Consider the following 115,343-nt stretch of genomic DNA (forward strand, 5'->3'; position numbering starts at 1 on the left):
ACCCTGTGGGAACTGCTGGGCGGCAGCGACGCGACGATGCAGTTGGTTGTGCGGCTTTGCGCCACGACCCCGTATCTAAGCGGCTTGTTGACCGACAATCCGGGCATGATCGACGAACTGATCGATTCGCTGGTGATCAATCGCTTGCCATCGGCCCAACGCCTGGACGCACACTCGATCGAACTGTGCCGCGGGGCCGCTGATATCGACGACATCTTGCGCAGCTTTAAATCTGGCGCCCATCTGATGATCGGCGTGCGGGACATGCTGGGCAAAGAAACGTTGGAAGCGACACACCAAGCGATTGGCGATTGCGCCGAAGCGTGCTTGCGGCGGGTGATCGAACACGAACAAGAATTCTTTGCCGACCAATTTGGCGACCCCGTTGATGCGGACGGCCAACCATCCGAAATGGTGACTTTGGGGCTCGGCAAACTGGGCGGCCGCGAACCGAACTACCAGAGCGATCTGGACGCGATCTTCCTGTATTCGGCAGACGGCGAAACGCAGCGACGGGTCGGCGGTCGACGATCAACGACCACCAATCGCCGCTTCTTTAACCAAGTCGCTCGGCAAGTCGTCGCGCGGATCAATTCCCCCCATTCCCAGGGCCGACTGTACGAACTGGATTCACGACTGCGACCGATCGACGAGCCCGGACCGATCGCAATTTCAGTGGACGAATTCTTAGAACAGTTCCAATCCGATGCCGCTCCGCTATGGATGCGGATGGCGCTGTGCCAAGCACGAGCGATTTCGGGCGACCGACGAACTCGCGCTGCGGTCGATGAAGCCGTGGCGAGCGCCATCGCAGCGACCCGCTGGGATCCATCGATGGCAACCCAGATACGTCAAATGCGGATGGACCTGGAAAAGACCGCCGATCCCAAGAACCTGAAACGCGCAGCGGGTGGGACCCAGGACGCAGAATTCGTTGCCCACATGTTGACGCTGAAACACGCTCACGACGTTCCCGAAATCATTCGCCACGGCACCACCGCATCGCTGCGGGCATTGGCGGACGCGGGTTTGCTAAGCGGGAAAGACGCCGACGCGTTGACCGATGGTTACCGCACGCTGCGACGCATCGAAGCCAGCCTTCGCCTGATGTTGGCGCCGGACCGCCATGCACTGCCCGATGACGCGGACCTGATGAAACGATTGGCATTCTTGATGGGCCAGACGGACCCCACCGCGATCGAAGACCGTTGCACGGCGGCAAGAAAATCGAATCGTGATATCTTCAACCGCGTTTTCGCAAACGTCTAGATCCGGCACCAAACGTTTGTCCCGACTGCAGTTTGTCGCAGTCGGGTAGGCGGCCCGCACGTTTCGGCGTCCGAAAGATTGACGCAAAGCCACCTGGAACAGCCGCCGGCGTATTCGCATCCGGTGTTCTTGCGCCGGGATCTCTTGCGCCGAGTGTCGTTGCAGATAACACCCGCTCAGGCTGCCAGAAATCCCGGTCGCCACCTCGCCGTGCTTGGAATGATTAGGATAGACGCCACCATTGGCTGCGACACCCTGCCCCCTGTGCGAGAGCGAATCCATGCCGCGATTGAAGTTTTTTGCCCTGTTGTCTGCTTGCTGGATCGCCAGCGTATCGGTGTCCGATGTTACGGCTGCCCACAGTCCTCACATCGTGGTGATTCTGGTGGACGACATGGGCTACGGAGACCCAGGGTGCTTCAACCCCGATTCCAAAATCGCGACCCCTCACATCGACTCGCTAGCTCGCAACGGCATGCGTTTCACCGACGCACATGCCGCCGGACCGCTCTGTCACATGTCGCGATACGGATTGATGACGGGCCGGTATCCATTTCGCACCGATGTATCGAAGTGGCCCAAACAGGCACTGATCCAACCCGATCAAGTCACGATCGCCAGCGTCCTGAAGGGTCGGGGTTACCACACATCGATGGTGGGCAAATGGCACCTGGGTTTTGACGAATCGGGATACGACCAACCGCTGCCCGGCGGACCGGTGGATTGCGGGTTTGATTCCTTCTTTGGAATTCGTGCGTCCACCGATATCCCACCGTATTTTTACATTCAAGACAATTTGGCGGTCGCGCCGCCGACGGACACGATCGAAGCAAAATCGTCGCCGGGCTGGTCGCCCATTCAAGGTCAGTTTTGGCGATCCGGTGGGATCGCACCGGGAATGGAACTGAAAGACGTGCTGCCCAAGTTCACCGATAAAGCAGTCTCCGTGATTTCGGATCACGCCAACAAAGACGACCAATCGCCTCTGTTCTTGTATTTGGCACTGCCGGCGCCGCACACCCCTTGGCTGCCATCGCAGGAGTTTTCCGGCAAGAGCCAAGCCGGCATGTACGGCGACTTTGCAATGATGGTGGATGCCCAGGTCGGACGGGTTCTGGAATCGCTGGACCAGGCTGGGATGTCGGACGACACGATGGTCGTTTTCAGTTCGGACAACGGGCCCACCTGGTACCCGAAAGACATTGAACGATTCGGCCACGACAGTGTTGCCGGACTGCGTGGGATGAAAGCCGACGCCTGGGAAGGCGGTCACCGGATCCCGTTCATCGTTCGCTGGCCCGATCACGTTGACGCCGGTTCAAGCTGTGACCAAATGATCTCGTTCGTGGACGTGTTGGCGACGTTTGCGGAACTGACCGGTGTCCAGCTTGGCGACGACGACGGTCCCGACAGTTTCAGTTTTCTATCGTTGTTGAAGGGCCACGACAAACCGATTCGAGAAACATTAGCGCTCGCTAGCGGAGCTAATTTGATGATGGTTCGCAGCGGCGCCTGGAAACTGATCACCGGACTCGGGTCGGGCGGTTTCACCAAACCGAGTCGCATTTCCCCCAAACCGGGCGAACCGAAGGGCCAGCTTTATGATTTAGCGAACGACCCGGGGGAAACCACCAACCTGTATCAAACACAAGCGGATCGGGTCACCCGCATGACCGAGACGTTGACTCAGATCACCCAACAGGATCGCAGTCGTGCGGTTGCCACTGGTCATCAACGATTGGACTGGTCCGACCAAACCGATCGACAGATCGTGATCGCCGATGGAGGCAACGGAATCTACCAAGGGCATCCCACCACGACGCTGCTTGCCGATGGCAAGACGATGCTTTGCGTATGGTGCGTCAACCATGGCGGATCGGCTGGGCCGATGGCCAAAAGTGAGGACGGCGGCCGAACCTGGGTGCGAATCGACGATACGTTGCCCGCCGGATTCAAGACGCATCAGAATTGCCCTAGCATCTATCGGATCTCGGACGCCCACGAGAAAGAGCGTCTGTGGGTTTTCTCGGCCGCACTTGGCAGCCGCGATGGACCAGGCATGCCCAGCATCATGAGCGAAGACAATGGCGTGACGTGGACCGAGATGCCGCCGCTAGGATTTCCATGCGTGATGACCTTTAGCAGCGTCGTGCGTCTGAGTGACGGGCGGACATTGGGGCTGTATCACAAAGGTCCCGAAGGCAAAGACAAAGCACCGCTGGGCGTTTTCCAAACCATCACCAACGACGGTGGATTCACTTGGTCAGAACCTAAACTGGTCGCGGCAGTGGATAAAAAGAACCCCTGCGAACCCTATGTCTTCCGTTCCCCCAACGGGAGCGAACTGTGCTGCCTGATGCGAGAGAACTCTCACAAGGGCCATAGCTTGATGATGTTTTCCGAGGATGAAGGCGAGACCTGGTCCACGCCGGTCGATACGTCTTGGGAACTGACCGGCGACCGACATGCGGGCGTCCGATTGGCCGACGGACGGTGGTTCATCGCGTTTCGGGATGTTGCACCGGAGAGCCCGACCTGGGGACACTTCGTCGCGTGGGTGGGGTCGTACGACGACATCAAACATGGCCGATCCGGAGACGCTCGTATCAAATTGCTGCATAGTCATGCCGATCGAGTCAACGATTGCGGCTACCCCGGCATCGAACTGCTGCCCGACGGAACGATCGTGGCGACCACCTACATCAAGTACCGCCCCGGCCCTGAAAAGCACTCGGTCGTCTCCGTCCGTTTGCATTCTGCGGAACTCCCCAACCGCGCGCCTTCCGGCGACCAAGCGAGTTCAAAATGAACTGGTCCCCCGGGAAACGAACCGCCATGGGAATCGCGGTGTCCGTCGCTGGGATGGTCATGATTCTGCGATCGATGGGGCGCACCTGGTGGTGCGATTGCGGTCAACCGATCCCATGGGCATGGGACATTTGGTCCTCGCATGCGTCGCAACACTTGATCGACCCTTACTTTTTTTCACACGTGCTGCATGGCGTCCTGTTTTTTGCGGTGTTGGCTTGGATCCCCAGGATCACCACGCCGACGAAGTGGATCGCGGCTACCGTGATCGAAGCCGGGTGGGAGATTCTGGAAAACTCGCCGATCATCATCCATCGCTATCGCGAAGCGACGATATCGCTGGACTACTACGGCGATTCGATCGCCAATTCCACCTTCGATGTCGCAGCCTGTTTATTGGGCTACGCCATCGCGTCGAAAGTTCGACCACGAACCGCCGTGATCTTCTTTGTGGCAATCGAATTGGTGATGTTGGTGACGATCCGCGACAGCTTGATGCTGAACATCATCATGCTGGTCTCGCCGGTCGACGCGATCAAACAATGGCAGAGTGCCGGCGTGTGATGCACGCGACGCAGGTGACCGCAGGTGACCGCAGGTGGGGGAAAAGCAGATGCGGAAAGTTCGAGTTCGAGTTCGAGTTCGAGTTTAAGTTGTCGAACAATTGCACCGTATGAAACTTGAACTTGAACTTGAACTTGAACTTGAACTTGAACTTGAACTTGAACTTGAACTTGAACTTGAACTCGAACTCGAACTCGAACTTGAACTCGAACTCGAACTCGAACTTTCCCTACTGTACCGCCGCCTCAATCACGTAAGAGGAAAGCACTCGCGTGGCAGCGTCCCCAATCGCCCAGTCACGGCAACTGAAGCATCCGACCGCTGGTCCGCTACAGCACCTTTGTCGGTGCGGGTTTGCTTTCCTGAATCAGACGCTTGATCAGGTCGTCGACCGTGATCCCATCCGCTTCGGCAGCAAAGGTGGGCACGATACGATGCCGCAGCACCGGCAGCGCCAGTGTTTCGACATCGTCGATCGTGACATGCGTTCGGCCATGCAGGATCGCACGCGCCTTGGCGGCTAGCACCAATTGTTGGCTTGCACGTGGACCCGGGCCCCATTCGATCATTTCTCGCACCCACGGTTTTGCCGATGGATCACCGGGCCGGACCGCGCGAATGGCGTCCAGCACCCAATCCTTGACGTGCGGTGGCAACGGGACTCGGCGGACCGTTCGCTGGAACTGGATGATGTCTTCGCCGCTAACGACCGCCTCGACAGCACTGTGGAACGTTGACGTCGTTCGGTCCACGATCTCGGATTCTTCGTCGCGGGTGGGATAGTCGACCACGACTAAAAACAGGAACCGGTCCCGTTGCGCTTCCGGCAGTGGGTAGGTGCCTTCTTGTTCGATGGGGTTCTGGGTTGCCAAGACAAAGAAAGGTTCGTCCAGCCGGTACGTTTTTCCGGCCGCCGTCACCTCGTGTTCCTGCATCGCTTCAAGCAACGCAGCCTGAGTCTTTGGCGGGGTCCGGTTGATTTCATCGGCCAGCAGCATTTGCGTGAAAACGGGGCCACGTTCGAACTTGAATTGACGGTGCCCGGTCTGGGGATCCTCTTGAATGATCTCCGTACCAGTGATGTCACCGGGCATCAGGTCGGGCGTGAACTGAATACGGCGAAACGCAAGATCCATGCTTTCGGCAAGCGTCTTGACCATCAAAGTCTTGGCCAACCCGGGAACGCCTTCTAGCAGGCAATGCCCGCGAGCCAGAATTGCGATCAACAGTTGTTCGATGACGTCATCTTGTCCCACGACGATCCGCCCCACTTGGCTGCGGATATTCCCACAGGCGGCAACCAATCGCTTTGCAGCGGCAAGATCATCGTCGGATTCGATTGGCGGCGGTTGAACCATGGAAATCGCTTAACAAGCAGGGGAAAAGGAATCATGTTCGGACGGTTCGCCATCTTAACCGCAAACGCGTCGGTCATCTTCCTACCACCGGCATCATTCCCATCACCCACCCCATCGATGTGATCCGCGTCCCCCGCCGTTGTTGCCAACCTCGTGCCGGTTTTGTTGACATCCGACCAGCGGGCGACCAACCGGTACTGTAAAATTGGGTCCTGCTTCCCCGCCTGCCGCGTCCCTGCCCCCACCACCGGCTTTGTTTCGTTATGCCGTCGTTGTTCGTCGTTCGAGGTCGTGATCAAGGAAAGCATTTTCAGCTTTCTGAAGCCGTGTATCGCATTGGGCGTGAATCATCCAGCGACATCCAACTGCTGGATTCGGAATCGTCACGTCGCCACGCGGAACTTCGCCGCGACGACGAAGGAAAGTACGACGTCAAGGATCTGGGCAGCAGCAACGGTACCCGGATCAATGGGAATCGAGTCGTCCAACACCGTTTGGTCAGCGGCGACCGAATCGAGATCGGCGACACGCTGATGATCTATACCGGCACCGGGCAACCGAGCGCGATGGACGCTGCCCACGGTGTCGACATCGTGATGAAGAGCCAGGACGACGGGAGCCGCATCGTGTCCTCGCTGTCACAGGTCATGCTGGACTCGGACATCGTTCGGAAACCATCATCCCATAGCGGCCGCACACGATCCGAAGCCGACCGGTCACTGGAAGTGATGTACCTAACCGCAATCGCGGTCGGACGCACCGACGATCTGGACGAGGTGCTGAATCGGATCTTGCATTTGGTTTTTGATTGGGTCGAAGCCGATCGTGGTTGCGTGATGCTGCGAGACGTTGCCACCGAACAGTTCCGGCCGGCGGCACGATGCGACCGCGAAGACCCGACCAATTCGGTCCGCGGGAAACCGATCGCCATCAGCCAGACGATCCTTGATTACGTTCTGGAAAAGAAAGAGGGCGTGCGGACCAGCGACGCGCGTGACGATATCCGTTTCGACGCCGCTGCATCCATCGTCCAGGGTGGCGTCCGCGAAGCCCTTTGTGTGCCTCTGCAAGGTCGGTACGCGATCGTGGGTGCACTGTACATCGACACCTACACATCGCCCGGACAATTTGTTGCCAGTGGCAATCAAACCCGTTTCAATGACGATCACCTGCGTCTGATCACAGCCATTGGGCACCAGGCCGCGTTGGCCATCGAAGACACGTTCTACTATTCGGCGCTGGTCCAGAGCGAACGTCTAGCGGCGATGGGGCAAACCATCGCCACGCTTTCCCACCACATCAAAAACATCCTGCAAGGCATCAGCGGCGGAAGCTATTTGATCGAAGCAGGATTGGACCGCGGTGACACCGACGCGGTCCGGCGTGGCTGGTCCATCGTGGATCGCAACCAAGATCGCATTTCGAACTTGGTCATGGACATGCTGACGTTCAGCAAAGAACGCGAACCCGAAAAGGTCGAAGCCGACCTGAACGAAACCGTCGCCGACGTTGTCGAACTGATGCGGACTCGCGCGGCCGAGTTGGATGTCGAAATGGGCACTCAATTCGATGATTCGATGCCGCCGGCTTTGTTCGACCCCGATGCGATCCACCGCGCCGTGATGAACCTGGTCACCAATGCCATCGACGCCGCCTCCGGTCGTCTGGCCCAAGAAGACGACTTTGAAACCGATGAAGACATCGAACAACCGGCCGAAGATCCTGTTCCCGGCCGAGTGTTTGTGCGAACCAGTTTCGAACCGCAAGTCGGTTGGACGATCGATGTGATCGACAACGGCCCGGGGATCGCCCCCGAAGATCGAGAGAAAATCTTTTCGCTTTTCGAATCGCGCAAGGGCATGCGAGGCACCGGACTGGGATTGCCAGTGAGTGCAAAGATCATGCGAGAACACGGCGGTGAATTACACATCGTCGACCTGGAAACCGGCAGCGGTACCTGTTTTCGATTGCGACTGCCCGACCATGGCACCAACCTGTCCGAATTGGCTCGCCTGGATACCATCCTGTAGGCGAAACGCGACCCGCAAACTAGCACCGATGGGAATCCACGCCTGCGGATCTGCTGTCACGAACCGGTTACCCCTCAACCAGGCCCCCCCAACCGAAATCCGGGGGACCGTCGACGCAATAGCCTGCGTTGGTGGCATCCACGGCAGCCACCGAGATAGAGTGAAAGCTAGAATCCGATGCCATGATGATTGACTTCGTCTGGAACAATAGATACCGTTATTCGTCGATCAACGATAAAGGAACCCGATGCCCAAACGATGCCCCCCCACGAAACCCTGCGACTCGTCGCCCGTGAAGATCCAAGCGGATCCGACCGCGGAAGAATTCGCAAAGCTGACCTGGGCGATTGCGCATCCGGCGCGCGTCCAGATCGTTCGGCTATTGATCGGTCGCCAAGCCTGCGTCTGTGGTGAAATCGTCGATTGCTTGCCACTGGCCCAATCGACCGTTTCACAGCACCTGAAGATCCTAAAGGAATCCGGATTGATCCAAGGCGAAGTCGATGGCCCGAAGGTCTGTTACTGCATCAATCCCCAACAACTCGACCGCTTAAAAGCGCTCGTCGCCGGTCTGTGACGTCGCGTTTTTTTTGCCCACAACCATCGCCGTTCGTCGATCGACGATATTGATCACCACGCAGGCCCCCGATCGAAGGCGGTCCGGCGCACGGCTTACGAAACGCCCCAGTTCATGACCGACACCAGTTCATGACCGACACCAGTTCATGACCGACCCGGTTCATGACCGACCTGGGTTGATCGATCCCTTGGCGGTCGCCCCCAATGTTTACGCTTTCCCCCACGATTACGCTTTCCCCCGCGAATGAAGGAACTTCCCATGGCGAAGAAAAAAGTACTGTTTCTATGCACCGGCAATTCCTGCCGAAGTCAGATGGCCGAGGGCTGGGCACGGCATCTCCATGGCGACAAGATCGAGGCGTATTCGGCCGGCATCGCGACTCATGGTCTGAACCCCAACGCGGTGAAGGTCATGAACGAAGCGGGCGTGGACATCAGTGACCACACGTCCAAATTGGTTGGTTCGCTGGCCGACGTGCCGTTGGATTTGGTGGTGACGGTCTGCGGACATGCCGACGAAAATTGCCCGGCATTTCCGACTCACGCAAAGGTTGTCCACGTCGGTTTCGACGATCCCCCCAAACTCGCCAAAGACGCGGCAAGCGAAGACGAGGCCCTTCAGTGCTATCGCCGTGTACGCGACGAGATCCGCAGCTACATCCAATCGGATCTGCTTGCGACCGTCGGCCAGTAGTTGCCACGAGGTGTCACGGTAGCCGGCCCGATCCATTTCCAACCGGATCCATTTCCAACCGGATCAACTTCCAACAGGATCGGCGGGCTTGATCCATTCGAAATCAGGTGGCATCGCTCCCTGATAGCGAGCATCAGCATAGCGACGATACCACCGTGCCGCGTCGGCCATCGGTCCTGGATCGGACACCTCGCCCCCCCCGGCACGGGCCATGATCCGATCCGCAAATTGGTACAGCGTTTCGTGCGGTTTGCGAACCAGAGACCATTTCCGCAATCGGCGGTCGACCTTTCGCAATTTCTTCAAACTCTGGGTGTCCACCAGATCGGCTCCACCGCCGGCGACGCGCCAATACCTTGTCCACCAGATGTAGACCAGGACGACGAACAGCGGCACTTGAACCCACCGAAAAACCGCCAGCAACGAATCCGTCACTCGCACCGAAAAGACCCAACCGATCGCCGATGACCACCACGATTCCTGGTAGGCATCGGCCCCCGACGCAACGGCCGAATCGTTCAAACGAGCCCGTGCCGCATCTCGCTCGGGCGTGATCGTTTGATAGGCCCTGCCCGGCGTGGACTCGACCGCAAACCAACGCCGCGTCGAATCATCGTAGGCTTCGACCCAAGCGTGCGCATCTCGATTCCGAGCCAGCCATTTGGACGTATCATCATCGCTGGGTTCGTCCACCACGTATCCGGTGACATAGCGTGACGGCACCCCAACGGTGCGAAGCATCAGCACGCTGGCCGACGCAAAGAATTCGCAGTGGGCGACATGTTCGGTCTGCATAAAGTACGCCAGCGGGTCGACACGACTGGGCGCATTGGTCGCGTTCAATCCATACTCGAACCCTTCTTGAAAGTACCGACTGATCGCTGCCGCTTTTCCTCGCGCCGACGGAATCCCCTGGCACAGTTCGTTTGCTTTGCTGCGCATCACCGTGTCCACGGTGGATGGCGAATCCAAGAAGATTTCGCGTCGGTCATCATTCAAGAATTCTGTTGGCGGCTCTGACATCACGCCGGCGACATACGGATACGCCAAGTCCACGCCCATTCGAACTGTCCCATGGCGAGACACCAACAACTCGGTTCCGTTGGATTCGATCCAATCGGTCGCCAGTGGCAGGAACACCACATTGCCTCGCAGCGGGTCATTGTGAACTTCGACAGTGGTTCGTCGCTTGTCTGTCGATGATGCGGGACTTCCGTCATCGCTTGGCGGGGCATCATCCGATGTCGGCGAAGGATCGATCCGCGGGGACGCACTGCTGATCAAAAACCGCTTCAATGGTCGGCGGCTCTTCTGTTTCAAAGCGACGGTTCCTTCGCCAGCCGAGTGGATCCCGACATCGCGGAGCGTGGACGAGCGCTGACCACCTTGGAAGTTCACATTTCCAGATGCGTACCAGCGCCCGTAACGATACAAATCAAAGACGCTGCCACGAAGATAACCAGGGGATGATTCCGCATAGGCGGTCAGTGCCAAACCCTGGGGATCATCGGTCAAATGCTTTCGCACCGCTCCCAAGCGACTGCCCGAAACATATCGCATCCCGCCGACAAAGGACTTGTCGGATACCGAATCCAACGAAGACTGAAGTTGATGACGCAGGTCGTCTTGGATGCCCGGCAAAAACTGATCCGTCAAACTGACCACGACGCTCGTGACGATCATCAACAGGGACAGCACCAACGCCGCCATCAAGGGAGCCAGTCGTTGGCTGGATTGCAGACTACGTTTGGTGGTCGCCCCCAACCGTCCCGCCAAGGACGCCGGACTGCTATGTCGCCCCAAACCCCGTTGGTGCTTGGCCGACAAAATCACTTGAGAACCGATCGAAAAACCTAAGCAAACCGCCAACCCCACCGCGGTCTGTGCGGGCAACGATCGGCTGACGCCGCCGGCGGCAACACAAAGCAAAACCGTGGTCATGCCCAGCGGCAACATGGCCAGGTGTCCGCGTCGAGGACGAATCGTCCAGATCGCCAACGCAATCAAAAACGAGGCATGCGCTAGCACATCGACAGCGATCGACACCAAGTTAGCGCCTTCAACAATTCGCCCCCCAGTTCGCCAAGCCGCCGTTCCGCACGTGATCACTAGCACACCCAGGAACGCCAAAATCCAGATCGTCGAACGCGACCACCGAGTCCGGGTTGGCCCGGGCTGACCGGATTGCTGATCGCGTCGATTCCGATGGACCGTGGCATCGCCTGACGACGGCGAGGTTCCCGCGAACTGGCGTGCGATCACCACGACGGTCATCACCAAGGTGATTCCAGCGACGGCAGGAAAGTCGACGAAGGTCGACGACAGGAAAATCGCCAATCCCCAAAGCACTGCCCCAAGCCAAAGTGTCGGTCGGCCATCCCCCTGTTTTTGAATCATCTTGCTTGCCCGATCGAATCCGATGCCCGAACCAACGGATCGGACGGGGAAGTTTCAGCGGCGACGTCGTCGTGCGCCGGTACATCGTCCACGCGAATCATGGTGACGTGCGGAGGCAGGTCTAACGAAGCGTCATCATGCGGCCGCGTGGTCAAGCACAGAATTGGCGATCGGCCCAATTGTTCGACAACCTCCTGGACACGCTTGGCGGCAACGACCGATCCGATCCGTTTTGCCGAAGCCAGTTGAATCAGCAAGGGTTCATTCTGCGCCACCATGGATAGCGACCGTGGCGAGGCGAATGAATCCAACGATTCACTTGTCGCATACAACCGGACACGGACCTGTCGCTGACAAAGACTTTCCACCGCCACGGCCGCCAGCGACAGCATGCGTTCCAGCGGCCGGTCGACCTGCTGATCCAAATGATTGCGTGACCAGGGAAGTCTGGAACGTTTCGATTTCCGTGTTCCAGTGGTTGCCCCCCGATCCGCGTTGGTTCGGCCGGTATCAATGATGATGGTCACCATCTGGATGGACGGAGATTGAAATTCGCGAACGATCGGACGTCCCAAGCGAGCCCAGGAAGTGAAATCCCAGCGCCGCACCGGCATCCCAACTTGGTATTCACGACTGCCGGTATAGTCCAACGCATCGCCAGCCAGCAATCGATGCGACCACCCGCCCAATGCGTCCAGCAGACCTCTAGCGATGGGGTCCTCGTCGGCCGACAACAGTTGCGGAGTGATTGCGATCTCCGTCGCCACCGGCGACCGCTGGGTGGACCGAAACAAGTGAAAGGGAAACATCGATTCGACCATCACGGCCGGCAACCGGTGCACGCCTCGACGATTCCCCGTCATCGAAACTGCCACATCGCGGCGTTGATAGGGACGAATCATCGACAACGATTCGCGATGCTGGGACGATTCAAACACGGGCGGATTGACGCGGCGACGACCAGCGCTGGGCGATTCAAAATGGACGCTCAGGTCCATCGCCGGAAACCGTCGAACGTTGCGCAAGTGCATCGCCACCGGAAACGACTGACCGACCGGGACCGCACTGGGCAACGAGAAACCAATCCGAAGCTGCGGACGCATCCAACGATTGATGATCCAACCGGCCACCAACATCGTCACGGTCGCAGCAAAGATGCCGCTCCAGGGATACCCCCAGACAATGTTTAGCGACACGATCCCAATCAACAGCAAGGTGACCGACGCACCGGTCATCGAACGACGAAGCGACCTCAACCCACGAATCGGCAGCAAGACCAGGGTCGATCCGAATCGCAGTCCCCATCCGATGACTGAACGAATCCCCAAGCGGCCGCCGGCCCCCAAGCCAGCATGCACACCCTCGTGATCCCCCGAAAACGACGGGTCAATCGATCCGTCCCGAACCATCGATCCGTCGCCAACCAAGCGGGCATGCTGGTCCACGCGGCCATCCAAGAAACCGCCTGCGGCATGGGAATTCACACCGGCACCTCGACCTGAGCGATCAGTTCACGAATGATCGCCGACACGTCGCGGTGAGTCGAGGAAAGGCTGCGTGGAGAAACACGATGCGAGATCGTCAGTTCGGCCATCGCCTGAATGTCGTCTGGCATCACAAAGGTTCGGCCTTCCAAAACCGCACGCGCCTGGGCGGATCGCAATAGCATCTTGGACCCGCGCGGACTGCATCCAATCCGCAATCGCGAATCCACTCGGGTCAGCCCGACCAGTTCAACCAAGTACTGGACCACCTTGCGGTCCACTTTCACTTGACGGACCAGGGACTGCAGCCCCAACAGATCATCGCGGTGCATGACCGGCTTCAAGGCACCCGCCGGATCGTCGCTGTCTCGGTCCAGCAATAGGTCGACTTCGCTGGCCGGATCCGGGTACTCCATCGACAGCCGCAACAGGAAGCGGTCCAACTGTGATTCGGGCAGCGGAAATGTTCCTTCAAATCCGGTGGGGTTCTGAGTGGCGATGACAAGAAACGGCTGATTCAACTTGTGACATTCGCCGTCGATCGTCACTTGCGATTCGGCCATCGCTTCTAGCAGCGCACTTTGGGTTCGCGGCGACGCCCGATTCACTTCGTCTGCGATCAACAGATCACAAAAAATTGGCCCCTCGCGAAACTCGAACGTCCCCGTCGCGGGCTGAAAGATGGAACTGCCTAGTATGTCAGCGGGCAACAGATCGGGAGTGCATTGCACCCGGCCAAAATCCAGATCGATCAATGCAGCAATGGATTTGGCCAGCGTCGTTTTCCCAACACCCGGCACGTCTTCCAACAACACTGACCCACCGGCCAGCATCGCCGTCAAAACCGAATCGATCACCTCTGCCTTGCCCCGGATCACCTGCCGTAGCTGTTGCCGAACCAGATCCAGTTTGGCCAATAGTGCATGATCGGCCAGGCTACCGGCATCCGCCAAACCGTCGACCGGTGACCGCGCCGTGATCGCTTCGGTACCAGCGACATCGTTTGTCGACCCGATCGGACGCCGAAAACTAGCACTGCGGGAATCTAGGTTGGTCGAATCCATCACCGGTGATTCCGGCTGCGACTGCCTAGCAGAGGGAACCGAAGAAACTTTGCGAGAAAACAACAGGGTCATCCAATTCGAGAACTCGAGTTACGACCGCCGCGCTACCGATGCTGCGCAGATGGCCTGCGCCGACCCATTGCGATCGCACACAAACACACAGCGCTGAAAAACCGGGCAGCCGACATCAATCACCGAGACGAATGACAAGCGTGAAACGAGACCCGCGGTCGCACGGATTGATTGTATCCGCTTGTCCAACCTCTCTGCAATGAAAGCCGCGGTCGCCATCGGGGCATTCCACCGATGATGCCGAACGGGTCGCTGGCCCCGCCAAAGAAGGGTGGCAAAAAGTGCCCCGAAATCGGGCATCGATGACTCGTTTCGCTTGCTTCGATCGCCGAACCAACGCCCAATCTTCACAAACTTCACACAGACTTCAACTCGGCGACGATCGCATGCACAATTGGTACATGAAGATCGCGGCAGCCACCGAAACATTCAAACTGTCGGTTCCCAACTGCATCGGGATGGTCACCCGGTCGGTCGCGGCTAATTCGACCTGACGCCCCACTCCGTCGGGTTCACTGCCGACGACCAGCAGGATCGGTCGCCCATCCCATTGAAACTGTTCCAGCGGAATCGCGTCCTCCCCCAAAGTGGTCGCGACGACACGAACATTCTGTTGATCGGCCAATTGGACCAAGTCACCAACGGGATCATCAGCCTGGAACACGGCCTGCTTGAAAACCGTCCCCATGCTGACTCGCACAGCCCGCCGCGAAAACGGGTCAGCGGTACGCCGGTCGATCACTAACCGGCGAATTCCCAGGGCGCTAGCAGTGCGGATCATGCTGCCCAAATTGTCACGCTGGGAGACCCCGAAAACCGCCAAGGCAACCTGTGGGCCGGGGCCGTCGAAATCCAGTTCGGATAGCGAGTGCTGCGGCGGACGGCGACCCTCGGCCAACATGCCGCGGTGGAAATCGTATCCCACCAATTCGCGAATCTGCTGGGCCGACACCACATAGATCGGCACTTCGTCGCCGTACCACGATGCGACTTCCGCCTGACGCCCATCCTGGACGACCACCGACAACGTCGTCAGCGGGCTGTTGGCCAATTCGGCCACGCACCACCGTCCTTCGACGATGAAAGAATCGGCGCCGGGCTTTCCGCTTCGGTCGGTCTTCAGATCGGTGTATCGATCCAAACGTGAATCGTGAACATCGTGAATGACAATGACAGGCATAGCAGCGTTTAACGTGCCAAGGTGCCGACACAATCAGCGATCGATGACGCACCGATCTCTTGCAGCGCCGCTGGCAATTCATCGATCAATCGAGTCGACACGGTTGGATCGTAGTAGTTCGCCGTCCCGATTTGCACGGCGCTAGCCCCCGTCACCAGGAACTGCATCACATCGTCGACCGTAGCGATCCCACCAATTCCGATGATGGGAATATCGACCGCCGATGCAACTTGATGCACACAGCGCAGTGCGATCGGTTTGATCGCTGGGCCGCTCAGGCCCCCCATACCGTTACCCAACATCGGCTTTCGCTTTCGCCAATCGACGGCAATCCCAAGCACCGTATTGATCAAACAAACCGCATCGGCACCACCATCGGCGGCGGCCTTTGCGATGTCGGCGATCCGAGTCACGTTGGGTGTTAGCTTGGCAAGGATCGGCACTTCGGTCGCTGCTCGGGTCGCCGCCACGACGCTGCGGCAAGATTCCGCGTTGGTCCCGAAATCGATCCCGCCACTGACGTTGGGACAGGACAGATTCAATTCAATCGCCGATACCCCCGCCTGGGATCCGACACGTGCGGCCAGTTGAACGAAGTCGTCTTCGGTGCGACCGGCGACGCTGACGATGACCGAAGTCCCGAGCCCGCGCAGATACGGTAGGTGATGTTCTAAAAAGGTGTCGACGCCGTCATTGTCCAACCCGATCGCGTTCAACAAACCGGCAGTTGTTTCGACCGTTCGCCAAGGCGCGTTGCCGATGCGAGGTTCGGCAGTGATCGTTTTGGGAAGCACGGCGCCCAATCGCGGGACGTCCACGATGCCTTCCATCTCCCGCGCGTACCCAAACGTTCCCGAAGCCACCATGATCGGATTCTTCAGGTGCAAACGTCCCAGCGTGGTGGAAAGGTCCATCGGGTCAATCATGAAGGTGTTCAGGTTCAGGATGAAATCAAACGCTGTTGGATCTGAGCCAACAAACGGCGGGCGACATGTTCTTTATCGCCTGCGATGGCTTCGATCACGTTGCCATCAGGGTCCAGCAATTCGACTTCGTTGTCGGCCGCATCGATGGCGCTGGGGCCGTTGCTGACCATCAAATCACAGTGTTTTCGTTCCAGCTTGACGATCGCTCGGAATCGCTGGTCTTCGGTTTCCAACGCAAACCCCACGACCCATTGTCGCCGTGGACTGCGATCATCGGCTAGGGGTTGATCGCCGCGATCGCGGCCCCGTTTATTCTGGCCCAAGGTGGCGACCACGTCGGCCGTTTCGACCAATTCGATGGTCAGGGGTTTGCCGGTCTTCGAGATCTTTTGCGTTTGGATCTGTCGCGGCATGTAATCACAGGGTGCTGCCGCCCCGATGGCCCCGTCACATTGCTTGAAAGTTTCGACCGCCGCTTGCAGCATTTCGTCGGTCGTGACCACCGGAATCACCGTCGCCCCGGCGGGGTAGTCCACGGTGACCGGGCCGGAGACGATGACGACCTCGTGGCCAAGTTCAAGAGCAGCGGTCGCCAGGGCTGCCCCCATGCGGCCACTCGATGCGTTGGTGACGTAACGGACCGGGTCCAAATATTGACGAGTCGGTCCGGAGGTGATCAGAATGCGGGCCACAGTCTCGCTCACTTGCCCAGCGTTTCGTTGACCAACTGCTGGACTTCGGCAGCCGAAATCGACATTTTGGCGGCGGCCAGAGCAAACAAACGCTTTTCGCTTTCGTCCAAGTGGCCGTCGGCGGCCATCATTCGGATCATGTCACGCAGCAATTCGTGCTGGTCCGCTTTCGTTTCAGGCAACTCCACCGATGCATCGTCGCTGAGCCCGAATTCGACGGCTTTCTGGAGGTCGTATTCGTCCAGTCCCAGATCCGCGCAACGGTCGGCAACCAGATGGACCTCGCGTTCGCCCAACTGCCCGTCGGCAAACGCCATCACAACAAGGTTGCGAAGTTGCAGGCGTCGGAGGCTGATTTCGTCTTTGCTCATGCCGATGATCCTACCCCGATCCTAACCGGCAAGCCAGATCCCGACCCCGAAAAGGAGGTCGCGGGATCGCGGTGATCATTCGACCATTCGGACTGCCTGGGACGCCAAAACATGAGGCATGTTCAGTCCCGGCAAAAATCCAGTGTTGCCCACCACGGTCACGCGGCTGTTCAGATGCGTACGCAGATTGACGCCCGGCATCGGGGTCACGTAAGCAATCGTCCGACCGGTGTGGTCGGTCAATGCGAACGGCGGACTGTTGGGACGTGCCGAATAAACCTGCACCAATTGGCCGCCGTAGCTAGGGCTGGCCGGGCTGGCCGGAATGCTTGGCTGGCCTGGATCTGCAGGAATGCTGGTCGATGGTGCGGGGGTAGTTCGGCCGCTTAGGTCTAGGGCGACGCTCGCCGCTGGGATGCTTTCGGTCCCCGCAGCCAAGGTCACGTCGCCGCTGCTTTGGACCATCGAACTGCCATCACGGCGGGTGGCGATGCGGCGATATTGGTCAGCACGATCGGACAATTCGCGAGCACGCTGGGCGGTCGCGGCATCGGTGCTGGTCGACGCCAATTGCCTAGCCGCCATGGCGACCGGCTCGGTTTCCAATCCCGATGCCTGAGCGGCCATCAAACGTGACAAAACGAGCGTCAGTCGGTCGATGTCAGCCCCTTGGACTTCACGACGCACGGCATCGATCCGGTCGGCCGAAATGACGTTCATCGGCTTCGCGTTGGATTGCGGTGCGGCGTTCCAACCGCCCGCCGGAACCAAATTCTGTGCTGGCAGTGGCAACGCCCCGGAAGTCTGCTGGACCGCAGATGGTTGGTTTGCCAGATTCGCAGTCCCCCAATCCTGAGTTGCCGAGGCCTGCTGGATGGGCGAGGACGCAACGGATGCCTGGCCGATCGCCGATTGCGGCATCGGAGTGCCAAGGCTTGCGGTTGCCACGTGGCTGGCTGGCCCGATCGCAGGTGCTGAACCCGCAACCGCGTCGCTGCCCATGGCGGTCGATCGTCGGCCGACTCCGGAAACCCAGTTGTCGGCGGCGCCGGTCTGGACCGTTGCGGGTTCTGCGGGGGTTCCAATCTGCAACAATTTCGGGCGATTCAAAAATGCGACCGACGCTAGCAGTCCTTTTCGTTTCATCGTCTGACCGACCGATTCGCCTTCCGGATCTGTCCCGGCACGCAAACTAGGCGGCGACTGCATGGCTGCCGAATCATTCTGCATCGGTTCGCTGGTGGCGGAAGTCGGTTCCACAGGCCGAGTGCGTCGTTGGCTGTTCTGCCAATCTTCTCGCAGCCCGCTACCGATTGCCGAACGAGTCACCATCGATGAATCGACGTCGACCACCGACACGCCCGAGGCTTGTGCGACCTGACGCATTTCGGAAGTCAGCCGATCGCTATCGACCTCGGCGGCTTCGTCACGGTCGGCGCGACTTTGACGGGATGATGTGCGTTTTGCCATCTTGGCGGATTCCGACCTTGCAGGCCGATCGGCGACGGGACGCGACCGCGCGGTCGTGGGACCGGCTTGGGACAGCATGATTTCGGGCTGAGCCGCATCGCGATCGATCGATGCCACCAATTCTTCGCTGGTCGTGACGACTTGTTCGCGGTGGACCCAACGGAATTCGCCGGATGGGGGAACGATTCGGTACCACAATTGTGGCCCGTCGGGGCCTTCGCGTTCGCTTTTGCCGATGATCGTCACCGGTTCACCCTTGGCCAGACGAACTTGCCAACGATACGAACGGGCTCGACCAAGATTGGTACCAATCCAGGCAACGGTGCGGTCTTCGGTCACGATGCCGTTGTCGCCGCTCGCATCCACCTCGATCGTTTCCGCTGGGATCCAGCTAAAACTGGACTCGGGCGGGCGAATCCCCAACCAACCGTCTTCCGATTCGGCATACACCTGCAACGCCTGTCCGTGACGCAAATCGTCGGTTTGGTAGTCGTCGGGTGACGGACCACAACGAGCGTGCGATTCTTCTTGCACCACGTAAACCGTGTACGGCTGGAAGGTCACAGCATCGTCGGCCGCCACGGGCGATCCGAACAGGATTCCCAGCGAGATGAATACAAGGATCGAGGCAGCAAGTTGAGTTTCACGTCGTGACGGATGCATCGCGAGCGAGTCCTGAAAGGCGAATTTAAGCTTCTTTCAGTTCCCGATACCGCAGAATCGCTCGCCAAGGCAAGACCGATCCGGGTTGGCGAACGACGCGGGGTCCGCCCGCCGGTTCGCAATTAGCATGTCGCTTCACTGCCGAACGTAGGCCGAAACAAGCGAAGCGCCGTTCCGGCATGCATTTGTGGCGACGGGGAAACCGGAATGCCGGATCGGCGTCGCTGCGCTCCTTGATCCGGCCTACTTCTATTTCACTGGGCTAGCTCGCGGCCGGGACTAGCGGTTCGAGTGTGACTTCATCCATTTTGATGCGATGGTAATAGAAGTAAAAACAAAGGCTGGGGAAGATCATCAGCGTGTCTTGGATCACGGCCATTGTGACTTGCCATCCCAGCGACGTGGTCCAATTGGAATGGACTTGGATCGGACCCGAAATCAGCAGATCGATTGACGACAATCCGGCAACGACCGCGATCATGAGCGCGGTGAGCCCCAGCAATGGCCAAAAGTGGGAGCCTGTCATGTCGAAACTGCGTCGCATGGCAACTGTCCCTTTCAGTCGCTCGTCAACCACCACGGCATTGCACAACGAAAAGCGAATGGACAGAAAAATGCCAGGAACGATCAGCAAGATGAACCCGAGTGAGACGACGATCGTGGCAATCAGGTTGGTCCAGGCTAACCAAAGCCACACGCCGACTCCCTGGCGAAACGAATTTCGGAATGTCGGTTTTTCCTTGGCGATGACTGATCTCGCGATGCACAGTGCGATGGCCTCGGGTAGCCACTGCGTTGCAAACGCAAAAATGATGTTCAGGAGCCATCCAGAAACCCCGCTCGATTCCAGCAACAGGTCATCCCATAGCACCATCACCACTTCGATCGGCAGCCAAACCAACAAAGCGACTAGGCCGAAAAGCCGGAAGTGCTCTGCGTAGATCTTCCACGCATTGCCGATCACGGTCCCAGTGCCCCAATCCTGTTCGGGAACAGCGTCCACGGGCACAGGAGCGGCGTAAGGATTCGGCGACGATTCGTCAGTATTGGACGCCATGATGAACCCATTCCTTCAATCAGTGAGGCCATGACCAAGCGAGGCTGACGCTGTGGCGGCTGCGCTTGGTATCCACGTGGACCCTCTCTTTGGGCGTCGCCTGGATCCGCCTACTTCATGCTCTGGACTGCCGCTGCGATGCGGGCGATTTGGTCGGACGTCAAATCGCTTAACATCGGCAACATCGGGCCCGTTTTTGCAATCTTAGCTTGCTCGACCGCATGATGCAGGACTCGGATCGGGTTGATTTCGTTGCGAAGATCTTCCAGCGGGCTGAACCACTGACGAATCGATTCAGCGGTTTCCAAATCGCCGGCATGGATCGCATGCATCATGTCCATCGACTTTTTCGGCGCCACGCAAACACACCCACTGGTGAATCCCCGCATGCCGCACTCGTGGACATGAACGACGGCTGGTTGTTCGCCGATCCCCGACACCATTCGGTCCGCAGGAAAGACCTGCATCACGTCCTTCATGTACGGATCATCGGCAGGGTCATCCAGGACGACCGCATACTTGATCCACGAGATCACGCCGTCGGCTTCCAAGGACTTGATGATGGCAGGATCCAACCAGCGATCGAACTTCAAGTACAGCACGATCGGTTTGCCCAGTCGTTCGGCGATGTGTCGAACGCCAGTCGCGATCCCGTTTTGATCCACGATGTCGCGGGAGGGCAGCAGCATCACGGTCGGGAAATCGAAATCCGCCAGCACATCCACTTGATCCATCGCTAGTCCGTAAGCCGGACCAACCGACGGCACCACGACCGTATCGTCGCCGGCGCTATCGGCCAACATCGACAACATCGACGCATATTCCGAAAGCCTAGCGTGGTAAAGAACAGCGTTCCCGCCGTACAGCAAGGAACGCACGCCACCGGCTTCGATGTGACGAATGATTTTTGTGTTTTCCGCATGATCAATCTTCAGATCGTTGTCCCGGGCCAGAGGCGGTACAGCGATGACAGACGTGCGAAGTTGGTCGGCGGAGAATGGTTCAGTGTTCATGGATCGCTCGGGATGGGTGGTTAGCCCACGAGTTGGTGGGTGAGAATGGGGGGGGATAGGAAAGGTTGCTTAGTGGATGGCGGGTTCCATGCCGGGAGATCGGCCCACTAGAAAATCGAAATCACATCCCTTGTCCGCTTGCATGACATGCTTTGCATACAGATGGCTGTAACCGCGATCGGGAACCGGAATCGACGTCGGCATCGACTCTCGCCGAGCTTGGATTTCATCATCGCTGACCTCCCAGTGGATGGTCCGCTGAGGGATGTCGATTTCGATGACATCGCCGTTTTGCACGAGCGCCAAAGGACCGCCCGCGGCGCTTTCCGGTGCAATGTGCAGAACGCAAGTCCCGTAACTGGTGCCGCTCATCCTGGCATCGCTGAGGCGGACCATATCGCGAACGCCCTTTTCCAGCAGTTTTTTGGGGATCGGCAGCATTCCCCATTCGGGAAATCCGGGGGCACCTAGCGGCCCGGCCGACCGCAGAATCAACACGCTGTTTTCGTCGACATCCAAATCGGGATCGTGGATCTTGGCTTTCATTTCCGGATAGTTTTCGAAAACGACGGCGCGGCCACGGTGTTTCAACAGTTTCGGATCGGCGGCCAATGATTTGATCACACACCCGCTAGGAGCCAAGTTTCCTTTTAGCAAGCAGGTCCCACCGGCTGGCGACACTGGATTCTGTCGCGTTCGAATGACTTCGTCGTTGATCACTTCGGCGCCTGCGACCTGTTCGCCCAACGTGACTCCGTTGACGGTTTGGCAATCCATGTTCAACAGGTCCGTCATCCGGGCCAATAGCGCTGGCAAGCCACCGGCGTCTTGAAAATCTTCCATCAAAAATCGGCCGCTGGGACGAATGTCACCGAGCACCGGCGTGATCCGCGACAGTTCGTCGAATCGATCCAACGACAATTCGATTCCCAATCGACCGGCGATCGCGATCAAGTGAACGATGGCGTTCGTGCTGCCGCCGATGGCAAGCGAAGCCATCAGCCCGTTGTCGATCGATTTTTCGGTCATGAAATCCGACGGCTTCAGGTTTTCCCAAGCCATCTCCACCGCGCGGCGTCCCGTCTGAGTCGCCAATCGACAGTGATCCGCCATCACGGCGGGGATGGTGGCCGCGCCCGGCAAACTGAATCCCATCGCCTCGGTCACACACGCCATTGTCGACGCGGTGCCCATCGTCATGCAGGTACCGGCGGAACGGGCGATGCAGTTTTCGATGCCCTTCCAATCGGAATCGCACAGATTGCCCGCAACCCGTTCGTCCCAATACTTCCATACATCCGATCCGCTGCCCAGCGTGACATCTTTCCAGAGCCCCTTCAGCATCGGGCCGGCGGGAAAGAACACCGATGGAATGTCGGCGCTGATCGCACCCATCAACATCGCTGGGACCGTCTTGTCGCAGCCCCCCATCAACACGGCCGCATCCACGGGGTGGCAACGCAACACCTCTTCGACCTCCATCGCCAGCAGGTTGCGATACAGCATCGTTGTGGGCTTCATCATCATTTCGCCCAACGACATCACCGGAATCTCGACCGGGAAGCCACCCGATTGCAGGATCCCACGACGGACTTCGTCCGCCCGATTGCGGAAATGCGTGTGACACGTGTTCATCTCGCTCCACGTATTCAGGATCGCAACCACCGGACGGTCGGCAAAATCGATATCGTCGAATCCCATCCCCTTCATCCGCGAACGGTGCCCGAACGAACGCATATCGTCCGGTGCTAGCCAGCGGTGAGAACGAAGTTTGGTGGGATCGCGATCTTGCGCGGCTGGCATAGCGGATAGAGGGGGCTTGGGGGGAGGGAGATTTCGCCAGATTGTATCCGGATCCCTCCGCCAATCCAGGCTTGTCAAACACGAACTGGCGACGCACGGTGCGGCCGACCACCGCCCGCATGGTCGGCGCCGACCGATTCGCCAAAAACTTGACACCCCAACCTGGCATCGCCAAAAAAGACGCATCGTCTTTACCGGGCTTCTCTTTCGATCCAAGGTTGTCGCCATGCTTCGTTTTGCTTTGCCGCTGGTAGGGTTCGTTTTGGTTGCAACGAGTCTCGCTGATGACGCCGCGGAAGATGCCGTCTTGGCCAAGCTAGGCGGTGGTCAACTCGCCAAAACGTTCCAGGTTCAGGTCAGCGATCCGGACGGCAATCCGATCGATGGCGTCACGGTCACACCGTGGGCGCTGCGATCTTCCCAAGGGCATGGTCGTTGGTCCGGCGGCGACGACCTTGCCGAGATGCCGCCCCAACCGGTCACCACAGGTCCCGACGGAATCGCGACGATTCGCTATCCGTTCTATCGTGACGTGAATGAACGCACTCGCACGTTCAGCGTGTCGGCGATCCTGTCACATCCCGACTTTACCATCGATGATTCGGTTCACATCGACGTGCCGCTTTTGGACGACGGGCCTCACAAGATCGAAATGTCACACGCCGCTTCGATTTCGCTGATCCCGCTATCCAGTTCGCCGGATTTTCACATCGACCAAGTCTACGTCGTGTCGTCGGACCGGATCAGCTCTCGAAACGAATTGCCGATCATTTTGGGGCGGCGAGATCGCAGGGTGACCGCTGTCACCGGCGAAACCTTGACGTTGACGCTGCAGTTAGAACCAACCGGTATCGAAACGCTTGGCGAATACGACAAGCTGGCCGGTATCGTGTTCGGCTGCTCGACACGCGAGGGCAAGCAGATTTGTGCGTTGCCCGAAGTTCGCGAAAAGATGGACGCCTTTGCTCGCCGACTTCGCGAAGCCGACAACCCGCGTGATCCGGCCGTACTCGCCGAAGCGTTTGCCGTTGTCGCCGAAGCGTTCGATCGCGCCGACGACCTGGGGGAAGCAGCGAAATGGCGTGTCAAAGCGGACGCGGAAAAGGCCAAGCTTCAGCACCCAACCGAAACCACTCAGTCGCGATAGCACGGCGTTTGCTTTCCAAGGCGACGATTGATTGGTGTCCGCTGCGTATGAAGCACTGGCTCACGAACCTTCTGCGATACAGAACAGATGTTGTTGCCCGCGGATGAACATCTCGTCGTCCACGATCGCGGGCGTGGCATCGACACCTTCGCCCAACGAGTTGACATTGACCACTTTCAGTTCGTTCGAATCCTCGATCACCACCGTCGTTCCACCGCGACCGGTCAAATAAACGAAGCCGCCGGCAGCGACAGGCGATGCGTACGTGACGCGGATGCCCGGCAACCGAACGGCCGAATAGTGTAGGTTCCCAGTGTTCGAATCGGCACAAGACAGTAGCCCCGATTTCCCCTTGAAGAAGAACAACCGGTTGCCTGAGAGCATCGGCGAAGCGATATCAGGCGTATCGCGGTTGATCGACCACAGCACCGCTTCGCTGCCGGCCAGATCACCGCGACCGGTCGGATCAAATGCCGCCATGAACGAACCCTGATAACCGCTGCCCACGAACACGCGAGTCCCATCGAAAAGGGGCGACGCGGCTGGCCGCTGAGTCTGTCCGGCACATCGCCAAAGTTCTTTACCGGTTTCTAAGTCGTAGGCCCGAGCACAGGTTTGTCCATTCATCACGACCTGCTTTGTCCCGCCTGCATCGATCACCATCGGCGTGGCCCAACAACTCGGTTCATCTCGCGGTGTCTTCCAGATCAATTCACCATTGGTTTTGTTGAATGCGTATAGATACGAATCGCCTTCGTGGTCCCAAGGCACCAGAATTTTCTGGCCAGCGATCGTCGGCGAACTGCCCTCACCGAAATCGTTCCGCGTATTCATTTTGTCAAACTCGTCGTGCTTCCAGACCAGCTTGCCATCCATGGTGTAGGCGTACAGCCCACGAGAACCAAAGTGCGAATAGACCATCGTGCCATCGGTGCACGGCGATGCCGAGGCGAACCCGTGTGTCGAATGAGTCGGTTGGTGGGGCGTGGCGATGACGGCGGTTTGTTTCCACAACAGGTTGCCATCAGCCCGCGAGAAACACAGTGTCTGGAAATCCAATTCGGGCAACCGCCCCGTCCTGCGTCCGGTGGGAACCGCGGTGGTGACGATCACGCGATCGTCCCAGACCACGGGCGATCCGGTGCCATTTCCGGGGATCGCCGCACGCCACTTCACATTTTCGGTCACCGACCACTTCGTTGGCGGGTTTCCTTCGACCGCCACGCCATTGCCGGTCGGCCCACGCCAATGCGGCCAATTTTCGGCGAGTGCCGTCAGCGGAAACAGCAACGATGCGATGACAAGAACGGGTTTCATAAGAAGATGAATCCAACCAGAGGGCGTTTCAATGGACGAGGCCGCCATTGTAGTGTGTGGACGCTCCCTGCAAGCCATGCACCCATCACCGTGCGCTGCCCACCAGTCAACGTTTGTAGTACCGCCTTCAGGCGGAATGGGGCCCGAGCATCGAGCCTGACCGAGTCAAGAAACTCCCGCTAAAGCCGGTACTACGAACGGTGCGGATGCATTTCAGGGGGTACTAGCTGGCTTCACACCCGGCGAGCACCGCTGCCAGATCGGGATCGGTGGTCCAGGCTTTGATGATCCGGGCCTCGGAATCCGAGGTCAGCGTAATTTTCAGCCAGAGGGTTTCTTCGGGAAGGCAAGTTCGAACCCGGTCCGCCCATTCGATGATCGTCCAGGCGTTGTCTTCATCGAACAGTTCGTCCACGCCAAGTTCAATGAATTCGTCTTCGTCGGCGACTCGGTAGGCATCCAAGTGATGCAGGGTGAGGGATTCCCCGCCGGATCGTTTGCCCTGGTGAGATTGCAGCAGGGTGAAGGTGGGGCTGGTGACGTCCGCGCGGTCGATCCCAACGGCACCGGCGATCGCTTGAGTCAACGATGTTTTCCCCGCCCCCAGCGTGCCGACCAATCCGATCGTCACACGGCCAGGCAATCGGGCGGCCAACGAATCGGCAAAACGCTGCAACTGTTCGAGAGACGTAATTTTAAATTCAATCATCGATTCGTCTGGCTAGTCTTTGAAAAACGCATCAACATCGCCGGCAAGAATACCAGGTCGGCGAACAACGCGCTGCCGATCGTCAGGATCCCCATCATCGCAAAGATCTGGTGATCTCGCGCGTCACTTAGCAGTGCGGTACTGAACCCCACGATCAAAACCACGGTCGTCATCACCAACGCCGTTCCCACACCCACAAAGGCGCGCCGGATGGCGCCGCTGTTCTCTGCATCGCTGGGGCTCGCGTTGCCGCCGAGTTCTTCTTGGTAACGCGTCAAAAAGTGAATCGTATCGTCGACAGCGATGCCCAAACAAACGGTAAAGGCACAGACACTGACAATTTCCAAACTCATTCCGAACACCCACAGCAATCCGCCCGTCAAAGCCAGCGGGAACAGGTTCGGCACGACGGAAATCAAACCCAACCGAAGCGAGCGATAGACGATCGACAAGACGACGAAAATGATGATGCTGGCCGACCCCAAACTCAAAGCCAGGTCGACGACGATCTGGTACAGTTTTTTCCAGCGCCGGACGGCGTCCCCCGACAAAGAAATCGAAACATCCGGATGATCCGCTTGGATCTGCGCCAGTCCGGTTTCGATTCGCTGGAAAACTTCGCCGTACGACGCGATGCCGATGTCTTGAATCCGAAATTGCACCGACGCCTGACGATCTCGGGGGCGATAGTAGGCCTGTTTTAGCGGAGGCGGCAACAGTTCCAACATCGACATTCGCGATGCGGTATCACCTTCGCCGGGCAGCGCCGCGATCAGGTTGACGATCGATAGCGGATTGCCAATCAAGGGCTCGGTCCGCAGCAATTCGTCCACCGCCTGAGCCACTCGGCCAATCTCGGGATCACCGGCGGGAACGTTCGCATTCCACTGCATGCGTACGGCCGCGGTTTCCAGTCCGCCCATCACTTGGTCCATGTGGGCCAGCGCCATGGTCGCCTCGCTGCCGGACGACATGTTGCTGGTCAGCCGTTCGTCGGGCCGCAGTTGCAGCGTGACCAGCCCCAAGATCAAGGTGGTCACGATCGCCAATGTGCTGATCACCTTGGGGCGCAGCAGCACAAAATCGATCACTTCTGAAATCCGTCCCAAGTTTTGGTCGACCAGATTGCGACCGTACCCCGAATGAACCCGTCGCCCCAGCGGACTGACGCAGGCCAACGGGATGACGGTGATCACCGAAATGAACGTCAGCAACACACCGATCACACAGCAGTAGCCGAATTCGCGAACGATCTCGTGATGCGCAAGCGCCAACGATCCAAACCCGATCGCTGTGGTCAACGATGTGATCCAACACGCCAACCCGACCTCGCGGATGGACCGTCGGGCCGCTTCGCTGGGCGATTTGCCTTCGGCTCGGTGACGACGGATCTGGACCATCATGTGCACACCGTCGGTGAATCCGACCATGCACAGCAACACCGGAACGATGACTGAATTGAATGGGTTGTTGTCCAAACCGATGAAATGCAACACGCCCAGCGTCCAAAACACTCCCATCGCCGGCGCCAGCGCCACGATGATTACACTGCTTAGCCCTCGGAACAGGATGAAGGCGATCAACAGTGCGATCGCGTACCCGATCAACTGGTATTTCAATTCGTTGGACCGAGTGCTGGCTGCACGACTGACGCGAATCGGAACTTCGCCGGTAACCGCAAAGTCCATCGTCACGTCTGCGTACTTGGCGACCGCCGCGGCCGCTGTGTCACGCAGCTTATCGGTTGCATCCGCGTCCTCGGTCACGAACAGCCAATCGATCTTGACCATCAACAATAACGTCTTGGTATCGGCGGACATCAATTGACCGACAACCAAGGGATGGTCCAGGGCACGCTGTTTGGCGGCTTTGTAGCGGGTCAGCGATGCATTGCGTCCCGGCAAAATCGGTTCGGGCAATCCAAAGATGTTCAGCGGCGGTGCTTCGTCCATCCAAAACACGCTTTCGACGTGGTCCAGGGCCTCGATTGCTGCCACCGCATCCCGAATCGCCTGTGCACCGTCCGGGGTAAAGAACTGATCGCTACGGACAACGATCACCACGTCGCCGTTGGCAACACGAATCGGACTGACGTTGGATCCCACCGAAGCAGGAGCGGGCGAATCCGTCTGCGCAGCCGACGTATCCGGCGGCCGCGATGACTTGGGTTCCGGCAGCACCAAACGCGGATCGTAATGGCCGATCGCCATCAGCCCCGTCCATGCGGTCAGCAGCGTCAACGTCCACCAGCGGTGACCGATGATCCAATCCGCCAGTCGTCCGATGCTGCCAAACACTCAATCGCTCGTTGTCAAAATTGGAACCGGTATCCCGCGTCGGGGAGGTCGGCGTGAAGAAGGAGAAAGAGGAAGAAGAAACCGACAGAATCAATCGAATCGCTGGGCAGCTTCGGTTCGGATTTCGTCGCGGCTGATCCGTCGGTCACGATCATGGTCGAACTGACCAAAGCTGAAGATCCGGACCGAATGTGGCAGTTCTTCTTCCACGATGAACCCATCCGAATTGTGGTCGAATCGTTGAAAGTACGATTCGACGAACTTGTCGGCTTTGGCAAACGCCTCGTCTTTCCGTTGCTGGCTTTCTTTTCGCTGTTGGGCTGCTTGTTTGGTTGATGGATCCGATGGGGTGGGAGCCGAATCGGATGTGTGCTTCAGCGGAATGGCCACGCTGATGAACGTGACCGCCATTTCCTGCCAAGTTTGGTCGCCCCAGGTCACGTATTCCTGCGGGTCGGGGTTGAACGGATTGGCTTTCGAATTATCGAACGTGGCCGCAAAGGAAAGCCGACTCACATCCGCCAACGGCAGCGGCTTGCTCAGTTCGTAGTTGTGCTGCCAATTGAAATCGTAATGCGGCACGTCCAAAAGAGTTTCTGTGGCGTCGTCGGATTCGCTGCGGAACTGATACGATTTGCCCCGCAGATGCATGTGCGGCATGATCGACAGCAGTTCGCCCGACCGGGGAAATCCGTGGATCCTTCCTTCGACAACGTAGTCGGATGCATGCGGTGGTATTTCGAACTCTTGTTCAATGCCGCCCATCGAAATGACTTCGTGGGTCACCGAATCGGCATCGGCAAAGACCAGTCCGATTTTGGTGATATCGGATTCAGGTTTGCCCGTGGGTGTGTAGTGCATTTGGAACACGATCCGAGATCCAGCCGGAATTCGCTGGGCATACCCGACCGGCAGTGGGCTTCGTCGTTGACCGGGAACGTAGGCCGACAGCAATCCGATCTGGCTTAGGTCGGCACCGTCGGGCGGTCGAACGAAGGCAATCGAGTGGTGGACGGCCGAGCGGTTCCCGGGGATCACTTCGGCGGCCTGCACCCAACGATCCGTTTCGAACCCGGTGTCGACCACATAGTACTGATACTCGACGGTGTCGCTGGCCGGTATTTCGAACGGCACCTTGGACATCGCCAATACCAAATCGGGTTCACGCGGCAACTGCCAGCCGACAACGTACGAAGTCGGCTCGGGCAGGTCGGCTACGTCTCCATAAGGCATGCCTGCGTCGACCCACTGGCGCAGCAACTGTTTGTCAGATTCGGGCATCAACCTGGCATTGGCCAGTTCGGCGTGTCCATCCGCTGCATGCCACGGTGGCATCCGCCCCTGATCGATCACTTCGATCGACATATCGCCCCAACCCAGGACTTCGTCATAGTCGTCCAGAGCGAACGGTCCAATTTCGCCTTCGCGATGGCATTCCACACAGTGTTGGTTCAGCACACGGCTGATCTGGTCACAGTAGGTCACCGGTGCATCGACTTGTTCTTGGCGGCCGGTCGGTTTGGGAAGCGAGATCAGGCATCCAACGGCGGTCGTTCGAGGGGTGGCGACATCGTGTCCATCGACCAACGCCTGGATCGCATCGCGCAGATCGTGGACCGTGGCTTCGGATCTAGCAATGCCGGGTTGGTACTGATCATCGATTCGGCCGCGATACTGGACACGTCCGATGCGATCGACAACCACAACTTCGGGCGTGCGTGTCGCCATCACGTCCAATGCCACCAATCGGTCATGATCCTTCGCGATAGGAAACGATACGCCATGGTCGGCTGCGTACTGGCGAATCTCGTCGACCGAGTCTTGAATGTTGCTGTTGACGCCGATGAAGGCGACGCCGGAGGTCGCTAATTGGTCGGCCAGCGACTGCAGCCTTGGGCCATAGACTTTTGCCAGCGGGCACTCGGTCCCCAGAAAACACAGCACTGTGAAATCGGCGCGATCGCTGGCCCCCATCGAAACTTGTTTCAGCGTCCGATCGGATCCTGCCGACGGCAGCGAGAAGTCCGCCACTTGTCCCAGGTCATCGATCTCAGCGGCGTTGATCCCAGCGGCGTTGATCCCAGCGGCGTTGGGCGACGCAAGCGAAGTGACGGGCGAAGAATCGGCGGCAATCACGAGGCTAGCCCCCAGGACCAAGACCAGTCCTGCCGCAATCCCCAACCATCGCTGAGCGGTCGATGTCGCCCCAGCACGAGACGCCGGTCCTGGGTCAGTGTGAAGGATTCGTTTCATGAAATCAGTGTTCCAATCCGTAGTGATCGCAGGCGAAGGCTGACTGCATCGTACAAGAAACCCCCAGCGTCACCACGATGGGGTCAGGGTGGGTCGTAGCCACCCGGATTCCAGGGATGGCATCGCATGATCCGCCGCGTGCCACGATAGATGCCACGAATGACCCCAAATTTACGAATCGATTCGATCGTGTACTGGCTGCAGGTCGGTGTGAACCGGCAATTCGGTCCCAACAGGGGGCTGATTGCGATTTGGTAAAACCGAATCGGCAAGATGATTGCGGCTTGGATGCCTCGTCGGATCACCGTCGATCCTTGCGTTTGAAAGGGAAAGCGTGTTTTCGCCGAAATGATTCGTTCAGCTCGCTATCCTATCCCGGACACCAATGTTACGGCAGTGTCGATCAGCTATTACAATCGAACCGACAACCCTGCCTACGCATCTTTGCGTACATTCCCCCCACCACGGTTTTTCCTGCCATGAAAAAAAGTTTGCTTTTGTTTTCCGCGATGGCTGCCGCCATTGGTTTCGGCAACTTGGTCGCCACTTGTACGGTTTCGGCCGAGGACATTCCCAGCGGCTTTACGTCGATCTTCGATGGGAAAACGCTGGACGGTTGGGATGCCCGACCGCATTTCAGCCCGATCGAATTCAAAGCGTTGTCGGACGACGCACGCGCTGAAAAGATGAGCCAGTGGATGGCCGAGGCCAAACAGCACTGGAGCGTCGAAAATGGCGAACTGGTCAACGATGGATCCGGCCCCTACTTGGTGTCCGCCAAAGACTACACCGATTACGAACTGGTCATCGACTACAAGACGGTCCCCAAGGCCGACAGCGGCATCTATTTGAAAGGATCCCCACAGGTTCAGATCTGGGACTTCACCGACACAACCAAGTTCAAACTGGGCGCCGACAAAGGAAGCGGCGGATTGTGGAACAACAGTGCTGGCGCTGCTGGCAAAGATCCCGCTGTCCTAGCCGACAAGCCTTTTGGTCAGTGGAACCGATTCCGCATTATCCAGATCGGCGCACGAACGACCGTTTATCTGAACGACCAATTGGTCGTCGATAACGCGATCATGGAAAACTATTGGGACCGTGAATCACCGCTGTTCCGCAGTGGCCCGATTGAATTGCAAACCCACGGCGGCGAAATCCGCTGGCGTAACATTGCGGTCAAGGAACTGTCGGCTGAAGAAGCCAACGAATATCTGTCGAGCCGAGGCAACGACGGATTCACAAGCCTGTTCGATGGCAAAAGCTTGGACGGATGGCAGGGATCGCCCGAAAACTACGAAGTGGTTGACGGTGCCATTCGCTGCCAACAGGGCAAGGGCGGTCTGCTGCTGACCAAGGACGAATACAAGAACTTTGTCGCTCGTGTTGAATTCCGACTGCCTGCCGGCGGAAACAACGGACTGGCGATTCGGGCTCCGCTGGGTGGCGACGCAGCTTATTCTGCAATGACCGAGCTGCAGGTGCTGGACTCGGAACACCCCAAGTATGCCAAATTGGATTCACGTCAATATCACGGCAGCGCCTACGGAATGGCTGCCGCGACGCGTGGCTATCTGCGTGACGTCGGCCAATGGAACTATCAAGAAGTCACCGTGGACGGCATGCGGATCAAAGTGGAACTCAATGGCAACGTGATCCTGGATACGGACCTTGCGGAAGCCAAAGATTTCTTGGCTGACAAGAAGCACCCTGGTCTGAAGCGAGAAACCGGCCACTTTGGATTCGCCGGACACAATGACCCGGTCGAATTCCGAAACGTTTCGATCAAACAGCTGCCGTAACCACCGGTTACCGTGATCGATCCGTCATGGATCGAAAATGCTGAACCACTTTCGCAGCGATCCAGGCCGGAACCAGGATCGCTGCGGCGTCGGTAAACCGGCCCAGCGGTGGGCTGGTCAAGATGACAAACCCGACCTGCGCCACCGCGTAGGTCAGTGCGACGATGCAAAGCGTGTCGATGCCATCATCGTTGATGACTCGCACGATCTTGCGGCCCAACAACAGCCGCCACAGTTCGCCCACCGCAGCCAGCACCATCGCGACCAGAAACAGCGGGTGCATCACGATGTCGGCGGCCATGGCCCATGCGGCCCGCCTGGCCCCCAACAGCAACCACTTGGCATAGCGAAGGGGATACTCGGAAACGATCTGTCGGTTCATCGACGCGATCGCGTTGTGGTTGGCGATCGTGTCATCGCCGTAAATCTCTCTCGCCGCGGGTACCACCGCCTGATAGATCAGGTCATTCCAGCGTCCTTCGATCGTCATCGTTTCGACGGATCGATCGCCCGTCGGATTCCCTCCCGGAAACTGATACCCGTCCGCGATCCGCTGTCGCCGGTGGCGGATGATTGCGTGGGCTAATGGTGATGACGGATGGTCAAGTGCGATCAGTTCGTCATCGTCCACCAATTGAATGGTTAACCCCGCCAAATTCTGGTGACCAAACGGCAGCACGCCAAAGTCACCGACCACCGCGCCGCGAAGCCCCATCCATGCAATCACCGCCACCGTGATGATCGCCGGCGCCACCGCGACAGGCCGCCAAGCCCCCGACCAGCCCCGCCCAGCCGATCGCATTGCGGACGACGAATGCGGTCGATTCACGTCGGATGGCCCCGCCGCCCGACTGGCGCGGAACCACAAACAGATTCCGCATACCAAGGCCCAAGGTGCCAACGACAGATACGCTGGACGCAGCGAGATCGCCAAGATCGAAAACAACGCGATCCCGATCGATGCCCCCCAAGGTTGCCCCAGTCGGTCCCATCGCAGCATCGCGACCGCTGCCATGACGCCCATCGATGCCGCCGGAGCGTCGGTCGCCAAGGTCGAAACGTGGTCCATGAAGGTGCACCCCAACGCGACCGCCAACGCCGAGGCAATCGCCACCGAGGTTGCTGTGCCGCGGCGGCGTAGTTCGATCCCCAACCACCAGGCTGCGACGGCGTGCAACAGAATCTGCAGAACCGGAATCGCAGATTCACCGACAACCGCAATCACCGACCTTAGAAAGATCGGATACCCCGGCGTGCGAATGCTTCGCAGGGCAGAGCCGAGCGAATCGAAAGGGTAATTCAGGTAGCTAAACGTATCATCGACGTGGTGCGGTTCGCATCGACCGGTCACCCACGCGACGACCAGCATGATCGCGGACAAGGCCACCAGAGAACAAACCGGGCGTGACGAAACAGACGACTTCAAGGCAGCGACGGGAAGAATGAGGATGCGTTGGCAATTGCAATTCCGTGATCACCGCAGGCAAACCGCCTCGGCAAATCCCAGTGACGCGACCAGAAACCCGATCGAGCGAGCGGAAATACGGGGCAGGGGTGATTCAGATTTTGGTCACTGGTCGGATACCTGATCCTGGTAGGCATCCAGTGCAGGCAGGGCCTGTGTTTCGTCCCACTGCGGATCCCACGGCGGCGGATCGTTGACGTAGGACCGCAACATCGCGTCGGCCAACCCACGAACCTTGGCCTTGGGTGACTTCAAAGCTGCGAACATTTGTTTCAACTGTTCGGGTCTGGGATCGGCTCCCGTGCGAATCAACTGCATCCATTGGTCCAATTCCGATCGTCGTTGCGGATCAGCGATATCCAGTTCGATCGCCGCCCAAACCGGTTCGTACCGCGGATCGTTTTTGGGCAACAAAGCGATCGCTTCGACCGCCGCTTGGCGGATGCGGGGCGAACGATTGCCCAGCAATTCGAACACGCGACTGTTGGCCAACGAAACTCGCATCTCCACCAATTTCGACAACTCAGCCGACTGTTCGCTGGTCAGCCGAGTAGACGATGCCAAACGGTTGATCTGGGCCTCCAGATCGACGACCAAATCTTTGGACGCACCGATCTGACTTAGCAGCACCTTGCTGAGCGTCGGCGGTGACTGGCTGTACCAGCTAGGGGTCTGCGACGACGGGTTCGCGATCGTCACCGGCCCTGAACTTGTCAGCCGGATCGATTCGTCATACAGCCATCCTTCGTCCGTCCTTAGACGTGCATTTTGCATCTGCAATTCCATGCCGCCGGCTACCGAACTGATCCGCAGACTGCCATCCATCGAAAAGGTGACTTGGCCCAAATCGGTCGCGCCTCGGCGCAACCGGATCACGGTTCCGTCCGCCACACCCTGGATGGCGACCTCGCCATAGTGAACGTCCATCTGAGCCGAAACCTGGGCATCCCCGCTGCCGATCGTCGCCATCGAATCGGGAGCAAGAATCAACTGACCACCGTCGTTCAATTCAGCGACCGCGCGGGACAATCGCAGAGCGACGAAACGGTTGGCAGCTTTCAAAGGAAACGTTTCTTCCACAGCGATTCGACGAACCACGAAACGCGGAGGCGCGTCGGGCGCGACAGACACCGCACCGACAAGTCCGCTGATTTGGTTCCACTGGATCGATGTAATCTTCGCAGGCGGCGACGAACGATCAGCCGATTCGTCCAACAGTGTTTTCGCGGGTCGCCCGACAGGGACGGCATCGACCATTGGAACAGCGGCAGCTGGAACGGGCGGTGTTTTGACCGGCGGTGTTTTGACTGGCGGTGATGGAGACGATTCGGGCGTGGTGCCTTCCGGTACCGCGGCCGGCAACACATCGGTTTGGCTGGAATCGGGGGCGCCGCTTGGCGACGCTGCGGTGCCCATGTTCGGATCGGCTTTGGCCGACGCGTCAGGCGTTCCAGAGCCCGCTTCGGTAACGACCGGACCGGCTGGACCGGTCGGATTGACCGGACCGGTTGGCGGAACCGTCACTGGCGAAGAATCCGCCAGCGAGCCTCCCTCACCGGCCACGGAATCGTCGCTGCCTGCGGCATCCACCACCTGACTAGAATCATCGATCAATGGCGGGTCCGCTTCGGCGACAAGTCCGGCTGCGCCGGCGACCACCTCGGACGATTCCCCAGCGGATCCATCCCACGTCCGCTGGATCAAGAACCATCCTAGGGCGGCGACCGCCACGATGGGGACCAGCATGCCTAGCCGCCAACGCCGCGTCGACACCTCGGGTTCGTGCATCATCCGCGCGATATCTTTCTGCGATATCAGTTCGACCGGATGAGTCGCCAGCAATCGATTGGTCAATTCAAGATCGACAGGGGGCAGAAACTGCACCGGCGTGCGGAGGGCTCGGGAAGCTGCGACCAGTTCGGCGATCACGCCGTTGTCGACCAACACCGCGCGGCACACCGCGGCGATCGCATCCGGATCCAAATCGCCATCAACGAAGGCGGCGACCTGTTCGATCGGGATCACCGTGACAACGGTCGACGGGTCCGCTTTCTGGACTCGCAATTCTTTGGCCACTCGACTGACGACATCGCCGATGGGAAGCGGCTTTCCGTCCGCCGTCTGGGCGCTGAGATGCTTGTCGATCGATTCCAATATGGCTTGACGGTTCATTCGCTCGGCTCCTCCATCCATTGCCGCAGTTGGGTTTCGGCATGACGAAGCGTGGGCCCGATCGTCCCAATCGGGATCTCCAATTTCTGGCTGATCTGGGCATAGCTTTGGCCCTGCAGATGGAACAGGGCAACAACGCTACGTTCCCGGGGTGGCAGTCGATCGATCAACGTTTGGACTCGGTGGTTGTGATCCGCATTGATGACGCGTGCTACGTGATCGCCATCACTAACAGGCTCTGTTTTTCGCGGCAGGTCGCCGGCGACGACAAGTCGGTTGCGGGCAAAGTAACGTGTCGCGCTGCGCGTCGCGATGACGGCGATGAAGGTGGCCAGCGAAGACCGTCCCTGAAACGCTCGCAGCGGCGCCGAATCATGGGCCACCATCGCCGCGAACACCTCGGCCGTCGCATCGTCAATCGCCGATTCGTCGTCACCGCGTCCAAACGCCGCCGAAACATCGGCCACTCGCGTCCGTACCAAACGTTCGTGTTGATGCACGAACGATCGCCATGCGGTCGTGCTGCCCGAGATCACGCGCGCGACCAAACTACGGTCGTTGGCACGGCGTAAAACCGGGTCATTGGGATCGGCGGTATCCGATGCTGTGGCCATCGCGGCAGACTTTCAACAGGAAAAAATGGATCCGAGTGAACGGACCGGCAAAAAACCAACGGACCGCATCGGGCGTTTCCACCACTCAGCACGATCGCCCAGCGGCCTTGTCACGATGCCCGATCCCAAGCCGTTGACCGATGTGTTCGCCGGCTCTTTGCTAGCTGAGTACCATCTTACACCGACCTGGGTGACCAGCGGACAGATTGTGCAGGCCAGATCCGCCCGACCCGACAGTACTGCCCCCCGGCGGATTGACCCAAACCGCGAATCCCGCGACGGGAGCATGGATTCGGCGACTGGTGTCGACTCGCTTGCACCCAACCCGCGGGGATTCGACGGAGGATTTCGTCAGCTATTTCAGCAGTTGGGCCAGCCGCCGGATCAGTTCTTGGCGATCATGGGGCGTCGACGTGGCCTGCAATTTGTTGCTCAATTCCAAAATGAATGCGGCGTAATCATTGTGCCAATCGCGTTGCAGTTGGGTCGGATCGATCCGCGGTTCGGGACGTGACACCGACACAGGCGGTTCGCCCGCGACCAGTTCAAAGCTCTCGTCGAACTGGGGCAGGTAGATTTTGTCGCGGCTGTAGCCGTTCTGTGCGACCAGGTCCGCCAACACGCTGCGCGAATCGTCTTCGCCGTGATTGAGAAACAGGCCACCGGTGACCGGTCCACGCTCGACCAACCACTGAACCAATTCGGGTTGATCGGCGTGCGCGGAATAGTTGCCCAAGCGGCGGATGTCAGCCCGCACTTGGTATTCTTTGCCGTGTATCCGAACTTGCTTGGCACCGCTGGTGATGATGTGCCCCAAAGTTCCCGGCGACTGATAGCCGACGAACAGGATCGTCGATTCGGGCCGATAGATATTGTTCTTCAAGTGATGCTTGATCCGGCCTGCGGTGCACATCCCACTGGCGGAAATGATGATCGCTCCCTTTTTGACGTCGTTGATTGCCTTGCTCTCTTCGACGCTTTCGACCAAGCGAAAATTCTTGTGTCGAAACAGTTTCGACGGTTCAATTTCAATGTCTTCCATTTCGCCGGCATACTTGATGAACACCTCGGTCGCTTTGCGAGCCAGCGGAGAGTCCAGGAAGACGGTCGCATTGGGAATCTCTCCCGAGTTCAGCAGCACGGCGATGTCGTGCAACAGTTCTTGGCTTCGTTCCACCGCGAACGAAGGGATCACGACGTTGCCGCCCTTTTCCAGCGCTCGATTCAATTCCACCTTCATCGCATCGCGACGCTCTTTCAACGTATAGTCGACTCGATCGCGGTCCCCGTAGGTGCTTTCACAGATGATGTAGTCGTAACCGCTGGGCGCATCCGGTTCGGGGTGAAACGCTTTTTCCTCGGGGCCCAAGTCACCGGAGAACAACAGACGCAGGGTCTTGCCCTTTTCGTCGACTTGGATCTCGGCCGACAAGGATCCCAGCAAGTGGCCGGCGTTCCAGAACCGAGTGCGAATCCCCGGTTTGGGTTCGAACCAGGTTTCATAGTCATAGCCTTTCACTTGCTGCAAAGTCTTTTCGGCATCCTGGATCGTATAAATCGGTTCGACCGCAGGATCGCCACGCCGCTCGTTCTTTCGGTTCTGGCGATCGGCATTGGACTCTTGGATGTAAGCCGAATCACGCAGCATGACCTCCAACAAATCCTTCGTTGCCGGCGTTGTGTAGATCGGCCCGCTGAAACCTGCCTTGGTCAGTTTGGGCAGCAATCCGCTGTGGTCGATATGGGCGTGCGTCAGGATCAAGAATTCGACCTTGGACGGATCAAACGGAAACTCCCCTAGGTTCAATTCTTGGGTGGTTCGGTTCCCTTGAAATAGTCCACAGTCCACCATGAAGGTGCCGGCTTCGGATTGAATGTGGCTGCAAGATCCTGTGACGGTGCCGGCGGCGCCGCAAAACTTCAACGTGGCCATGGATTGCTCGGGGGGAGTGACGCGAAAAGGGTACCGATGGTCGATCGGACTGTCCGCATCAGTGTAAAACACTTCCGGGCGGCCGGAGTGTCAGATCGGTCGTTATCCGTTTTCTTCCCTCCAAAAAAACGATTCCATGCACAAGCTTATCTGGACCACTGTTTTTGCGTTGTCCGTGGCCGCCGGACCAACATCGGCTGCCGACGATGTATTTTTGGGTCAAGGCATGATGGTCGGCGAAGTGACTACCGATTCCGCACTGATTCAAACTCGGCTGACCGTATCGGACCATTTGGATGGCGATGGCGACCTGGCCGGCGCCGGCGGTGTCGCATTGGTTGAATATGCGGACAACCCAGCGTTTGACAACGCGACCGAATCGAAGACCGCAACCACCACGGCCGACCATGACTTCATTGCCCGTTGGCAGGTCGACGGATTGCGTCCGGGCACGAAATACCACTATCGCATCCGGTTCGGCATAACGTCCCCCAGCCAGATCGGACCGACCGGAACCTTCCACACACTGGCCGGTCAAACATCCGACGCCATGGTCCGCTTCGTCGTTGGCAGTTGCATGAATTACTGCAAATTCATGTATGGCAAACCAGCCAAAGCATCCGGACCGATCACGGCCACCGATGAAGACAAACAGCTCGGTTACCGATCCTTTGCGGCGATGCCAAGCTTTGCACCGGAATTCTTTGTCGGCACCGGCGACATCGTGTACTACGACAACCCGGTTCGCAACGCAAAGTCGCGATCGCAAATGCGGAAGTGCTGGCACGAACAGTTCAGGTTTCCTCGCATGATCGACTTCCTAGCCCAAACACCGGCCTATTGGTCCAAAGACGATCATGACTTCCGATTCGACGACGCTGACCGCCGAGACAGACAACGCAATCCATCGCCGAGCAAGGGCATCCGAATTTTTCGCGAACAGATGCCGATCGTTGCCCAAGCCGACGAAACAACGGCGACATACCGCACGCACCGGATCAGCCGACATCTGCAACTTTGGTTCACCGAAGGGCGCGACTATCGATCGCTGAACGAGATGGAAGACGGTCCAGAGAAAACCCTGTGGGGCACCGAGCAACGGGAATGGCTGATGCGAACTCTCGCCGAAAGTGATGCGACCTGGAAGATCCTTGTCACCCCCACGCCAATGGTCGGCCCCGACGACAAACGCAAAACCGATAACCACACCAACCTGGGCGGTTTTCGGCACGAGGCGGATGCATTCTTTCAGTGGATCCAACAGAACCAGATCAGCGGCTTTCTGACGATCTGTGGGGATCGCCATTGGCAGTACCACAGCATCCACCCCAGCGGCATCGAAGAATTTGCTTGCGGTGCACTGAACGACGAAAACTCGCGCCGGGGCGTTTCGCCTGGAGCCAAAAACGGCACCGATCCACAAGGCTTGATCCGACAACCGTTTACCTACGACGAACCCAGCGGCGGGTTCCTAGCAATCGAAGCTGACAAGCATCTGAAAATCCAATTCGTCAACGACCACGGCGAAGTGCTACACAGCGTCATCAAGCAAGCGAAAGAACCCAAGCCCGTCGTGGGATTCACCAAAATCCCACGTTGAGCCATGGAGGGGATGGATTGATCGCTACTGGTCCGTGGATCGTTCGAGGTGGCTTTTCAGGAACGAACGCAGTTTCCTGCTCCGGACGTGCTTGGCCTCGGTCAGGTTGAGCGTGATCACGGTGAACTCACCGACTGCGACTGGCCCGTCGACTGGCATCGGCGGAAGCCCGTCCATTTCGATCGCTTCGCTGGGCCCGGCCAAAGTCACCTTCAACGAATCCGGCGTTTTGGTATCGACCTCGGCCCAGGGACGATCGGCTCCCTGCGGCTTGACCGTCACACTGGTCGGCGACGCAAAGTCCAACGAATTGTCACCGGCCACCTGTTCCATCAGCTTCAGGACACCGTCGACGATCTCCAATGGCCAACTGGGTTGCTGCCCGGCCGGGAACCCCTTCCGAAGCGAATGCCACTTCCGACCTAGCACCTTCCACGGATCGGTGATCGCAGCGGGCTGATCGGTTTGCGAATCCGCGTCCCCCCGATCGCCTGGCTCTGCATCGTTTCGTTCGGCGTTCTCCGGTCCTTCGTCTGTGCGGTCGGCGACCAGCGGTTCGGCCACTGACAGAACCTCCGCTTCCTCGGCGCGCTTTTCGACCGCCGATGGCGACTCGACGACGTCGGATTTGGCTGTCTGCGAACCGGGTACCGGCACCGCATCCACGACATTCTGGGCTGCCTGCAATGCTTCGGCCAGGAACGGAGCGGTCAGCGAGACCGGCGGGTCGCCCTTTTTGCGTCGCGACTTGGCGGTCGCAGCCAAATCCTCGGGTGTTCCCGCAAACACGATCCGGCCTCCATCGACGCCCGCGCCGGGCCCCATGTCGATGATCCAGTCGGCGCACTTGATGACATCCAAGTTGTGCTCGATGACCACGACGGTGTTGCCGAGATCCACCAACCGCTGCAGGACTCCTAGCAGCTTTTCGATATCGTCAAAGTGCAGCCCCGTCGTTGGTTCGTCCAACAAGTACAGAGTATTGCCGGTCACCGGACGAGCCAGTTCGGCCGCCAACTTGACTCGCTGTGCCTCGCCGCCCGAAAGCGTGGGCGCGGACTGCCCCAGCGTGACGTAGTCGAGTCCGACGTCGCAAATGGTTTGCAGGATATGCTGGATTTTTGGATCACTGGCAAACAGTTCGACGGCGTCGCCGATTTGCATATCCAGCACGTCGGCGATCGAACGGCCGTGGAATTTGACCTCCAACACATCGTCGCGATATCGACGCGATTGACAGTCCTCGCAAGGCACCCACACGTCCGGCAAGAAGTGCATCTCGATCTTCAACTGACCGCTGCCTTCGCATGTTTCGCAGCGTCCGCCGGGAACATTGAAACTGAACGTACGCGCCGTAAACTTTCGTTCGGCCGCTTCGGGAATCAGGGCAAACAGGTTGCGGATCAGATCAAACACGCCGGTATAGGTCGCCGGGTTGCTGCTAGGCGTGTTGCCCAACGGCGACTGATCGACTTCGATCACTTTGTCGATGTACCGCACACCTTCGACTTTTTCGTGACGTCCCGGCCGCAGGCGTGCTCGGTGCAGCCGACGGGCCAGGACCGGGTACAGAATCCCATCGATCATCGAACTTTTGCCGCTGCCGCTGGGGCCAGTCACCGCTGTGAAGGTCCCCAATGGCAGTTCGAAGTCAACGTTTTTCAGGTTGTGTTCTCGAGCCCCGATGACTCGAAGCTGGTTGACCTGGACCTGACCGTTGGCCAACGTCACCGGGCGACGCGACGGTGGCACGGGGATCACTTTGGTGCCCGTGACATAACCGGCCGTCACACTGTCTTCGATCGGCTGAACATCGTCCGGCGTTCCACGAGCCACGATGCGACCGCCATTGCGACCAGCCAATGGACCAAAGTCACACAGATAGTCGCTGCCACCGATGACGTCGTGGTCATGTTCGACCACCAACAATGTGTTGCCCTGGTCACGCAGGCGATGCAACGCGCCCAACAGACGCAGGTTGTCGCGTGGGTGCAGACCGATGGTGGGTTCATCCAGGACATACAGCACACCGCACAGTCCGCTGCCCAGTTGTCCGGCCAACCGAATCCGTTGTGCTTCGCCACCGGATAGCGTCGACGCCCCCCGGTGCAACGTCAAGTAATTCAGTCCAACATCCAACAGGAACCGAACTCGCGATTCGACTTCACGAACCAATTCACCCGCAATCTTTTTCTCGCGGCGGTCCAGCGACCAAGATTTCACTTCCGCGGCCAACCGGTCCAGCGGCATGTGCACAAAGTCGGCGATGGTCCGTTGGCGGAATCGAACGGCGGCGGCTTCTTCGCGCAGTCGCGATCCGTCGCAGGCACCGCAATCAATTTCGTCCGTGAACGCTTCCAGTTTCCCGCGCAGTCCGGGCGTCAATCGCGACGCTTCTTCCAGTGCTGGGTAAAACCCTTTGAACTGAAAACGAAACAGGACGCTGGCCGCGGTATCTGGCACCGGCGAATTCGCATCGGCCGTTTTCTTGGTCGCCCGTGATCGTGTTTTGGGCACCGCGGCATCGGTATCAGCGTGCCGAACTTCGATCCACTGTGGACCAGTCCCGCGGTACAGAGTTCTTTTTTCGGTGACCGTCAATTCGTCGTAGGGCACGTCGATGCGGATGCCGGTATGCCGCGAAAGCGCCTTCAACATCCAGACCGAAACCGATTGATCGACACTGGGCCACAGCAGTGCGACACCTTCGCAAAGCGATTGACTGGCCAACCCGATCAGAGCCGCCGGATTCGTGCCGGTCTGGGTGCCGAGCCCTTCACAGCTTGGGCACCAGCCGACAGCCGAGTTGAACGAGAAGTGATGCGGTGTCAGATCACCAAAGGAACGACCGCAGCATCCGCACACCAGGTGTTGGCTGTGATTGATTGTCTTCCAGAGGTGTTCGTCGCGATCATCATCTGCGATCGCAACTTCCAAGACTCCGATGCCCAACGAAAGGGCCTGTTCGACACTGTCGCTGATCCGCGAACGATCCGATTCCTGAACCACGATACGGTCCACGACGACTTGCACCACCTGTTTTTTGCGCGGGTCCAGCGCCGGTGCGCTGTCCAGCCCCATCGTCACACCGTCGATGCGGATTCGTTGATAGCCGGTGCTGCGAAGCGATTGCCACGTATCTTTGGCTGCTTCCCCGGCTTGAACATCGATGGGTGCCATCAACAGGGCTCGAGTGCCCTCGGTCATCGCCATCACCTTGTCGACGATCTGGTCCGGTGTCTGCGTCCCCACAGGCACCTGACAATCCGGGCAATGCATCGTGCCCAGTCGTGCCATCAAGATTCGCAGATAGTCATAGACCTCGGTGACCGTCCCGACGGTACTACGCGGGCTGTGTCCCAGGTTCTTTTGTTCCAACGCAACGGCGGGCGACAGACCTTCGATCCGGTCCACTCGCGGCTTCTGGACCTGGCCAATGAACTGCCGGGCGTAGGACGAAAGGGACTCGACATATCGGCGCTGGCCTTCGGCATAGATCGTGTCCATTGCCATCGAACTCTTACCGCTACCGCTGGGGCCACAAAAGACCGTCATCGCATCCCGCGGGATCTCGACGTCCACCGATTTCAAGTTGTGTTCACAGGCGGCTTCGACCACCACATGCGTGCGGGCCCTTGGATTGACCTGAGCAATTTCGCGATGGACCACCGGTTTGGGCGGCGACTTTCGGGCGATCCCCAACGACTTGGCCAGCGCCGCGCCGGTGTAGCTTTCCGTCACGGTTGCGACTTCGGCCGGGCGTCCTTGAGCGATGATTCGACCGCCACCAAACCCACCCTCGGGGCCCAGGTCGATCACCCAGTCGGCGGTTTTGATCACGTCGGTGTTGTGTTCGACAATCACAATCGTGTTGCCACGATCGGCCAATCGGTGGATCACCCCCAACAACATCTCGATGTCGGCAAAGTGCAATCCGGTCGTTGGTTCATCCAGAACGTAAAGCGTTTTGCCGGTTTCGCGTTTGCTGAGTTCCCGCGACAGTTTGATCCGCTGGGCCTCGCCACCGGAAAGCGTCGGCGAAGGCTGGCCCAGTTTCAGATACTCCAATCCCACATCGACCAGCGTCTGCAACTTCTCGGCGATTTTGGGAATGTTTTTGAACAGTTTCAGAGCCTGCGAAATGTCCATTTCAAGCACGTCGGCAATCGACGCACCCTTGAACTGGACCGACAGGGTTTCGCGGTTGTAACGACGACCTTGGCAGATCGGGCAGGTCACCCAGATGTCCGCCAAGAAGTCCATTTCCAGCTTCGTCGCACCGTTGCCATCACAGGCTGCGCAGCGTCCGCCGTCCACGTTGAAACTGAACCGGCTAGCGGTATAGCCACGCGTCTTGGCTTCGGACATTTTCGCGTACAGATTGCGAATTTCGTCGAACACTTTGACATAGGTGGCGGGGTTGCTGCGCGGGGTCCGCCCGATCGGCGATTGGTCGATCGCGATCGTTTTGTCCAAATGTTCCAGACCCGAAATCGAATCGTGGTCACCGATCTCTTGCTCGGCACCGTTTAGAGCATTGCGCAGGGCGGGTTCCAGAATTCCGCCGATCAGCGAACTCTTGCCACTGCCCGATACCCCGGTGACACACACGACCACGCCAAGCGGGATGTCGACGTCAACGTTTTTCAGATTGTGGAAACGTGCTCCGCGAACCGAAATCTGAGTCGCCGGATCGATCGGGCGCAACGTTTCAGCGGGGGTGATCGATCGCGTCCCCGACAGAAACTGGCCGGTAACGCTCTTGGGGGCTGCCATCACATCGTCGATTGTTCCCGAAGCGACGATCCGGCCGCCTTTGACCCCCGGGCCAGGCCCGAAGTCGACGATCAGGTCCGATGCCCGCATCGTGTCTTCGTCATGCTCGACCACGATCAGCGTGTTGCCCGTATCGCGCAACCGTTCCAACGTTTCGATCAGCCGGTCGTTGTCACGCGGGTGCAGACCGATCGACGGTTCGTCCAGGATGTACAGCACGCCCACCAGCCCGCTGCCGATCTGGCCCGCCAAACGGATCCGCTGGGATTCGCCACCCGACAACGTCGGTGCGGTTCGCCCCAGGGTCAAATATTCCAGGCCCACGCCCAACAGAAATCCAATCCGGGCGCGGATCTCTTTCAATGCTTCCGAAGCAATCTTAGCTTCGGTTTCGCCCAGCGTGATGTCGCTGAAAAATTCCGCCAACTCGTCGACTGGCAACTCGCAAAGTTCCGGCAACGTCAAGCTGGCCGAACCCGAGGCCCCCGTTTCGGTGGACGCAACGTTGTCGCCGCCATCTTTGGCATCGCCAACCTTGCTTGGCGAGGCCTGGGCTGCCTGCGGGGCGGTCGCCATCGATCGGACGCCCGTGATACAGACCGCGGATGCTTGTTCGTTCAAACGCTTGCCATGGCAGTCCGGGCAATCCAACGTGGCCATGTACTTTTCGAACTGACGCAACTGCATCTTGTTCTTGCTGGTCTTGTAGCGTTCGACCAGTTCCGGGATGAACCCATCGAATTCACCGGAGTACTTCTTCGCTTTGCGTCCACCTTTCCAAGTGAACTCCATTTCATCGTCGGTTCCCCACAACCAGATTTGGCGAGCTTCCGGTGGCAGGTCGCACCACTTCGCCTCTAGCATCGTGCCCTTGTCCAGCTCCATCGCCTCGTCAAGCGCATCGGCCACGCCCTTGTAGATGTGGCGACGATACCGTCCTAGGTCGCCCCATTTGCCCAGCAAAACGATCGCGCCTTTGCGGACCGATAGGTTCTGGTCGGGAACTAGCAAATCGGGGACGAACGTGTACAACCGGCCCAGCCCGTCGCAAGCGCCGCACATTCCTTGCGGCGAATTGAACGAAAACAACTGCGGCGTCGGCGGCTTGAAACTGCGGCCACAGGAATTGCAGGAGTACTTGGACGAATACAGGATGTCTTCTTTGACCGGACTGGTGCTGGTGTCGTCGATTTCCGACAGCGATACGATCAGCGTCGCTTCGCCCAGCTTCAGCCCGTTTTCGACCGCTTCGGTGATCCGACCACGATCGCGTGCCTCGGGTTCGACCCGGTCGACCACGACTTCGACTTCGTGGCGACTGTTCCGATCCAACGTCGGCGGTTCCGACAAGCGGATCGTCTCGCCATCGACCCGAGCTCGCGTGAATCCCTGTTTACGCAGGTCTTCGAACAGATCGCGAAATTCGCCTTTCTGGCCGCGCACCAGCGGAGCCAGAATCCAGACGGTCGCTTCGCTGGGCAATGACAGGATTCGCGACGTGATCGCATCGCGGCTTTGAGCCGTGATCGGCGAATTGCAGGATGGGCAATGGCCGGTGCCGACGCGTGCGTACAGAACACGCAGAAAATCGTAGATTTCGGTAATCGTGCCGACGGTACTGCGGGGGTTATTGCCCGTCGATTTCTGACTGATCGAAATCGATGGGGACAGACCGGAAACCAGATCGACATCCGGTTTGGGCATCTGCCCCATGAACTGGCGAGCGTAGTTCGACAGGCTTTCGACGTATCGCCGTTGACCTTCGGCATACAGCGTGTCGAAGGCGAGCGAGGATTTCCCGCTGCCCGAAACTCCAGAGAAGCAAATCAGTTGGCCGCGTGGTAACGTCAAACTGACGTCACAAAGATTGTGTTCGCGGGCGCCTTTGACCGTGATTTCGGTGGTTGTCATTCCGTTGCTTATTGCCGTGCCTGCGAGTTTTTCGCCGAAGTATATCCTGCCTGTAACGCTAGAGCGTGGGGGAGGTACGGTGAAGGGGGGCAAAGCGGCAAGTCACCGGAGCAGCCTCCCACCCGCTCGGGCGCGAACGGATCGTTGATTGAATCCCGTTTCGAATTGGCAGACGAACCGTTTAGGCGATCGCCTCGGTTTCGTCACCTAAGAGTTTCGTCAGGCAGGATTCGTCATCCACGAACCGGGGTCTATCGGCCTGCTGATTCAGTAACCCGACGCACCAGCGAGGGATTCGATTCCGCCACTCGCTTGCGAGTCGGGTTGTGATTCCAACACTGCTTTCTCGACGACGACGATGCCAGCAGGCCGCTATCGCCCAAACGGCTCGTATTCGAACGAGAAGTTGGATTCAATCGACGAAAGTCTTGGCGACTTCCGCTACGAAAGTGCGCCACTGGCTTGGGCTGAACGGCTCGACGAAAACAACCGGTGGTGACCTGTGTTTCGGTGGCCTTAGATATAGAACATCGCAGCGTCACTGGGATGAATTTGCTCGACGATGCTGGCCAAGGTGATCGAGGACAGCACGCCCCGCGACGCCTCGGCCGCCTGCCCCCAAACCTCCTGCAACCGATCCTCGGCGGGGGTCGACTTCCCTTCGACACTGCATCCTGAATCCTGGCAGCCGACGGCTTCGGCGATATCCAACAGCGTGATCGAGCCCGGATCCACCGACAATCGGTACCCCCCCTGGCTGCCCCGGATGCTTTGGACCCATCCACAGGACCGCAGCGTCCGCAGGATCTGGACAAGAAACGGCCCCGGAACGCCGTGGCGATCCGAGATCTCGCGCACCGTTACCGGACCGGCCTCGTCACTGCGGACCGCTAGTTCTACCAATGCCAAGGATGCGTAGTGCACGCGAGCAGAGATCGCCATGAAAGATTCTCCCTAGACTTCGACGGACCAACCGGTGTTTCAAGAACTGTGCAAACCGCATTCGGTTTTTTGAAATCCAGCCCAACGACCCGCCCGCTCGTCCTCCCCCACCTTCACCGCGCGGGTGCAGGGTTGGCAGCCGACACTGGGATATCCCTGGTCGTGCAGCGGGTTGTACGGAATGTCGTGTTTCGTAATCAACGACCACACATCTTTCTTGGTCCAGTTGGCCAGCGGACTGACCTTCACCAGTTGGAATTTCTTGTCCCATCCGACGATCGGTGCCTTGGCACGATCCGGCGATTGGTCACGCCGAATGGCACTGGCCCAGGCGTGCCACCCCTTCGCTGATTCGTGCAACACCCGCAATTTACGGTCAAAGCAGCATTGGTTCGGATTGGTCTCGTACAGCGGTCCGCCGTGCATCGCCTCGTACTCGGCCACCGTCGTGTCGGGCAACTTGTACTCGACTTCGATGCCGTACCGCTGCTTGACCCGTTCACGCAGATCCAAGGTTTCCTTGAACTGATAGCCGGTTTCCAGGTTGAACACCGGCGTGTCCGGAGCGATTTCGGCAAGCATGTGGATGATCGTCATGCCCTCCGGACCAAACGCCGTCGCCATCGTAAACTTAGGTGCGAAACGATCGACCGCCCACTTCAGGATCTCCTGAGGCGTCGCGGATTCCAGTTTCAAACTGTCGGATTCCAATTCCGCCAGGAATTCGTCGGTAGGAGCAAGCGGCGGATCGGCAGCCAACGCCCCACGGGGCTCTCCGGAATCGATCGAGAAGACCTGCAGCGGAGGATCGGGTTGTGACGATTTTTCGTTCATGGATCGGTTCGAAAGCGGTTGGGCAGACATCGATCTGGCTTGGGTAACGCGTTTGGTGACTCGCAAAGATTACAAACGTGATCAAGATAGTCAAGTATGGTTATCGTCCGCCACTAAGCTACAATTGAGCAGAAGTCGCAACGAAGCCGCCAGCGACCCGGCCCGGCGTTATCCGGCTTGTTGATTCAGTGATCCGTTTCGGTGCTAGCCTCGGTTTTGTCACCCAGGAACTAGCCTCGGTTTCGTCACCCAGGAACCGGTTTCGTCACCCAGGAACCGGCGGCTTGCGCTCTATTGATTTAGTAACCCGCTGCGTCAGCGAGGGATTCGATGGGATCCCTCGCTGACGCGTCGGGCTATGGTTTGCACGCTAAGTTTAGGAAAACGACTAAATCCATAGGCCGCTAGCGTCCAAACGGCTGACAGCCAAAATCCGACGATCGATCCCCCAAACGAACCAGATCCCATGAAGCTGGCACCCACGCTACTTTCGACATTCGCAGTGCTAGGCACCTGCGGCACCGTCTGCGGCGATTCAGTAGAGATCTCTGGCGGTGGTAGCCTGAACGGCAAAGTCACGCGACAGGCGGAATACACGGTCATCGCCGTCGACGACGAAATCCAGGTCGCGCTGCCCAACAGCCGGGTTCGCCGCATCGTGTCCTCTGACGCGCTCGCCAACTACCGCCGCAACGCCGAAAAGGCTGGCGACGACGCCGAACTGCATTACAAATTGGCGATCTGGTGCGTGACAGGCAACAACGTCCCCGGACGCGCGGCCTACTACAAACAATTTCACATGCGGCGCGCTGTCGAACTCAATCCCGAACACGCCTATGCCCGGGCATCCCTCGGTTACAAGAAACATCAAGGCAAGTGGATCAAATCGACGGACTTGATGCACGACCGGGGAATGGTTTCGGTGGGGGGACGCTGGGAACTTCCCGAAGCAGTCGCACTGAACGAATCGGCCGAAGCCGACGAAAAGGCTTCGAAACTATGGCTGGCCGAAATCCGCCGACTGGTCGCTGTCGTCAACAAGGGATCATCGAAATCGGGCGAGGCGATGGAGACGCTGCGATCGATCCAGGACCCGATGGCAGCGATGGCGATTGCCAAGCAGCTAGAAGATTCACGCAAAGACCGATCGCAAAGCGCGGCCATGCGACGAATGTGGGTCGACATGCTGGGCCGGTTCAAGAATGGCGCATCAGTCGAAGCCCTGGTACGTGCGGGCATCGACGATCCAGACGCCAACATTCGCGAAGCTGCGATCAAGCACCTGCAGGAATATGGATCTTCGTCGGCGATCGCGACTTACCTGCCGATGCTACGTGCGAACAATCGTTCGCTGGTCAACCGCGCGGCCGAAGCATTGGCTTCGTTCCCCGACCCTGAATTGGTGATGACCTACATCAACGCCTTGGTCACCACCGAAACCCGCCAACGGGCGGCCGGCGCTGGCATGAACGTCGGGTTCGGCGACAACGGCGCCAACGGACTATCGACCGGCGGCAAGCCGACCCAGGAATCGGTTGCCGGCACCAACCCAGCAGTGCTGACGTTGGTGAAAATGGTCGAGCCAGAAGTGGACTTTGGTTACGACGAAGAAAAATGGCGTAATTACATCGCCAGCAAAAAGACCCGATTCAGCGGCGACCTGCGCCGCGATCCGTAGCCGACGACGCGAAGTGAACCAAAGGCCCGCGGCGAACCAGAGAGCGATCGTAGCGAAACGCGCCGAGAGTATTGGGCCGCTGGGTATTGGGCCGCTGGGTATTGGGCCGCTGGGTATTGGGCCGCTGGGTATTGGGCCGAAAGTTTTGGCAACTTTCGCTACGGGAGGCGCGCCGATGCGCGGAATCCGATTTCGGTGGCGATGGTCGTTACATCGTGAACGAATCGGCATCCGCCTGGGGGGCGGGCTGATAGTTCAGCGGTTCCATGCTGCTGCCGGCTCGGCCCTGGCTTAGGCTGCGAACCGACCCGCTATAACCGAACAATTCTTTCAGCGGCGCGTGCGCCGTGATGACGGTCATCTGACCGCGACTTTCGGTTGCCGCGATGATCGCACGCCGTTGTTGCAGGTCGCCCACCAATTCGCCCATGTATTCTTCGGGGGTTGTCAGCTCGACTCGCATCACCGGTTCCAACAGGACCGGCCCGGCCGCTTCCAGCCCGCGGTCGAACGCGTCACCAGCGGCGATTCGGAACGCCACTTCGTCGGACCCTTCCTCGGCAGCTTCCGCCGCGTAGACTTCGATCCGCACGCCTGACAACGGGAACCCGGCCAACAACCCGCCGCCTGCGGCCCGTTCTCGGATTTCGTCCATGGCCGCCTGCCGGACGGTATTGGACAACGGCGTTTCAGGCGGCAGACGATCAAACACCTGCACCGGAGCCGACGATTCCTCCAGCGCCGAAACTTTCACGCTTAGCCGTGCGAACATTTGCTGTCCGCCAAGTTGGCGATTGCAAACCCCCACGACGTCCGCCGAACCGCCAATGGTTTCACGATAATTGACGCGTGGCTTATAGAACTTGACGTTCAGCCCAAAGTCGCGAGTCAGCCGGTGCTGGATCACTTCCAAGTGCAATTCGCCCATCCCACTGATCAACGTCTGTCCGGTCTCTTCGTTTTCGACCGCTCGGAACGTTGGATCTTGGCGGCGAAGCATGTCCAGAGTTTCTTCCAGCTTCTTTTTGTCACCGGTACTTTCCGATTCGATCGCCATCGAAATCACCGTCTCGGCGAACTTGATGCTAGGCAGTTCGATCGCATTCTGAGTATCGCAGACGGTATCACCGGTGATGGCGAAACGCGGACCGATCACGCAAGCGATATCGCCAGCGCCGACGGTTTCGACCTGACCATCACGGTCCTTTTTGGTCGCGTGGATCTGCCAGATCTGGGCGATATTTTCTTTCTTGTCACGGTTGGGACACTGGACTCGTGAGTTCTGTTTCAGTTGGCCGCTATAGACTCGAATCCAATAGTTATCGCCCGTCTTGGCGGGCAGAATCTTGAACACCAATCCACAAAACGGCTCTTTCGGATCGGGCCGGCGGACCAAGGTCTTTTCGCGGTCCTTGGGATCCACACCCTCCACGGGCGGCCGATCCAGCGGGCTGGGCAGGAAATTCCCAACCGCCGTCATCAACGGCTGAACGCCGATGCCGTGCAGCGCCGACCCGCACAGGACAACCTGAATCTTTCGATCCAACACGCCTGCACGCAGAGCCGAAACGATCATCTCGCGCGGCACCTCTTTGTCCTCTAGCGCCAGCGCTGCGGCATCTTCGCTGAGGTCATAGACGGCATCCAACATCTGCTCGCGCCACAGCATCGCGTCGTCGCGAAGTTCGTCGGGGACCTCGGTTTCGTTGACCTGTTTGCCTTCGGTTTCCGGATCAAATTCCAGCATCTTCATATCGATCAAATCGATCACGCCGCGGAACGGATCCGAGACATGGGGCGGCCCTTGGCCGACCGGCAGTTCGATCGCCACTGGATTGCCACCCAATCGCGGACCGATGTCGTTCAGAACCGATTCAAAATTAGCACCTTCGCGGTCCATTTTGTTGATGAACACGATCCGTGGAACCTCGTAGCGATCAGCCTGTCGCCACACGGTTTCGCTTTGGGCTTCGACGCCTTCGCGGGCCGAAAAGACGGTCACTGCCCCATCCAGAACACGCAAACACCGTTCGACTTCGGCGGTAAAGTCGACGTGCCCGGGAGTGTCCAGCAGGTTGATGTCAAAATCTTTCCAGCGGTACTTCACACAGGCGCTGAAAATCGTGATCCCACGTTCCTGTTCCTCGGGATCATCATCGGTATCGGTGGTGCCGTGATCGACTCGGCCCACGCGATGCTTCGCCCCGCTTAGATACAACATCCGCTCGGTCACCGTCGTCTTGCCGGCGTCGATGTGAGCGATGATGCCGATGTTGCGGAGCTTGGATATGTCGGTAGCCATCAGGGAGTCAATCGTCAGGTGGAATCGGTGGCGATGCAAAGACCGCGGTATGTTTCAAACAGGAAGGCGATCGGCCGAACCAAGAAAAGAGATCGGCACACGCGACGGTGGATTAAGTATCCACGAACAGGCGTCGGTGCCTAGCTATCGGGCGCCGCCGGAGTCGCGGAAGACGCCAAACCCGGGCCAAAAGAAGCCCAACACACCGACGCAGCGCATGAAAAAACCGCAGCACGGATCGCTTGACCGTACTGCGGTTTCGTAAAAGTTTGGTTTGCGTGGCTTACCAAGCGAAGTGAGCAAACGCCTTGTTAGCGTCGGCCATACGGTGCGTGTTTTCACGCTTGGTGTAGGCGACGCCTTCTTTCTTGTAGGCAGCCATCAGTTCGTCCGCCAACTTCAGGTGCATCGGGCGACCCTTTTTGTCACGAACAGCACCCAGCAACCAACGCAGGGCCAGACTTTGCTGACGAGCACGGTTGACTTGCATAGGAACTTGATAGCTAGCACCACCGACTCGCTTGCTGCGAACTTCGATGTACGGCTTGATATTTTCAACCGCAGCTTCGAAAACTTCGATCGGTGTCAGATCGGCGATTTCGCCTCGGCGACCGATTTCATCCAAAGCGTCGTAGAAGACCCGCGTTGCGGTCGTCTTCTTGCCGTCCAACATCAAACAGTTGATGAATTTGCCGGCCAGCTTGGAATTGTGCCGTGGATCGCCTTTAAGCTGCGTACGGCTGGAGGTGATGCGTCCCATCGATGACTTCTATTTTCGAATGAATGTTGTGTTTGCGGCTTGCTGAATCGTCCGACGAAAGATCGGCCGAGCGAATTGCCCGGCTGATTTGCGAGTCGATCCGAACTACTTCTTCTTCGCACCATAGCGGCTGCGGGATTGCTTACGACCGTCGACGCCCAATGCGTCACGTGAACCGCGAACAACTTGATAGCGAACACCCGGCAAGTCACGGACACGACCACCGCGAACGAGCACGATCGAGTGCTCCTGCAGGTTGTGACCTTCGCCTGGGATGTAGACGGTGACTTCTTTTCCGTTGCTCAAACGAACCCGCGAGATTTTTCGCAGAGCCGAGTTCGGCTTCTTGGGGGTCATCGTCCGCACTTGCAAACAAACGCCCTGCTTTTGCGGGCACTTTTCCAGTACCGGCGACTTGCTTTGAGTCTTTTTCAGCTTGCGTCGTTTACGGACGAGTTGGTTGATCGTTGGCATAGAAAATGAATGAATTACGGCTTTTCGGCATGCTTGCTGCTGGCCCGCGTGCGGGACGCGATTCCCATTTCCAGGAAAATCGCACACGTGCGGTGGGATCGGACACGTGGCCGACCGACAGCGGGAAAAATCGCCCGAGCCGGGCGATGGATCGGCAAAGTATCCCTGTCGTGAAATCCCTGTCAATAGCTGACAGGATTTAACATCGCATTCTGTGGACAGGAATTTCCACCACACCCACAAACGCCCCCCGACAGACGGGCCGATCACCTGCCGCCTTCGACCGGTCAGACGCACCACCTGCGAATGCAGTGAACGCCCGCATCGCTCAACAATCGCCGCAGTTTCACACAAAGGCGGTCGGGCAAGAATTTTTTCGAATTTGGACAAAGCCGCAGCGGGTTCCTGCGTCGGTTCTCGCATGATGTTTTTAGAGCGGGTCAGAAAAATGGGGCGATTGGCCCCCTGCCCGCGAACAAAAGACTCACATCGACCTCCGCTGATCGGCGATAATCGCCAGCCCCGGATGACCACGGACTCGATGGACAAAGGACTCTAAGGTGCAAACGATGAATTCAATCCAAACTCTCGAACAACCCTCTAGCCTGACCACCGCCCATCGCTGCGACGAAGCCTTGGAAAACACCAAACCGGCAGCCGAAAGCGTTGTTTCACCACCAGCAGTGCCAATGCTGGAGAACATCGTTGACGCCATCCGCCTAGATGCGATGCACGACTCACTGCGATACGTGCTGCGAAGCAACACCGGCCATGACGGCGAATGAGAAGCGGAGCCACAGCCAGGCTTCGACGAACGGCTAGCACGAACCCCGCCGGCTGGCCATCAACAACGTTGGCTTCAATGATCCGAACGGGCGGCTTGATTTCGCTTGACCAGATCTTGATATCGGCACCCCTGGCCGCCAAACATGTCCAGCGAACTGCCGACGGTGACGTCGATCTTTCCTAGGCTAGCGGTTTCGATCTTGGTGACGTCGTCCATCGTGGCGACGCCACCGGCGTAGGTCATCGGCCGCGGCGTCGCGCTGCGTGATGCCCACGAAGCCAACCGGGCCACCAAATCGGCATCGATCCCTTGGCACAGCCCCTCGACATCGGCAGCGTGCACTAAAAATTCGTCGCAGTACGCCGACAACCGGTCCAACGTCGCATGATCGATTTTGACCGTCGTCAACGTTTGCCATCGATTCATCGCCACGCGCCAAGCCAATTCTCCCGAATCGCTCGGCTCCACCCGCCGGCAGCTCAGGTCCAACACGATTCGCTGGCGGCCGACGGATTGAATCAGTTGCTGAAGCCGACTTTCGATCAGTTCGCCCCCCGGATCAAACAACCAACTGGTCACGATCACGTGACTGGCCCCAGCGTCGATCCACTGCTTTGCGTTGCCGGCATGGATCCCGCCGCCAATTTGAAGCCCGCCTGGGTAGGCCGAAAGTGCTTCCCGAGCCGCCGCATCGTTGCCGGGGCCAAGCTTGATGACATGACCACCGGTCAGGCCATCGTCGCGATATTTGGCGGCAAACCACCCTGCCGACTGCTCAGCCACGTGGTTTTCGATCGGACCACCGCCTTCATCACGCAGCGAACCACCAACGATTTGTTTCACTTGGCCATCATGGAGATCAATGCAGGGTCGAAACTTAGTCACAGCGATCCGGTTGCAGGATGGAGGAAGGGAAGTGAGAGGGAAGGGTGGGAGTTTAGGATACCGCGTGAGGCGGATCTGTTAGACCCAGGATAACGGAGTCTGGTTTTGTGAGTTTTGCGGTGGGAAAAGGGGCGGGATTTGCGGGGCCTCGTCGCTGCGGAGGGGTTGGGGGGGGCGGAGTTCGAGTTCGAGTTCGAGTTCGAGTTCGAGTTCGAGTTCGAGTTCGAGTTCGAGTTCGAGTTCGAGTTCGAGTTCGAGTTCGAGTTCGAGTTCGAGTTCGAGTTCGAGTTCGAGTTCGAGTTCGAGTTCGAGTTCGAGTTCAAGCGGCAGTCGCTTGAAAGGGCCCGGAATCTTAAACTCGAACTTAAACTCGAACTCGAACTTTCTTCCCTCCCACTCTCTCCTTCTCCCCCTCCCCCCCCAGAAACACCCGTCATTCAATAACCCTGGGTTGGTGTCAATGATACGATGGTGTTTGTGTATAACGATGAAAGAAGACGGGCGACGGATCCTGTGTCCGGCACTTGGCCCGCAACGAAGCGCCCCCGCTAACCTGCGACGACGATGCCAGCTAACCGCACCTTGGACCCGAAACTCGCATCGCTGCTAGAGAACCTTCGCGGGCGAGTTCGACGTTACATCGTCTGGGATTCCGTGCTCGCGATCGCGGCGGTCATCTTGGCGGCTTTCTGGATCGGGCTGGCAATCGATTACCTGCCTGTGCAATTGGGCGGCACCGAAATGCCTCGACTGGCTCGCATGCTGTTGCTATCCGTGGTCGCAGTGGCGGTAATCGTGATCGCAGCAATGATGTTGATCGGCCGCCTCCGCCGCCCGCTGCCCGACGACAGCTTGGCGTTGCTGGTCGAGCGTCAGCACCCCAGCTTGGGTGGCCGCCTGGTAACCGCAGTGCAACTGAACCGCCCAGGCCGCGACGGCGATTCGCATTCGCCGGACCTCTTGAACCACGTCCACCGCGAAGCGGCTTCAGCGATTGACAAAGTCGATCCCGGCAAAGTATTTCGCTGGCAACCGCTGGCCCGCAAGGCGATGATCGTGGGTCCGCTGGCATTGATGGCGATCGTGTTTTTGGCGATCAGCCCCCAATCGTTCGCTCGCGCAGCGTCTCGCCTGACACTCTTTTCCGACGAACCGTGGCCCCGCCGTGCCCACCTGGAAATGGTTGGCATCGAATTGCCCATCGTATCGGCGGATGACGTTCAGGTTGCGCCGCCCGCACTATTGACCTTTGATGACCAACGAACCATTCGCTTGCCGCGCGGCAGCAGCCCCATGCTGCGGATCCGCGCGGACGCCGAAACGGCCGAACTGCCGATCGTTTGCACGGTTTACTACCGCACCGACGGCGGCACCCGCGGCCAGTCGAACATGCGACGGGTTGGGCGAGTGTCGAATGGATTCCAATCGTTCGTACTGGACGGCCCTCCGCTTAGCGGGCTAAGCGAATCGATGACGTTCGATGTGCGCGGCCTGGACGACCGGCTGGACGATTTCCGCATCGAAACGATCACGCCCCCTGCCCTGACCGAGATGAAAGTTTCGGTTCGCTACGCCGATTACCTGCGTGGCCCCGGCAGCAGCGAAGTTGACCTGGAAACCGATTACCAGTCTGGACTGCGGATCAGCGAAGGCAGCGATGTCACGATGCTGGCGAAATCCAGCGTGCCGATCGGTGAAACCCAGGTGATCCTAAAATCAGCCGTTGGCGAACCCAAACAAGGCGACCTTTCCTATTCCGATGACCGCCGTGAACTGAGACTGCGGATCGACGACTTCGACGCCGCCACGACCGTGTCGCTGGTCCCGGCCGACGCCGACGGAATCTCCGCCCAGGCTCCGTACCGATACTTCCTGGGCGTCGTCCTGGACGAACCGCCCGAACTGCAGATGCGATTGGCGGGTATCGGAAACGCAGTCACAGCGATCGCCAAAATCCCCGTTCAAGCGGTCGTCGTGGATGACTACGGTGTCGAACAATTGACCATCTCGGTCACGCCGTCTGCCGAGGCCACGGATGAATCGGACGAAGAAAATCCCGAAGACGAAACCGGCGACGCACCGGACGACGAAAAACCAAACGCGGACGACAATGCGCCGCAATCGGCCAGCGTCCAACCGCGACTGGACCGCGAGGGCAACGCCAGCGCAGAACTGGATCTGCGTGATTGGTCCAGCGAAGGCCGACTACCCGAACTGATCCCCGGCGGTGCGATTAGCGTGATCGGCGAAGCCAGCGATCGATACGACTTGGCGGAACGACACCTAACCCGCAGCGAAGTCTTTCGGTTGGAGATCGTTACCCCAGAAGACTTACTGGCCAGATTGGAACGGCGCGAACTGGGACTGCGTGCACGGCTAGAACAAACGATCGACGAGACACGAAACCTGCGTGACACGCTGAACCTGTTGCGGCGGGGATTTGACGACGTCGTCGAGCCCGACCCCGAACCGGACGCAGCCAGCTTAGAACCCGATGCGGCCGATGCGGCGGCAACAGCAGCCAAAGCGGCCCGCGACAAGCAAGAAGCGGCGGTCGAGCAGACTCGCCAAAAACAGGTGCGGCGATTGCGAACGCAACAAAGTGGGCTGCAAGCCAACAAGACAGCGGAAGAGTTGTCGGGCATCGCCACGTCGCTGGACGACCTGCTGATGGAAATGGTCAACAACCGCGTGGATTCGGTCGACCGCCAAGAACGGATCGGGGAAGGCGTTCGGGACCCACTGCGAGCGATCGTTGACGATCCGCTGACCCGTCTTCGCCAACAGATCGTTGACATCGAACGCAGTGTCGATGACTCGGCCCTGGCCACCGAAAAGACCGCCTTGGCAGTGGACACGGCCGACGATGTCCTGCTGCAACTGATCGCGGTACTGGACAAGATGCTGGACCTAGAGAGTTACAATGAGATCTTGGACATCGTCCGCGAACTGATCGATGACCAAGGCAAACTGTTGGACGACACAAAATCCGAACGCAAGAAACGCGTTTTGAATTTGTTCGACTGACCGACCACCCAACCCTGCTGTCGACTGATTCGTTTTTTCGATTCGCACGAGCCGATTGCGACGGCCGACGATCGTATTCTTACAGAGACTTCCGATGATCCGATGCTTTCTGGTTCTGCTGCTCGCGTTTGCCGCTGCAACAACCGGGTTGGCCGACGAAAGCCCGCTCAGCCAGCGACAAAGCACGGTCGCCCAACGCTACCAGCGGCTGGAAGAACTGCTGCTGCGACTGGCCGAAGTCGAGACGGCAGAAAATCCCGAACGGGCAGCCCTGCTGCGGCGTGCGGCTCGCCAATCACGCGACAAGTTCGTCCTGGAACGACTCCGCAATGCCTCGAAGTCGCTGGAAAGCCAAGAGTTCCAGAAGGCGGTGGACGAACAATCGGCGGCGACCGAAGAACTGGCATCGCTGCTGAAGCTGCTCCTTAGCGAGGACCGATCCAAACGGATTCGCGACGAAAAGGAACGTGTCCAAAAGCTCGTCAAGGAACTCAAACGCAACCTGAACAACCAGCGCAGCACGCGTGCACGAACCGAGAACGGCGCCGACATCCAAGCCGTCGAAAAGGAACAGAAGTCCGTCACCGAAAAAAGCGAAGAGCTGAAGCGGCAGATGGAGGAGGACTCGGAGGATCCGATCGAGACGCCTGCGCCGAGCGATTCAGAACCCAAGGATTCAGAGCCAAACGAATCCAAACCGTCCGATTCCAAACCGTCCGATTCCGAACCGTCTGACTCCAAACCGTCCGACTCCAAGCCGTCTGATTCCAAACCGTCTGATTCCAAACCGTCCGACTCCAAACCGTCCGACTCCAAACCGTCCGACTCCAAACCGTCCGACTCCAAACCGTCCGACTCCAAACCGTCCGACTCCAAACCATCCGACTCCAAACCATCCGACTCCAAACCATCTGATTCCAAACCTTCTGAATCGAAACCCAGTGACGAGGCGTCGCCAGAGCCCCCGCCGGAACGGCCTCAGTCACCTGAACAGGAGGCCCAGAAGCAGCTTGACCAGGCCATCGAAAAGATGAAGCAGGCGGAGAAAGACCTTGAAGAGGCCAAGCGAGAGGAGGCGACGGAAAAGCAGCGGCAGGCCGAGGAAAATCTGCGTGCGGCGATCGATCAACTCGAACAGATCCTGCGACAGCTCCGGGAAGAGGAGTTGCAGCGGGAACTTGCGAAATTGGAATCGCGTCTCAGAAAGATGGCCGCGATGCAAACTCAGGTGCTCGAAAACACTCAAACCTTGGCGGCGACACCGAAATCGCAGCGGAATCGCCAAACCGACCTGAAGGCTGGCGATCTGGCGTTTGAAGAGAAGAAAATCACGATGGAGGCTGATCGGGCGATGCTGCTGCTTCGCGAAGAGGGATCAAGTGTCGCGTTCCCGGAAGTGGTTTTGCAGATTCGTGGCGACACGGCGCGAGTGGCCGATTTCTTGGCGGAAACCAAGATCGACCTGGTCTGCCAGGGGATCCAGGAGGACATCTTGGCTGCCCTAGGCGAGATGATAGAGGCGTTGCAGAAGGCACAGCGTGACCTGGAAAAGAAGAAACAACAGCAAGGTCAGGGCAAACCCGGGCAATCGGGACAAGGCGAACAACCGTTGGTCGAGGCCTTGGCGGAACTAAAATTGATCCGAACGATGCAGTCCAGGATTAAATCCACGACGGACCGCTATTCGGGGCTGCTAGAATCAGGTGAGTCGTCTGGCGATGAAGTCTTGCCGCTTTTACAGAACTTGTCAGAGCGCCAAAGTCGTCTGTACCGGATCACTCGAGATTTGGTATTGAAGCGAAATCAGTAACCGTGAGGCGAATGTGAATCGACCGAAGCCCGTGCTCCCTGGCTCGCTTGCTCGACTCTGCCGGATTCCGACGATGAAACCCATCGTCGCGATCGCGGCCCCGCCCGGTCCCCCACCGTCGAAGCCCCTGACACGCGGCCTAGCTTCGCCCCGCGGCGGCAGCCCAATGCGGACCCGAAAGCCCAAACGTGCGGCTAGTTTGTTGCTGGCCCTGCAGGCAATCGCGGTTCCCACCGCGCAGACCGCGGCCCTCCTGACGACTTCGGTGCTGACGGCCACCATCGCGACAAGCACCGCCAGAGCTGACGAAGCTCAATCGCCGGCCCCCGCTTCCGCGTCGACCGAAGATGCGCTGAAACGCCGAGCCACTTGGCAGCGGTTCGATGCGACGGAAATGGCTAAAATGCTGCGATCCTCGCTCGACGCACTGGGCGTCGCGCCGGCACAGATGGATCGAATCACGGACGAATTCCTGGCCGCAATCGAAGCTGACGATCGGGACCCGCTGGACGCGTACATCGCGGCAACCGGGCCGTTGGTGCCAGTCATTGACCAGATCGTTTCCGCCAGCACCACCAACATCGATGCTTCGGCCGCCACGATCGACCCCAACACACCGACCTACGGTGCCGTTGAATCGCTGCCGAAATCGATGCGGATGACTCTGCGGACGTGGCTGGGCCGAGAACTGGTCCGCGCCCGTTTGTACGACGAAGCGTTGCCGGTGATCGCCGAAGTCGACCCGACCGAGTCGATCGATCCGGCATCCGCACTGTATTTTCGCGGTGCCTGCTACCACGCGCTGTTGATGAAGACCGAAGCGCTTGCGGATCTGCGGCGGCTTTTGGAGAACCAAGACGATGTGCCCGTTCGTTTTGCCCGCACAGCACAATTGATGGTCGCGGACATCAAACCGTTGAAAGAAGACTCGCTTGACGAAATTTCGCGATTGATGACCGACGTGACGCGGCGTTTGGACCTAGGACGCAGCAACGAAGTGGTCAGCAATCAAGAACAGAAGATCATCGACAAGCTGACCAAGTTGATCGAAAAGATCGAAGAACAACAGCAGCAACAGCAACAGCAGCAACAACAGGCCGGCGGCAGTGGCGGCCAAAGCGACGGCCAGGGCAGTCCGATGCAGGACAGCAACATTGCCGGAGGCAGCGCCAACGGCGACGTCGACCGCAAAGGCATTTCCGACAAAGACGGCTGGGGGAATCTGCCACCAGCCGAGCGGAATCAGGCGTTGCAGCAGATCAGTCGTGACCTGCCGACGCACTATCGCGAGGCGATCGAGGCCTATTTCCGGAAACTGGCCACCGATGGATCCTAGCCGGGTCATTGAACCACGGCCTCTTTGCGGATATCTTCGCGAGCTTCCCCGTTGGGGTAGGGGCTGCGCCGAAATGGATCGCCGCGTCTCAACGAAACACCGCCAAAAGCGGCACACGTCCAGCCCGACCCTTCGCGGTCGATCCGTAGGACTCACCAGGTAAAGAGAACGACTCGGTATGAGCGTCGATTTAGAAGCAATTGCCCAACGCGGGCGTTGCGAAATTTCCAGCTTGCGTTTGGCCCTTCCCCTCCTCGAACAGGGATACACGCCGCCGTTTTTGGCGCGTTACCGTCGAGACGAATTGGGTGGTTTGGATGAATCAAGCCTTTGGGGGTTGGCGTCTGCCGTCACCACCGAGAACCAAATCTCCAATCGACGCGAGCAACTGCAGGCGTTGTGGGACGCAACTGCGCTGAAAGATCCAGCGATCGGTTACGCGATTGGCAAAGCCAATTCGGTCCGCATGCTGTCGCGACTGGCGCGTCGACTGAAGCACGAATCGAGCGAAAAGCCCAGCGACGCCACTCGATTGGCCGTTCGTGTGCTGAACCCACGCAAGGGTGACGGCAGCGATTTCGCGTCGATCGCCGCAAAAGTCGAAGGCATCGAAAGCGTCGACGCAGCATTCGACGACCTGGACAACGCCCTGGTCGAACGCCTGGCCGGTGACCCGCGAGTGATCAATGCAGCAGTTCGCTGGTTGGCTAAGAACGCCCGAATTCATATCGCCAAGATCAGCGACCCGCATATCGGTGGCGAGGAAGAAGAAGCCAAGCCGAAGAAAAAGAAAAAGAAAAAATCGGCCAACGCCAACGCCAACGCCAACGCCGACAAGCCTGCCGCCGATACGGCAACCGACGCTGCGGTAGCCACCGCAGACGGGGCGACCGACACGCAGGCCGCTACCGAAGCGACCCCGCCAGGCGATTCGGCTGCGGATCCAGCCGCGGTTGTGACAACTGCGACCGAAACACCGGCCGCATCGGCAACGGAAACCTCGGCGATCGCAACTGCGGCCGCCGAAGCCCCAGCCAAGCCAGAATCCACGGATTCTGAACTAGCGGCGGCAGCCGAAGCCACTGCGACGGAAGCCACTGCGACGGAAGCCCCTGCAACGGAAGCCACTGCAGCCGACGCTGGCACAGCGGAAACCCCAGCAGCAGAAGCTGCGTCGACCGAGCCAGTGGCGACCGAGCCAACTGCCGCCGACGCCCCAGCGGCAGCTGATGGCACAGCCACGCCGGCTGGCGAAACGGCAAACACCGACTCGCTGCCGATCGATTCGTTCAAGGCGGAATCGGCCAAATCGGGTGCTGGCGACGCGAAAGCAGCCGAAACATCGACCAAGGGCAACAAGCCGGTCAAAAAGCAGAAAAAGATTTCACCACGCCAACGCCGACGCCGTTGGTTGGTCGGAGTCCTGAAGCCGCTGCAAGGCAAACGCTTCACATCGGACAAACTCAGCTCGTTCCAACTGGTCATGCTGGGCCGCGCACTGCGAAGCCAAGTCGCCGAGTGCGGTTTCGAATACGACGCTGGCAAACTGGTTGCTGAACTGCAACGAACCGCCGCCGGTTTCAACCACCACCTCGAAGAACGTATGCGGGACATCGTCCTGCAGAACGAAGCCAGCATCCGCGAAGCCGCCGAAATCGCATGGTGGGACGACGTTCAGGAACGAGCATCGGCGCGATTGGTTCAGATCACCGCCGATCACCTGCGTCGCCACGTCAATCGTGGACCGGTGGATGCCAAGGTCGTCATGTCGATCGACGCCGTTGGCCCACGCACAGCAGCCACCACCATCGTGTCGGCTGACGGACGTGTTCTGCACACCGAAGATTTGCCCTGTCAATTGTCGGCCACTCAGCGAGGCCAAGCGGTTGCGCGGATGGGCGAACTGATCCACACGCATCACGTTGACCTGATCGTGATCAGCAACGGACCGGCCAGACGCGCAACGATGATCGCCCTGGGCGACCTGATCACCGCGTCACCCGAGAAATCGATCCGCTGGACTCTGGCAGATCGCAGCGGTGCGGACGCGTATTCAGGCAGCAGCGTTTCGGACCAAGAAATGCGTTCGACCCCGCGTCGATTCCGAGCCGCCGCCTGGTTGGCGTTCTCGGTCTTGCAACCGGCCCAGTCGATGGCCAAGGTCGACCCGCTGAAACTACGGCTCAGCTCTTTCCAACGGGAATTGTCTGACGAAGCACTCGCCGAAACGCTCGAAGACGTCATGGTCAGCGGTGCTTCACGCGGCGGTGTCGACGCCAACTCGGCTCCGCAATCATGGCTACGTCGACTGCCCGGCGTGACCCCCGAAATCGCGACCGCAATCGACAAGGCACGCCGCGAAAAACTGTTCTCGTCCCGCGACGCGATCAGCGAAATCGCGAACTGGCCTAGCGCCGTGGAAAGCCGCCAATCGCTACCTTTCCTACGTGTCTTCGGCAGCGAAGAATCCCTGGATGGAACACTGATCCATCCGGATGATTACGCGCTAGCGAAAAAACTCGCTCAGTCGCTGGAACTGGAACTGCCACCGGCGACGCCCCCTGGCTACACCGCACCCGATTTTTCGAACCCGTCGACCAGCGACGAGGTCAAACCGATCCAGGTGGCGGACCAATCGAAGCCGACGACCGTCGAGGATTTCACCGCATCCGGCGAAAAGTCTCCCGAGTTCGCGATTCCAGAACCCGAAGGCGACAGCGAAACCGCGAACACGTCTGAACTGCAGGCCGATCCGGCCGCCGGTGATGCTGCAACACCCGATGCTGCAGCGACCGAAACCGCAGCAGCGGAACCTGCCGCCGGCGAGACCGCCGAAGCGTCCAGCGACGCACCGGCTGCCGAAGCCGCAGAACCCGCAGCGACAGCGGACGACGCTACTCCAGCCGAGCAATCCGCATCGGGCGAATCAGCCACCGACGATGCGACCTCCGCCGAACCTGTCCGCCAACCTCGGCCCGACCGAGCCAAGATCGACAAGTGCGTCAAAGAATGGCAGATCGGCACCCGCCGCGCTCATCAAATTGTGCACTGGCTTTGCGATCCATTCGGCGACAGCGACGTGTCCGGATCGCCTCCGGCCGTGATGTCAACGATGCCATCGACCAAGGCCCTGAAACCCGGCGATCCAGTCGTGGGCGTCGTGGTCGGCGTCATGCCGTTTGGTGTCTTCGTTGAATTGGCACCCGATTGCAGCGGACTGATTCACGTCAGCCGTGTGTCGGATTCCTATGTGGAAGACCTGCACGAAGCGGTTCAAATCGGCGATGTCGTCACCGCTTGGGTGACCGGTATCGACGAAAAACGTCGCCGTGTCGGACTCAGTGCGATTTCACCCGAGCGTGAAGCAGAACTGGAAGATGCCCGACGCAACCGTTCGGCTCGCCCCCATCGTGGCGGTGGCGCTGGCGGTGGCAATCGAGGCGGTCAAGGGAATCGTCCGGCCGCTGCAGCATCCGGTAATCGATCGCAAGGAACCCAAGGCAATCAAGGACGCAGCGGTGGACCACCATCCAAAGACGCTCGCGGCCGTGGCGGCCAAGGCGGTGGCGGACGTGGACGCAGCGGCGATCGGCACTCAGCCGGCAACCGAGGCGGACGTGGTCGTGACAAGAAACCGGAAACCTACCGAGTCGTGGCCAAGGCTGATGCCAAGCCGCTGACCGACGCGATGCAAGACGGCAAAGAACCGCTGCGATCGTTCGGTGACCTGATGCAGTTCTTTGACAAAGACAAGAAGGCAGCTGCGGAAAAATCGGTCAAACCGGCCAAGCCCAAAGTGACCGAGCCAAAGGCAGCGAAGCCAGCGACGGAGGATCCAAAACCAGAGTCCAACGACGCGGCAACTCCGCCTGCAACACCCGCGCAGACGGACGCCCCGGCAACCCCTTCGGCCGACACGGCCAAACCAGCCGATGCACCGCAATCGCCACAAGGCGAAGCTGCGAACCAACCCGCTACTCAAGCCGATACCCCTGACGCATGAGCGATGATTTCCAGTCACGGCTAGAGTCCGCCATCTCGCGCGGACAGAAACGTGCGGACCAGAAAGCGTCGGCGCAGCGGGCCAAGGAACTCAGCGAAGACGAACTGCGACGGCTCCACACGTCGTTCCGCTTGGAATTGTCCGAGCGGATCGAACGGGCCGTGCACCAAGTCGCTGATCACTTCCCCGGCTTTCGCGAAGAATCTCTGTTCGGCGAAGGCGGGTGGGGTGCAGCATGCTATCGCGATGACCTGAAAATCGTTTCAGGACGACGCGAAAACCAGTACAGCCGACTGGAAATGATGATCCGCCCGTTCAGCGATTCTCGAGTGCTAGACCTGAAGGGGAAAGGCACTGTGATGAACCGGGAACTATTCAATCGGTCATTCTTCGTCCCCATCACAGAAGTAGACAGCGACGAATTCACGCAACTGATCGATACATGGTCGATCGAGTACGCGGAAGTCTACGCCACCAAAACGCGAATCTAACCCGCCTCTAGCGGCTACCACAAAACTTAAACCCGAACTTTTCCTCCCTAGCTAACGCGAGGGGAGCAGAATGGAAAGTTCGAGTTTAAGTTCGAGTTCGAGTTTAAGTTTTGGAAGAGGGGGGGAGCGATGAAGTCGCTTCTTATCGATTCGCTGCGACGGGCCCCGACTCGATCGGCACGATCTTGATCAGCAAATCCTTGTCGCCAACCTGCGCTTTTGCGCTGGTCGGATAGTACGTCGCCGGGTTGGTTCGAACTCGAATGCGCAGGTTGTATTCACCGTCGGGCAGCCCGTCGATTTGAAAATCCCCTTTTTCGTCGGTAGTTGCCTCCCGTGTATTCGGGCTTGGGTTGGCCAGCAGCAGCCGATTTGCGTCGGTGAACGTTGGAATCGACGAAACGTGCGCTCCCGAAACAGGGTTCCCATCGACATCAATCACTTGGCCAGAAATGGTGCCATGCGCCATTTGAAATTCCATCTCTTCGGCGCGAAATTGATTGGTTCCGATTTGCGTGACAGACCGACGCCCCGAGGGGTTATTGCGCGAAAGTCCTTGGACACTCCAAAGTTCCACGGAATAGCTTCCGACCGGTGGCACAAACCAGACGTAGGTTCCCGCCTCGTCCACTCGCCTGGGAACTCCGCTCATCGAATGTGATCCCATGAACGAGTGAGTGGGTGGCTGCCGCCAGACCATAACGCTGACGCCCGGCATGGGGGCGCCGTCGATGGTTGCTTTGCCAGTAATCTTCCACATCGGTTTCATGCGGATCGTGTGTTCCTGCGATGTCATCATCGCGGGCATCGGAACCTCGGCCCATAGGTGTTGGTCCCCGGTGTCGATCGACGCGCTGACGATGACGTCCGAAGCATACAAACGAAGAGGAAACAATGTGGCTCGCCCATCCGAGTCGGTGATCGCGTCTTCGCAGATCTTCAGATCACGAATGATCGAGTCCTTCGGTGGCGGCAGTCGCTGCAGCATTGTCAGCGTTGCACCAGCCACCGGTTGCCCCGATTTGTCTGTGCAGCGAATGGCAACGGCGGGGGCTTTCCGGACGACCAGGGGTTCTGCTTCTGCGACCGATCCATCGACCGCCGTTATTGTTTGTGATGGTGCCCAGGAGTCGACTTTATCACTTCTAGGATTCGACCATGGCAATACAAATCCCGGTCGTTTCCCCCATGCCCAAAGCCGATAGGTTCCAGCGTGTGGAACGAGCATCCGATAAGTCCCATCAGCTTTTGCCGACGCGGTAAGGCGGCGATCGGGGCTGCCGGTTTCGATGGATTCAGCTTCAACGAACACGCCTTCCATCGGCTCGCCATCTTCGGAAAATACGCTGCCGACAATTTCGATGCCCTCCTGCATCACCACGGAAAGCGGCTCGCCATCGGCAGCTTGCTGTTTGCTGATTTTCGCTCGGGTCCAGAGCAAACCGCGATCAATCGGTGCGGAAACGCTAACGTGGATAGTGTCGTCTCCGTTTCGCCGATCAAACCAGTCGCTTGGTACGCGAGCTTGAAATCGGCCTTCGCGATCCGTTGGAGTTGAGATCACGCCAACCAAAACGGTGCAGCCCGCAACGGGGGCTCCTGCTGAATCGCGGACAAATCCAGAAACGGAGAAACCCGTATCGACGTGATGAGTGCTGCCAGAGGCAAACACAACGGGGTTTTGCACGCCAGGATCCATGGTTGGAAATCGCAATCCCGTCTCGACAGAGTCCGAGGTCCGGATGGCGAAGGATGCCGGCGCCCAATCCGGATGCTCCAGCACGACGTTCGCGATGTAGCCACGGGGTAGTCCATGGATCACGAATTCACCCGCGTCGTCGGTGATCGTGCGCGGTGACAAACTGCTGCGGAAAAGGCTCGTCGAGTAATGGGATAGATTCGCGATGTCATCCGGCCTCGCTTCATCGATGGATGATACTGAAACGGAGGCACCTGCGACCGGCTGCCCTGCCGGATCGATGATCGTTCCACCGACGGATGCCGTTTCTTGAAGCTTCAGATCAAGCGATTTGACATACTGAGATGTTCCGATGGAATGCCAACCGTATTGCCCCGGCGTGGCAGCAACGACCTCCCACTGTTCCTGATAGGGATAGTCGTCTCGCCGCGCGGGAACATCGTCAAATCGGAAACGGCCCTGGTCGTCAGCGATCGTTCTTGCCAGCAGAGCCAGGACCTGCGTCGAGTGATAATATCGCTGCGAATTGGTTTGCCGAATCCCAACGATCGCATTCTTAGCGGGCTGACCTGTGGATGTTCGAACAACGCCGTCGACCGTGATCAGGGTCCGCGGATCGCGATCGGTGGCGAGCGACGTTGAAGCCAGATTTTCGTAGAGAGACACACTTTCTGGCGCCGATGCAACGGGACGTTCGGCAGGGGATTGGGTCGATTTTTGAACGACCGGTTGCGGCTTCGGTGGTGTATGAAGGCCGAGGGCATCGTTCGCCGCAGGCGGATTGACCTTGGCTGGGCCTGCTGTTTTCGATTCGTCGGTTGGCTGTACCGCTGGATCCGCAACCGTTGTGGAGGCCACCTGTGCGGATTCTAATCGGACGCTGGTGGTGCCGATCGTTATCAACGCGGTGCAGGCGAGCACGCAAAGCAGACGTGGATGGCTGGGCATGACTGATTCCATCCGCAGAATCTTCCTCACTCGAAGTTCCGTATCTCCATACTGACTCATTGCAATCTCTCCCCAAGAGTTCCGTGACGTTTGAATTTCTTCCAGGACGCAAAGCAAGTGTTCGGCATATGGGATGGCACCCACACCAGCAGCGACCACCCGTTCATCTGTCGCTTCTTCGCGTTCGCGGCGCAGCGAGTGACGGCAGCAGTGCACCCAAGGGTGAAACCAATAGCAGGCCGTGACACATTGGGATATCAAATCAGCCACCGCATCGTGTCGCGCAACATGCGTCATTTCGTGCAGTAGGACGGAGCGCTGGCAGTCCATCGACCAGCCCATAAACCGCGAGGGCAACAGAATCGTGGGACGAAGAATGCCAAACACCAACGGGCCGCAAACTTCGCTGCTGATCCATACGGTGGGCGATCGGGCCAATGACAAATCCGTGGCGTATCGATCGACGGCGGCTTGCTGGGACGCATTCAATCGGCGTGCCCGCGCCGACATTCGCCGCAAATGAATGGCCGAGAACAGCATTCTTGAAACCCAAACCGCCGCGCCAACGGCGTAGACGGTCAGCAGAATCCAAGGCAGTTCGAATCGACGGTAGATTGGCGACGCGCTAGGATGATTCGGAATGATGTCGGAATCGTTGGCCAAGGGAGCGTCGTGTTGAACCGGTGCATGGTGTTGAACCGGTGCATCGCGTTGAACCGGATCGTCGCTCGGAAGGACAGTCCATTGCGAATCATCGATCCATCCGTTCCCGGTTGGCGTCGCTGGCTTTGCTTGACCCTGGATGGGTTCCGCGATCGGAGTGACGCGGTCGATCGCCGTCTTCTGCGGTGTGATTTTCTGCGGAGCGAATTGCTCGAATGCGGACTGCTCGAGTGCGGGCTGATACACAGTTCGCAACGTCAAGGCAGGCAGTATCCAAATCGCGGGAATCACGATGCCCATCGAGATCATCGCCGCTAACCAGACCGCGTGCCTTGTTGAGGCCGAGCGATGCTGCAGCAGAAAACGGCACACCAACCACGCGACCATGGCAACCACGGTGACTCGCAGCACCGCGTAACCGGCAAAATGAATCATTGTCCGGATTCCTTTTGACTTGCGGCGTCGTCAATCAACCTGCGCAAACGTTGAAGTTGCTCCGTATCCAGGTTGGCTTTCGGATCCGATAGATGGGCCGCCAACGCTTGTTCGACCGAGCCGCCATAGAAAATATCCAAGACTCGCCGGATCGCCGACTTCCCTTCGCCCGACTTCGACTTGCAGACACAGTACAGAAATCGCTTGCCATCACGTCGGTGTTTGACGACTCCCTTCTGTTCCAGGATACGAAGGATCGTACGGACCGTTGCATCGGAGGGTGGGTCCGGCATGACGGCGCGGATCGAAGCTGCGGATGCTTCTTCCACTTTGAACAAAATGTCCACAATCTGTCGCTCGCGTCGACTCAATTCCGCCCGAACCATGGATCGATCTCCCGTGCACACAAACTGATGTGTGCATTTATTAACACATCAAGACCGGCAGTCAAGCTTAAAAATCCGCGGCCGCCGTCGTGGCGAGCGCACAAGACGGTTTGTACCGCGAAGGCATACGCATTCTGTGTTGAAACTCGCGGCCCGATGAGGCACACGGATAAACGACGGTGGGCGAGTCAAATCGTTTCACCGCGTGGGCATCGCCCCGTGCGTTTCTACACACCGCCACGCGCGGCCCGATGGGCACGCGGTTAAACGACAGTGGGCGAGTCAAATCGTTTCACCGCGTGGGCAACGCCCCGTGCGTTCGTACGTCGCGACGCGCGGGCCGGTGCAGGCACCGGCAGGGCTGGACGTTTTCGCTGGGCCAATGAAAAAACCGCACGGCTGGTGGGCCGCGCGGTTTCGGTGATTGCGAAAAATCGGGTGCTGATCAGCTGACTGCTTGAGCCAGTTTTTTGCCGACCTTGACCAGCAAATCCTTGCTCTTTCGGATACCTTCCATCTCGCCGATCTTGCCACCTTCGTATTCGATGCCGACGTAGCCGTGGTAACCGTGTGCGAGGACGATTTCCATCATCTTCTCGTAGTCGGTGTTGATCTCATTGCCCTGTTCATCGAAGTCGTGCGTCTTGGCGCTGACGGCCTTGGCGAACGGCATCAACTCGGCGACCCCTTGGTAACGATCATAGATTTCGGGATTGTCACCGCGAGTGATGTAGAAGTTTCCGAAATCGGGAAGGGTTCCACAGTTTTCCAGGTCGACCATTTCGATGGTGCCCGAGAGCCACTTTCCGTTGCTGCTTAGCCCACCGTGGTTTTCAACGATCACGTTCAAACCGTGGGGTGCTGCAAACTGGCTCAGACGACGCAGTCCGTCGGCGGCCAACTTTTGTTGTTCTTCGAAGCTGCCGCTGCTGGACGCATTGACTCGGATCGAGTGGCAACCGAGGAACTTGGCAGCTTCGACCCACTTGTAGTGGTTTTCAACCGCTTCGGTACGCTTCTTCTCGTTGGGGTCGCCCAGGTTGCCTTCACGGTCAACCATGATCAACAGACTCTTCACACCTTCGCTGCTGGCGCGATCCTTCATGTCGGTCAAATAGGCCGTATCCTTTGCCTTGTCAGCAAAGAACTGATTGACGTATTCGATGCCATCGATCCCGAACTCTTGCTTGGCGACGCGAGCGAAATCCAGGTTAGTGATTTTGGATGAATCGTCACGCAGGGTGCGGTGCAACGACCACTCGGCCAACGAAATCTTGAAGGGCATTTCGCCAGCTTCGTTTTCGGCTGCTCGCAAGCGTGGCAGTCCAAGGGTGGCGGCGAACGCGGCTGCAGCGGAGGTTTGCAAAAATTGGCGGCGATACATGAAGGAGGGTCTCGCGGAGTGGTGGAGGTAGAAAAATCAGGTTGGGTGCTTCGACAACTGAAATCGAATCACAAGATAACGCGTCACAGTTTACACAAAGGCCGACGATACGCAGTTCAGCAAGAACGCGACTTCGCCAGCGGTCATTCGCCAGCGGTCATTCGCCTGGTGTCATTCGCCTGGTGTCATTCGCCTGGTGCAGCCGGTTGGGACCGAACTGCCCAAGTGCGTGCCATCGCCAGACGTTCTTCGCGCGGTCCGTGCAGGAACAACAGCCCCTCGGAACCGCCGACGATATGGAAAGCCATTTCGACTTCGTCCAGCGTTAACAGGTTCAGTGATTGGTACAAGCGAATTTCGGCTAGGGTCTGCAGTGTTCGAGCTTTCGGACCACCGATCACCAGCGAAATCCTGCGGCGGACCGATTCCGGCGACAATCCTTGCGGCATCGGGACGACCTTCGTATCGCGATCCATGATGCCCAACAGACTTCCCAGTTGATCCATCACGTAGGCGCGTTCATCGGCGAAACTTCCGGTGGAAATCTTCTGAGCCGCTTCCAGGCTGTCCATGCTCTTGGTCAGCGCCAACTGTTTGCCGGTCGCAACGTTGAACAATCGACAACGCGAAACATTCTGTGTGGCGTTGTTGCGGCCTGGTTTCAGCAGAACGTCAAAGTGAAACAGAAAATCGATCCCTTCGGACTGGGCAACCGGCAGCATTTCATTCGACGCACCTTGCCCCAGGTACGTGATTCCGGGACGCCACATTCCGGGTGGACGGGGTGCTTCGGTCAACGCCGCATCTAGCTTGGCTGACATCGTTGGCAAGGGCGCCGCGTCGACTGCGGCGTCGCCTTCTTGTCGTGGTGGGGGTGGTCGGCGGGGAGCCCGTGGGTCGATTTTCTCAGGCGGGGTCAGACCGGTAAACAGCGGACCATAATCGCCCGCCTTGAATCGCTTGCCAAATTCCTCGGCAACGACTTCCGCGACCAAGCCAAGATTCGAATCCATCATCGACTCGGCTTCGTCGCTAAGCATGTTCCGTTCGGCGTAGGTCGGCGCGGCAGGTTTGGCATTTGGTCGCCGACCCATGCCCCCCATGCCGCTCATCGATTCCATGTCTTCGCCGCTGTAACCGCCGCCCATTTCCTCCATGCCCATCTCCATCGACATATCTTCGCCGCTGTACCCGCCGGACATATCGTCATAGCCACCGCTGGACGCTAGTCGCCGCCCCGGTTTGGTCGTCCCAGCACGAATCGGCGACGCATCGGGCACGTCTTCGGTGCCGCGGACAGCGATCGAAACGGCCCAGCGGACGTTCCAGACCGGGCGCCGGAGAGCAGGACTGAATTTGACGGTGCTGAGCGCCAATCCGGCTTCTTCGTACTCGGTCACCATGTGGCCGCACATCAATTCGACAGCCATCCCCTGGTAACCGGCAGCGAACGCCATGTCGGATTCACGTTGCAGCAACGGGCCGGTGATCACCTGGACGCCCGCGGCTGGCTGAAAGAGCGGGGCAAGTTCGAAACTGTTGACCAGCGAAATCACACTCGATGCGTACGTATCGGTGATGTCGGACGTCGATCCCTGGCTGCCGCCACCGCCATAGCCCGAGTCACCATAGTCGCTGCCGTATTCGTCGTACCCCATCCCCATTTCCATCTCCATACTCATCTCATCATCCATCATGCCCATTTCGGAATCCATGTCGCTGGACCCGCCGCTTTGCGAATACTGCTCGGCAGACTGCTTGACCGTTTCGCCGGCCGACTGTGCGGTCGCCACGGATGGAACGCACATCGACGCCGCCACCCATCCGATGACAACCAGAGCAAAACCGCCCCAATTTCCTCGGGTGGCTACGGGCGGGGTGGCTACGGGCCGGGTGGCTACGGGCCGGGTGGTTACGGGCGGGGTGGTTACCGCGGAATGGGCGCCGCGTGCTAGCGTGCGCTGGCGGGTCGCACTGTCAGCCCCGCACGTCGGCAAACAAGAATTCACTGCGTCGGTTGGCCAGGAACGGCGTGAAATGTGTGAACTGCGTGATCGATGGAACATCGGCTTCCTCGATTCCTCGCCGGGAGCGACGGGTCGGCGGAAAACCGGTGTCGATGGCGGGAAGGTAGGTGGCACGGAAAAACAGGACAATGAAAAAAAATCCTGAATAGAACGAGACACCGCGTATCATAAATCGTTCTTACAGTGCGGTGGGGGGATTTCCGACTGGATTCCGCCTTCCAAGGTGGCTTTTCCCGCCAATCCCCCCGGATCGGGGAAACTTTTCCGCGGCTCACGACGTCTCAATGCGCTAGAGTTCCTTGTTTCATGCTAAAAATCATCGAAAAATACGTCGTCCGATAGACGATTCGTGGTCATCGCCCTAAATCCCCTCGGATGGCTTATTAGGATGGTTCACGAAGAGCGAGAGTCGATCGAGATCCGCCCCACGCTTTGTCGGCCGCAATGTGGCCGTCAATTTTCAAATTTCATCGCAGAATCCATCTGATGGTCAAACGTCAACCACGATCCAGCATGCGTCGCATCCAAGTCCGCCGCCGCTTGACTCTGGAACATCTGAGCGATCGTCGTGTTTTGGCTGCCATCACTGGCGCGGTCTTCGACGACCTGAACCAATCGTTGTACCGAGACACCGGCGAACCCGACGCGGCCAGCCGGTTGATTTATCTGGACCTGAACGCCAACGCCCAATTGGATGTCGGCGAAAGATTGTCGTTGGCGGGCTCCGATGGCAGTTTCAATTTCGACAACCTGCCGGACGGCACCTATTCGGTTCGCCTGTTCAACGCGACGTCGACCCAACAACAGACGTTTCCTGTCGAAGCCGTCACTCCGATGGACGCGATCGAGATCACCGATGGGATTCGGCTGATCGCTGGCGACGCGTCATCGTCGGTGCTGACCACCGACTCGATCGTTTTCGCAGCCCCAAGTTCTGGCACCTCCACCAACCTGACGGTTGGCGATGAATTGACCGCGATGCAATCGTTGCCGGACGGCCGCTTGTTGGTCGTTGGTACAGATTCGTCCACCGACAATGCCTGGATCGTTGACCCAACGACGTCCGCCATCACCCCTGTGGAACTGTCAACCATCGCAACAGCCTGGGCCACGGTATCGCTAGATAGTGATGGCCATGGCGTCCTGCTGGAATCCGTAGACCCGATCAGTGGTCCCGCACAAATCCCGGTGCGTTCGATCGACGCATCCAATTTGGGGACCGGCATCAACGTGACCGTGACCACGACGATGGTCCCGTCGGACACGCAAGTCCTGTCGTCTGCTACCGGCGTCCGTTCGGTATTTGGATCGACAACGAACGATGGCTTGTCGCTTTCGCTGTGGAGCAATTCGACGGCATCGCTGATTGGGTCGCCCATCGATGTTGCCGGCACCAGCGAACTGCTGTCGTTCGACGACGCATCCGGTTTGCTGGTGCTCCGCACGACGGATGGCGGAGTCAGCGTCCGCGATGTGAACGCCGACTTTGCGCCGCTGTATTCTTTGGCCGATCAGGCTGGCCCCGTCGTGATCGATGGCAAACGAGATCTACTGATCACGTATTCGCCCGCCGATTCGGCCGTGCAAGTGATTCACCTGCAGGATGCCGAGGTCATTGCGAACCTTGCGGTCGACCTGTCCGCGATCGGGCAAGTTTCGTCGCTGGCGATCGGCGAAACCCCAGACTCGTTGATCCTGTTGGGCGCTGCCGGAGTCCACGAAGTCCGCCTGACTCGCCCGGCCGCGCACACCGTCACGATCGTCGGTGGTGCGAATCCCGATGCCGTCGAGTTCGGAATCTTCCAGACCGGCGGGAACGCGGCACCGCGTTACGATGAACTGCCGCTGATCGAAACCAACGAAGATGAACCGCTGACCCTAGCGGCCCCCGCAGCGACCCTGGGATCCGCCGACGCTGACGACGACAACTATGTTTTAGTGCAAACCGGATCAGCCCAGCATGGCGCCGCATCGATCACAATTCGTGGCGCAGTCGCCTACACGCCTGACCAAGACTTTCATGGCACCGACACGGTCACCGTTGTCTTGCACGATGGTCAAACCGCATCCGCAGCGACGGCACTGAACATCACCGTCCAAGCGGTTCCAGATCCGCCCACGGACATCGACGTCGATATCCCCACCGTGCCCGAGAATATTCCCACCGGTGTTCCGATCGGGACCATCGGTGTCACCGATGTCGATGGTGGCGGTGGACACACGATCGGCATCGACGATATCCGTTTTGAAGAAGACGGCGGACAGATCATCTTTGTCGGTGGCGATCTTGACTTCGAAAGCGAACCGACCATTTCGATCGGCATCAGCGCAACCGATCCTGACACCAACGAAACCATCGAAAAAAGTGTCAGCATCCAGATCGGCGACGCGAACGATCCGATCACCGGAATCACTCCCAAAACAGCATTCGTCTTCGAGAACGCACCGGGCGACATTGTCACGGAATTGAAGGTGCAGGACCAAGACGCCGAACAGGTCCATACGTTTACAGTCGATGACCAACGGTTCATCGTGGAAGGGTTTGACCTGCGTTTGGCCGACGGTGTTTCGGTCGACTACGAGACCGAACCGACCATCGTCGTTCATGTCACAGCGACGGAGGTCGGCGGCCCCAACAGTTACACCGAAGAAATCACGATCACGGTTCGCGACCTGCCCGAGCAGGGATCGGCGCTGACACTGACCGACGACACCATCATGGAATTGACGTTGGGCGACGAAGTCGGTGAGATCAAAATCGACGGTGGCACTCCAGCGGCCAGATTCACCTTGACCGTGGACGATTCGCGATTCGAAGTTTCCGGATCGACGCTAAAACTAAAGGACGATGAATTTGTCGAACTAGCCGTTCAATCGGAAATCCAAGTCACCGTGACGGCCGACGACTCGATGAACGAATTCGCTTCGATCGAGCAACCGTTCATCATCAAGATCGTCGGAAACGAATCACCGCTGCACAATCTGGATGACCCGTACGATGTGGACCACGGCGGTGACGTCACCGCTGCCGATGCGTTGGCAATCATCAACTACCTGAACATCTATGGTCCCGGCCCAGTGGGCTCCGGCGGGATGGGCTATTGCTACGACGTCAATGCGGACGGCTTTGTCACCGCATTGGACGCGTTGTTGGTGCTGAATCAATTGAACCAGACCAGCAGTGGCACGGTCGGTGGCGAAGGGGACCAGCCCGGCGAAGGCGAGCAGCCAAACGTTCCCAATCCAATCCCGCGTCTGGATCGCCAATCGATCGCCGATGACGATAGCCAGCAACAGGATCCGGTCGCACAAGAATTGACTGCTCCATCGTCGATGTCGCTGCGTGACGACATGTTCGTCCAATGGCAAAGCCAATCGTCCGGTACCGCTGGGCTCCAAGGCGAAGATCACCAAGAGGATCAACCATCGCCATCCGAAGTCGACGCCACGTTGCGGTTACTGGCAGACGACCAAGCCTAGCGGGCAGCAACGTGCCGCGCGTAGCGCACCGCCGCAAATCGGTTGACCGTGGGCAGCGGTAAAACGACGGTGGGCGATTCGACGATCAGTTCGTTTCACCGCGTGGGTATCGCCCCGTGCGTTTCTACACACCGCCACGCGCGGCCCGGTGGGCACGCGGTTAAACGATGTTGGGCGAGTTGGCGATCAGCTCGTTTCACCGCGTGGGCATCGCCCTCTTTATCCTACACATCTATTTTAAGCCTTTGATTGCCAAATAGGCTTCGTGGTAGGCATGGGCTTTGAGCAGTCCACGCCAGATGGTCGTCGAGCCTGGAGGTCCTTGCCCGTGTTGGTCTACGTAGCCACCTAGTTTGGCAATCACTCGACAAAAATCTTTCAGCGTCGGTGGGGTATCGCTGTGCAAAACACCGCCTTCAACGACCGTCATCACCGCTTGCCAAAACGTCGCATCGTAGATCGCCCCGCAGCTTGCCTCCGGAGTGACACGCGAAGCGCTTTTAAGTTGCTCGACTCGGAATGCCGTGATCATCAAGGCGGCCACAGCGTTCAAATATGCGTCAATACTTTGATACTTCAGCTTCTCTATCCTCATCCCGCTCTTGAGCGTCTTGAAAAAAACCTCGATGTCCCAGCGCCTGCAGTATGCTGATAAAACTAGCTCGATCTGAGCCAAACTGGTCACCGCGAGTGAAGTAAAGAGTACCCAGTGGATCGGCTCGCACCCCACCGGAGGATCAAGCTCAACCGCTTCGACAACTTGAAGCTCCACGCGAGCAACCTTTCCGCCGGGACGCTGCGGGCCATGCACTTGAACCGTCTTCGCACGAACCGAGATCGTTGCCGTGCGGCCGTCGCGGTTGCTTCGGCGTTTGCGGCTTTCACCGCTAATTAACGACTTTCGTGGCGAAACACTGACTTCAAATTCGTGCGAAAAAGGGACTTCGGCAATCGCCTCGCTCAGCACCTTGGGTTGTTCAGCAGAGCCAAGATAGACTCGCCGATCCTGACATCCGCGGATAACGAAATCATAGTTTTCGGCCAGATCATTGTTCTGGATGAGCAACTCGTAGATGTCTGATTCGCTGTCCGAGACGCCGATGTAATGAGTTTGAGGGTTTGCCAGAGCGATCTGTTCGCCGCTTTGCATCAGTTCAAGCCAACGAGCGCTTTCCTTCTCTTCAAACGCCATGGTCCTGATCTCGCGATCGCGTTGAGCTTTGCCCACGTTTTGGCGAATCGAGTCACGTGTCCAGATAAGTTGGTCAACGCAACCCAAGACGAGACCATCGAGAGTGACGGCATAAAGCGGATGCAGAAAGAATCCCCGCTTTTTTACGTCCTCCAGAGGCCCGGCACCGACGACTTGACGCGAAGGTTTGGTGAGATCGCAAACGGTGGTGTCCTGTGCCAGCACGACGACATCGTACTTGGCTGACCGCTCCATCGTGGCTTGATTATGGGGCTGCAGAATTGCCATCCAGTTCACACTGGGGGTGTTGAAAAGCCGGTAAGTGGCTGTGAGGTCTGCAACTTCTCCGCACGCCGCCGGTGTCGAGGGCGCTACCTGATCGAACTGCTCAAGAATTCGCCTGAAGCGTTTACTTCGACGCTTGTCACCCAGGTCCAATGTCCGAGTCTCTTCCTCAATCCATCCTGGACACATCGAATCATCTCCGTCCCTTGAAGAAATGTCAGGGACGGAGTGTCTCAAGAAAGATGTGTAGGATAAAGAGGGGCATCGCCCCGTGCGTTTCGACACACCACCGCGCGCGGCCCGGTGGGCACGCGGTTAAACGAGGGTGGGCGAGTCGACGATCAGTTCGTTTCACCGCGTGTGCATCGCCCCGTGCGTTTCTACACGCCGCCACGCGCGGCCCGGTGGGCACGCGGTTAAACGACGGGGGGCGAGGCAAATCGTTTAGCCGCGTGGGCATCGCCCCGTGCGTTTCTACACACCATCGCGCGCGGCCCGCTGGGCACGCGGTTAAACGACGGGGGGCGAGTCAAATCGTTTCACCGCGTGGGCATCGCCCCGTGCGTTTCGACGCCCCACCACGCGCGGCCCGGTGGGCACGCGGTTAAACGACAGTGGGCGAGTCAAATCGTTTCACCGCGTGGGCATCGCCCCGTGCGTTTCGACACACCGCCACGCGCGGCCCGCTGGGCACGCGGTTAAACGACGGGGGGCGAGTCAAATCGTTTCACCGCGTGGGCATCGCCCCGTGCGTTTCGACGCCCCACCGCGCGCGGCCCGATGGGCCGCGGTTCAACGACGGTGGGCTAGGAGGCCGACGCGCCTGATTGACGTGCTTGTTCGGCCAACAGTTTCCTTTGGAACCTGGTCTGGACCACGTCCACGATGATCAGCACCGCCAACACAAAGTAGAACGTGCTCTTGGCCATTGGCGTGACATGGTGCCCGAACAATTGAATTTCGGCCAAGTGACCACCTTCGCTGACCAGCATCACGCCGACGATGAACAGGATGAACAGCCCCAGCACTTCGTACATCCGATTCTTTTTCAGGAACTCGGCGACGCTATCGGCCAACACGATCATCAACACACCGCTGATCACGATTGCGGTCGCCATGATGTAGAGGTTCTTGGTCAGAGCCATGGCGCTAAGAATCGAATCGAAGGAAAACACCAGGTTCATGACCACGATCAGCGACACCGCTTTTGCGAAACTGTTTCGCTGGCTGTTGCTTTCGCTGTCTTCGAAGTCATGGACCGCCAGCATGTGATAGATCTCTTTGATCGCCGTCCAAAGGATGAACGCACCACCGCCGATCACGATCAGGCTGTGCCCCGAAACGGCCGCCGACAGGAACGAACTGTTGAATTCAAACAAGGCTTCCTCCAGCAGTTCGACCACGTTGACGATCACAAACAGCAATGCGATTCGGAAGACGATCGCCAAACCGATGCCCAGTTTTCGAACGCGGGACTGATCCGCTTCGTCCACTCGCTTACTTTCGATCGAAATGTACAGCAGGTTGTCGAACCCCAACACGATCTGCAGCAGAACCAGCATGCCCAGCGTGAAGATCCCGGCCATGGAGAAAAAACTCTCGACCACCGGCTCGGACGTCTCGGCGACTGCATTGGCCGCTTCGCCAGCGATGGCGGCGTCGGCCAGGGTCATCACGCTGCCTAGATTGGACAACAGATGGAGGTCCGCCAGCGCAGCAAGGGGGTACGACAAAACGCCGTAAAAAGGCTCGATCAGTCCCAGCATATTCTTGGTCCGTCTTGGATGGGGGCCATCGTGAAAAGAAGCGATGCGAGACACTTGTACCGCGTTGTCGCTGGGCCGATTATGATGTCGACGACAATCGTCGACCACCGCCCGAACCGAAACGAAGCACTGGGCGGAAAATTAGCGTTTCTCTACCCAAGAAAGACCGCCCATGATTCGCCCTGTCCATTTTCTGATCGGCATGTTGCTTGCCGCCGTCGCACTGCCGACCGTGTCCCCTGCCGCCGATTCGCTCCAGCAATACGAAGTCCGCAGTTACATTTTGGGCGAAAAGGGCGACGCCGAAGCAGTCAGCGACTATCTGCGTGACGCCTTGATCCCAGCACTGAAACGCCAAGGCATCGGCCCGATCGGCGTATTCAAGAATTCCGAAGCGGATACCAGCGGCGTTTCGCGAGTGATCATGGTGATCCCCTTCGACAGCGCCGAACAAGTCGCCACGTCCCAATCCAAATTGCAGGCCGACACCCAATACCAAAGCGATGCAAAGTCGTATCTGTCGGGTGGCCCCAAGGATTCGCCCTACCAACGGATCAGCAGCGAATTGCTGGTCGCGATGGATTGCTGGCCCAAACTGAAAGTCGCGGACGGCACCCTCCAAAACGACGACCGCGTTTATGAACTGCGAGTTTACGAGAGCCCCAACGAACGACTGGGCCACCTGAAGGTCGACATGTTCAACGCCGGCGAAGTGCCCATTTTCTTGGATTGCAAGATCCAGCCCATTTTCATCGGACAGATGGTGGTGGGTCCGCAAACACCCGGACTGACCTATTTGACGGTTTACGAAAACGACGCTGCACGACTGGAAGCCTGGAAGGCATTCCAAGTGAATCCAGCATGGAATGTGTTGAAGAAAGTCGAAAAGTATCAGGGCACGGTCAGCCACATCGACAAATACATTTTGGTACCGATGCCGTATTCGCAAATGTAGACTGGGCGGACGTCCATCTTTTCAGTGACGTTCCCCGGACACTCATCACGCTTGCGCCCCGCGCGAGCGTCCCCCTTTCAACCACAGCGCCCCTCCACCACGGTGACCGCCCGGAACGGACCGGCGGTCTTCCCGGGGGGGCAAACGCGGCTATCGGGGACGGCGTCTTTCGCCACATGATTGATCATCCGTTCGGCGTTCCCCAAGCTAGGCGGATTTGGTCGGTGCCGAGGCCGGGGGAGAACCCACCACTGGCATATTTTCCCCAGCCGGATCCTCCGTCATCCACCGCGTCGACAGGGTGGCTTTTTAGCCGCCGCGTGTCTGTCCCGATCCGATCCACTGCGGTACGATTTCGGTCATGACACCGATGATGAAACAGTACCATGAGGCCAAAGCAGCGTGCGGCGACGCACTGCTGTTTTTCCGCATGGGTGACTTCTATGAATTGTTTCTCGACGACGCCAAAACGGCCGCCGGGATCCTTGGACTGAACCTGACCAGCCGGGATAAGGACAGCGATAATCCGACCGCGATGGCCGGATTCCCGCATCACCAACTGGATTCTTATCTCCAGAAACTGATTCGCGCGGGCTACCGTGCGGCGGTTTGCGAACAGGTCGAAGACCCCAAGACGGCCAAGGGGCTGGTCAAGCGAGAGATCACTCGCGTCGTCAGTGCGGGAACGCTCACCGACGACGGACTGCTGGACCCACGCGAAGCCAATTACGTTGCCGCGGTCTGCATGCACCGCGACAAGAAAGCGGAAAAGAACGGCCAGGAACCCCGCGTCGGTATCGCTTGGGCGGAACTTTCCAGCGGTCGCTTCGAAGCTGGCACATTCGCCAAGAGCCGGATTGAAGACGAACTGGCCCGGATCGGTCCCGCCGAGGTGCTCTACCGCGAAGACGACGTAACGTTTTCTCCCGACACCACTGCCCCCTGGTCTTGGACCTCGCGACCGGCGTGGACCTTTGCCGAGGATGCGGCCAAAGAAACCCTGTGCAAGCAGTTCTCCGTCAACGGGTTGGAAGGGTTCGGTTTTGAATCCGACGACGCCCCCGCCCTTCGTGCTGCCGGGGGCGTGCTGACGTACCTGCAAGAAACCCAGCGGCGTGACTTGGATCACTTCCGCAGCATTTCCGCCCACAAGCGGAGCGGTTTTCTACAGATCGATGCGGCGACGCGGCGCAGTCTGGAACTGACCCGCACCATCCGCAGCGGGTCGCGTGACGGGTCGCTGCTGGGCGTCATCGATCGCACCTGCACTCCGATGGGATCGCGATTGCTGGGCGACTGGATCGCCGCACCGCTGATCGATCGCACGGCCATCGAAGCCCGTTTGGATGCGGTCGCCGAACTTGCATCCGACGTCAAGTTGCGTGGGGACATCCGCGAAACATTGAAGGAAACCTTCGACCTGACTCGACTGTTGGGCCGGATCGCGACCGGTCGAACCGGACCGCGTGACCTGCAGCAGGTGGCACGAACCCTGGCCAGCCTGCCGACGCTGAAGGCACGTCTTAGTGATCGCACATCCCAGCGGCTTTCGTTCATCGAATCCCACCTGCACCTGTGCCCCGAACTACGCAGCCAGCTGGAAAACGCCCTCGCCGACGAAGTGCCTTTGTCGGCTGTGGACGGCAACTTCATCCGTTCTGGTTTCAGCGAAGAACTGGACGGACTGCGGGAATTGGCCAAGGGCGGCAAACAGTGGATCGCGGCGTACCAGAAACGCCAGATGGACGAGACGGGCATCACGAACCTGAAGGTTGGCTACAACCGCGTGTTCGGTTACTTCCTAGAAGTTTCCAACGCCCAACGCGATCGCATCCCCGATTTCTTCATCCGCAAACAAACACTCAAAAATTGCGAACGGTACATTACACCGGAGCTGAAAGAGTACGAAGAAAAAGTATTGGCGGCGGACGAACAAGCCGCATCGTGCGAACAGCTGCTGTTCCAAGAATTACGCAGCCAAACCCATCGCCACTTAACCGTCCTGGGCGAAGTCGCAGTAGCCATCGCAGAACTGGATGTATTGGCATCGTTGGCCGAGATCGCGGTGACGCGCCGTTGGGTGCGACCGGTCCTGACCGACGATTCGGTGCTGAAGGTCGAAGGCGGACGGCACCCGGTGCTGGACGTGACACTTCCGCAGGGTGAATTTGTCCCCAACGACTGTATCCAGTCGCCCGAAGCCGGCATGATCCTATTGATCACCGGCCCCAACATGGCGGGGAAAAGCACGTACATTCGCCAGATAGCATTGATCACTCTGCTGGCGCAAGCCGGTTCGTTTGTGCCTGCCGACAGTGCCGAAATTGGCATCGCCGACCGCATCTTCGCTCGCGTCGGCGCCAGTGACGAATTGAGTCGCGGGCAATCGACGTTCATGGTCGAGATGGTGGAAACGGCTCGAATTCTAAACACCGCCACTTCTCGCAGTCTGGTCATCCTGGACGAGATCGGACGGGGCACCAGCACCTACGATGGACTGTCGCTGGCCTGGGCGATCACCGAACACCTGCACGAACAGATCGGGTGCCGGACGTTCTTTGCCACCCACTATCACGAATTGACTCAGCTAGAAGAGTCGCTTCCGCGAGTGGCCAATCTGAATGTGGCGGTCAAGGAATGGGACGACGAGGTGATCTTCTTGCATCGCATCGTACGCGGCGGAGCGGACAAGAGTTACGGCATCCACGTCGCTCGCCTGGCCGGTATCCCCACCTCAGTCAACGAACGCGCCAAAGACGTCCTGGCTCAATTGGAAGCCGATCACCGCGACGCGTTGGACCGACCAACGATTCAATCCCCCGGTGCGAAACAAGGCGATGCCAACGGTAAATTCCAACTGACGCTATTCGGTTTCGCCGATCACCCGCTGATCGAACAGGTCGACAAGTTGGACGTCAACTCGATGACTCCCTTGGATGCGTTGCAGTTTCTGCAGAACGCCAAGGAATCGCTGAACAAGTCGTCTGAAACGGCAAAGCCCAACGGTTAACCGACCGACCATCCTCGGTCACCATGCCGGCAGCCCCCGGCATGGGAACGGACCAGTCCCAACGAGAGCCAAAGAGCCAAGGCGCAACTAGGCTTGGCCGGAATCCAAACCGACATCGACTTGCAGACCGTCGTAGGCCAAATCGATTCCATCGGGCAACTCGGACGTGGTTGGTCCGTAGTCCAGGTCGTGGCTAACGTGGGTCAGCCACGTTTGTTTTGCACCGACTTGCCGTGCCACCTCGACCGCTTGATCCACACTAAAGTGAGTGGGATGAGGTTGATGGCGAAGGGCACCGACCACAAAAGTTTTGACGCCGGCGAGCCTGGCCATCGATTCCGGTGGAATGTCGTTCGTGTCGGTGCAATACGCGAAATCGCCGATACGAAACCCCAGCACATCAAAGTGAGGCCCATGCTTCAATCGGATTGGCATGATCGATGCCCCGAATAGTGGGATCGGTTGGTAGGGGCTGATCTCGCGACATTCCAGCTGTGGTCGGGACCCGGGATGGGTTTGGGCGCGAGTCGAAAAGGCGTAGTCAAACGAATGCTTGATCCGCTGTTCGACTTTGGGTTCGCAGTACAGCGGGACTGGCCCGCCCAAACGAAACGGAAACAATCGCAGGTCATCCAAGCCGAACAGATGGTCCGCATGCTCGTGCGTGTACAGCACAGCATGGACCAAAGGGATTTTCTCTCTCAGCAATTGGAATCGCAGATCGGGCGGGGTATCGACCAGCAGTGTGCGAGTCGGTTCGTCGTGATCCACAGCGAGTCCGTGCCAGCCCAGTTCGATCGTGATCGCACATCGGGTCCGCTGGTTGCGAGGATCGTCGCTTTGACAAACTTCGCATTGGCATCCGATCACCGGCACACCGACGCTGGTCCCAGTTCCCAAAAAGGTCACTTTGGCATGGGTGGGGGGGGTGCTGGTCGGGTCAGGATTATTGGTCATTGCACCCGGAATGGAATTGAGCAAAGGAAAGCCCCTTGGCTAGGGGCTGATGATTCTGCGATACTCTGCAGCTTGAAAACAGGACCCTGAACGATTCCACCGTCATTTGAAGGCCTGATCACCCGGTAGAACGGTGCCGAATGGTGATTTTGCCCCCCCGAAATGCTGTCGCCCGCGGTTGACGCGTTCTGGCGACTCTCGATCCCTATCAAATACGAAAGAATCTTCATGAAGATGATCAAAAACTTCTCGCCCGGCTCGCTGGGCATCAACGGCCGTCAAACCGAACTTTTGGAATTGGCCCTGACGTATGCCTTCAATGGCATCGACATCGACATGCACGAAATGCTTCGTCGCAGCCAACGTACCGACGTTGCTGACGCAGCGAAGTACTTGGAAGCCGCACGCAAGGCATTCAAGATCCGCATCGGCGGCTTTGACTTGGGCATCAATCTGGACGCCGACGAAGAAACCTTCACCGCCCAGGTCGCCACCCTGCACCCGCTGGCCGAATTGGCCAAAGAATTGGGCATCACGCGAGCATACGTTCGCGTTCCAGCCGCGACCGATCGATTGCCCTACCACGAGTACTTCGACGTCCAAACCGCTCGCCTGAAGCAAATCGCCGACCTGTTGGCCGTTCGCGAAATCAAATTGGGCATCGGTTTCGCCGCTGGCAAGGAATTGGAAGAAGGCAAAGAATTCCCATTCATCCGCAACGTCGAAGGTTTCATCGCATTGGTCAAAGCCGTTGGATCGACCAACGTTGGCTTCTACATCGACACCTGGGACTGGGTCGTCGGCGACGGAGCAATGGACCAACTGAGCGAATTGACCGCTGACGAAATCGTTGCCGTCCGTTTGTGCTCGCTGCGTCCCGAAAGCGATCCTGCAACCGCAAAGTCGAACGAACGTGTGGTGCCGACCCAAGAAGGTCTGCTGGATCACGTCAAAGTCATCACTCACTTGGTCGAAATCGGATTCACCGGCCCCGTCAGTCCAGGCGCTTCGGGAGCCAGCTACAAAGGCCAGACTCGTGAAAGCATCGTGCAACGCGGACAAGTCGCGTTGGACGAAATCTTCACCGCTGCTGGCTTGACCGTCGCTCCATTGCCCAAGGATCTGATCGAAGACATTCCTTACGAGCCAAATCCAATCGGCTAAGAATTCAGACGACTGAAATCTAGCTAAGAAATTGCGAATCTACGAAAACGGCTCGGTCGCCTACGATCGAGCCGTTTTTTCGTGCCCGGCCATTGTCACCGTGGACCAAGGTCCACGGCAGAAGGCTGTCGCCACTACGTGGCTGTCAGGTCGTGGGCTTCGCCAGAAGCCCTTTCCAGCTGGGAACTGCTGGCGAATCCCACTACCACGGTTCGAAGTCCCAGAGGGACGGCAGCCTCAGTGCCGGTGGTCTTGACCACCGGTTGATTCGTGGCTGTCAGGTCGTGGGCTTCGCCAGAAGTCCTTTCCAGCGGGGAACTGCTGGCGAATCCCACTACCACGGTTCGAAGTCCCAGAGGGACGGCAGCCTTAGTGCCGGTGGTCTTGACCACCGGTTGGTTTGCGGCGTCTTAGTTGCTGAGCCCCAGCGCGCGACGAATCCGGGTTGCTACGATCGGATCGGATTCTTCGGACATCAAGGTCTGCAGATGACTTCGGGCTGCGGCGTCGTTCATTGTTCCGATCACCGATACAACTCGCATTCGGACATCGCGGTGCTCATCGCGGCTCATCATCCACAGCCAAGGTCGCGGATCGATCGATGGTTCACGGGCGATCAGGTCGACCAGATCCAATCGAGTTGGCAGATCGGCGGTCGCGATTCGCGTGGCCAACTGAAGATCTTGCTGCGTGTAACCACGGGAAAGCAGTTCTAGCTTGGCCTGTTCGCGAAGAGGTTCCTGTTGGCTGGACAGCCAATGGATCACCGACACGTCGTCATAGGCTTGCATCGCCGAGTCCACCAACGTGGCTTGGGCGACGGGCATTTGCTCGGGCTGTGGCGTCACCGAGTAGGCGGTTTCGCGGGACACGACCGGCTTTTCGACCATCGTCTGATTGGGCGATTGAACTTCCCGCAATAGCACCACTTCGTCGGGCTGGACGGGCTGCAGACGCATCGCGGCCGACTTGTAGATCGACGGCAAAGAAGCGTCCGAGGTCGGATCGGCGTTTGCACCGCCCAGTGTATCGACCGGCAATGGCTGGCTTTGAATCGCCAATCGCTTGGGCCGAGCCGGATCCAGGGGTTCGTCGGCCAAAATGCTGGGGCCGGCGCGACCGGACAGAGTCAGTAGTTCCAATTTGTCGTTTGCGTTTTGGTACAGCGCGCGTGACGGGGCGTCCGTCCGCGCGACCATTTCGTGGATCGTTTGTTGCAGCAGAGTCACCGCCCAACCGGTTCGGTCGTCCGGCAATCGCACAGCGGATTCACCGATTGCCGCAACCATCTGACTGTGCCGCGTGCGTTGCTGAGGCAATGACAGCACAGTCCAGTCGTTCTGCATGCCGCGGAGCAAATCGTAAGCGGTTCGAGCCACATCAATGTCGTCGACCGCCAATGCGTCGGCCAAAAAGGGGATCGACAAAGGGGCCAAGTCGGCGATCTGGACCAGCCGGTTCTTCTGCTCGCCCGAATCGAGCGCAGCGAAGTTCGCGGTCAGGCGATTCAGCAGAAAATGCCTGCTGCCGACGCTGATCCCTATCGTCAAGGCAAAACAGACGGCCACCAGAACCAAAAATTTCAGCGCCTTGGCAGCAGCCCGCCGACGCGGTCTTTCCGCACCGATGGAAACCGTCGCGAAAGGGTTGGGAACGTTGGTGAAATCGCCGGGATGCATATCATTTTGCCTGGGTAAAAGCTGCCCGCGGATTGTCGCGGTAGCGGTTCGACCGAGGCAAGATCAGTTGCGTCGAATTGCAGCCTTGGCGCATTCGCGGTCGTACATCGCGACCTGTTCGGACCACTGTTTTCGCAGCCGTTCAGGCACGTCAACGCCGCTTTGAAGGTCGCTGACCACACCCCCAAGCGTCGGCAGGGTCGCGATCGAGAAATTGGGCTCGACCCACATCACGAACCCGCGATCATCCACCAGAACAATCGCTCCCGGATCCATTTCCAACGTTCGAGCGATCTCTCCGCGTGCATCGATAAACTGCGGCAGGCTCCATTGACCGGCCACCGCGTCGGGCACGTCGGCGTCCACCAAAACGGCGATCCGAATCTTCTTTGCCATTTCGCCGGCCATCTGATTGGCCCACAACTGGGCGGCGGCAACGGCTCCCGCCGTGCTTTGATCGGCCGTCAATCGCACTAACGCCGTCAACGGTCGATCGATACCGCGGGAGGACAGGGTCAGCTGACGCCCTACGCTGTGGGCGCGGATCGGCCGTACTTGGGTGCCTAGAATCCGGGCCGGCCGGGGTGGGGGCAGCGGCACGAATCGGCTGACCAACTTGGGGGCCTGAGGCAATCGTTCGATCTGCGGTGCACGATCAGGCGCGTTGAACGTGGCACCGACCAAGTCGATCGTCAATGCAATCGGCTGGGGCTGCGCCCCGGGAATCAGCGGGGCGACGATCGATGGCAACTGGACACGGCGAATCGTGGACGTGGGTGGGTCGATCCAAAATTCAAAACGCTGGGCGTCGGCTTCGACGACGACGCTGGGGCAATGCCGCCCGTCGACGATTCGCGTCGGGCCGTATTGAAAGTGATTTGTGTCGCGAAACAGCGTTTTCATGGGCGAATCGGAAAACAACCATTCCAATTGCGGCGGCGGGCCAGCCAACCCAGCGGCGACTCGGCCTACCAAAATCGGATCCGCGATCAGCCCGGCAACCGTCGGTCGACCCGATAGCGGCTTTGATTTCAACACCTGAGAATCGAAGTGATTCGACAGCGGATCGGCCACCCAAGCGGTCAAACCATCCGCGTCGCTGGTCAACCGAACGTCGTAGGTTTCCAGATAAAGTTCGTTTCGGTCCAGCCACAGACGCATCGGAGCGACGCGAGTGGTTTCCGAATCGCCGTCGAGGTATGTCATCGTGACGCGGCCGTTGTCGCGATATGACGACGCCGCACGGTATCTTGCGAAAGTAGACGCTAGCAACTCCTCCGGCGACTGGCTGGCGTAGGAGGCCGGTTTCGCATCAACGGAAGCCTGCGGGTCACCAGTGGCGTCAGAATCGGGTTCTGGGCTGCCACAACCGACGACTAGGAACACCACCCAAACGACCAGCCACGCCCATCCTGGCCTTCCGCGGCCAGGCGTGCAGAAGCGAGGGGAACGAGCCACAATCGGCGAAAGATGGCGAACAGTTTTCACAGCGGAGCGCATTCCCGTTGGCGAGTGACTTCTCGAATCCACGCGAACGTACTAAAACCTGCCCAACGGTCACAATCGTGATCGCAGGCGCCCAGATGTTCCGATTCGTCTGGGTGGTGCCGACTTTCGTCCATTGTGCGAACCGCCTGTGCCGGTCAGCCGACGATCCTGACGATGTCGGTCAACCTTTTGCACTGCCCCCCACTTCATTTTTGCCAGCCGCTATGTCGCTTCAGTTTTCCGATACGATCGACGCCTTGACCAGCAATCAGGTATGGCGATACGCATCGGTCCCGGACGGGAACCACCCGGATGTAGCCGCAGCAACCTACGCAGCCCTGCAGACGCCCACCGATTTTCCTCCGTTATCGGCTGCGGTGGTGGCGGGCGACCGAGTCACCTTGGCGGTCGACCCGAACGTTCCCCAGATCGGTGAAGTGATCCGCGGCGTTGTGCGTGCGCTTAGCGAAACCGACGCCGATGGGGTCGACGTCGTGTTGTGGGACGAAGCCAGCGACGAGACCATCGAAGCGATCCGTAGCGAGATGGTGCCGACATCTCGCATCGTCCGACATCGCAGCAACGACCGACGTCAATTGAGTTATTTAGCCGCTGACGAATCCGCTGAACCGATCTATTTGAACCGGTTGTTGGTCGACGCCGACTTTGTGCTCCCGATCATGGCGGGACGCCCATCGGTGCCATCGCGCCCACGCGACCTGACCGGCGTCTACCCATGGTTAGCGGACTCCGCAGCCCGCACGCGGTATCGAGATTCACCGCCCTCGGCCGCCGAAGAAAACGCTCGAATGGCCGCGGAAACGACGTGGTTGCTGGGCGTTCAAATCATGCTGTGCGTGTCCCCATCGGCCGACGGAGCGGTTCATCAAGTGACCGCGGGGACGATCGAATCGGTCGCCAAAACGCTGCACCAGGACGAAGCCACCGAGGCCGATTTCCCCCCTCCGGCACCGCTGATCGTGGCCTCGCTTGACGGCGGTCCCCAGCAACAAACGTGGGCCAACGCGGCGCGGGCGGCCAGGGCAGCCATGGACCACGTGCTGCCCGGCGGCACGATCGTTTTATGGACCGACATCACCGATCTGCCCAGCGGTGCGATGTCGCCGGATCCGGCGGCCGACGACGACTTCGACGATGAAGACGACGACGATCCACCGCGCGACGATGACGACCGCGATCGAAAAGAGTTGGACAACGAAGACGACGAAGCAGATCCGTCAACGGAAACCGATTCGGATGACGACGATCCTGCCTTCCCATCGTCGACCAAGGCGATGGAAGGCGACTTTCCAGACTGGGATCCTTCGGTATCGGTGTCGCGATTATTGGCCGATATCACCGCCGAACATCGGCTGCTGATCCACGCCCGCCTGGACGATGCCATGATCGAATCGCTAGGCGCAGGCGCGATTGCCGATCGTGCCGGTTTGGGACGATTAAGCAGCGGGTTTGACGGCTGTGGCGTGATCCGAGCGGCCCAGTTCGGATGAGAAATCACGAACCGACTTGAGTCTTGTTTGCTAGCGAAACGCGGGTTTCTGATAAACCGTTCCGCTCGTAACGGTCAGGGGATGCTATGGCCACCGAATTTCTTAGCAAACAACTGTTTTTGCTTAATTCAAAGTTGAGCCACGCGTGGCGACGGATAGGATCGAAGTCGTGCATGGGGTGACGAGGTGCTCAGCGACGGACGCTGAAGCGCTGCCCTAGATCGCACAATTTGAAACTCCCCTGCCGACGAGGCGAGCAATCCATGGACATGAGCGAGACGAGCCGACCGGTCGCCGATGAAGTCGACTTGATGTTGGCCAACGCCCGCTTGCGAGACGAATTGGAACCGTACCGGGACGAGTCAATCGACGCGTCGACTCACCGGATGAATCTACGGACCGAAAACGAATATCTCGCATCGATGCTGGCCTGGGAACGTGCCCCCGCACTGCCAATCGCCAGCTGGTTCACACCCGTGATGGAACTGCCGTCCCCCGAATCGTTGGACGACGCAGCCCTTTCGGAACTGTTGATCGGAACCATCATTCGTCTGCATTCCCAGCGAGTGGTGCTGCGGTGCACGGACCACCTGACTGATCGTGAACTCTACAAGATCATCTATCGCGACATCCTTCCCTGTTGCGAAAAGAAGGTCGAGATTCCTGGCAAGTGCCTGGAGTGGCGTTGTATCGATGACAACGAAACCTGGCTTCGCTTCTATGCGGACGCTGTTGAACGCCGCCGATTCCAAGAGGAATACGACGTCGATCTGCCCCCCAGCGAAACACCGAAGTATCGCCGCGATCTGCCGTAACGAAGGCGTGTGGTGGTTGGCCAATGGAGTCGACTTCCTCAGCGGCTTTGCTGAATCCGCCGATACAGCGGCGACTAAAGTGACCCAATCGGTTGCCGTGGGATTCGCCTGAATACCACGGCTGAAAACGACGTTTGACGTACGTTGACGCTCGTCAAAAACGAGATCAACGTCGCTTCAGCAGGTGCAGTGGCTTTCGTCTGCCGACCGGCGAACCTGGCACTAGCCGTTGCGGTATCGCCACATGCAACCGAGTGCTGACACGGCGTCTTTCCAACCGATCTTTTTGCCTTCGCTATACCCGCGGCTTTGGTATCCCGTTGGAACCTCCAACACTTGATACTGGCCGGTCGCGACTTTAGCAGTGATTTCGGGTTCGAAACCGAATCGGCATTCTCTAAGCGAGATGCCGCGGATCAAATCGCCATCAAAAGCTTTGTGACAGGTTTCCATGTCGGTCAACCGCAGCCCGGTCAATTGATTGCTCAGCGCCGTCAACATCCAATTGCCCATTCGGTGGGTCAACGATGGGTCGTGGGAACCACCTAGATATCGCGATCCGTAGACCACGTCGGCATCGCCATCCAGGATCGGCCAAATCACCCGCAATAGATCCGCGGGGTCGTATTCCAGATCGGCGTCTTGGATCGCAACGATGCGACCACGGCTATGGCGAATCGCCAAGCGGACGGCCGACCCCTTGCCGTGATTGGCGCGTCGACGCAGCACGGTCAAACCCGATCGTTTCGGCAGCGACTCTAGCCACTGGCTGGTCCCATCGGTGCTGCCATCGTCGACGACGATGATTTCTGTCGCGGGCGGCATCACTTGTTCGATGCGTTGAATCACTTTGGGCAGCGTATCGCGTTCGTTGAACACGGGCACGATCACGCTGACATCAAAGTGGTCTGCCGGGATCGCACCGCTGGCGACCGAGTTGGCTTCGGCGATCAGACCGAGGGCCTCATCGATTCGGTCGATCATCTCGCCGTCCGACGCCTTGGTCTGCCACTGAGATGTGTTTTGCTGAACAGCAAATACGTCGTCGGCTGCGGTTGCCAATGAATCGCTTTCTAGTTTGGTTGCCATGACTGTCCGCCGATCAAGCGGCCCCTGATTGATCGTCAAAAAATGTAGCTGCCTGCCCCGCCGTCGCCCACGGTTGCGTCGCTGCCTTAACGATGGCCCATAAACAGTGACGGCGCAGCCGACATTCGACCCGAACGATCGTCTCTTTCGCATGTGATGGAACGCTTTTCGCGATTGTGCAGGTTTTGACGATCGTCACGAACTTTTCCGCCACCGCTGGCCTTCCGGTTCCGCTGACATGACAATCAGCCCACGGTTTAACTTGTGGACTCGGACGATGAATTCATGGAATTTCTGCTTTACCTGTCGATCATTCCCGCCCTCGGCCTGACGGCCCAGTGGTTGGCATGGCGAATGAATCTGCCCAGCATTTTGTTGTTGCTGCTGTTTGGCGTGGTTTTGGGCCAATTCATCAATCCGGACGACTATCTAGCGGGCCTGACCGGGGGTGACGCATCGGCGGGGCCCGAACTGCTATTCCCGCTGGTTTCATTGTCGGTCGCGGTGATCATGTTCGAAGGCGGCCTGTCGCTGAAACTTGGCGAACTTCGGGATGCCGGAACTGCAACATTGCGGCTGTGCACGGCGGGCGCCCTGATCACGCTAGCCGGGGCAGCCTGCGCGGCGCATTACCTGCTGGCGTTCTCGTGGCAGGTCAGCATTCTGTTGGGCGCCATTTTGGTGGTCACCGGGCCTACCGTGATCGGACCGCTGCTGCGACAGGTTCGACCCAGTCGGCGGGTTGCTGCGACCCTGAAATGGGAGGGCATCTTGATCGACCCGATCGGTGCGATCCTTGCCGTTTTGGTGTTCGAACATGTGATCGGCGGCGGCGTCGAAGAAGCGTTCTCGCCAGCCGCCATTCTGATGCTGGCCAAGACCGCCGTTCTGGGGACCGGGCTGGGCATCTTAGGTGGATTTGCCCTGACCCAGGCCTTTCGTCGATTCTGGGTTCCCGACCATTTGCATGGTGTCAGCGCCCTGTCGGTGGGACTGCTGCTGTTCGCCATCAGCAATCACTTTGCCCACGAATCCGGATTGATCACCGTGACGGTGTTGGGATTGTGGCTGACCAATCAACATCACTTCGACATCGAACACATCATTGAATTCAAGGAAAATCTGCGAACGCTGCTGATCGGTTGCTTGTTCGTGGTGCTTGGATCTCGCGTCGATCTGGCGGATGTGACCGCCGTTGGATGGCCGGGCGTGGCATTCGTGCTGGTCTTGATCGCGATCGTTCGACCCGTTTCGGTGTTCGTGTCGTTGATCGGGTCGCCGCTGAATTGGCGAGAGAAAACGTTCATCGCCGGACTGGCACCGCGCGGAATCGTCGCGGCCGCGGTCAGCAGTGTGTTCGCCCTAGAACTCGATCGCGGTGTCAGCACGGTATCGATCCCCGGTGCCGATCAATTGGCCACGGTCACCTTTCTGGTCATCGTCGGGACGGTCGCGGTGTACGGAATCGCTGCTGCCCCCCTGGCCAAATGGTTGCAACTTGCCGACCAAAAATCCAACGGTGCCTTGATCGTGGGCGCCGAATCTTGGGTGCGCGACTTTGCCCTGGAACTGAAACGTGCCGGGCTGCCCGTGCTGTTGGTCGACACCAACTACAACAAGATCGCGCAGGCAAAAATCGCAGGTCTGGAAGGTGTTTGCGGGAACATTTTGAACGAAACACTGCGTGGCGAATTGCCGCTGGCGGGAATCGGCAAGGTTCTGGCGATGACGCCCAACGATGAAGTCAACTCGCTAGCGATTCGCGAATGCCGCTCTGCGTTCGGGCGGGCCGGTGCGTATCAGTTGACCTTCAACGCCAAGAATGCTCACACCCGGCGGGGAATCACCAAACACCTGATGGGACGGGAACTGTTTGGCGAAGGGCTGACGTTCAGCAAGCTTCGCGAGATGCATCATCTAGGTGCCACGTTCAAGACCACCAAATTGGCCGATGAATTCACCTACCAAGACTTCGTCCAAAAGTATCAGAACTCTCACGTCCTGTTGGGCGTGCTGAAGGACGAAGGAGCGTTCGAACTGAACACGGTGGCTGATCCGCTGAAACCAATCGCTGGGCAGTCCGTGATCGCGTTGGTGTCATCGGTTGCGGTTCCCAATGACCACGATGCTGCTCCGGAAAAGCCGGCAAAGCAACAAAAAACCGACCCAACCGCCTGATGGCGAATGCGTCGGTTTCGTTTGGGATCCATTCATTCGGCTTGGCGACAACCGAAATCGGCGCGGCCGCAACCAAAATCAGCGTCGACTAGCTTTGGGTGGCGCCAACATCGTTGTTGCCCAATTGGGCCAACACCTGCAAAACGCCGTTCAGATGAGCCAAGCGTGGGCCGAAGCGGTCCACGAACTCGTTCAGCATGTATTCGCCTTCGATCAAGTGATCTTCGCTATCGGCGACTTCTTCGGTCAACGTGTTCAGGAACTCGGTTTGCACGCGGCTGAGTGTTTCAGCGGCTTTGCGACACGAATTGGCCAATTCTGGGTTGGCATTCTTCCACTGCTGCAGTTCATTGGCGCGTTGTTGGTTCGCAGCCGATGTTTGTTGGATCAGATTTTCCAGCAACTTGTTCTGTTGTTGTTGGCCAGAGACCAATTGACGCAGCAGTTCAATCGCTACACGGTCATTCGAAGCCGTCGGTGTAGAATCGGATTCTGCGGAAACATCGATTCGAAACATGGGCGAAATGGGCTCGTGGTCGTAAGACATGTCGAAATGGGCTCTGCGGAATCTTGGGATCGGCTTGCGAAGCAATTCGCCGAGTATAGCTCACGAAAATTGGGGTTGTCGAGCAAACGCTATACAACTGTGTTTTTTGTCGTTCACCATGCAAAACATCCGCATAATCAGAATGTTTTGCTTGCACACAGCCACCCCGCACTTTACCGCTACAACCGCTAAAGTCGGCACAAGCCGAACGCCGAAGATGTCTTGGTAGGCACGCGTCGGCAGCGCCGATGTGGCTGCGTGGAATCTTCGTTCGTTCACGTCGAATCCCACCAGCCCCAGGAAGCTTCCGCAGAGTGCCACCTGCAATTTGGTCTTCGCCTTTTCTCGTGACAGCAACGTATGGCCGTATCGGATACCACCATTGCCTATTTCACCGTGGTCGAGGACGAACGCACCGGATGGACCGGTGGTTTGTTGTTGCTCAACAGCGGTGGACGACCGCTCGAGTTTCAGTGCACGCTACCGGTACGCCCGTCGCGAGCACATGAAATCCTGTATGGACCGACTCTTCGCGATCACATCATCGGGGAAGTGATCGGTCCGTTGCTAGCAAAGAAAGTTCGCACACCGATCAGCCTGTTGTGTGTGGACCAACCCGAAGCGCTCGTGATCAGCCAATCCACTTCGTTCCCGATCGCGTTGGTCGTCGAAGCGGCGGAAGCCGACGAAGGCCCGATCCAGGATGATACGTTGATCGGTTCGGGCGAGGTGATGTTGGCGGGGTCCAAACTGCTGGTACCGATGGAACGGATCGAACAGGTATCGGCGTTGGCCGAAAAGCTGATCGATCTTCCCGATGCGGTGGAACCGTTCGAACGGATCCGCGAAGCGATCAAAGAAGCACAATCGCAAATTGCTAGGGCGCAAAACACCGCCGCCGCAACTCCGCGTATCGCCGACGCCGCCTAGCGTCCGGGTACAAAGGTTTCCTATTGCAGGGAGTAGTGGATCTTGTGAAAGATCCTGCCGTTTAGCGATTTCCAACAAAGACCAGATGCGTCCGAATCCATTGACACGCAGCATTGAATCCAAAGTCATGACCCCACGGCACGATCACTCGGGAATCACCGCCCAGATCGACTTGGCCAACAGTTGGTCGGCCGATTCACTGGTCCCCTCGGACACCTATGAACTGTCGTTCGATGCGATCAAGCCGCGTTCGCTGCCGATCCGAGTCTCGCCGCTGAAGACGCGTGTGACCGGATTCATGTTCCCCGAAGCGAACCAGTGGATACCGCCCAAGCCGCCGCCGAGTCAAACCAGCGAAGACAAAGAAGCGATCGAAAAGGTGCGCCGTCGCTACAAGACGATCAAACATCACCGGGTCAAACCGCCCAACGATGTCGTCAAGCTGCAGGACCGTCTTTACTATCTGCTGCAGCCGCCGCTGGATCTGTTGGTCGGCAGCGGCCAATTGAATTTCCCATTCGATCCCTTCGCCTATCAATTGGACGGGATCGCTTTCTTGTTCCCACGCTATGCCGCCGTGCTGGCCGATGAAATGGGTTTGGGAAAAACGATGCAAGCGATCAGCACGATCCGTTTGCTGCTTTGCAGCGGCGAGGTCCGCAGCGTGCTGCTGGTGTGTCCCAAACCATTGGTGACCAACTGGCTGCGTGAGTTCAGCGTCTGGGCACCCGAGATTCCGGTGACGGCAATCGAAGGCAACGCGGCCAAACGCGAACACGCTTGGCGATCGCCAGAGATCCCCGTCAAAGTCGCCAACTACGAACTGTTGATGCGAGACAAAGAAACGGTCTTGGAAAGTGGACTGCATTTCGATCTGGTCGCACTTGACGAAGCCCAACGGATCAAAAACCGCAACAGCACGACCAGCGAAATTGTCCGCGCGATCCCACGCACTCGGTCGTGGGCGCTGACCGGCACGCCGGTTGAAAACTCGCCTGACGACCTGGTGGGAATCTTCGATTACCTGTCGCCCGGTTACCTGAAGGTTGGCATGCCGATGGCCGAAATGGCCAAACGGTCCAAGGACTACATCATGCGTCGCACCAAAGACATGGTGATGAACGACATGCCACCGAAACTGTACCGCGATGCCGAACTAGACCTTACACCGGAACAATGGGCGACCTACGAACAAGCCGAATCCGAAGGCATCGTCAAGCTAGAGGAAATGGATCAAGAGCTGACGATCCAGCACGTCTTTGAATTGGTGCTAAGACTGAAACAGATCTGCAACTTCGACCCGCCCACCGGCAGCAGCGTCAAACTGGAACGCATGGTCGCTGACATGGAAGAGGTCGTCGCCAGCGGCAAGAAGGCAATCGTGTTCAGCCAATGGGTCAATAGCATCGACAAGATGCTGCCCGCGATGCAGCGTTTCGGACCTCTGGAATACCACGGTCGGGTCCCGCATAAAAAACGCGATGGCGTCATCGACCAGTTCAAAAACGATCCCAATTGCAGCGTGATCTTGATGAGCTACGGTGCCGGCAGCGTGGGCTTGAATCTGCAGTTCTGTGAATACGTTTTCTTGTTTGACCGATGGTGGAATCCGGCGATCGAGGATCAAGCGATCAATCGGGCCCACCGTATCGGCGCCCGCGGTGCGGTGACCGTCACGCGGATGTTGGCGATGAATACGATCGAGCAACGGATCGCATCGGTATTGGACGAAAAACGCCAAATGTTTGACGCCCTGTTCAGCGACCAGTCCGGCCCGACCAAGGGCAGTGGCGGCGGGCTTAGCCGCGACGAAATCTTCGGTTTGTTCGATTTACGAGCCCCCGGTGGCAAGAAGGTCGCCTGAGAATCGGCTCTGCTGCGGCCTTTTCTAGCGGCACCGGTGGCCCCGAGTGCGTATCGTTTCGGCTAAGATGTCAGTCCCATCACTTGGATACTGTCACCTTCTTGGAACATGCGCCGCAACGATGAGCACCTCCGTAGAATCCATGCAGGCCGATGCCGCGCAGTTTCGTGACCGCTACAACGCCGTCCGCGAAATGATCGGTCGCGTCATCGTTGGCCATGATGACATCGTCCACGGCGTCCTAACGGCGATCCTGTGTGGCGGCCACTGCCTGCTAGAAGGCGTTCCCGGCTTGGGCAAAACCATGCTGGTGCGAACGCTGGCAGAAGTATTGGACCTCGATTTCAACCGTGTTCAATTCACGCCTGACCTGATGCCCGCAGACATCTTGGGCACCAACATGATTGTCGAGGACGACGCTGGACGACGGAAGTTCGAATTTCAAAAGGGGCCGGTCTTTACCCAGATCTTGTTGGCTGACGAAATCAACCGCGCCACGCCCAAAACGCAATCGGCCATGCTGGAAACGATGCAGGAAGGCACCGTCACCGCCGGCGGCAAACGATTCGAATTGGCCAAGCCGTTCTTTGTACTGGCAACACAAAACCCGATCGAACAGGAAGGCACCTATCCGCTGCCCGAGGCTCAGTTGGACCGGTTCCTGTTCAAGTTGGTGGTCGGCTACAGCAGCCGAGAAGACCTGAACATCATCGTAGATCGAACCACGCGTGGCGAAAAGATTTCGCTGGAAAAAGTGATGGACGGCACCGAGCTGATCAAGTGGCAGGGGATGGTTCGCCAAGTCATCCTGGCTCCGCACGTCCAAGATTATCTGGTTCGTTTGAATCTGGCGACTCATCCCGACGGACCGCATAGCGTCGATGCGACCAACCAATACGTTCGCTGGGGAGCCAGTCCACGGGGCGCACAAACGTTGGCGCTGGCGGCCAAAGTTCGCGCGCTACTGGATGGCCGTTTCAACGTTTCTTTCGAAGACGTTCGACGTGTCTTCCTGCCGGCGATGCGGCACCGGGTACTGTTGAATTTCGAAGCTCAGGCCGAAGGCATCGAACCCGACACCGTCCTGCTGGACATCCTGGAAAAGGTGCCCGACAAAGCGGACTGAATACCAACTGCCCCCAATCGGTCAGTCGCCCGACCGTGGCCAGGGACGCTGGGGCTTCAGCAAAGCAGTTCTTTTTTCAGGAACAGCTTGCCGACATGAAATGCGACGTTCGAAAGAACCAGCACAACCACCAGTCGCAGGATCGATCCAACGACACTGACATCCTCGGGATCGATCAACTTGTCGGCGACGGGCACGAAGAACAGGTGCAGGCAGTACAGCGACAAGCTGGTCGCTGCCAAATAGCTGACGACGACATTCGTGCGGATGGCTGGGTTGCAAGCTGCAATCAGCAACCCGAATGCCGTGAACACCAATGATGATCGTGTGTACTGCGGAAACGCACATTGGTTGTATTGGAAATGGATCGAATCCAACATCCAGCGCCATTCGATTGCAGCCAACAGCGTGGCAAACACCACGCAGGCGACGGCAACTCGGCTGCGATTGTGGCGAAACGCTTCGCTCTTTTCCCATCGCGCCAACAGGACCGCCCCCAGCGCGTACGGAGCGAAGTTCAGGGGATTCCAGTAGGCCGCCAACAACGGGATCCGGAACTGTTGAGCTGCTAGCGGCATCAGTTCAACACCGATGACCGATGCGATCCATGCACAGCTGATCCATCGCGTTTTCAGCCTCGCTGCCAGATAGCACAGGACGTAGCAGAACAACAGGCAGGAAAAGAAGTAGTAAAGCGTGTTGCCCGCCCGAAACACATATTCCAGCAACGGCAACGGGGACCTCGGGATGCTGTCGATCAGCTCGCCAACCGAACCCTCCCAAAGTTTCATCGCGAGCGGCCAAAACGCCAGCAGCAGGATGACGCGGCGGAGCGAGGATTTCAGCGTGCTTAGGCTCTGCGTTTTTCTCGCGAACAAAAAACACGCCACCGCCATGAAGGTCGGCACCGCTGCTAACAACACATGGAAATTGACGAAGTCGGATACACCGAACGCGTGCTGAGTAAATTCGTCTGCCGAAAACACGTCCGAATGGGGGACGATCATCATGTGCCAAACCACGACTGAAACTGACATCCAGGCGCGTAGCCAATCGATGCCTTCGATCCGCATTGGACGTTTGATTTCGCTGCTCGTTTGCACCAGTTCAGTTGCATCCTAAAGAACGAAAAGGGAATGCAGCCTCACCTGGCTGCAGTCCGCATGCAAATGATTCTAACAACGCCGTTCCCAGCGATGCCCGCGTGCAAATCCACTCTGCCCCCAGCCATCGCCCTACGGAAACGGCAAACCGATAGACGGTCAGAGATCGGGCGATGTGGCATCCTCGTCGGCCGACGCTTCGAAGAAGACCACCTGGTTGCTCGTAAAAAGCCAGACAGGAATCGTCGTCCCGTCATCCGCCTGACGACACAAACCGCTTCGACACCACCCGCCGGACAGAATCCACCACAACTAACTGGGGGGAACACGCAGATAATATCGTCATAAACGATTCATTTCCGCCGTTCAAAGTTTGCAGGTCGACGCAGTTTGACTAGATTCGAGTAGTGAACATTTATCTCACCGGCAGTCGACGCCGTTTACTACTTCCGAATATAGCCTTGGAAATTCCTATGCTTTTCCGTGCTCTCCCAGCCGCATTCCTGGTCTGCCTCGTTGCTGTCCCGTGCAGCGCCGGCGTGGTTTATGACTTAAACTACGACACGACAACGCCGACGTATGATCAAGCTGATCCTGGCTCCATTGCGACGATCATCATCCCGAACAGCAGTGGCGTCGCGGGTACAACGGGATTGCAGATCAATTTTGACACCACGGCCCCCAGTCCCACCGAACCAGGTCCATTTTCGGTCTCGTACTTCGCGAACGTAAACACCGGCACCTTTGTTGCTCCAACGTCGACGTCGCTATCGGACTATGTGTTTAGCTTCGATGCCAAAGTTGCTGGGCAAACAGCTTCCGATCCAAGTGGTCAGGCTACATTCCGCGCCAATGGAATTGAATACGTATTCGGCTATGCACCTACATCGGCATGGGAGACGTTTTCATTTGTGCTTGGGTCCGGCACGATTGCCCCGGTGGCCGATCTAACAGTCGCCCCACAGTTCAAAATCAACCTGCTAGGAATCTCGAGCAAGTTTGGAAACGATACCGACAACACCTTGTTTGTCGATAATTTTCGCCTGACAGAAGTCACCGCAGTTCCAGAGCCTTCAAGCGCGCTGGCATTGATCGGTGTTGTGGGTGCAGCCATCGGATATCGCGTTCGACGCAAGCGATCGGCCGTCTAACGGTTGCTTTCCTCTTCGCTGCCAACAACGGCCTTGCAAACAACCGTTCATCACCAAATCCGTTCAACGATCAAGGCATCATCGCATTTGCGTTGGTGCCTTTTTTCGTGCGATTCCAACCATCCTGGCTGCCCGCAGAATCTCGTAGCGAAATCACATCCTCACAATGGCGTTCAGGATGAATGATCCGTACACCGACATCAGCAGGACATAGATCCAATATGCCACCGCGCTGCGTGGGCCATGCCGAATGATCCACAGCCCGAACATCCATTTGGCGGACGTGATCAACATCCCCACCCAGGCCAACTGCCCGGGATGCCGTCCCCATAGTCTGGCGACCAACATCGTTTCCACCAGCGCTGGCAATCCCATCATGATCGCGAACAAGCCCTTTCCGATACTGATCCCATCGCCGCGCAGCCCGATCCACGCGTAGGGCAAGCACAGGCAGGCGGCCATCGCGATCATGGGCCCCCGCACGCTGCGGTCCTTCACCCACTGTCCAACGCCCATTGCCAAGGCCATCACCTGGACCGCGCCGGCCACAGCGACCAATCCACGATCGGGCAACAGTCGCCCCGCCGCACATAGCGCGGCAACCGCCGTGATCGTGATCAGCAGTGCACGGATGCTGAACTGCCGCTGACGTGGCAGCGGTCGATCCGGTGCCGGCCCACCAAGTTTTAGAAACGGCAAACAGACCCAGCCAGCCACTGCCAACATCAGCACCGCCAAGGCGGCTGGCGGCACCCAAGGCGACGGACGGCTTTGATCAGCGCCGGTCCAGTCATAGAACCCAGGGATCGATACGCCGACCACCAACGCGATCAGCGACAGGGCAAAGCCAATTCGATTCTGCTGGAATACGTCCATTTGCATCCTATCGGCCCGCTGCTCTGGTATTCAGAGCCTTGGTTCCAGAGCCCGTTCTCGGCAAGGCACTGCGCCGGTTTCTGGACGAAATGCAAATGGGTGAATGGTTCACGAATCTCTGGAACGCGGATCCGCGATGACCGAAAAAGCGATGCTTTACGAAAGATTCCGTGGATCAGATCGCTGACCCGCCACGTCCAACGGGGGGAGTCGATTCGATTCTGGAAGCTTCGGCATTGGAATCCGCCGGAATTCACCGCTCGGACAAGACTTCTGACCAAGTCCGCGACGCCCAAAAGGAAGCCCGCGCCCGGAAATGGCGGCACGCCGATCCCCCACCGACACTATCGGGGGTGACTTGGATTCCGTTGGCGACCGCCCATCGGTTACTGTCTTTTTTTAGTTTTGCATGGCACACTGCGTAACATTCGGCGTTCCATGTTTAGCGATGCAGTTCCAGCACATCAGTTCACGTATTTCAACGCAGCTCGGATAACCAAGTCATGATTCGGAGTCGAAAGAATCCCTGTGCAGGCCAACGTGTCCGTCGAAATCGTCGTTTGAACCTCGAGACGCTCGAAAACCGACGGGTACTGGCCTCCTTTGTCGTCAGCACCTCGGTCGACGTGGTCGACAACGGGGACGCCGTGATCAGCCTTCGTGAAGCTGTCGCTTTGGCGAATCAAACCGCAGGCGCCGACACGATCACTTTCGACGAATTCGAATTTTTTGAACCGACCACGATCGGGCTGACCCTGGGCGAGCTGGAGATCACCGACGGCGTGGAAATCCAGGGGCTGACCGACAACCGGATCACCATCGACGCGCAATCCGGATCGCGGATTCTACGCGTCAATACGGGACCATCGGCACAGCGATCGGTTTCGATCAGCGACATCACGTTGACCGGCGGTCAGACCACCGGGTTCAACGAAGACGGTGCTGCGATCCTGCAATTGGCCGCCAGCGATCTGACGCTGACCCGAGTGGCGATCACCAACAACCGAACCACAGGCAACAATTCCGACGGCGGAGCGATCTCGTCCGTTGGGCCGCTGACGATCGTGGATTCGGTCATCTCGGGCAACCGTACCGAAGGCACCACATCATTGGGCGGGGCGATCACCAGCGGAAACACGCTGACGATCACCGCCAGCCGATTGACCGGAAATTCAACCACCGGCACGGATTCTCGCGGCGGCGCGATTCAATCGGCCGCCAACTTGGTGATGACCGACACGCTGTTGCAGGACAACCGAACCGACGGGGACGGGGCAATCGGCGGTGCCTTAAACGCCACCGGACTGATCACGATCAACGGCAGTCGATTCATCGAAAACCGGACAACGGGGGAACGAGCCGACGGTGGTGCCATTGCGGTATTCCAATCCTTGGAGACCTTTGGCGGCGGATTCACAATCACCCAGTCCGACATTCACGCCAATCAAACAGGCGGACTCGACTCACGCGGCGGAGGCCTCTACGCCGACTTTGCCAACGGCACGATTTCGTCCAGTTCCATCACCAACAACCAAACGACCCGCCAAGGCAGTCACGGTGGTGGCGTCCTGGTGACTCGCACCGATCTTGCGATGGACCAAAGCACGATTTCCGGAAACGTCGCGGGCGGAACAGACGCGTTCGCCGGCGGGATCGGATTGGTCGGCGGCTCGCTATCGATCCATGGCGTGACGATCACCGACAACCAAGCCAGCGGCGACGGCGGCGGAGTCTACTTTGATTCCGATTTCACCAGCAGCGATTTTATCGTTTCCAATTCGATCGTCGCTGGGAACTCGCTCTCCAATGGGCTCGCCCAATCGGCCCCCGACGTACGCTTCAACCAGTCGAATCCGAATTTGTCCGTGCAGTCCAGTCTGTTCGGAACCAATCGCGGGTCGTTGTTCACGCAGTCGCTGACCCCCGATTCCGACGGTAACTATATCGGCGGATCCGACGAAAACGTCATCGACCCCGGTTTGGATCCACTGATGCTGGCCGGCAACAGTCGCGTGCATCCATTGATCCCCGGTTCATTGGCAATCGATGCTGGGCAATCTTCGTTATCGGTAGGCGCCCCCTACGATCAACGGGGACCGGGTTTTGACCGTCTTTCGGCCAACGAAGTGGACATGGGTTCGTTCGAACTCCAGTCCATCGACAATTCACGGTTTGTGGTGAATACCCTTTCCGACGAACTTGACTACACCAATTCGGACGTCAGCCTTCGTGAAGCGATCGAAACGGCCAACCGAAACGCGGGCAGCGATTCCATCACGTTCGACTCCGATGCATTGACGGGTTCGGACACGATCACACTTTCCCTAGGGCAACTATCAATCACCGACTCGGTATCCATCGTCGGCCCTGGGGCGGAATCGTTAACGATCGATGGTGACGCCACATTTCGCGTGTTTGCGATTTCGGGCGACACCGACGTGCTGATCGAAGGACTAACCATTACCGGCGGAAGAACATCCATATCGAATTCGACCGGAATCGTCGGGACCGACCCCAACGCCTCGATCGCCAATGGCGCGGGTGTTCGGTCCGAGTCCACTGGCCGAGTCACGCTACGCATGGTTGCGATCACCGACAACCAAGTCGTTAGCAATACCGCCACTGGTGCAGGCGTCTGGGCCGAATCAGGCGAATTGGTGATCGAAGACTCGGTCGTGTCGAACAATATCGGCGTTGGCGTCGCGGTCACGTCGACCGATGTGACCATGGAACGAGTGACGGTTTCGTCGAATGCGGGAACCGGCGTCACGATCGATCGATCCGAAGCCGAATTGATCAACACCACCATTTCCGCCAACTCGGGCACAAACGGTGGAGGCGTGTCGATCGGCGACCTAAGCCAAGTGGCGTTGGTCCACGCAACGGTGTTCAACAATTTGTCAGAGTCCGGCGGCGGGATTTTCATTGCCGACGACGTTTCATCGTCCGTCTTGATTAGCAATTCGATTGTCGCCGGGAACACGTCCACGACCAGCCATCCCGACATTCGAATTCCCGCGGTGGTGGACATCACCATCGCGTCTTCGCTAATCGGTGACCTTAGCGGCACCACACTGACCGAATCACAGACCGCCGATGCCAACGGTAATTTGATCGGTGGCCCTACCGACGGCGTGATCGATCCGATGCTGGGGTCGCTGGTGGTCCATGGCGGGGATCTGCCGATTCACGAGCCCGACGCCGCCAGTCCGGTGATCAATGCTGGTGACGATTTGCGTTCGGTAACATCCACCGGCGCCGCGATCCAAACCGACGCACGCGGATTGCCGTTTCTGCGTCAATCCGACACCGTCGACATGGGGGCGGTGGAACTGCAGCAAGCCGTTCCAACCATCCTGTGGAACAATCCGGATCCCATCCTAGTCGGCACGCCGCTAACCGATCTGCAGCTCAATGCGACCACGGACATCCCCGGGACGTTTGTGTATTCACCGGCAGACCAAAGCGTTCTGGGGCAAGGGTCGAACCAAATCTTGACCGCGGTCTTCACGCCTGTCGACACGGACTTGTACGCTGAAACGACCGTCACCGTTTCCATCGATGTTGTCGCCGCCGAAGACCTTGGCGATGCGCCCAATTCGTATTCGACCCTCCGCGCAAGCAACGGACCGCGGCATGCCGAATCGACGTTGTCGCTGGGGTCCACCATTGATTACGACACCGATGGGCAACCCACCGTCGCTGCCGACGGCGACGGATCCACCGACGATGGCGTGCGATTCGCCACGTCGCTGGTTTCCGCAACAACGGCGACAAAGGGCAGCATCCTGATCAACGCCTCGACCGCCGCCAAGCTAGACGCTTGGATCGACTTCGATGGCAACGGAATTTTCGACACCGGCGAACACCTCGGTGGCGGCACATCGATCGACGTCGTCGCGGGAGAAAACCTGTTGGTCGTGGATGTCCCAGCCGATTCGGCCAGCGGATTGACCTACGCCCGATTCCGAATCAGTTCTAGCGGCGGTTTGTCGCCAACAGGCGCGGCCACCGATGGCGAAGTCGAAGACTACGCTGTGACGATGCTGGCGCAGTCCACGCCCAGCCCCGCAGAACTGTTCGTCACGGGAACGCAAATCAACCTGGTTCGCGAAGCAGACGAATGGGTCGTTCGCCGACGCACCGTCGAAGTCTTCCGTGTCCCTGTCGGTTCGGTCAGCGAAATGGCGATCACGGGAGACGAATTCAGCAACGTGCTGACAATCGACCAAAGCGGTGGCGATGTCATGCCCGTCGATGGCCTGTCCTTTGATGGCGGTGACCGGGTCAACACACTGCGATGGGTCGGCGGATCAGCCGACTTGGACCTCACCGACGGTGGCAACCTAACGCTTCGTAACATTGACGCGATTGACTTGACCGACGCGGCAGCCCAGGCGCTCACCATCGATTCGGCCGCAGCCAGACAAATGGATCCCGGCGGCGAGGGCATCATCATCACAGGGATCGCTCCCAGTGAATCATCCCCGGGCAATACCACCCCCGGCGATCAATTGATGTTTACCGATGGTGCATCTTGGCGCATGGCCGAGCCCGAAGTGATCTTCCAGACCGTTTACCAGGTCATCACTTTGAACGACACCTTCATTCAAATGGACTTCGGCAGCGGATGGCAAAACATCAGCAGCCCCAGCGACGTCAACAACAATGGAACGATCACAGCAAACGATGCACTGGTCGTGATCAATGAACTTGGGCGCCGCGCGTACTCCGACGCCAATGGCGGTACCTTGGTCAATCCAGCAACGGTAGATCCATGGCCAGGGTTTTACTATGACCAGAACGGCGACGGGATGGTGACGGCGCTCGATGCCCTGCGAGTGATCAATCAACTGGCGCGGCTCAGCAGCGACGGTAGCGGTTCGGGCGAATCCGAGATGCACGATCGATTGCCCACCCTGCGAACCATCGAACCGACACGCCGGGACGAATCCGGATCTGCAGCCGCCGCCATTGCCCCGACGACGACAACATTCGGCTGGCTGGATCGGGTTGCATCCCGCACCGCGGATGATGCCACCTGGACGACCGTGGACGACGACACCACCGAAAGTGATAGTGAACGAAATGATAGTGAACGATCCGCCGCGGCCGATCAAGTCGACCGCTTGCTATCGCAGGACGACTTTCTAACAAGCCTGCTGTGATCAGCTAAGCGACGGCGGCGCGGCGGCCGATAGCTGAGACAGATACAGGGTTTCCGCTCGGCCGCGAGGCTTTTTGGGCTTCATGATTCCGGCCGCTGCGTTCAACAGGTCACGCCGACTGACTTGGCCCAGCAGTTTTCCGTTGTCGACGATCGGCAAGCGCCGATAGGGTGAATTCAAGAACATCTGCGTGATCCCCAGCAAATCGGTGGTCGGACTGGCGGTCAGCGCTGCACAGTCCATGTATTCGCTGACGAATCGGGGAGTCGCCGCCGCCCGCAGATGAGCCAGCGGAGATTGCATGGCGCGTGCGTGCACTTCGGACGCCAAACGATGCTCGGCCTTCAACACGTCCCGCCGACTGACCTGCCCAGCCAACTTGTCGCCGTACAGCACCGGCAACCGGCGGTACGGGGTCTCCTGGAATTTCTGAGCCACTTCCAACAGCATGTCGTTTTCGTCGATGATCCGATTTCGATCCAGATTCATGTACGCGCCCACGTTGGTGCCGGGCAACTGGTCATGCAACGCCGACGCCAAGACTCGCATCGCCGTCTTTTCGGAAAAGATGCCCGCATATCGGCCTTCGTCGTCGATCACTGGCGCCCCAGAAATCCGCCGGGATAAAAGGTGATCGATGGCATCAAAGACACACATGCTTTGGGACAAAGTGACCAAGTCACACGTCATGAACTCGCGAACGCGAACCACATGCAGCCCCACTTCTCGTGCCGACTGAATCACTTCTGTCAAGGCATTGATCGAACACTTCTCGCTGAAGACTCCCAAGTACCTGCCATCTTCGTCGACGACCGGCGCCCCCGAAATATTATCACGCAGCAATCTTGAAATGCTGGTGTGCACATCGTCGCTGGGACTCAACGTCACAAGACTACGACGCATGATCTCGGTAGCAGAAAGAACGGTCGACATCAAATCACCTCGTGCGCAAGAAAAGAAACTCTGGCGCGACCACCCCATGCACCCGAGTCCGACAAGATTCGATCGGCATGCAGGCCGCGCCACTGACCCAAGCTATGGGTGAATGCACAGCGGGTCAATGAAATTGGCGGTTTCTGCTTGTGAAACATTACGCAAGCGATGGTGGACGCGCAAAAGGGTCCATGGAGACAGCATCACGAAACCAACCTGTTTCTCGTTTCAATCAGCGTTTCTTTCGCTTCAACCAGCTCTGATATTCCCACCGTTCGCGGAATTGAGGCAGAAAAGTTTGGTACAGATCGGTTTCGTCCCACCATCGAGGTTCGGGTTCGCTGGGGTCGACTTTTCGTTCTGGATAGTCTTTACCGGCAAAACTATCGTCCACCGATTGCATCCAGTCGCTCCATACCTTGGTCCGTTTGGCGAGTTCTTCCGCGTGTTGCCCCGATAGGTCGGTGGTTTCGTAGGGATCCGCCTTCAAGTCGTACATCTGCAAATGGGCCGGATCGCCATCTTCGGAAACCAGTTTGATACCGTCTCCAAAATTCATGGCCGAAGCACGACCAAAGCGGAACCCGATCGGTTGACGACGCGGACGATCGTCACCCTGGATCAGTGGCAACAGACTGATGCCATCGGCGGGCCGGTCAGGTGCCGGGTGAGCGACGCCGGTGATATCCAACAATGTCGCCGCGATGTCCATCACACAGGCGGGCGTTTCGGTGATTCGCGATTGCGTGATCACCGCAGGCCATTCGATGATCGCCGGGACCCGCAAACCACCTTCGAAGATCTTCCCTTTGTTGCCACGAAGTCCACCGGTCGTATCCGGTTTGATCTTGGGCAGTCCCCCATTGTCGCTGCAGTACCAAAGCAAAGTATCCTCGGCGATGCCCAATTCGCGCAGCCCCAAGCGAAGCGTCCCGATGCTGCGATCCATCGCCACCAATTCGCCGTAGTGGTTCATCGATGATTCGTCCAGATCCTGAAAGTCCACCATGTCTTCGGCGACTGCTTTGAAGGGACTGTGAGGGGTCCCGAACCAGATAACGGTAAACGATGCCAACCCGGCGCGAGACTGACGAGCAATGAAATCGATGGCTTCATCAACCACGATCTCTGACGAATCCCCTTCAAAATCTTCGAACTTGCCACGCCGTGACAGCAGCGGATCACGATCGAAAAAGTTCGTCACCGACAACCAATGATCAAATCCGAATTTGCCGGGATGATGACTATCGGAATCAAGGATCGGGACGCCGGGGCCACGCAGTCCATTCAGGTGCCACTTCCCAAAATGTCCCGTTACATAACCGGCGTCACGCAGCAATTTCGAAACCGTGATCTCTTGACGCCGCAGTGCATACCCATGACTTTCCACTCCGGTGCGGTCGTTCGTTCGACCAGTCAACACGGCCGCCCGAGTCGGTGAACAAACCGGCGCACCTGCATAAAACCGATCCAACCGCAAACCGTGGTTTGCCATCGCGTCCAGGTGGGGCGTCTTCAGCAGGGGATGCCCGTTGTAGCCCGTTTCGCCCCAACCCTGATCGTCGGCCATCACCAACACGATGTGTGGTCGATCGCTGGGCTGAGCCCACCCCAGCGGTGTGTTCAAAATCCCACCAACGATCCCAACGCCCACCAACAATGCAATCCGCCCACGCCAAAGACAAGAACACCGTTGGCGAACAAGCGGCATTCCATCCAAGACGAATCGGGTCAGTGTACGAAGCATGCGGAGTTCCAATTTCTCGGGTCGGCGAACAAATGGATTCAATGATACGAACATCGGTCGATGGGTTCGTCCGCCCAGGCAGCGGCAAGTCAACTCATTTATACTTTGACTGCGTCCTGTCGTGGGGAAGTGTTATTCCCCCTTCCCGATCCTGCCCCCGCGCCCATCGATTCGGCGACACCTCCAACATTGAAATTCCGTTATTTCTCATGAATTCGCTCGTACTGAACGCCGCTCGCTTGATCACCATCGCCACCTTGGTGCACGCCACGTCGATGACGGGGGCCCTACACGCCGCCGACGAATACTCGGTGACCGTGACAGCCGACCACCAGGATGCGATCTACGAAGCCGGTCAGCAGGCAGCCTTTCTGATCACCGTCAAACACGGTGACCAACCCGTGTCGGATGGGACCGTCAAGTACACAATCGACGACTTCACCCGCGGCAACCAATCAGCTGTTTTTGCGGAGGGTGAATTGACGCTGGGCAAGGATCCATCGCGTGCGGTGATCCGTGGCGACAAAGCGGGATTCCTGCGTTGCCAAGTCACCTATCAACCGGACCAAGGTAAAGCCGTCAACGCGATTGCGGGCGCCGCATTTTCACCAGCCCAGATTGCACCTAGCCTGCCCGTCCCCGATGACTTTGACGAGTTCTGGTCCGATCAAAAACGACAGCTCGCCGAAATCCCTATCAATCCCAAGCTGACGCCGGTGGACTCTGGGGATGCCGCGATCGAAAGCTATGACGTCCAGGTGCCCTGTTGGGGCGGGGCTCCCGTTTCAGGATACTTTGCCAAACCCAAATCGGCCGCAGCCAAAAGCTTGCCAGCGATTCTGTGGGTCCACGGTGCTGGCGTGCGCAGCTCGATTCTTTCCAACGCGGTCCGCGGCGCCCAATCGGGGATGCTTTCGATGGACATCAACGCCCACGGACTGGCCAACGGCAAACCCGATGACTTTTATGCCCAGGCCAGTTCGGGTCCTCTGAAAAATTATCGATCCATCGGGCGACAGGATCGAAACACCATCTACTTTCGCGGGATGTTCTTGCGTCTGGTCCGTGCCATCGACTTCCTAGCCGCTCAGCCCGAGTGGAACGGTCGCGAAATCGTCGTCATCGGGCACAGCCAGGGTGGTGGGCAAGCGATCGCCGCTGGCGGGCTGGACCCACGCGTCACCATGATCGCCGCCGGCGTCCCCGCAATCTGTGATCACTCCGGCGTGATCGCCGGCAGAGTCAACGGTTGGCCCAAGTTGGTTCCGATGACGGATGATGGTGTCCCGGATCCATCCGGGCTGGAAGCATCGCGGTATGTCGATGCCGTTAACTTTGCATCTCGCTGCCAAGCCCAGGCGATCATGAGCGTTGGGTTCATCGATTCGGTGTGTCCACCGTCAAGCTGTTACGCAGCCTACAACGCGTTGCAGGGCCCCAAACGCATCCTTCATGAACCGTTGATGGGTCACGCCGCCCCGCCGCATATCCAGGATGCGTTTTTCCAAAGCGTGCTGGATCACGTGAAGCTGTCATCCGTCGAAACCCCCTAATGATTCACCCCTCACTTTCTTCCCGCCTGCAATCCCACCACGAGTCTGACTATGCAACCTTCCGATCGTCGAACGTTTCTAAAGTCCGCTGCCGTCGTTTCCGCGGCAACGATTGTCCCGCGTCATGTGTTGGGGGGACCGGGGCATATCGCGCCTAGTGATCGAGTCAACGTGGCATTGATCGGCGCCGGCGGTCGAGGACTGCAAAACGCACGCGAATTGATGAAGCTGTCCGACGTGCGAATTTCCACCGTCATCGATCCAGCCGAACGCTGGGACCTGAAAGATTTCTACTATCGCGGCGTGTCCGGACGATTGCCTGTTTGCAGTGAAATTGAAAAACACTATCAAAGGACCGATGCAAACTTTCGCTGCCAGGGCCATGTTGATTTCCGGCGGGCGATCGAGGATTTGCCCAATGAATTCGATGCCGTTCTGTGCGCGACCCCCGACCACCTGCATGCCAGCGTATCGCTGCGATCGCTTGCCGCCGGCAAACACGTGTACTGCGAAAAGCCACTGACGCACAACATTGCCGAAGCGAGGTTGATTGCGAAAGTCGCCGAAGATTCGGGCTTGGCGACCCAGATGGGCAATCAAGGACATTCGACCGAAGGGATCCGCCAGACGTGTGAATGGCTGCGAAGCGGAGTGCTTGGCGAATTGAAATCGATCCATTCGTGGGTACCAGCCACGCGTTGGAACCCGGGTCTGACGGCGCCACCCACGCAGAGCCAGCCTGTGCCGAAGGGTCTTGATTGGGACCTCTGGTGCGGCCCCCGCCAACCGATCGATTTCAACTCGGCCTACGCGCCGGTTTCGTGGCGGGACTTTTGGCAGTTCGGACTGGGCGCGATGGGCGACTTCGGATGCCACGACCTGGATTCGGCCGTCTGGGGACTGGAACTGGGAATGCCGACGCGAGTGGAAATGTTTCCCGCCGGGCAAACCCATTCGGCCATGATTCCGTTCGGCGAAGTCGGTTACTTTGACTTCGCAGCAACCAAGCACACCGGTCCGATCCGGTTGCAATGGTACAGCGGTGGCCCACGACCAGCCCATCCCGACGCGATGCCAGACAACGTCCAATTGCCACGACGCGGGGTGCTGTTCGTGGGCGAAAAAGGGGTGATGGTATGCGGAGGCGCCGGCGGCGCACCGACTCTGTATCCGCTGGAACTTCAAGAATCCTCGACACCGCCCCAGCCCACGATCAAGCGTTCGGCCGGACACCACCGCGATTGGATCGATGCGATCAAGGGCGGCGACCCGGCCAGCAGCGAGTTCGGTTACGGAGCCAAACTGACCGAGGTCACCCTGTTGGGCGTCCTGGCTCTGCGCACCGCTAGTGTGATTGACTGGAACCAAGCTGAGATGAAAGCGACCGGGGTCGCCAGTGCGGACCCGATCATTCATGGCGACTATCGCGATGGTTGGAAACTGGACCGACCGTAGCGAGCCAATCGTTGTCCGTTACCGCGGCAATTCGTACACCGCAAACGTGGCGTTATCCTCGCTACGTTGCGGATAGATTCGAATCAACGGCAATTGGTCCCCCACGACTCGGCGGTCCACGATCATGAATCGTGCGTGATACTTCTCACGAAACTGTCGCAAAGATTGGTAGCCAATCGTGACCCGGATCGTCCCGAGCCGAGCCGGGAAGATCTCCGCAAACCGGCGGTTCCATTCCGTTAGGCTGGCCGCATCCTGGGGAACATCTTTCCAGTTCACCACCTCGGAACGCTGGGCGTACCATTTGAACGTCTGTTGATGGCGAGGCGTCAAAAAGACCTCGCCGGGGTCCGACGAATCGCGTGCCCACTGGCAGACACGGATCCAGTCGTCCCAGGCCTGCTGCTGTGCCTGCGGTGGCAGGGATGCGTCCCAACCCAGTAACCGATTGCTGGCCGACGGGGGCACCGCCAAGACGACACGGTCATACGTGCTGTACCCAACCAACCCGGTCGCCAACATCAATGCGATCCATGCGGCAATGCGGCGTCCGCCACGGACATCGACCATCCACTGCATGATCACAATCGCCATCATCAAAGGCACAACCGCATCGGATAGACGGAACCAATAGTACCGCAGCAACTTAGCAGCCAAGTCCGGTGCAACCGCTGGCAACGCCCCCACCACCAATCCGCACCCGGCGACAGCCACCGCGCCTAGGGTGAATGAGAACAGTCGAGTGTGGCCCGGTGAGCGACGCCAATCCATCCACGCCCCCACCGCGACGATCGTCAACACCACCAAGTGACGCAGGTACCAAGTCCAATGAAAATCGGCTGGCAATAGATGGTGTCGAATTCGAAAGTACGAATAGATACGAGCCGCCGCGGTGGCATCGCTTGGGTCCACGCCGATCGTCAACCAGATCGCCGGCACCAATCCGAATAGCGACAGGGC

Annotated in this window: 76 protein-coding genes (2 of these 76 running past the window's edge); 30 read left to right on the forward strand and 46 right to left on the reverse strand. The window is 58.5% G+C overall.

The annotated features are described in order from the left end of the window. From K227x_RS22205 to K227x_RS22215, 3 genes are all read left to right on the forward strand, one after another. Window positions 1-1,269 carry the end of a [protein-PII] uridylyltransferase family protein gene (locus K227x_RS22205; protein WP_145173020.1) on the forward strand. Its footprint begins 1,902 nt before the window's first position, so the window shows 1,269 of its 3,171 coding nt (coding positions 1,903-3,171); the start codon falls outside the window, past its left edge; its stop codon occupies window positions 1,267-1,269. A 280-nt stretch (window positions 1,270-1,549) separates the two neighbouring features. After that, window positions 1,550-4,078 (forward strand): sulfatase-like hydrolase/transferase, encoded by a 2,529-nt coding sequence (locus K227x_RS31270; RefSeq protein ID WP_246146040.1) that lies wholly within the window; start codon window positions 1,550-1,552, stop codon window positions 4,076-4,078. After that, the gene (locus K227x_RS22215) at window positions 4,075-4,641 is read left to right on the forward strand and encodes a DUF2585 family protein (RefSeq protein ID WP_246146041.1); all 567 of its coding nucleotides are present in this window, start codon (window positions 4,075-4,077) and stop codon (window positions 4,639-4,641) included. The genes K227x_RS31270 and K227x_RS22215 overlap by 4 nt, the downstream gene beginning before the upstream one ends. A gap of 329 nt (window positions 4,642-4,970) precedes the next feature. On the opposite strand, the gene K227x_RS22225 is transcribed toward K227x_RS22215, so the two are convergent. Continuing rightward, window positions 4,971-5,999: an AAA family ATPase gene (locus K227x_RS22225; protein WP_145173022.1), complete on the reverse strand. Its 1,029-nt coding sequence runs from the start codon at window positions 5,997-5,999 to the stop codon at window positions 4,971-4,973. Window positions 6,000-6,262: 263 nt separating this feature from the next. Here K227x_RS22225 and K227x_RS22230 point away from each other — a divergent pair, with 263 nt between their 5' ends. From K227x_RS22230 to K227x_RS22240, 3 genes are all read left to right on the forward strand, one after another. Then, complete coding sequence (locus K227x_RS22230) at window positions 6,263-8,029, forward strand: ATP-binding protein (RefSeq protein WP_145173024.1); 1,767 nt, start codon at window positions 6,263-6,265, stop codon at window positions 8,027-8,029. A 247-nt stretch (window positions 8,030-8,276) separates the two neighbouring features. Then, entirely contained in the window at window positions 8,277-8,606 is a 330-nt protein-coding gene (locus K227x_RS22235; RefSeq protein ID WP_218933448.1) for an ArsR/SmtB family transcription factor, read from the forward strand. 261 nt (window positions 8,607-8,867) lie between these two features. After that, complete coding sequence (locus K227x_RS22240) at window positions 8,868-9,302, forward strand: arsenate reductase ArsC (protein ID WP_145173026.1); 435 nt, start codon at window positions 8,868-8,870, stop codon at window positions 9,300-9,302. Window positions 9,303-9,365: 63 nt separating this feature from the next. Here K227x_RS22240 and K227x_RS22245 read toward each other — a convergent pair whose 3' ends face one another. The 11 genes from K227x_RS22245 to araD all read right to left on the reverse strand — a co-directional run bounded on the left by K227x_RS22245 (window position 9,366) and on the right by araD (window position 23,494). After that, window positions 9,366-11,699, reverse strand: coding sequence for a transglutaminase domain-containing protein (locus tag K227x_RS22245; RefSeq protein WP_145173028.1), 2,334 nt, complete (start codon window positions 11,697-11,699; stop codon window positions 9,366-9,368). Then, window positions 11,696-13,183 (reverse strand): DUF58 domain-containing protein, encoded by a 1,488-nt coding sequence (locus K227x_RS22250; RefSeq protein WP_145173030.1) that lies wholly within the window; start codon window positions 13,181-13,183, stop codon window positions 11,696-11,698. The genes K227x_RS22245 and K227x_RS22250 overlap by 4 nt, the downstream gene beginning before the upstream one ends. Then, window positions 13,180-14,319 carry an AAA family ATPase gene (locus K227x_RS22255; protein WP_246146043.1) on the reverse strand — a complete coding sequence of 380 codons (1,140 nt, stop codon included), beginning with the start codon at window positions 14,317-14,319 and terminating at the stop codon, window positions 13,180-13,182. Before K227x_RS22255 ends, K227x_RS22250 begins: the two co-directional genes overlap by 4 nt. Before the next feature lie 367 nt (window positions 14,320-14,686). Next, a complete protein-coding gene (locus tag K227x_RS22260; RefSeq protein WP_145173032.1) occupies window positions 14,687-15,499 on the reverse strand; it encodes a TrmH family RNA methyltransferase in 813 nt (270 codons plus the stop codon). Window positions 15,500-15,507: 8 nt separating this feature from the next. After that, on the reverse strand, window positions 15,508-16,413 hold the full coding sequence (locus K227x_RS22265; protein WP_145173034.1) for a dihydroorotate dehydrogenase: 906 nt from the start codon (window positions 16,411-16,413) through the stop codon (window positions 15,508-15,510). Between the two features lie 26 nt (window positions 16,414-16,439). Further along, on the reverse strand, window positions 16,440-17,105 hold the full coding sequence (locus tag K227x_RS22270) for a phosphopantothenoylcysteine decarboxylase domain-containing protein (protein WP_145178292.1): 666 nt from the start codon (window positions 17,103-17,105) through the stop codon (window positions 16,440-16,442). A 20-nt stretch (window positions 17,106-17,125) separates the two neighbouring features. Then, window positions 17,126-17,488, reverse strand: a complete 363-nt coding sequence (locus K227x_RS22275; RefSeq protein WP_145173037.1) for a tellurite resistance TerB family protein — start codon at window positions 17,486-17,488, stop codon at window positions 17,126-17,128. Between the two features lie 75 nt (window positions 17,489-17,563). Then, window positions 17,564-19,621, reverse strand: coding sequence for a hypothetical protein (locus tag K227x_RS22280; RefSeq protein WP_145173039.1), 2,058 nt, complete (start codon window positions 19,619-19,621; stop codon window positions 17,564-17,566). A gap of 262 nt (window positions 19,622-19,883) precedes the next feature. Beyond that, entirely contained in the window at window positions 19,884-20,678 is a 795-nt protein-coding gene (locus tag K227x_RS22285; RefSeq protein ID WP_145173041.1) for a hypothetical protein, read from the reverse strand. Between the two features lie 110 nt (window positions 20,679-20,788). Beyond that, window positions 20,789-21,691 (reverse strand): dihydrodipicolinate synthase family protein, encoded by a 903-nt coding sequence (locus K227x_RS22290; RefSeq protein WP_145173044.1) that lies wholly within the window; start codon window positions 21,689-21,691, stop codon window positions 20,789-20,791. 69 nt (window positions 21,692-21,760) lie between these two features. After that, window positions 21,761-23,494 carry an L-arabinonate dehydratase gene (araD, locus tag K227x_RS22295; protein ID WP_145173047.1) on the reverse strand — a complete coding sequence of 578 codons (1,734 nt, stop codon included), beginning with the start codon at window positions 23,492-23,494 and terminating at the stop codon, window positions 21,761-21,763. Between the two features lie 226 nt (window positions 23,495-23,720). Between araD and K227x_RS22300 the strand changes: the two genes are divergently transcribed. After that, a complete protein-coding gene (locus tag K227x_RS22300) occupies window positions 23,721-24,641 on the forward strand; it encodes an Ig-like domain-containing protein (RefSeq protein ID WP_246146044.1) in 921 nt (306 codons plus the stop codon). A gap of 60 nt (window positions 24,642-24,701) precedes the next feature. Here the strand turns inward: K227x_RS22300 and K227x_RS22305 are convergent, their stop codons facing one another. The 5 genes from K227x_RS22305 to yidD form a co-directional block, all read right to left on the reverse strand. Then, on the reverse strand, window positions 24,702-25,958 hold the full coding sequence (locus K227x_RS22305) for an outer membrane protein assembly factor BamB family protein (RefSeq protein WP_145173050.1): 1,257 nt from the start codon (window positions 25,956-25,958) through the stop codon (window positions 24,702-24,704). A 223-nt stretch (window positions 25,959-26,181) separates the two neighbouring features. Continuing rightward, entirely contained in the window at window positions 26,182-26,667 is a 486-nt protein-coding gene (gene tsaE / locus K227x_RS22310; RefSeq protein ID WP_145173053.1) for a tRNA (adenosine(37)-N6)-threonylcarbamoyltransferase complex ATPase subunit type 1 TsaE, read from the reverse strand. After that, the gene (locus K227x_RS22315; RefSeq protein WP_246146045.1) at window positions 26,664-28,964 is read right to left on the reverse strand and encodes an efflux RND transporter permease subunit; all 2,301 of its coding nucleotides are present in this window, start codon (window positions 28,962-28,964) and stop codon (window positions 26,664-26,666) included. The genes tsaE and K227x_RS22315 overlap by 4 nt, the downstream gene beginning before the upstream one ends. Window positions 28,965-29,054: 90 nt before the next feature. After that, window positions 29,055-31,217 carry a redoxin domain-containing protein gene (locus tag K227x_RS22320; protein WP_145173056.1) on the reverse strand — a complete coding sequence of 721 codons (2,163 nt, stop codon included), beginning with the start codon at window positions 31,215-31,217 and terminating at the stop codon, window positions 29,055-29,057. 83 nt (window positions 31,218-31,300) lie between these two features. After that, window positions 31,301-31,522, reverse strand: coding sequence for a membrane protein insertion efficiency factor YidD (yidD, locus tag K227x_RS22325; protein WP_246146046.1), 222 nt, complete (start codon window positions 31,520-31,522; stop codon window positions 31,301-31,303). Window positions 31,523-31,696: 174 nt separating this feature from the next. Between yidD and K227x_RS22330 the strand changes: the two genes are divergently transcribed. After that, window positions 31,697-33,019, forward strand: coding sequence for a 3-keto-disaccharide hydrolase (locus K227x_RS22330; RefSeq protein WP_145173059.1), 1,323 nt, complete (start codon window positions 31,697-31,699; stop codon window positions 33,017-33,019). Between the two features lie 7 nt (window positions 33,020-33,026). On the opposite strand, the gene K227x_RS22335 is transcribed toward K227x_RS22330, so the two are convergent. From K227x_RS22335 to K227x_RS22350, 4 genes are all read right to left on the reverse strand, one after another. Then, window positions 33,027-34,445, reverse strand: a complete 1,419-nt coding sequence (locus K227x_RS22335) for a hypothetical protein (RefSeq protein ID WP_218933449.1) — start codon at window positions 34,443-34,445, stop codon at window positions 33,027-33,029. 144 nt (window positions 34,446-34,589) lie between these two features. Next, window positions 34,590-36,656: a hypothetical protein gene (locus tag K227x_RS22340; RefSeq protein ID WP_145173065.1), complete on the reverse strand. Its 2,067-nt coding sequence runs from the start codon at window positions 36,654-36,656 to the stop codon at window positions 34,590-34,592. After that, window positions 36,653-37,270, reverse strand: coding sequence for an RNA polymerase sigma factor (locus K227x_RS22345; protein WP_145173068.1), 618 nt, complete (start codon window positions 37,268-37,270; stop codon window positions 36,653-36,655). The genes K227x_RS22340 and K227x_RS22345 overlap by 4 nt, the downstream gene beginning before the upstream one ends. Before the next feature lie 355 nt (window positions 37,271-37,625). Next, window positions 37,626-39,203, reverse strand: a complete 1,578-nt coding sequence (locus tag K227x_RS22350; protein WP_145173071.1) for an MBL fold metallo-hydrolase — start codon at window positions 39,201-39,203, stop codon at window positions 37,626-37,628. 136 nt (window positions 39,204-39,339) lie between these two features. On the opposite strand from K227x_RS22350, the gene K227x_RS22355 reads away from it, so the two are divergent. Then, complete coding sequence (locus K227x_RS22355; protein ID WP_246146047.1) at window positions 39,340-40,803, forward strand: alkaline phosphatase D family protein; 1,464 nt, start codon at window positions 39,340-39,342, stop codon at window positions 40,801-40,803. Between the two features lie 24 nt (window positions 40,804-40,827). Here the strand turns inward: K227x_RS22355 and uvrA are convergent, their stop codons facing one another. The 3 genes from uvrA to K227x_RS22370 all read right to left on the reverse strand — a co-directional run bounded on the left by uvrA (window position 40,828) and on the right by K227x_RS22370 (window position 49,296). After that, entirely contained in the window at window positions 40,828-47,490 is a 6,663-nt protein-coding gene (uvrA, locus tag K227x_RS22360) for an excinuclease ABC subunit UvrA (RefSeq protein ID WP_145173074.1), read from the reverse strand. 516 nt (window positions 47,491-48,006) lie between these two features. Next, complete coding sequence (locus tag K227x_RS22365; RefSeq protein ID WP_145173077.1) at window positions 48,007-48,432, reverse strand: Rrf2 family transcriptional regulator; 426 nt, start codon at window positions 48,430-48,432, stop codon at window positions 48,007-48,009. A gap of 39 nt (window positions 48,433-48,471) precedes the next feature. Beyond that, window positions 48,472-49,296, reverse strand: a complete 825-nt coding sequence (locus K227x_RS22370) for a phosphoadenylyl-sulfate reductase (protein ID WP_391540387.1) — start codon at window positions 49,294-49,296, stop codon at window positions 48,472-48,474. A gap of 436 nt (window positions 49,297-49,732) precedes the next feature. On the opposite strand from K227x_RS22370, the gene K227x_RS22375 reads away from it, so the two are divergent. Next, window positions 49,733-50,944: a HEAT repeat domain-containing protein gene (locus tag K227x_RS22375; RefSeq protein WP_145173083.1), complete on the forward strand. Its 1,212-nt coding sequence runs from the start codon at window positions 49,733-49,735 to the stop codon at window positions 50,942-50,944. 208 nt (window positions 50,945-51,152) lie between these two features. On the opposite strand, the gene fusA is transcribed toward K227x_RS22375, so the two are convergent. From fusA to rpsL, 3 genes are all read right to left on the reverse strand, one after another. Next, window positions 51,153-53,246 (reverse strand): elongation factor G, encoded by a 2,094-nt coding sequence (fusA, locus tag K227x_RS22380; protein WP_145173086.1) that lies wholly within the window; start codon window positions 53,244-53,246, stop codon window positions 51,153-51,155. Window positions 53,247-53,529: 283 nt separating this feature from the next. Next, complete coding sequence (rpsG, locus tag K227x_RS22385) at window positions 53,530-54,006, reverse strand: 30S ribosomal protein S7 (protein WP_145173088.1); 477 nt, start codon at window positions 54,004-54,006, stop codon at window positions 53,530-53,532. Between the two features lie 105 nt (window positions 54,007-54,111). Beyond that, entirely contained in the window at window positions 54,112-54,480 is a 369-nt protein-coding gene (gene rpsL, locus K227x_RS22390; protein ID WP_145173091.1) for a 30S ribosomal protein S12, read from the reverse strand. A gap of 569 nt (window positions 54,481-55,049) precedes the next feature. On the opposite strand from rpsL, the gene K227x_RS22395 reads away from it, so the two are divergent. Next, window positions 55,050-55,265: a hypothetical protein gene (locus tag K227x_RS22395; RefSeq protein ID WP_145173093.1), complete on the forward strand. Its 216-nt coding sequence runs from the start codon at window positions 55,050-55,052 to the stop codon at window positions 55,263-55,265. A gap of 74 nt (window positions 55,266-55,339) precedes the next feature. Here K227x_RS22395 and hisA read toward each other — a convergent pair whose 3' ends face one another. Continuing rightward, entirely contained in the window at window positions 55,340-56,152 is an 813-nt protein-coding gene (gene hisA, locus K227x_RS22400) for a phosphoribosylformimino-5-aminoimidazole carboxamide ribotide isomerase (RefSeq protein ID WP_145173096.1), read from the reverse strand. Between the two features lie 78 nt (window positions 56,153-56,230). Next, window positions 56,231-56,593, reverse strand: coding sequence for a hypothetical protein (locus tag K227x_RS30780; RefSeq protein ID WP_218933451.1), 363 nt, complete (start codon window positions 56,591-56,593; stop codon window positions 56,231-56,233). 123 nt (window positions 56,594-56,716) lie between these two features. On the opposite strand from K227x_RS30780, the gene K227x_RS22410 reads away from it, so the two are divergent. From K227x_RS22410 to K227x_RS22430, 5 genes are all read left to right on the forward strand, one after another. Next, the gene (locus K227x_RS22410; RefSeq protein WP_145173099.1) at window positions 56,717-59,179 is read left to right on the forward strand and encodes a polyketide synthase; all 2,463 of its coding nucleotides are present in this window, start codon (window positions 56,717-56,719) and stop codon (window positions 59,177-59,179) included. 94 nt (window positions 59,180-59,273) lie between these two features. Next, complete coding sequence (locus K227x_RS22415; protein WP_246146055.1) at window positions 59,274-60,989, forward strand: coiled-coil domain-containing protein; 1,716 nt, start codon at window positions 59,274-59,276, stop codon at window positions 60,987-60,989. A 73-nt stretch (window positions 60,990-61,062) separates the two neighbouring features. Continuing rightward, window positions 61,063-62,325 (forward strand): hypothetical protein, encoded by a 1,263-nt coding sequence (locus K227x_RS22420; RefSeq protein ID WP_218933452.1) that lies wholly within the window; start codon window positions 61,063-61,065, stop codon window positions 62,323-62,325. 178 nt (window positions 62,326-62,503) lie between these two features. Further along, window positions 62,504-66,328, forward strand: a complete 3,825-nt coding sequence (locus tag K227x_RS22425; protein WP_145173102.1) for a S1 RNA-binding domain-containing protein — start codon at window positions 62,504-62,506, stop codon at window positions 66,326-66,328. After that, on the forward strand, window positions 66,325-66,819 hold the full coding sequence (locus tag K227x_RS22430; RefSeq protein WP_145173105.1) for a hypothetical protein: 495 nt from the start codon (window positions 66,325-66,327) through the stop codon (window positions 66,817-66,819). The genes K227x_RS22425 and K227x_RS22430 overlap by 4 nt, the downstream gene beginning before the upstream one ends. 142 nt (window positions 66,820-66,961) lie before the next feature. Here K227x_RS22430 and K227x_RS22435 read toward each other — a convergent pair whose 3' ends face one another. The 5 genes from K227x_RS22435 to K227x_RS22460 form a co-directional block, all read right to left on the reverse strand. Beyond that, window positions 66,962-70,564 (reverse strand): carboxypeptidase regulatory-like domain-containing protein, encoded by a 3,603-nt coding sequence (locus tag K227x_RS22435; protein ID WP_145173108.1) that lies wholly within the window; start codon window positions 70,562-70,564, stop codon window positions 66,962-66,964. Continuing rightward, the gene (locus tag K227x_RS22440) at window positions 70,561-70,950 is read right to left on the reverse strand and encodes a BlaI/MecI/CopY family transcriptional regulator (RefSeq protein WP_145173111.1); all 390 of its coding nucleotides are present in this window, start codon (window positions 70,948-70,950) and stop codon (window positions 70,561-70,563) included. The genes K227x_RS22435 and K227x_RS22440 overlap by 4 nt, the downstream gene beginning before the upstream one ends. A gap of 445 nt (window positions 70,951-71,395) precedes the next feature. Next, window positions 71,396-72,334 (reverse strand): sugar phosphate isomerase/epimerase family protein, encoded by a 939-nt coding sequence (locus K227x_RS22445; RefSeq protein WP_145173114.1) that lies wholly within the window; start codon window positions 72,332-72,334, stop codon window positions 71,396-71,398. A gap of 185 nt (window positions 72,335-72,519) precedes the next feature. After that, window positions 72,520-74,142 carry a hypothetical protein gene (locus K227x_RS22450; RefSeq protein WP_218933453.1) on the reverse strand — a complete coding sequence of 541 codons (1,623 nt, stop codon included), beginning with the start codon at window positions 74,140-74,142 and terminating at the stop codon, window positions 72,520-72,522. Between the two features lie 169 nt (window positions 74,143-74,311). Continuing rightward, window positions 74,312-74,530, reverse strand: coding sequence for a hypothetical protein (locus tag K227x_RS22460; protein WP_145173121.1), 219 nt, complete (start codon window positions 74,528-74,530; stop codon window positions 74,312-74,314). Between the two features lie 317 nt (window positions 74,531-74,847). On the opposite strand from K227x_RS22460, the gene K227x_RS22465 reads away from it, so the two are divergent. Beyond that, window positions 74,848-77,841 (forward strand): dockerin type I domain-containing protein, encoded by a 2,994-nt coding sequence (locus K227x_RS22465; RefSeq protein WP_145173124.1) that lies wholly within the window; start codon window positions 74,848-74,850, stop codon window positions 77,839-77,841. Between the two features lie 232 nt (window positions 77,842-78,073). Here K227x_RS22465 and K227x_RS22470 read toward each other — a convergent pair whose 3' ends face one another. Then, the gene (locus K227x_RS22470) at window positions 78,074-79,507 is read right to left on the reverse strand and encodes an IS4 family transposase (protein ID WP_145167733.1); all 1,434 of its coding nucleotides are present in this window, start codon (window positions 79,505-79,507) and stop codon (window positions 78,074-78,076) included. 617 nt (window positions 79,508-80,124) lie between these two features. Next, entirely contained in the window at window positions 80,125-81,084 is a 960-nt protein-coding gene (locus tag K227x_RS22475; protein ID WP_246146056.1) for a TerC family protein, read from the reverse strand. 172 nt (window positions 81,085-81,256) lie between these two features. Between K227x_RS22475 and K227x_RS22480 the strand changes: the two genes are divergently transcribed. Both K227x_RS22480 and mutS read left to right on the forward strand, forming a co-directional pair. Then, window positions 81,257-82,039, forward strand: a complete 783-nt coding sequence (locus K227x_RS22480) for an NIPSNAP family protein (RefSeq protein WP_218933455.1) — start codon at window positions 81,257-81,259, stop codon at window positions 82,037-82,039. Window positions 82,040-82,400: 361 nt separating this feature from the next. Further along, window positions 82,401-85,049: a DNA mismatch repair protein MutS gene (gene mutS / locus K227x_RS22485; protein WP_145173127.1), complete on the forward strand. Its 2,649-nt coding sequence runs from the start codon at window positions 82,401-82,403 to the stop codon at window positions 85,047-85,049. Between the two features lie 87 nt (window positions 85,050-85,136). Here mutS and K227x_RS22490 read toward each other — a convergent pair whose 3' ends face one another. Next, window positions 85,137-86,006 (reverse strand): MBL fold metallo-hydrolase, encoded by an 870-nt coding sequence (locus tag K227x_RS22490; RefSeq protein ID WP_145173130.1) that lies wholly within the window; start codon window positions 86,004-86,006, stop codon window positions 85,137-85,139. 228 nt (window positions 86,007-86,234) lie between these two features. Between K227x_RS22490 and K227x_RS22495 the strand changes: the two genes are divergently transcribed. Then, window positions 86,235-87,170 (forward strand): sugar phosphate isomerase/epimerase family protein, encoded by a 936-nt coding sequence (locus K227x_RS22495; RefSeq protein WP_246146058.1) that lies wholly within the window; start codon window positions 86,235-86,237, stop codon window positions 87,168-87,170. Window positions 87,171-87,580: 410 nt separating this feature from the next. Here the strand turns inward: K227x_RS22495 and K227x_RS22500 are convergent, their stop codons facing one another. Together K227x_RS22500 and K227x_RS22505 are read right to left on the reverse strand one after the other, a co-directional pair. After that, on the reverse strand, window positions 87,581-88,849 hold the full coding sequence (locus K227x_RS22500) for a hypothetical protein (RefSeq protein WP_145173132.1): 1,269 nt from the start codon (window positions 88,847-88,849) through the stop codon (window positions 87,581-87,583). 63 nt (window positions 88,850-88,912) lie between these two features. Continuing rightward, window positions 88,913-90,055, reverse strand: coding sequence for a hypothetical protein (locus K227x_RS22505; protein ID WP_145173135.1), 1,143 nt, complete (start codon window positions 90,053-90,055; stop codon window positions 88,913-88,915). A gap of 506 nt (window positions 90,056-90,561) precedes the next feature. On the opposite strand from K227x_RS22505, the gene K227x_RS22510 reads away from it, so the two are divergent. Together K227x_RS22510 and K227x_RS22515 are read left to right on the forward strand one after the other, a co-directional pair. Then, complete coding sequence (locus tag K227x_RS22510; protein ID WP_218933456.1) at window positions 90,562-91,848, forward strand: lactate racemase domain-containing protein; 1,287 nt, start codon at window positions 90,562-90,564, stop codon at window positions 91,846-91,848. Between the two features lie 269 nt (window positions 91,849-92,117). After that, window positions 92,118-92,663 (forward strand): hypothetical protein, encoded by a 546-nt coding sequence (locus tag K227x_RS22515; protein ID WP_145173140.1) that lies wholly within the window; start codon window positions 92,118-92,120, stop codon window positions 92,661-92,663. 222 nt (window positions 92,664-92,885) lie between these two features. Here the strand turns inward: K227x_RS22515 and K227x_RS22520 are convergent, their stop codons facing one another. Then, the gene (locus K227x_RS22520; protein ID WP_218933457.1) at window positions 92,886-93,752 is read right to left on the reverse strand and encodes a glycosyltransferase family 2 protein; all 867 of its coding nucleotides are present in this window, start codon (window positions 93,750-93,752) and stop codon (window positions 92,886-92,888) included. A 285-nt stretch (window positions 93,753-94,037) separates the two neighbouring features. Between K227x_RS22520 and K227x_RS22525 the strand changes: the two genes are divergently transcribed. After that, the gene (locus K227x_RS22525) at window positions 94,038-95,930 is read left to right on the forward strand and encodes a cation:proton antiporter (protein ID WP_145173143.1); all 1,893 of its coding nucleotides are present in this window, start codon (window positions 94,038-94,040) and stop codon (window positions 95,928-95,930) included. Window positions 95,931-96,018: 88 nt separating this feature from the next. Here K227x_RS22525 and K227x_RS22530 read toward each other — a convergent pair whose 3' ends face one another. Continuing rightward, window positions 96,019-96,447, reverse strand: coding sequence for a hypothetical protein (locus tag K227x_RS22530; RefSeq protein ID WP_246146060.1), 429 nt, complete (start codon window positions 96,445-96,447; stop codon window positions 96,019-96,021). Window positions 96,448-96,837: 390 nt separating this feature from the next. Between K227x_RS22530 and K227x_RS22535 the strand changes: the two genes are divergently transcribed. From K227x_RS22535 to K227x_RS22545, 3 genes are all read left to right on the forward strand, one after another. Beyond that, window positions 96,838-97,407, forward strand: a complete 570-nt coding sequence (locus tag K227x_RS22535; RefSeq protein ID WP_145173149.1) for a hypothetical protein — start codon at window positions 96,838-96,840, stop codon at window positions 97,405-97,407. Window positions 97,408-97,492: 85 nt separating this feature from the next. Then, window positions 97,493-99,271, forward strand: coding sequence for a DEAD/DEAH box helicase (locus K227x_RS22540; RefSeq protein ID WP_246146062.1), 1,779 nt, complete (start codon window positions 97,493-97,495; stop codon window positions 99,269-99,271). Window positions 99,272-99,392: 121 nt separating this feature from the next. Then, window positions 99,393-100,397: an AAA family ATPase gene (locus tag K227x_RS22545; RefSeq protein ID WP_145173152.1), complete on the forward strand. Its 1,005-nt coding sequence runs from the start codon at window positions 99,393-99,395 to the stop codon at window positions 100,395-100,397. 56 nt (window positions 100,398-100,453) lie between these two features. Here the strand turns inward: K227x_RS22545 and K227x_RS22550 are convergent, their stop codons facing one another. Further along, window positions 100,454-101,500, reverse strand: coding sequence for an acyltransferase family protein (locus K227x_RS22550; RefSeq protein WP_145173156.1), 1,047 nt, complete (start codon window positions 101,498-101,500; stop codon window positions 100,454-100,456). Window positions 101,501-101,907: 407 nt separating this feature from the next. Between K227x_RS22550 and K227x_RS22555 the strand changes: the two genes are divergently transcribed. After that, a complete protein-coding gene (locus K227x_RS22555; protein ID WP_145173159.1) occupies window positions 101,908-102,651 on the forward strand; it encodes a PEP-CTERM sorting domain-containing protein in 744 nt (247 codons plus the stop codon). Window positions 102,652-102,804: 153 nt separating this feature from the next. Here K227x_RS22555 and K227x_RS22560 read toward each other — a convergent pair whose 3' ends face one another. Then, window positions 102,805-103,527, reverse strand: a complete 723-nt coding sequence (locus K227x_RS22560) for a hypothetical protein (RefSeq protein WP_145173162.1) — start codon at window positions 103,525-103,527, stop codon at window positions 102,805-102,807. 503 nt (window positions 103,528-104,030) lie between these two features. On the opposite strand from K227x_RS22560, the gene K227x_RS22565 reads away from it, so the two are divergent. Beyond that, window positions 104,031-108,695: a beta strand repeat-containing protein gene (locus K227x_RS22565; RefSeq protein WP_145173165.1), complete on the forward strand. Its 4,665-nt coding sequence runs from the start codon at window positions 104,031-104,033 to the stop codon at window positions 108,693-108,695. Here the strand turns inward: K227x_RS22565 and K227x_RS22570 are convergent, their stop codons facing one another. Together K227x_RS22570 and K227x_RS22575 are read right to left on the reverse strand one after the other, a co-directional pair. Further along, the gene (locus tag K227x_RS22570; RefSeq protein WP_218933458.1) at window positions 108,696-109,628 is read right to left on the reverse strand and encodes a CBS domain-containing protein; all 933 of its coding nucleotides are present in this window, start codon (window positions 109,626-109,628) and stop codon (window positions 108,696-108,698) included. 232 nt (window positions 109,629-109,860) lie between these two features. After that, a complete protein-coding gene (locus K227x_RS22575; protein WP_246146066.1) occupies window positions 109,861-111,375 on the reverse strand; it encodes a sulfatase-like hydrolase/transferase in 1,515 nt (504 codons plus the stop codon). Window positions 111,376-111,584: 209 nt separating this feature from the next. Here K227x_RS22575 and K227x_RS22580 point away from each other — a divergent pair, with 209 nt between their 5' ends. Together K227x_RS22580 and K227x_RS22585 are read left to right on the forward strand one after the other, a co-directional pair. After that, entirely contained in the window at window positions 111,585-112,928 is a 1,344-nt protein-coding gene (locus K227x_RS22580; protein WP_218933459.1) for an acetylxylan esterase, read from the forward strand. Window positions 112,929-112,979: 51 nt separating this feature from the next. After that, window positions 112,980-114,383 (forward strand): Gfo/Idh/MocA family protein, encoded by a 1,404-nt coding sequence (locus tag K227x_RS22585; RefSeq protein WP_145173174.1) that lies wholly within the window; start codon window positions 112,980-112,982, stop codon window positions 114,381-114,383. A gap of 18 nt (window positions 114,384-114,401) precedes the next feature. On the opposite strand, the gene K227x_RS22590 is transcribed toward K227x_RS22585, so the two are convergent. Then, a protein-coding gene (locus tag K227x_RS22590; RefSeq protein WP_246146067.1) for a DUF6798 domain-containing protein crosses the window boundary here: on the reverse strand, window positions 114,402-115,343 show its 3' portion. Its footprint extends 663 nt past the window's final position; 942 of the gene's 1,605 nt are visible here — the last part of the coding sequence; its start codon lies beyond the right edge, outside the window; its stop codon occupies window positions 114,402-114,404.

This window comes from Rubripirellula lacrimiformis (assembly GCF_007741535.1).
Taxonomy (GTDB): domain Bacteria; phylum Planctomycetota; class Planctomycetia; order Pirellulales; family Pirellulaceae; genus Rubripirellula; species Rubripirellula lacrimiformis.

Coding starts and splice junctions, on each gene's coding strand:
- K227x_RS22580 (WP_218933459.1), top strand. CDS start 111,585: ATGAATTCGCTCGTACTGAACGCCGCTCGCTTGATCACCATCGCCACC.
- K227x_RS22370 (WP_391540387.1), bottom strand. CDS start 49,296: ATGTCTGCCCAACCGCTTTCGAACCGATCCATGAACGAAAAATCGTCA.
- K227x_RS22545 (WP_145173152.1), top strand. CDS start 99,393: ATGAGCACCTCCGTAGAATCCATGCAGGCCGATGCCGCGCAGTTTCGT.
- K227x_RS22535 (WP_145173149.1), top strand. CDS start 96,838: ATGGCCGTATCGGATACCACCATTGCCTATTTCACCGTGGTCGAGGAC.
- K227x_RS22425 (WP_145173102.1), top strand. CDS start 62,504: ATGAGCGTCGATTTAGAAGCAATTGCCCAACGCGGGCGTTGCGAAATT.
- K227x_RS22300 (WP_246146044.1), top strand. CDS start 23,721: ATGCTTCGTTTTGCTTTGCCGCTGGTAGGGTTCGTTTTGGTTGCAACG.
- K227x_RS22510 (WP_218933456.1), top strand. CDS start 90,562: ATGTCGCTTCAGTTTTCCGATACGATCGACGCCTTGACCAGCAATCAG.
- K227x_RS22395 (WP_145173093.1), top strand. CDS start 55,050: ATGAATTCAATCCAAACTCTCGAACAACCCTCTAGCCTGACCACCGCC.
- K227x_RS22230 (WP_145173024.1), top strand. CDS start 6,263: ATGCCGTCGTTGTTCGTCGTTCGAGGTCGTGATCAAGGAAAGCATTTT.
- K227x_RS22290 (WP_145173044.1), bottom strand. CDS start 21,691: ATGAACACTGAACCATTCTCCGCCGACCAACTTCGCACGTCTGTCATC.
- mutS (WP_145173127.1), top strand. CDS start 82,401: ATGACACCGATGATGAAACAGTACCATGAGGCCAAAGCAGCGTGCGGC.
- K227x_RS22340 (WP_145173065.1), bottom strand. CDS start 36,656: ATGAACCGTCAAGCCATATTGGAATCGATCGACAAGCATCTCAGCGCC.
- uvrA (WP_145173074.1), bottom strand. CDS start 47,490: ATGACAACCACCGAAATCACGGTCAAAGGCGCCCGCGAACACAATCTT.
- K227x_RS22215 (WP_246146041.1), top strand. CDS start 4,075: ATGAACTGGTCCCCCGGGAAACGAACCGCCATGGGAATCGCGGTGTCC.
- K227x_RS22445 (WP_145173114.1), bottom strand. CDS start 72,334: ATGTATCGCCGCCAATTTTTGCAAACCTCCGCTGCAGCCGCGTTCGCC.
- K227x_RS22265 (WP_145173034.1), bottom strand. CDS start 16,413: ATGGACCTTTCCACCACGCTGGGACGTTTGCACCTGAAGAATCCGATC.
- fusA (WP_145173086.1), bottom strand. CDS start 53,246: ATGGCTACCGACATATCCAAGCTCCGCAACATCGGCATCATCGCTCAC.
- K227x_RS22435 (WP_145173108.1), bottom strand. CDS start 70,564: ATGATTCATTTTGCCGGTTACGCGGTGCTGCGAGTCACCGTGGTTGCC.
- K227x_RS22500 (WP_145173132.1), bottom strand. CDS start 88,849: ATGCATCCCGGCGATTTCACCAACGTTCCCAACCCTTTCGCGACGGTT.
- K227x_RS31270 (WP_246146040.1), top strand. CDS start 1,550: ATGCCGCGATTGAAGTTTTTTGCCCTGTTGTCTGCTTGCTGGATCGCC.
- K227x_RS22330 (WP_145173059.1), top strand. CDS start 31,697: ATGAAAAAAAGTTTGCTTTTGTTTTCCGCGATGGCTGCCGCCATTGGT.
- K227x_RS22540 (WP_246146062.1), top strand. CDS start 97,493: ATGCGTCCGAATCCATTGACACGCAGCATTGAATCCAAAGTCATGACC.
- rpsL (WP_145173091.1), bottom strand. CDS start 54,480: ATGCCAACGATCAACCAACTCGTCCGTAAACGACGCAAGCTGAAAAAG.
- K227x_RS22320 (WP_145173056.1), bottom strand. CDS start 31,217: ATGAAACGAATCCTTCACACTGACCCAGGACCGGCGTCTCGTGCTGGG.
- K227x_RS22255 (WP_246146043.1), bottom strand. CDS start 14,319: ATGACCCTGTTGTTTTCTCGCAAAGTTTCTTCGGTTCCCTCTGCTAGG.
- K227x_RS22285 (WP_145173041.1), bottom strand. CDS start 20,678: ATGGCGTCCAATACTGACGAATCGTCGCCGAATCCTTACGCCGCTCCT.
- rpsG (WP_145173088.1), bottom strand. CDS start 54,006: ATGGGACGCATCACCTCCAGCCGTACGCAGCTTAAAGGCGATCCACGG.
- K227x_RS22490 (WP_145173130.1), bottom strand. CDS start 86,006: ATGACCAATAATCCTGACCCGACCAGCACCCCCCCCACCCATGCCAAA.
- K227x_RS22570 (WP_218933458.1), bottom strand. CDS start 109,628: ATGTCGACCGTTCTTTCTGCTACCGAGATCATGCGTCGTAGTCTTGTG.
- K227x_RS22355 (WP_246146047.1), top strand. CDS start 39,340: ATGCACAAGCTTATCTGGACCACTGTTTTTGCGTTGTCCGTGGCCGCC.
- K227x_RS22475 (WP_246146056.1), bottom strand. CDS start 81,084: ATGCTGGGACTGATCGAGCCTTTTTACGGCGTTTTGTCGTACCCCCTT.
- K227x_RS22410 (WP_145173099.1), top strand. CDS start 56,717: ATGCCAGCTAACCGCACCTTGGACCCGAAACTCGCATCGCTGCTAGAG.
- K227x_RS22505 (WP_145173135.1), bottom strand. CDS start 90,055: ATGACATACCTCGACGGCGATTCGGAAACCACTCGCGTCGCTCCGATG.
- K227x_RS22565 (WP_145173165.1), top strand. CDS start 104,031: ATGATTCGGAGTCGAAAGAATCCCTGTGCAGGCCAACGTGTCCGTCGA.
- K227x_RS22495 (WP_246146058.1), top strand. CDS start 86,235: ATGAAGATGATCAAAAACTTCTCGCCCGGCTCGCTGGGCATCAACGGC.
- K227x_RS22375 (WP_145173083.1), top strand. CDS start 49,733: ATGAAGCTGGCACCCACGCTACTTTCGACATTCGCAGTGCTAGGCACC.
- K227x_RS22365 (WP_145173077.1), bottom strand. CDS start 48,432: ATGGCGATCTCTGCTCGCGTGCACTACGCATCCTTGGCATTGGTAGAA.
- K227x_RS22235 (WP_218933448.1), top strand. CDS start 8,277: ATGCCCAAACGATGCCCCCCCACGAAACCCTGCGACTCGTCGCCCGTG.
- K227x_RS22240 (WP_145173026.1), top strand. CDS start 8,868: ATGGCGAAGAAAAAAGTACTGTTTCTATGCACCGGCAATTCCTGCCGA.
- K227x_RS22470 (WP_145167733.1), bottom strand. CDS start 79,507: ATGTGTCCAGGATGGATTGAGGAAGAGACTCGGACATTGGACCTGGGT.
- K227x_RS22345 (WP_145173068.1), bottom strand. CDS start 37,270: ATGGCCACAGCATCGGATACCGCCGATCCCAATGACCCGGTTTTACGC.
- K227x_RS22465 (WP_145173124.1), top strand. CDS start 74,848: ATGGTCAAACGTCAACCACGATCCAGCATGCGTCGCATCCAAGTCCGC.
- K227x_RS22225 (WP_145173022.1), bottom strand. CDS start 5,999: ATGGTTCAACCGCCGCCAATCGAATCCGACGATGATCTTGCCGCTGCA.
- K227x_RS22480 (WP_218933455.1), top strand. CDS start 81,257: ATGATTCGCCCTGTCCATTTTCTGATCGGCATGTTGCTTGCCGCCGTC.
- K227x_RS22280 (WP_145173039.1), bottom strand. CDS start 19,621: ATGCATCCGTCACGACGTGAAACTCAACTTGCTGCCTCGATCCTTGTA.
- K227x_RS22440 (WP_145173111.1), bottom strand. CDS start 70,950: ATGGTTCGGGCGGAATTGAGTCGACGCGAGCGACAGATTGTGGACATT.
- K227x_RS22260 (WP_145173032.1), bottom strand. CDS start 15,499: ATGCCTGTCATTGTCATTCACGATGTTCACGATTCACGTTTGGATCGA.
- K227x_RS22530 (WP_246146060.1), bottom strand. CDS start 96,447: ATGTTTCGAATCGATGTTTCCGCAGAATCCGATTCTACACCGACGGCT.
- araD (WP_145173047.1), bottom strand. CDS start 23,494: ATGCCAGCCGCGCAAGATCGCGATCCCACCAAACTTCGTTCTCACCGC.
- K227x_RS22515 (WP_145173140.1), top strand. CDS start 92,118: ATGAGCGAGACGAGCCGACCGGTCGCCGATGAAGTCGACTTGATGTTG.
- K227x_RS22245 (WP_145173028.1), bottom strand. CDS start 11,699: ATGATTCAAAAACAGGGGGATGGCCGACCGACACTTTGGCTTGGGGCA.
- K227x_RS22420 (WP_218933452.1), top strand. CDS start 61,063: ATGAAACCCATCGTCGCGATCGCGGCCCCGCCCGGTCCCCCACCGTCG.
- K227x_RS22560 (WP_145173162.1), bottom strand. CDS start 103,527: ATGGACGTATTCCAGCAGAATCGAATTGGCTTTGCCCTGTCGCTGATC.
- K227x_RS22525 (WP_145173143.1), top strand. CDS start 94,038: ATGGAATTTCTGCTTTACCTGTCGATCATTCCCGCCCTCGGCCTGACG.
- tsaE (WP_145173053.1), bottom strand. CDS start 26,667: ATGATTGAATTTAAAATTACGTCTCTCGAACAGTTGCAGCGTTTTGCC.
- K227x_RS22450 (WP_218933453.1), bottom strand. CDS start 74,142: ATGTGCGTTCCATCCGTGGCGACCGCACAGTCGGCCGGCGAAACGGTC.
- K227x_RS22575 (WP_246146066.1), bottom strand. CDS start 111,375: ATGCTTCGTACACTGACCCGATTCGTCTTGGATGGAATGCCGCTTGTT.
- K227x_RS22305 (WP_145173050.1), bottom strand. CDS start 25,958: ATGAAACCCGTTCTTGTCATCGCATCGTTGCTGTTTCCGCTGACGGCA.
- K227x_RS22460 (WP_145173121.1), bottom strand. CDS start 74,530: ATGATACGCGGTGTCTCGTTCTATTCAGGATTTTTTTTCATTGTCCTG.
- K227x_RS22275 (WP_145173037.1), bottom strand. CDS start 17,488: ATGAGCAAAGACGAAATCAGCCTCCGACGCCTGCAACTTCGCAACCTT.
- K227x_RS22350 (WP_145173071.1), bottom strand. CDS start 39,203: ATGGCCACGTTGAAGTTTTGCGGCGCCGCCGGCACCGTCACAGGATCT.
- K227x_RS22430 (WP_145173105.1), top strand. CDS start 66,325: ATGAGCGATGATTTCCAGTCACGGCTAGAGTCCGCCATCTCGCGCGGA.
- K227x_RS22415 (WP_246146055.1), top strand. CDS start 59,274: ATGATCCGATGCTTTCTGGTTCTGCTGCTCGCGTTTGCCGCTGCAACA.
- K227x_RS22520 (WP_218933457.1), bottom strand. CDS start 93,752: ATGGCAACCAAACTAGAAAGCGATTCATTGGCAACCGCAGCCGACGAC.
- K227x_RS22585 (WP_145173174.1), top strand. CDS start 112,980: ATGCAACCTTCCGATCGTCGAACGTTTCTAAAGTCCGCTGCCGTCGTT.